Source organism: Geodermatophilus sp. URMC 65 (assembly GCF_053502545.1).
The window spans coordinates 5,616,347-5,731,133 of the sequence record NZ_CP199954.1; the positions used below are offsets into that span (position 1 = coordinate 5,616,347).

The following is a 114,787-nucleotide window of genomic DNA, read 5'->3' on the forward strand; positions in this document are numbered from 1 at the left end:
ACGTCCGGCAGCGGTGCCGCCTCGACCCGGTGGCGGAGTCGCTCGGTGTCGTCGGTGACCACCGCGGCCGCGCGGAGGTGGAGCTCGTGCCGCGCCCGCGGCGAGAGGGTCGCGTGGACGGCCCCACGGATGAACCGCTCCGGGAAGGCGAGCGCGTCCAGGCCGTGACCGGCGGCGGTCGCCAGGAGGCCGGCGGCACAGGCCTCGTCGAGGGCGGCGATCGGGTCGGTGAGCCCGGCCAGGGTCGCCGCGTCGGCGAGCACGGGGTCCCGGCCGAGCACGGCCGCCGCCTCGACCAGCGCCCGTGCCTCCGGGGAGCAGCGGTCGAGGGCCTGGTGCACGCGGCGCTGCACGCTGGCCGGCGCGGGGAGCCGCGTCTGCCAGTTCGACCAGCGGGCCGGTGGGGTGTCGCGGAACAGCTCCAGGAGGTGGCCGGGGATGCCGGCGGTGTGCTCGCAGAGCCGCCGGGCGACGGGCATCGGGAGGTCGGCCGCCGCGACCCGTGCGGCGAGCAGCCGGGTCTCGGCCGGTCCGAGGCGCAGCACGGGGACGGAGGTGGCCGCGAGCCGGTCGAGGACGGCGTCGGCCTCCACGGTGCCGGCGTCCGGCCGGCCGGTGGTCCGGGCGAGCAGCAGCAGCACGGGGGCGCGGTGGGTGCGCGCGACCGCGGAGGCGATCGCCTGCAGGGACACCGGGTCCGCGTGGTGCGCGTCGTCGACGACGACGAGCAGCGGCTCCTCCCGGGCCCGGGTCTCCCACTGCCGGGCGAGTGCGGTGCCGAGGTCGACGGGGTCGTCGCCGGCCGGCCGCGCCGGGTGGTCCCCGGGGTCGTCGTCGAGGAGCCGCCGGGCCAGCGCCCCGGCCCGGCTGCTCTCCCACGGCAGCCCGGCGGCCGCCGTCGTCGGCACCTCGGGGTGCCGACGCAGGAACCGGCGCAGCAGGGTGGTCTTGCCGATCGCGGCCGGGCCCTCGACGACGACCACCACCGGCCCGCCGGCGCAGGCGCGGCGGAGCAGCGCCTCGAGCTGCGCGGTCTCGGTGGCCAGCCCCACGACGTGGGCGTCCTCGTCGGTCGCGCTCACGTCGACACCGTAGGGCCGGGAGGCCGGGGACTGCCCCGTGCGCAGCCTCCCGCCCAGCGGTTCAGCCCAGGTCGCCACCGGCCACGGGCAGGATGGTCCCGGTGATGTAGGAAGCCTCCTCCGACGCCAGGAAGGTGATGGCCGCGGCCTGCTCGTCCAGCGTCCCGTACCGCTTGAGCAGCGAGGACTCGACCGTCTGGTCGACGATCGACCGGTACCAGGACTGCTCCAGCTCCGTCTCCGGCGCCGGGCCGCGCGGGGTGCGGCGTGGTGGGGCGTCGGTCCCGCCCGGGGCGGTGGCGACGACCCGCACGCCGTGCGGGGCCATCTCGAGGGCAAGCGCGGTGGTGATGGCGTTGACCCCGCCCTTGGCCGCGGCGTACGGGAGGCGGTTGACCCCACGGGTGGCCACCGAGGACACGTTGACGATGGTGCCTCGCCCCCGCTCCACCATGTGCGGGACGACGGCGCGGCAGCACCACAGCGTCGGCCACAGGGACCGGTTGATCTCGGCCTGGATCTGCTCGGGTGGGTAGTGCTCGAACGGCTTGGCCCAGATCGTGCCGCCGACGGTGTGGACGGCGACGTCGATGCGGCCGAAGCGCGCCAGCGCGGCGTCCACGACGGACTTCGCGCCCTCCCAGGTCTCCAGGTCGGCGACGACGGGGATCGCCTCGGAGCCGGGCTGCCCCAGCTCCTGGGCCAGGTCGCGCACCAGCTCGGCGCGGTCGGCCAGCACCAGGGTCCCGCCCTCTGCGCTGATCCGCCGGGCCGTGCGCTCGCCGATCCCCTGCCCGGCACCGGTGACCAGGACGACCTGACCGGCGAACCGGCCCGGCGTCACGAACCGGGGACGGCGTCCCGCGGCGAGGTCGTGCATGGCCCGGCGGGTGGTCTCCTTGGACCGTTCCGCGTGCTCGGTGATGAGGACCCGGGCCCGCTCGCGGTCCTGTTCCCGGAACGCCTCGACGATGTCGAGGTGGTCCTGCGCGCACCGGGGGTGGCACCAGGTGGCCGAGCGGAGGGACTCCTCCATGTGCCCCTTGACGCCGAGCGCCTGGTAGGCGCGCAGCAGGTGCTCGTTGCCGGTGAGGGTGAACAGGTAGTCGTGGAAGGCGGCGTTGGTCTCGGTGTAGGCCGCCGCGTCCACGAACCGGTCGCCCTCGACGTAGGGCACGGTGGCCTCGGCCAGCACCCGGTAGCCGATGAGCTGCTGGTGGGTCAGGCGACCGATGGTGAGCTCGGCCGCGCCGAGCTCCAGCGCACGGCGGGCGTCGAAGATGGCGTCGGACTCGTGCACCGACGGGTGCTCCTCGCCGATCTCGTACCCGTCGGCCGTGATGGAGTAGCCCTCGGGGGTCAGGGTCGGCTCGACCGCTGCGTCCTCGGTCCCGGCGTCCGGCTGACCGGCCGGCGCGGGGGGTGCCGGCGGGGTGAGCTGCTCCAGCTCCACCTGGGGCAGCATCTCCTGACCGGCGACGGCGCGGGCACCGACGGCGGGCACGAGGTCCTCGGCGTCGTCCACGGGCAGGACGTCCCCGGTGGGGAACGGTTCCCCCAGCTGCTGCCCCGCCACCCGCCACATGTCCGACGGCGACTCGGTGCGCGGCCCGGCTCCGTCGGCGCCGAGGGGGGTCAGCTCCACCGGCGGGAACAAGCCCTGCCCGGCCGACGTCCGCCCCTCCCGGCCGTCCAGGGCCAGCAGCTCGGCGACGGTGTCCGGGACGACGACCGGCACCGGCGGGGGCTCGGGAGCGACCGCCTCGGACTCCGGCACGACGGCCTCGGGCTCCGGCTGGACGACCTCCTCGGCGGCCTCCGTCGGGACCGCGGCCAACGCGAACTTCTCGTAGTAGAAGCCCGAGGGAGCCACCCCCAGCCCGGCGACGTGCTTGCGGACCGCCTCGACCATGGCCGGTGGGCCGCAGAGGTACACCGCGGCACCGCCATCGTGCAGGTGCTCGGGCCCGTAGAGGCCGGTGACGTAGCCCTGGTTGGGGGCCTTCGTGGCCGGGTCGGCGACGCAGTAGTCCCAGGTGAGCCCCTCGATGCCGCCCGCGAGCCGCTCGATGACCTCCATCTCGACCAGGTCGTCGTCGGTCGTGACCCCGTAGACCAGGTGCATCTGCCGGTCGCTGCGGTTGCCCTCCAGCGTCCGCAGGATGGACAGGATCGGCGCCAGCCCGGTGCCGCCGGCCAGCAGCAGCAGTGGGGCGTCGGACTCGCGCAGGAAGAAGCTGCCGTGCGGACCGGTGAAGGTGATCTCGTTCCCGACCGCGGCGCGCTCCTCCAGGTAGGTCGACATGACGCCGCCGGGCGTGAGCTTGACCAGGAAGGTCAGCTCCTGGTCCTGCGGAGCGCTGCTGAAGGAGTACGACCGGGACTCCTCGGTCCCCGGGACGGCGATGTTGACGTACTGCCCGGGGAGGAACGCCAGGGCGTCCCGGTCGTCGATCTCCACGGTCAGCCCGACCGTCGTCGGGGACAGCCGGTCCAGCGCGGTGATCCGACCGCGGTGGGTGGCGGCGCTGGTCTTGGCCACCGCGGAGGTGGACGCGATCTGCAGCACCAGGTCCGAGCGCGGCTTCATGCTGCAGGTCAGCACGTACCCGCTCTCGGCCTCGTCGTCCGACAGCGCGTCCTCGAGGTAGCCGCCCATGTCGAAGTCGCCCGACTCGCAGAGGGCCTTGCAGGTGCCGCAGACGCCGTCACGGCAGTCCAGCGGGATGTTGATCCGCGACCGGTAGGACGCGTCGGCGACGGTCTGGTCGTCCCGGCAGGTGATGAAACGGGTGACCCCGTCCTCGAACGCGAGTGCCACGCGGTGGTCCATGGAGATCTCCGTACGTCGGAGGAACAGCGGCCTGGAGGGGAACAGCCTGGTGGAGCCGCTGCTCAGAGGTGGTAGACGTCGACGACGTGGTGGATGTAGTCGTTCTTCAGCACCACGGTCTTGCGCCGGATGAGCGGCGCGGGCCCGGAGAAGTCGATCGTGTAGAACGACGTCCCGTAGTAGGGGTCGACGGTCTTGTAGCGGAAGTACATCGTGTGCCAGTTGAACCGGATGTCGACCAGGTCGCCCCGGCGCTCGATCACCTCGACGTTGGTGATGTTGTGGCTCGTGCGCGGCTCGGGCAGCGACGTCGCGCTGGAGCGCTCGGTGCGGATCCGGAAGACGCGGTCCTCGAGGCCACCCTTGTTCGAGTAGTAGATGAGGGACATCTCCCGGTGCGGGTCCTCGGTGAGCCGGTCGTCGTCGGCCCACGACGGCATCCAGAAGACGACGTCGTCGGCGTAGCACTCCAGCCACTTCTCGAACTCGCGGTCGTCGAGGTAGCGGGCCTCGCGGTAGAGGAACTGCTCGATCATGTTCTGGGTGATGAGCTTCCCGCCCGCGGGCGCCGCCTCGGTCGGGGTCTGCACGGGGTTCTGGGTGGTGGTCACGGGGATCAGCCCTCCCGGGTCGCGGTGGACACGCCGGCCTGCTTCTCGACGGCGGCGCGCATGGTCTGCAGCCAGTAGCCGTGCTGGATCGGGTACAGCCCCTCGTCCTCGTTGCGCTGCCCCGCGGAGATGACGCCGTCCATCCCGAGGGCCTTGGCGACCGGGTCCGGCCCGTTGAGCCAGTGCTCGGCACCGCGGCTCATGTCGTTCCAGGGCGCGGCGGTCGCCCGGAAGGTGAGCTGGCAGGAGCGGAACTCCTCCAGGTCGTCCGGGGTGGCCATGCCCGAGGCGTTGAAGAAGTCCTCGTACTGGCGGATCCGGTGCTCACGGGCCTCGGCGCTCTCGCCCTTGGGCGCGATGCAGTAGATGGTGACCTCGGTCTGCTCGGGCGAGATCGGCCGGAAGTGCCGGATCTGGGTGCTGAACTGGTCCATCAGGTAGACGTTCGGGTAGATGCACAGGTTGCGGGAACCCTTGACCATGAACTCGCCCTTGGCCTCGCCGAACTGGGCCTTGAGCTCGTCCATGCGGTCCCACAGCGGGCGGTCCTCCGGGTTGGCCGCCCAGGTCCACAGGCACAGGTGCCCGTTGGGGTAGGACCAGTAGCCGCCACCGGACTTGCCCCAGCCGCCGGCGTCCAGCGCCTTGGTCGTGTTCTTCGACTCCCCCGTGCTGCGCCGCGAGGTCGTGGCCGCGTAGTTCCAGTGGGTCGCGCTGACGTGGTAGCCGTCGGCACCGTTCTCGGCCTGGACCTTCCAGTTGCCGTCGTAGGTGTAGGTCGAGGCGCCGCGCAGCACCTCCAGCCCCTCCGGCGACTGGTCGACGAGCATGTCGATGACCTTGGTCGTGTCACCGAGGTGCTCGGCGAGCGTGCTCACGTCCGGGTTGACGCTGCCGAAGAGGAACCCGCGGTAGCTGTCGAACCGCGCGACCTTGACCAGGTTGTGCGAGCCCTCCTTGTTGAAGCTGGCGGGGTAGCCGGCGCCGTCGGGGTCCTTGACCTTGAGCAGCGTGCCGTCGTTGCGGAACGTCCAGCCGTGGAACGGGCAGGTCAACGTCATCCTGTTGTCCGTCTTGCGGCGGCACAGCATCGCGCCGCGGTGCGCGCAGGCGTTGATGAGGCAGTGCAGCTCGCCGCTCTTGTCGCGCGTGATGACGACCGGCTGGCGGCCGATGTAGGTGGTGAAGTAGTCCCCTGCGTTCGGGACCTGGCTCTCGTGCGCGAGGTAGACCCAGTTGCCCTCGAAGATGTGGGTCATCTCGAGCTCGAAGATCTCCTCGTCGGTGAAGATCCGACGATTGGCCCGGTAGATGCCGGCCTCGGGGTCGTCGATGACGGCGTCGGCGAGGACGTCGTTGAGCTGGGTGGCGTCGACTGTCATGGCGGGCCTCCGGTCCAGTGGGCGGTGGTCGATTGCGCTGCCCCTAACTGTGGGTGGCGCCGGTCACGTTCGCGTCAGCAATGTGCCTAGTCCTGACCAGGCATTAATCAAGACTCCTGGCGTCTCAATCGAGCGGAACTAGGTCTTTGTCGATACATGGCCGGGGCCTCTACGTTGAGTGCGTCACAGCCGCTGTGGCACGGCGCGTCCCCTGGACGCCGAGCCGGCAGCCGACCGATCGACGGAGGAGGGCACGTGGAGATCCGCCAGCTGCACTACTTCGTCACCGTCGCCCGGACCCGCCACTTCGGGCGGGCGGCCGAACGCCTGCACATGGCCCAGTCCCCGCTGTCCCAGGCCATCCGCCAGCTGGAGGCCCAGCTCGGGACCGCGCTGTTCACCCGGACGACGCGGCGGGTCGAACTCACGCCCGCCGGCGAGGCGTTCCTGCAGGACGCCGAGCGCATCCTCGACTCGATCGAGGCCGCGCGGACCCGGGTCCAGCTGGTCGGCGCCGGCAGCACCGGCCTCCTCCGCGTCGGGGCGACCGGGTTGGCGGCGCTCCGCCAGCTGCCCCAGCTGGCCCGGATCGCCGCCCGGGAGGTCCCTGGACTGGTGCTGCGGTTCCAGTCCGACCTGCTCACCCCGGCGCAGGAACTGGCCCTCGAGGAGGATCGGATCGACCTCGCCGTGCTGCGTCCACCGCTGCGCCGAACGGGGCTGTCGTCCCGGCTGGTCACCCGGGAACGGCTGGTCCTCGCTGCGTCCAGCAGCCACCGTCTCGCCGGTGACGAGCCGGTCGGGCTGACCGAACTGCGGGACGAGGACTTCGTGTTCTACGGCGCCGAGGGCTCCGTCGTGGACACCGTCGTGACCCAGGCCTGCCTCGCCGCGGGCTTCCTGCCCCGGCGCACCCACCAGGCCGCGGAGACCTCGATCGTGCTCACGCTCGTCGCCGCCGGCCTGGGCGTGGCCCTGCTGCCCGAGTCCGTGCTGGCGCTGCGCGTCGACGGGGTCAGCTTCGTGCCCGTCGCCGACGACGTGCACATCGACCTGGCGCTGGCCTGGCGGCGCGAGGACCGCTCCCCCGCCCTCGCCCGGCTGCTCGACGCGCTGGAGGCCAACGGCTTCCTCGTGCCCGACACGGGGTTCCCCACCCCGACCGCACCAGACACCGCCCCCCTGGGAGGCACCCGGTGAAGATCGTCCGGATCGAGGCGATCCCGTTCGCGATCCCGTACAAGAAGCCGCTGCGCTTCGCCAGCGGCGAGGTGCACGTCGCCGACCACGTGCTGGTCCGGGTGCACACCGACGACGGCGTCGTCGGCGTGGCGGAGGCCCCGCCGCGGCCCTACACCTACGGCGAGACCCAGGAGTCCATCATCGCGGTGGTCGACAAGCTCTTCGCGCCGCAGCTGGTGGACCTCACCCTGCTGGAGCGCGAGACCGCCTCCGCGCGGATGGAGCGCACCGTCGGCAACCCGGCCGCCAAGGCGGCCGTGGACATGGCGATCTGGGACGCGCTGGGCCGCACGCTCGGGGTGTCGGTCTCGGCTCTGCTGGGCGGCTTCACCGACCGGATGCGGGTGTCGCACATGGTCGGGTTCTCCTCCGACGCCGAGATGGTCGCCGAGGCCGAGCGGGTCCGCGACACCCACGGCATCCGCACCTTCAAGGTGAAGGTGGGCCGGCGCCCGGTGGAGCTCGACGTCGGCGCCTGCCGCGCCCTGCGGGCGGCGCTCGGGCCGGACGTGGAGCTCTACGTCGACGGCAACCGGGGCTGGACGCCGTCGGAGGCGGCCCGTGCCCTCGACGCGATGGCCGACCTGGGCCTGACGCTGTCCGAGGAGCTCTGCCCGGCCGACGACGTCCTGGGCCGGCGCTGGCTCACCTCCCGGACGTCGGTGCCCACCGTGGCCGACGAGAGCGCCACGACGCCCGGCCAGGTGACCCGCGAGCTGCTGGACGGCGCGGCCACCATGATCAGCATCAAGACGGCCCGCACCGGGTTCAGCACCTCCCAGCGCATCCTGCACCAGTGCGAGGGCCTCGGCGTCGAGGTCGTCATGGGCAACCAGATCGACGGCCAGGTCGGCACCGCCTGCACCGTGGCCTTCGGCGCCGCCCACCGGCACTCCGCACGCCGGGCCGGTGAGCTCTCCAACTTCCTGGACATGAGCGACGACCTGCTCACCGAGCCGCTGGAGATCTCCGGCGGCGAGCTCGCCGTCCGTCCCGGACCCGGGATCGGCATCGACATCGACCCCGACAAGCTCGCCCGCTACCGCCAGGACGCCTGAGGGGAAAGGACCCCGTCCGCTTCACCGCTCGCGAGCTCGCGGCGAGCCTCCGGACGGGGCCTGCCCGGGACGGGGCCGCGGCGAGCCCCTGGACGGGGCCGGCAGGCAGGCCGCCGTCCCATCCGCACCACACCCCAACCGCAACGACGCAGGAGGACCACCATGACCGCGACCGACGTCAACCCGACCGCGGCTGGCTCCGGCCGCAACGCCACCGAGCGCTTCGCCCAGAAGGAGCGCAACGCCGCCACCGTCGACCAGGCGCGCGTGTCCGCCATCGCCACCGACGCCATCACGGCCCTGCACGAGGTCATCCGCAAGCACGGGGTGACCTACGCCGAGTACGACGCCCTCAAGGCGTGGCTGATCCGGGTCGGTGAGGACGGCGAGTGGCCGCTGTTCCTCGACGTGTGGATCGAGCACGTGGTCGAGGAGGTCGCCAACGCCGACCGCAAGGGCGCCGTCGGCACCATCGAGGGCCCGTACTACATCCCGGGCTCGCCGGAGTCCCGCAGCGAGGCCACCCTGCCGATGCGCGACGGCGAGAAGGGCACGCCGTTCGTGTTCCAGGGCACCGTCACCGACCTCGACGGCACCCCGATCGAGGACGCGCGGGTCGAGCTGTGGCACGCCGACGACGACGGCTACTACTCGCAGTTCGCGCCGGGCATCCCCGAGTGGAACCTGCGGGGCACCGTCCTCACCGGCGCCGACGGCCGGTTCGCGTTCCACACGATCGAGCCCGCGCCCTACCAGATCCCCACCGACGGCTCGTGCGGCGCGCTGATCGCGGCGGCCGGCTGGCACGCGTGGCGCCCGGCCCACCTGCACCTGAAGGTGTCGGCCCCCGGCAAGCAGCTGGTCACCACGCAGCTGTACTTCGCGGGCGGGCAGCACGTCGAGGACGACGTCGCCCAGGCCGTGAAGCCGGAGCTGGTCCTGCACCCGACCCCGGCCGCCTCCGGACAGGGCGAGGAGGTCACCTACGACTTCGCGCTGGACCCCACGTGAGCGAGCTGTACGCGGTGCGGATGGACGTCGCGCTGCCGCCGGACATGGACCCGGCGGCACGCGACGACCTCCTCGCCCGGGAGAAGGCCTACTCCCAGCGCTGGCAGCGCTCGGGCCACTGGCCGCGCATCTGGCGCTGTGTCGGCCAGTACGCCAACCTCAGCGTCTTCGCCGTCGACAGCAACGAGCAGCTGCACCAGATCCTGTGGGGCCTGCCGCTGTTCCCGTACATGACCATCACGGTCACCCCGCTGGCCGCGCACCCGTCGGACATCGCGCAGGACCCGGCGCAGCAGGACACCGCGCAGGACCCGGCGCAGCAGGACACCGCGCAGGACCCGGCAGCCGACGCGTCCTCCGGCTGACCGCCGCACGGCCCGCACCCCCGTACGACCCGCACCCCCGTATGACCCGCACCGCCGCACGACCCGCACCGCCCGGCGACCTCTCTCCAGCCCGGCGCACCTCCCCTCCCCCACCCGTGGCGACGTCGGTCGCCGGGTGCCCCCTGCCCTGCCACGGCTCCCATGCCGCCTCCGAGCCAGGGCCCGTCCCGAGGAGCACAGCAGTGACACCATCCACGCACGACGGAGCCGTCCGACAGGACGCGCTCCGTCGCAGGTCGGTCACCTGGATCGTCTCGCTGGCCACGGTCGGCCTGGTCTTCGACGGCTACGACCTGGTCGTCTACGGGACCGTCGTCCCGCTCTTCCTGCGCGACCCGAGCCAGATCGGCGAGGTGACGCCGGCCCTGGCGGGCGCGCTGGGCAGCTACGCGCTCATCGGCGTGCTCGTCGGCGCGCTCGTGGCCGGCAGCGTCGCCGACGTCATCGGCCGCCGGAAGGTCATGCTCACCGCCTACGCGTGGTTCTCCGTCGGCATGGCCCTCACCGCCCTGGCGACGAGCACGACGACCTTCGGCCTGCTCCGCTTCGTCACCGGCATCGGGGTCGGCGCCCTGGTCGCCACCACCGGGGCTCTGGTCGCCGAGTTCGCGCCCGCGGGGAAGAAGAACCTGGCCAACGCGATCTCCTACTCGGGGGTGCCGCTGGGCAGCCTGCTCGCCGCTCTGCTGGCCATCCTGCTGCTGGACGTCATCGGCTGGCGGGGCATGTTCTGGATCGGCGCCCTGCCGCTGCTGACGCTGCTCCCCCTCGCCTTCCTCAAGATGCCCGAGTCCCCGGCCTGGCTGGCGTCGCGGGGGCGCCTGGACGAGGCGCGGGCCGTCGCGGCGCGGACCGGGGTGTCGCTCACCCTGCCGGCCGCGGAGGGCCCCCGGGTCCCCGAACCGGCCGTCGAGGGCCGTGCGGGCTTCGCCGGGCTGGCCGGCCGCACGTACCTGCTGCCGACCTTCCTGCTGGGCCTGCTCAGCGCGACCGGTCTCCTGCTGGTCTACGCGCTCAACACGTGGCTGCCCGAGCTGATGGGCCGCGCCGGCTTCTCCACCAACGGGTCACTGGCCTTCCTGCTGGTGCTCAACGGCGGCGCCGTCCTGGGCGCGCTGGCCGCCTCCCGGTTCGCCGACCGGTTCGGGCCCAAGCCGGTGGTGGCCGCGTCCTTCACGCTGGGTGCTGCGGCGATCGCGCTGCTGACCGTGAGCCTGCCGCTGGGCGTGCTGCTGGCCTTCGTGGCGGTCGTGGGGCTGGGGACGAGCGGGACGCAGATCCTCATCTACGGCTTCGTCGCGACCTACTACCGCACCAACGTGCGCAGCGCGGGTGTCGCCTGGTGCGCCGGGTTCGGGCGCCTCGGCGGCATCGGCGGTCCGCTCATCGGCGGCCTGCTCGTCGCCTCCGGCATCGCGCTCAACACCATCTTCTACGTGCTGACCGCCCTGGCCGTGCTCGGCGCCCTGCTCACCCTGGTCGTGCCGACGGCGGACGCCCGGCACGCGAGGGCGGCCCGCCGGTCGGCGCCGGCCGCGCTCGCCGTGGAGCCGGGCGACCTGCTGGCCGACAGGGCCCGGTAGCGGGCCGGCACCCACGGACACACGAGCCGCCAGCCCCGGACGCCGGATCCCGGCGTCCGGGGCTGGCGGCTCGGGGCCCGAGCAAGCAGTGCTCCCGCGCTGTCTGTGGGCCGGACCGCCCCGGATGGCCGCACGCTCCCGACCGATCCGAGCACCGGGGGACGACGGACCCGACAGGTCCCGCGGTGGTCCGCTGCACCAGCAACGGCGCCCCGGTCGACGCGTCCTCGTCAGTGCGTGGTCGCCGCGCGGATCTCCGTGGTCGCACGCTCGATCTCCCGGCGGAGCTCCCGGCGGCGGCCGGCGGCCTCGTGGCGCCGGCGTTCCACGGCGGTCCGGGGGCGCCACGGAGTGACCTCCGCCGGACGCCCGTCCGGCCCGATCGCGACCATCGTGAAGTAGCAGCTGTTGGTGTGCCGGACGACCTGGCTGACCAGGTCCTCGGTCGTCACGCGGACCCCGATCTCCATGGAGGTGCGTCCGGTGCGGTTCACGCTGGCCCGGAAGGTCACCAGCTCGCCGACGTGGACGGGCTCCCGGAAGACGACCTGGTCCACCGAGAGCGTGACGGCGTAGGTCCGCGACCAGCGGGTGGCGCAGGTGTAGGCGACCTGGTCGAGGTACTTCAGGAGCAGACCGCCGTGGACGTTGCCCGCGAAGTTGGACATGTCGGGCGTCATCAGGATCGTCATCGACAGGCTGTGGAGGTCGTCGTCCCTGCTGCTGCGGTCAGCCGGTGGCTCGGTGCTGGACATCCCCGGATCCTCCTCGCGCGACGTCTCGGAGGGGTTCGTCATCGACGTCGGGCGGGCGGCGAGGGAGGGGACGGCCCCGGACGGAGCCGCGTGGTGGTCAGGGAGTGCCGCCGCCATCTCGGCCGACGCGGCTGTCGGACCGCGCCCTATTCCGCCCGGGCGACATCGGTCCCCCACCGGTACAGGTGCTCGGGGCGGCCGGTGCTGCCGTAGCGCAGGGAGACGCTGGCCTGGTGGGTCTCGGTGAGAGCGGCGAGATAGCGCTGGGCCGTGGCGCGCGAGATCCCGAGAGCGTCGGCGACGTCGGCCGCGGTGAGGGCGGCGTCCGAGGTGCGCAGCCGCTCGGCGACCAACCGCGAGGTCACCGAGGCCTGTCCCTTGGGTGGCGAGGCCCGGGAGGCCTGTCTCAGCGCGGCGAGGGCGCGGTCGACCCCCTGCTGGCCGAGCTCGTCGACGGAGGCGCGCAGCAGCCCGCGGTAGCTGGCGTACGCGGACAACTGGCCCGCGAGCCGCTCGGGTGTGAACGGCTTGACCAGGACGTTGACCGCGCCGGCTGCCACGGCGGCACGGACGAGCGCCGCCGAGCTGTCGGCGGTCACCATGAGCACGTCGCAGCCGAGCTTCGGAGCGAGCTCGACCCCCTGCTGGTCGGGCAGGTAGTTGTCCAGCAGGACCAGGTCCGGGGAGTGCTCGGCGACGAGGTGCCGGGCCTGCTCGGCGGTGTGCGCGACGCCGACCACCCGGAAGTCGGGGACGTCCTCGACGAGGCGCGCGTGCAGCCGGGCGACCCGGAAGTCGTCGTCGACGACGAGGACGGCGAAGCTCACGAGTCCTCCTCGCTGGCGCTCGTCGGCCGCGTTCCCGGCGTTGCTGTGTCCATGCGTGAGCTCGCGAGCTCGCTCACGTGGTCACCTCCAGCCGCTCGAGCACACCGGGCAGCCGGCTGACGAACACGGTCATGGCGCCGTTCCCGCCCGGGTGGGTCACCTCGACCCACCCGCCGAGGCTCTCGGCGGTGCCGCGCGCGATGGCCAGACCCAGGCCGCGGCCCTGGCCGCGGGTGCTCACGCCTCCGGTGAAGATGCCCGCCAGACGCTCCGGAGGCAGCCCGTCCCCGGTGTTGGCCACCGACACCACCAGGTCGTCCCCGTCGGCGAGCAGGTCGACCTCGACCGTCGCCGGCCGCACGGAGGAGTCGTGCGCCGCCTCCACGGCGTTGCCGACCAGGTTGCCCAGCACGGTGACCACCTCCACCGGCGCCACCAGGCGCTGGGGCACCCAGCTGCCGTCGGAGACCAGCAACTGCACGCCGAGCTCCGCGGCCCGGGCCGCCTGACCGCCGAGGTAGGCGCGCACGGTGGAGGAGGCGATCGCCTCGCTGTTGTCGGCCATGGCGATCGCGGGCGCGTCCAGCAGGGCGCTGACGTACTCGGCGGCGTCGTCCACCTCCCCTGTGTGCAGCAGGCCGTGCACCGTGTGCAGGCGGTTGACGAACTCGTGCCGCTGCGCCCGCAGGGCCTGCGTCATCAGCCGGACGGCCCCGAGCTCGTCGGTCAGCCGCTCCACCTCGGTGCGGTCCAGGACGGTGACCACCGAGCCGAGCGCCCGGCCGTCGCGTTCGACCTCCCGCCGGGTGACGACGAGGACCCGGTCCCCGACGGCGGTGACCGTGGGGGTGCCGGACCGGTCGGCCACCGCACGGGCGAGCGGCGCGGGCAGGTCCAGGTCGGCCAGCGGCCTGCCGGGCACCACCGGGACGCCCAGGAGCCGGGACGCCTCGGCGTTGGCCGCGCTCACCGCCCCGCGGTCGTCGACGGCCACGACGCCGTCGGAGACCCCGTACAGCACCGCCTCCCGTTGCCGGACCAGCTCGGCCAGGTCGGCCGGCTCCAGACCGAAGGTCCGGCGCCGGAGCAGCCGGATCAGCAGGAGACTCCCGGCCACGCCGAACAGGAGGGCCACGCCGAGGAAGGCGGCAGTGCTCTGCAGCAGTCGCCGGAGGGCGACGGAGATGCCGTTGGCGTCGAAGCCGACGCTGACCTCCCCCACCACACGCCCCGCGTCGTCGCGGAGCGGGACCTTGCCGCGGGCGGACAGGCCCAGGGTCCCGCGTTCCACGCTGGCGACCTCGCGACCACGAAGCACGGCGTCGGGACTCGTGCTCACCCGCTCGCCGATCCTGGCGGGGTCGGGGTGGGCCAGGCGGACGCCCTGGTCGTCGGTGACCACGACGAACAGCGCGCCGGTCGCCCGCTGCACGGCCAGGGCCCGGGCCTGCACGTCAGCGCTGTCCCGTGCCAGGACCTCGTCGGCCAGAGCCGGCTGTGCGGCGACGCTGCGGGCGACGGCGAGGGCGCGTTGCTCGAACTGCTGCTCGAGGCCCGCTTCCACTCGCCAGGCGACGACCGCGAAACCCAGGGCCACCACGGCGACGAGCACGGCGAGCTGCAGCAGGAGCATCTGCCGGGTGAAGGGCAGCGCTCGCCGGAGGCCCGCGCGCGGACCGGCCGCCCCGGACACGGCCGCCCGCCGAGGAGCGGCTGAGCGAAACGAGCGAAACGTCGAGAACACGACCTGTGCGGCTTTCCTGCGCAAGGGAGACCTGGGCCACGTGCCTTCCTAGTGTCACTGGTCACAGGGCCCTGACCAAGGAATCGACCCGAGCTCTCCGTCGTCGAGCGGGCCCGCCGCCTGTTCGAGCCGTCCGGGCCCGACCAGGACCCCGCCCCCATCGACAGCCACCCACCGTCAGGAGCCACCCGTGCTGGTCACCCTCGGCTTCCTCATGATCGCGGTCTTCATGTACCTGATCATGAGCAGGCGGACCACCCCCGTGGTCGCCCTCATCCTCGTCCCGGTCGCCTTCGGCATCGCCGCCGGCGCGGGCACCGACATCGGCGACATGGTCATGACGTCGGTCGAGGAGCTCGCGCCCACCGCGGCGCTGCTCTTCTTCGCCATCACCTACTTCGGCATCATGATCGACGTCGGTCTGTTCGATCCGCTGATCCGCAGGATCCTGCAACTGGTCGGGCACGACCCGGTCAAGCTCGTCCTCGGCACCGCCGCCCTGACCGCCATCGTCAGCCTCGACGGCGACGGATCGACCACGTTCATCATCGTGACGTCGGCCCTGCTGCCGATCTACCTGCGCCTCGGGATGAGCCCGGTCGTGCTCACCTGCGTCGCGGCGGTCACCAACGGCGTCCTCAACGTCGTCCCCTGGGGCGGCCCGACGGCCCGCGCCGCGGCCGCGCTGAACGTGAGCCCGACCGACATCTTCGTGCCGATGATCCCCTCGATGATCGCCGGCGTCCTCGCCGTCCTCGTCCTCGCCTGGCTGCTCGGGCGCTCCGAGCGCAAGCGCGTCGGGCTCGTCCACCTGCCGGCGGACAGGGAGGCCGGGACCGACGGCACCGGGGGTCTGGCGCCGGCCGGGACCCGAGGGTTCCGCACGGCTGCGTCGAGCATCGACGGCGCTCCGGGGCGCTCGGGAGGCGTGCTGGTGAGCGATCGCATCCGGCAGGACACCGTCGACGTGGCGGACGGCGCGACCGAGCCGGTCTCGGTCCTCGCGCACGACCCTGCGGCGAGCCTGCCCGACCGGGGTGAGCGGGCCCGGCCGGGCCTGGTCTGGGTCAACCTGGCGCTGACCCTGGCGGTCATGGTGATGCTCGTCGTCGACCTGGTCCCGATCCCCTTCGTGTTCATGGTCGCCGTCGGCCTCGCGCTGGTGATCAACTTCCGGCACGTCTCGCAGCAGGCCGACCAGTTCAAGGCCCACGCCGGCAGCGTCGTGTCGGTGGTCGGCATGGTGCTCGCGGCCGCCGTCCTCACCGGCGTCCTGTCCGGGACCGGCATGGTCGACGCGATGGCCGACTGGCTCATCGGCGTGATCCCGCACAGCCTGGGCTCTCACCTGGCCGTGATCACCGGCCTGCTCTCGATGCCCCTCACCTTCCTGATGAGCAACGACGCCTTCTACTTCGGTGTCCTGCCCGTCCTGACCGAGACCGCCGCCAACTACGGCATCGAGCCGGTCGAGATGGCCCGGGCCGCGGTCATCGGCCAGCCGCTGCACATGCAGAGCCCGCTGGTCCCGGCGTTCCTGCTGCTGATCGCCCTGGCCAAGGTCGACATGGGCGACCACCACCGCAAGGCCATCTGGCGGGCGGTCGCCGTCTCCCTGGTCATGCTGGCGACCGGCCTCGCCCTGAACGTCATCCCCCTGTGACCCCCGACCGGCGCCGGCCCGCGGGCCGGCGCCGGTCCGTCGACGAGGAGATCCCGATGCGCAGCACCATCGTGCTGGTGAACGACCGCCCCGAGGGCGACGCCGCCCTGCGCTGGGGAGCCGACCACGCGCGCCGGTGCGGCAACGACCTGCAGGTGGTGCTCGTCCGCGCCGACTCGCCAGCGGCTCCGGAGTACAGCTCTCCGGCGCTCTCCGAGTGGGTGACGGAGCGGCTCACCGACGCCGGCCTGCCGCACCTGCTCCACCACCCGGAGGAGGACGTGGTGGCGCAGGTCGACCGGCTGGCCACCGTGGTCGGCGCCGACCTCGTCGTCGTCCCGGTCCGGCGCCGCTCCCCCACCATGAAGCTCCTCGTGGGCAGCATCGCCCAGCGGCTCGTCCTCGACGCCCCGTGTCCGGTCGTCGCCGTGAAGAGCCTCGGGTGAGCAGGAGCGGGGGCCACCCGCCCGGGGCCGGCTGACGGATCCGGTCCTCCATGCAGCGGCCGCCCGGTCGTCAGCCCGGGCGGCCGCTGTGCGTGCACGTGGTCGTGCCGGCCGGGGAGTCGGGTGCCCCCTCGAGGATCCGCCGGGCCATGCGCGACGGCGGTGAAGCGGTCGGGCCACCGGGGTAGGGATGCGGGACACCGCTGCGCCAGGAGGCTGCCATGAGCCGCAGGCACCGTCTGCTCCGCTCCGCCATCGCGGCTGTCGCGGCCGCCGCGGCCGGCATCCTGACCGGGTCGATGGTGAGAGCCGTCCGGCGTCCCTGAGACGGGGCCGGGTCGGGCGTTCGCTGCGGTCCCCGAGCTCCTGGGCCCAACACGTCGACGAGGACGCCGCAGCAGCGGCTCCACCCGGGATCGGTCAGGCCGCGTCGAGGTCGGCTGCGATCGCTGCTGCAGCTGCCGACAGTGCCACCGACCACGCCCGCAGCCGGTCCCCCGAGTAGCGGACGGTGGGCATGGACACCGAGATCGCGCTCGACACGGCGCCCCCACCGTCCGGGATCGCGACCCCGACCGCGGTGAGCCCGGCCTCGGTGTCCTGGTCGTTGACGGCGAACCCCTGACGCCGGATGGTGGGCAGTTCCCGGCGCAGCCGGGCCGCCGTCTCGTCGTCGTGCTGCCCGAGTGCGACGTCGAGGTCGTCGGGGGCCAGGGTGGCGAGGACCGCCTTACCCCCGGAGGTCAGGTGTGCCGGCAGCGACCGGCCGGTGCGGTCCCCCACCCGGAGGACGTGCTCGCACTCGACGGTGGCGACGAAGCGCACGTCCGGGCCGGTCAGGACCATCAGGTTGGTCGTCTCCCCGAGCTCGTCGACCAACCGCTGCAGGTGTGGCAGGGCCAGCTCCCGCAGCCGCGCAACCGGCGCCTGCGCGAGCGGGGTGCGCTCCAGGATCCGCCCCGGGCCGTAGCGCCGGTCGGGCAACTGCTCGGCGAAGTCCCGGTAGACGAGCATCCCGAGCAGGCGGTGCGCCGTCGAAGCGGAGACCCCGAGGCGCTCTGCCGCGTCCGTCACACGCATCGGGCCCTCGTGCTGCAGCAGGGTCGCGAGGAGCAGGGCCGAGTCGACCGAGGCGATCGCATACGGCGGCCGGTTCTTCACAGCAGAAAAGACTATTCCAGGCTGCATCACCGAGGGGACCGTCTGGGTGCGGATCCCACCGGCTCAGCGTGTGGGGCCGCACGGCGAGCGACGGAGAGGGCCGAGACGATGCAGTTCTACCTGGACGGCTACCAGCCCGGCGACCCGCTGGTCGAGGAGCCGCACCCGTCGGTCGCCGAACGGCCGGACGGCCTCCCGGAGGAGGTCGACGTCCTGATCATCGGGTGCGGCCCGGCAGGGCTCGTCCTGGCCGCCCAGATGGCCGCGTTCCCGGAGATCAGGACCGCCGTCATCGACCGTAGGGAGGGCCCGCTCGAGGTCGGCCAGGCCGACGGGGTCGCCTGCCGCACGGTCGAGGTGTTCGAGGCGTTCGGGCTGGCGGGTCGCCTGGTCGACGAGGGCTACTGGGTCAACGAGGTCGCCTTCTGGCAGCCGGACCCCGACGACCGGAGCCGGATCCGGCGCACCGGCCGGGTCCAGGACGTCGAGGAGGGCCTGTCGGAGATGCCGCACGTCATCGTCAACCAGGCCCGCATGCTCACCTACCTCCTGGAGCACATGGAGCGGTCGGCCAGCCGATCGACCCCGCACTACGGACTGCAGGCCAGCGACGTCCGCATCGACACCGACGGGTCCTCGGAGCACCCGGTGACGGTGACCGTGCGGCACGTGTCGGGCGGCGAGGAGACCGGGGAGACCTCGACGATCCGGGCTCGGTACGTCGTCGGCTGCGAGGGCGCGCGCAGCCGCACCCGGTCGGCGATCGGCCGCGAGCTGGTCGGCGACCCGATGAACCAGTCCTGGGGCGTCATGGACGCCTTCGCGGTCACCGACTTCCCCGACATCCGGCTCAAGTGCACGGTCCACTCCGCCGACCAGGGGAACATCCTGATCATCCCGCGCGAGGGCGGGTACATGGTCCGCTTGTACATCGAGCTGGACCAGGTCGGCGACGAGGAGGTGCTCGACCGCCGGAGCGTCACCCCCGAGAAGCTGGCCGCGGTCGCGAACCGGATCCTGCACCCCTACACGCTCGACGTGCGGGACGTCGGGTGGTGGTCGGTGTACGAGATCGGCCAGCGGCTGTGCGACAAGTTCGACGACGTGCCGGCGGAGGAGGTGCCGGGCCGGCTCCCCCGGGTGTTCATCGCCGGGGACGCCTGCCACACCCACAGCGCCAAGGCGGGTCAGGGCATGAACGTGTCCATGGCCGACACCTGGAACCTCGGCTGGAAGCTCGGCGCCGTCCTGAGGGGGACGGCCCGGCCGGAGCTGCTGCACACCTACTCCGCGGAACGCCAGGCGATCGCCCAGGAGCTGATCGACTTCGACCGCGAGTTCGCCCGGATGTTCAGCGCCCGCCCGAAGGAGTCCGGGGACGTCGAGGGCGAGGGCGTCGACCCGGAGGAGTTCCACCGGTACTTCGTCGCCCAGGGCCGGTTCACCGCCGGGGTCGCCACCCGGTACGCCCCGTCGATGATCACCGCGGAGGACTCCTCCCAGGACCTCGCGGCGGGCTTCCCGGTCGGGATGCGCTTCCACTCCGCCCCGGTGATCCGGCTGGCCGACGCCAGGCCGGTGCACCTCGGCCACGTCGCCCGGGCCGACGGCGCCTGGCGGCTCTACGTCTTCGCCGACCGGGCCGGACCGACGAGCCCGGACTCCCGCGTACGGGCGCTGTGCGAGTTCCTGGCGTCGGACGCGTCCCCGATCGCTCGGTTCACCCCGAAGGGCGCCGATCCGGACTCGGTGATCGACGTCCGCGCCGTCTTCCAGCAGGGGCACCGGGACGTGGGCGTCGACGCGCTGCCGCCGGTCCTGCTGCCCCGGAAGGGCCGCCTCGGCCTCGTCGACTACGAGAAGGCGTTCTGCCCCGACCCCGGGCGCGGCGACGTCTTCGACCTGAGGGGCGTGGACCGGGACCGGGGGTGCATCGTGGTCGTCCGGCCGGACCAGTACGTCGCCCACGTCCTCCCGCTGGATGCGCACGAGGCGCTGGTCGACTTCTTCGCCGGCATCCTGATCGACGCCGAGTGACCGCGACGCTCGCGAGGTCCGTCGGGCTCCGCGTGAGTGCGGTTCTCCGGTCTGCGATGGCGACCCGACCGACGTGGCGGCCTGCGCGGGGCCGGGCCTTCTGCTCCACACCTGCCTGGGCGCGCATGACCAGCAGGACGGCGCGGGTCACGTTGAGCGGGCCGAACAGGTCGGACTCGACCCGGGCGCGGAAGTCCTCGAGCCTGATCTCCCCGAAGGGACCGGCCCGGTCCCCGCGGTCTGGGAGCATGCCTCGATCGCCCGCCGGACCCGGCCACCCGGACCAGCTCCGGCACCGGTGTGCCGGCCGGACCGGTGCGGCGGTAGAACGCCAGCTCGGGGCCCTTCCCGGGTGGCGGGGTGCTCCGGCGGCGGACCAGCAACCAGTGACCCCAGCCCTCCGGCAGCCCTGTCGGGTCGAGGACGAGCACGGTCCAGTCGTGGAGCCGCTCACCGTACGCGCCGGCACCGGCGCTGCGTCGCTCCCGACCGTCCGGCCCGGCGAGCGCGGCCAGGGCCCGACCTGAGCGAGAAACCCGGTCACCTGCCGCGCTGATCTTGCTGATAGCGCGACCTCGGCTCGTGGCGCAACCAGGTCCCGGCACGCTGCCGCAGACCTAGCGTGGGCGCATGCACCCACCGATCACGGGCACGGCCGCGGGCGTGCCGTTCACCGCGTTGCCGCCGGGCGACGACGGCCCCGCACCGCTGATCGTCACCTGGCACATGCTGGACCCGCCGAGGTCGGACGCCGCATTCGCTGCCGCGTTGCCGATGGACGACGTGCCCGCGTGGCGGGTGCACCTCGGCATGCCGATGTGCGGTGCGCGCATGGTCGACGGCAGCACGGACGCCATCGTGGAGCTGTTCCGCGAGGACGCCCTGATGTCCTCCCTGTACCCGTTCGTCCGACAGGCGACCGAGGAGTTCCCGGCCGCGCTGGCGTCGATCCGTGCGCAGCTGCCGGTCGATGACGGCCCGATCGGCGTGCTCGGCGGCTCGCTGGGCGGTGCCGTCGCGCTGCGGATCCTCGCCGACACCGAGATCCCGGTCTTCGCCGGCGCCGTCGTGAACGGCGCCATCCGGATGCGGTCCGTCGTCGACCTGTTCCCAGGCGACTACCCGTATGACGCCGAGTCCGAGCAGGCTGTCGACAGCCTGGACTTCGTCGCCAAGGCGGACGTCATCGCCGGTCGCGCGCCGCTGCTGGTCGTGAGCGGCGAGCTGGACCACCCGGCGCTGCGTGCCGACGCGTTGCGCCTCGTCGACGCATTGGGGGACGGTTCCGAACTGCTGTCGATCCCTGGGTTGGCGCATCCGCTCGCCGACGAGCCCGGCATCGAACCCGCGCCGCAGCTGCCGCTGGCTCGCGAGGTGGACGCCGGCCTGACCACGTGGTTCCGACGCCACCTCGCGGGTGCGCGCTAGTACTGCACACGGCCGTCCATGGTCGGGTGTCCCGGCCGAGCGATGACATCCGTCGTGGGAGCTCATCCGCCGTCCCGTCGCCACCGGGACGTCCGAAGGCGGACGAGCCCGCCGACGGTCAGCCATCCGGTCAGCACGAGAACCGTGATGTCGTGCTCCTCGCTCCCGGAGGGCTCCGCCGCCGCGGCGTCAGCTGGCAGGAGGACAGACCGCGTGCCCTGGGTGATCCCGCGGCCCCTGGCGCTCCCGTAGCGGTGTACGGCAGTCGAGGTGGCTACCGCGCGGAGCACGAGAGCCTCCCCTCGAGCTCGGCTGCGGCGCCACGCTGGGACGCGAGGTCACCATGAGGTCAACAGTCCGGAGTCCCGGTCCGCGCGGCCGCGAACGGTTCCTGGGAATGGTCGGGGGCTGGACGCCAGGACATCGACCTGAGCGTCCTGACCATGTCGTTCCTCCGCATGGGGACGGTTCGCTGAGTCCGTGGCACGCACACTCCCTGCGAGCGCGGACCGAGCGGTGCGGTTCCGCGACGTGTCGACGGAACGGCGACTGCGGTTCGCCGCCCACCGCTGTGGGGCCTGCTCCTCGGCGTCGCCGCGCTCCAGCACCGCCGTCTCCACCACCGCGACCGACCAGCACCATCCACCGCCACCGATCGGAGGAGCCGCACGACATGACCGGACACGCAGCAGTTGACCACTCCCCTCGCGACGACTCCGCCGCTGAGTCCACTCCGGTGTCCGTCGTGGGGCTGGGGCCCATGGGGACCGCGCTCGCCCGGGCGCTGCTCGCGGCAGGGGTCGCGACCACCGTGTGGAACCGGTCGACGTCCCGGGCCCGGCCGTTGGCCGATGACGGCGCGGCCGTCGCGGAGACGCTGCCCTCGGCCGTCGCCGCCGGTCGACTCGTCGTCGTCTGTCTCCGGGACCACGACGCCTTCCGGCAGGCGTTCGGGGGGATGGGCCCCGAGGTGTTCGCGGGGAGGACCCTGGTGCACCTGTCCTCGGCCACCCCGGACCAGGCGCGGGAGACCGCGCGGTGGGCGGCGCAGCGCGGGATCGCCTACCTCAACGGCGCCATCATGGTGCCCACCCCGCTGATCGGCACACCGGAGTCGTTGATCCTCTACAGCGGCCCCCCATCCGTGTTCGAGGCCGTCCGGACGCACCTGGCCCCGCTGGGGAGGGGTGACCACCTCGGCGAGGACCCCGGCCTGGCGTCGCTGTTCGACGTCGCCATGCTGGAGGTCTTCTTCGCCGGCATGACCTCGTTCCTGCACGCCGCCGCGATGATGGCTGCCAACGGGACGTCGGCGCGGACCTTCCTGCCCTACGCCGAGCGGGTCGTCGCGATCCTGCCCGCCACCCTCGCCGGTCTGGCCCGCGACGTCGACGCGGGCAGCCACCCCGGCGACGAGGACAACTTGGCGATGGAGGCGGCGGCGCTGGACCACATCGTCTCGGCGGCCGCCGACAGCGGAACCGACAGCCGCCTCGCCCTGGTCATGCGGGACCTGGCCCGGCGGGCCGTCGCCGCCGGCCACGGTGCGGACGGCTTCTCGCGGGTGGTCGACCACCTCCGCACCACGTAGCCGGACGGCGCCGGCGGACGCCCGGTCGCCGGCGGTCACGGGACGGCGGTCGCTGCCCGGTGCTCGCTGGGCCGGGTGCCGTACACGCGCTTGAAGGCGACGCTGAGCCCGAAGCCGCTCTCGTACCCCACCCGCCGGGCCACCGCCTCCACCGTGGCGTCGCTGCTGGCGAGCAGGTCCGCGGCCAGGCACAGCCGCCAGCCGGTGAGGTAGGCCATGGGTGGCTCCCCCACGAGGTCGGTGAACCTGCGGGCGAGTGTCGCGCGGGAGACGCCGGCCTCCCCGGCGAGCTCGGCCACCGTCCACGGCCGGGCCGGCTCCGCGTGCAGCAGGCGCAGCGCCCGGCCCACGACGGGATCGCTCAGCGCCCGGTACCAGGCAGGCGGCTCCACGTCGGGGCGCGCGAACCACTCCCGCAAGGTGGCGAGCAGCAACAGGTCCAGCAGCCGGTCGAGGACGGCCTGCTGGCCCGGCTCGTCGCGCTCGACCTCGGCCCCGGTCAGGTCCAGGGTGGGGCACAGCTGTCCGGTCCGCGGGACCACCAGCACCCTGGGCAACGCCCGCACCAGGCGCGCCGACGCGTGACCGCGCACCTGGTAGGTGCCGGTGAGCACCACGGCCGGGCCGTCGAGGCTCGCGCCGCACGTGCGCACACCCAGCTCGAGCTCCTCGCCGACCTCCGATCCGTCGGCGGCGGTGCAGCGGTCACCGGGGTGCAGCACGTACAGCGGTGGCGTCGAGGCGTCGGGGCCGTCGGCCACCGTGAACGGCGCCCGCCCCACGACCACCGCCACCTCCGACTCCCCGATCGGCACCGGGTCGGCGTCGTCCGGGACGATCCAACCCGATCCGCGCAGCATCGCCACCAGGGTCAGCGCACCCTCCTGTGCGTAGCGCACCGACCACGGCGGCGCGGCGATGTCCCGGCCGAACAGCGCACCGCTCGACCGCACCTCGCTCAGCAGACTCGTGAGTACGTCCACGGAGTCGAACGCTAGACCTCCCTTGGACTCTCGAACATCGAATCGAGCGTCCAGGCCATGTCGCAGCTCACGAGACGCTCGTTCACTCGTGGGGTGTCGATCGCTCCTCGACAGGACTTCATGGGAGGACACCTCCCGGTTCACGGCGATCGGTGGCCCTCCGACAGCTCGGACCGCCCGGCGCTGGCGCGCCCCAGGTCCGTGACCGGAGTCCGTGCGGTGAGGACCGACCTGGGACCACCACGCACCGTCGATGGCCGTACGCCTCGCCGCCGGCCGCCTCCCGCCGAAGGCCGCGGAACCGCCAGGACCACCTCAGCCCGGACGGCCGCTCCGGTGACCGGGCTGCACGGAGAAGAGGAGAGCTACATGCCTGACTCGGCTCAGGACGTGCGCACCAGTCCCCGCGCCCGAGGCGTCCTGCTCGTCATCTGCGGCGCCATCTTCCTGGAGGGCGTCGACGTCGCGATGCTGAACGTCGCGCTCCCGGCCATCCGCGCCGACCTGGGGCTCTCCACGCCCGAGCTGGGCGCCGTCGTGAGCGCCTACGTGCTGGGCTACGGCGGCTTCCTGCTCCTGGGCGGGCGCACCGCGGACCTGCTGGGCCGCCGTCGCATGTTCCTGCTGTCGCTCACCGTCTTCCTGGCCTTCTCCGGACTGGGTGGGCTGGCGACCGAGGGCTGGGTGCTGCTCCTGGCCCGGTTCGTCACCGGCGTGGCCGCCGCCTTCATGACGCCCGCCGGGCTCGCCCTGGTCACCGAGCACTTCCCCGAAGCACCGCTGCGCACCAAGGCACTCGGCTTCTACGCGGGGACGGCGGCCGCCGGCTTCACCCTGGGACTCGTCATGGGCGGCCTGCTCACCACGGTCGGCTGGCGCTGGGTCTTCTTCGCTCCCGTCCTCCTCTCGGCGACGATCCTGCTGGCCGCGATCGGGCTCCTGCGGGAGGACGGCGACACGTCCGGACGCCGGCCGCCCCCCTCCGGGACCGGCTCCGACGGGTTCGATCTGCCAGGGGCACTCCTGGTGACCGCGGCGATGCTGCTGCTCGCCCACGGGGTCGTCGGCCTGGAGGACCTGTCCGATGGATGGGCGCGGACCGGCGCCCCGTTCGCGGTCGGCCTGGGCCTGCTGGCGGCGTTCCTCCTCGTCGAACGGCGCGCCCACGCACCGCTGGTCCGGCTGGGGATCCTGCGCTCGGCACCCCTTGTGCGCGCCGACGTCAGCGCACTGCTGTTCCTCGGCGCGTTCGCCGGCTTCCAGTTCGTCGTCACGCTCTACCTGCAGGAGCTGCGCGGCTGGAGCCCCCTGCTGACCGGGCTGGCGATGCTCGTCATCGGCCTCGACGCCGTCCTGTCCCCCACCCTGACTCCCCGGCTGGTGGACCGGTACGGCCACACCCCGGTGCTCCTCGGCGGCTTCCTGCTCGCTGCCGGCGCGTACGCCCTCTTCCTCCCCCTCGGCGCGGACTGGACCTACCTGACCATGCTGCCGGCGTTCCTCCTGCTCGGCCTCGCCTTCTCGCTTGCTTACGGGCCGCTCACCATGGCCGGCACCGAGGACGTCGACCCCGCCGAGCACGGGCTGGCCAGCGGCCTGCTCTACACCGCGATGCAGTTCGGCACCGCGCTGGGGCTGTCCGCGGTGAGCGCCGTGCACGCCATGGCGCTCACCGGGGCCGCCGAACTCGACGCGCTGCGGTCCGCGCTCGTGGTCCCCCTGGCCGCCGCCGTGCTCAGCGCGGCCGTCGTGGCGGGCGGGCTCCGTCGACGCCAGACGCCCTCTGCACGCTCGGCGGGGACCGATGACGCCTCCGGCGTCCAGCTCGGACACCGGGCGTCCGGAGACGGTCAGCCCTCCGTCCAGCGGTGGAGCAGCCCTTGACCTCCACCCCGGATCAAGCTCTAGCGTCCGCGCCACGACGACCTCGCACCGACGCCGACAGGGCGAGGTCGATCACCGACTGGATGGCACGTGCAGCGGAGGTGACACATGAGCATCAGTTGGGCCTACATCTACGAGCACCCGGACACCGATCCGGGCGCTGACCGCGTCGTCATCGACCGTGGCGGTCAGCGAACGCTGCTGGTGCCCGTCCCGGAGGCGTCGATGGCTCCCGACGTCGCGCGAGCGCTCATCGCCGAGGGAGTCGAGCTGATCGAGCTCTGTGGCGGCTTCAGCGTCACCGCAGCTGCGGCCGTGGCGACCGCCGTAGCGGGACGGGTTCCGGTCGGCCATGTCACCTTCGCCGTCGACTCGGTGAAGGGCGCCGCGGCCTACAGCGAGCGGTTCACCAGCCACGAGGCCGCACCGCCGGATCGCGACAGCACTGCCGACGTCGCACGGGCGCCTGTGCACTGAGCAGTTCGGCCATGCCCGGGTACAGCGGTCGCCGGCGGCCGAGCGACGAGTCGTTGCGGAGTACGCCAGCGGGTTCCCGCGCCTCACCGCGGCCGCTGGCCTGCGTCACCTGTCGGCGGAGTGACCCGAGCCGGACCCTCGCAACGCCTTCTGACGAGGAGCTGTTCGAAGAGGTCCAGGCACAGCACACGGCGTGATGCGCTCCGGCTCAACCGTTCCGCCGGATCCGCCGCTTGATCAGGGGGATCACGACGGCCACGGTGATCATCGTCAGGCTCACCACCGACGCGTACTCGTCGACCAGCAGGACGAGGTCCACCGCCGGCTGACCGACCGCGTAGCCGACCCCCGCGACCAGGCCCGTCATCAGCAGGGCGCCCGCGAGGTCGAGGAGCAGGAAGGTGGCCAGACGCATCCTGGCCCAGCCGGCCATGGCGTAGACCACCGCGGAGGGAACGCCGGGCAGCACGGCGAGGACGACCGCAGCCCTGAGGATCCAGGGGTTCAGCTCCGTGGCCCGGGCGGCGAAGCGCTGGGCGCGCTCACTCGGGGTGAACATCGTGATGATGCCCCCGCCCCACTGCCGCCCGGTCCACCAGGTGAGCCAGTCGAGCTTCACCATGCCGGCCGCTCCCGCGACGACGACCAGCCAGAGCGGGGCCTCGCCGATCCGGGCGAACGCTGCGGCGGCGCCGATCGCGGTCAGGTCGCCGGTGAGGAACGTCAGGGCCACCGGGTGCGAGGCGAGCAGGAACGGCTCGAGCGGCCGCAACACGAGCCCGAGCGCGACCACTGCCAGGATCGCGCCCATCAGCGCTACGTCGACTCGGGTGGCGGGTCCCTGCCAGGGGATGAACCGACGCCACCGTGCGGTCGCCCACGGCTGATCGCGGATCGGGTCGGGGTCGAGAGTCCTGGTCGGTGCGTTGCCGATGGCTCGGTGGGCAGGGACTGACCGGCCGGCGCAGTGCCAGCCGCACCCGTGCACCCAGGCCGCGAGCTCGGCCACGGACGTCTGCGCCGGGTCGTAGGTGACCACCGCGGTCTGCGCGATCGGGTCGGCCACCACGGCCAGCACACCTGGCCGCCGCCCGAGCACCCTCTCGGTGACCGCCTTCCCCGTGGCCCAGTGCACACCGGCGACCTCGAGCACCGCCGTCGTCTGCCGAGTCGGCATGACCCGGACCTCCTCCGCTCCGGTCCTGCGCTCACCCACAACCGCGTACCCCTCGGGGGTATTTCCCTCGGGCATGGCCGTGGAGTCGGTGCAGGCGGTCTCGGTCCGGTGCGCTCAGATCGGTTGCGCCTGTCAGGTGGCACGGCGGACGGCGGCGAGGACGAACAACCGGCGCAGGCGCGTGTCGTCGCGCCGGTCTCGTCGCCGATGGAGCCGGCACAGCGTCGGCGCGCGAGTGCGACGCTCGGGGCACGCGCTCAGCCGCCGCGGGCGAACGCGACCATCTCGGGGTCGAGGATCGACTTCGCGGTGACGTACGAGCCGTGCGGGGCGCCCTCGACGAGCCGGAAGCGGCCATGCGGCAGCAGCTCCGCCGTCGGCCGTCCGATGATGTCGACCGGCGCCGACGCGTCGGCGTCACCGTGCACGAAGAGCACCGGCAGGTCGATCGCCTGCAGGTCCTCGGTCAGGTCGGCCGTGGCGAACGCCCGCAGGCACGCGACCTGCACCTCGAGCGGGGTGGCGAGGATCTGGCGGACGCCGTCGTCCGCCAGCGCCTGCGACACCCACGAGCCCGTCCCGGACGTGGCGACGTAGGCCGGCGCGGAGTCCTGGAACCAGCGGGGCCGATCGGCGACCAGGTCGGCGATCACCCCCTCGACGAACGCCTCGCCGACCGCGCCCACCAGGTACGGGGTCATCGCCCTCAGGAACACCGCCCGGTCGACCCGTCCGGTGCCGTGCCGGGCGAGGTACCGGGTCGCCTCGCAGGTGCCCATGCTGTGCGCGACGACGGTCAGCTCCCGCAGATCGAGATCTTCCCGGTGCACAGGACGACGCAGGGCCGCCTGCCCGCGGTCCCTGACCCGTACCAGTGGCCGACGCACTCCACTGTCCCGGAGCGGAAGACGACCCGATCGGTCACGAGGTCCCTCCTCATCCCCTGTACGTCACCAGCCGCTGCAGAGGTGTCACAGCCGGGGCTGCCGCCTTGTCTCATCGGGTGTCGGTGGTCCTCGACCAAGGAGCTGATCATGAGGGTGTTCGTCGCAGGGGCGACGGGAGCGATCGGAAGGCAGCTGGTGCCACGTCTCGTCGAGGCGGGTCATGAGGTCCATGGCATGACGCGCCGCGGGTCCAAGCGGGCGATGCTCCGCGAGTTGGGTGCCGTGCCGGTGGTTGCGGACGCGCTCGATCCCGAGCAGGTCGCGGAGGCCGTGGGCAGGGCGCGGCCGGACGTGATCGTTCATCAGCTGACCGCGATCGGAGCGTTGGACATGCGTCACTTCGATCGCGACTTCGCGCTGACCAACCGTCTGCGGACCGAGGGCACGGACCACCTGCTCTCCGCCGGGCAGGCCGTGGGGGTGCGGCGGTTCGTGGCGCAGGGGATAGCGGGCTATGGCGCGTACGCGCGCACCGGTGCGCCGGTCAAGACCGAGGAGGACCCGCTCGACACCGCGCCTGCGCGGGAGATGCGCGAGACCCTGGCCGCGATCCGTCATCTCGAGCAGGTGGTCCTCGGCGCACGCTGGACGGAGGGGATCGTGTTGCGCTACGGCGCCTTCTACGGGCCGGGCACATCGATGGCGCCCGGCGGGCAGCAGCCCGAGCTGATCCGTAAGCGCAGGTTCCCGCTGGTCGGCGACGGCAGCGGCGTGTGGTCGTTCATCCACGTCGCCGACGCCGCGGAGGCGACGGTGGCGGCGGTCGAGCACGGCAGCCGCGGTGTCTACAACATCGTCGACGATGACCCCGCTCCGGTCGCCGAGTGGCTGCCAGCCCTGGCGCAGGAACTCGGTGCCAGGAAGCCGATGCGCGTGCCGCGGGTCATCGGGCGGCTGTTCGCCGGTGAGGCCGGCGTGGTGATGATGACCGAGCTCCGCGGCGCCTCCAACGCCAAGGCCAAGCGCGAGCTGGGGTGGCAGCCGGCGCACCCGAGCTGGCGTCATGGGCTTGCGGCGGCATGACCGACCGCGAGCGGCTGCTCGGCGAGCTGCGGCCGGGCGCGTTCGCGCTCGCCTACCGGATGCTCGGCAGCGTGTCCGAGGCCGAGGACGTGGTGCAGGAAGCGCTGCTGCGGGTGCATCAGGCGCTCGATGCGGGTGGTCAGATCGCATCGCCGCGCGCGTTCGCGGCCACCGTGACCACCCGGCTGGCGATCAACGAGCTACGCTCCGCGCGCGCCCGCCGCGAGCGCTACGTCGGTGAGTGGTTGCCGGAGCCGATCATCACCGACGGCCGCGATGACCCGGCCAGGCACGCCGAGACTGCCGACTCGCTGTCGCTGGCGATGCTGGTGCTGCTGGAGAGCCTCTCCCCCGAGCAGCGTGCCGTGCTGCTGCTCCACGATGTGTTCGACTACGGGTATCCCGAGATCGCCGGGATCATCGGCAAGAGCGAGGACAACGTGCGTCAGCTCGCCAGCCGCGCCAGACGCCACGTCCAGCAGCGCCGGCCGCGCTTCCGGACGACGCGCGAGCAGCGTGACGAGCTGGCAGCCCGGTTCTTCGCGGCCGCCGAGCAAGGCGACCTCGCCGGGCTCGAGGCGCTGCTCGCGCACGACGTGGCACTGACCGGCGACGGCGGCGGCAAGGTCCCGGCGCTCGCGCGGGCGCTGCGCGGGCGCAACCGTGTCGCGCGCACGGTCGCCAACTGGATCCGGCGGGTCGGGCGCCTTCCGGGTGTGTCGTTGCTCCCTGTGGAGCTCAACGGCGGCCCGGGAGCGCTCTTCCTCGACGCGCAGCAGCGGCTGATCGGCGTGTGCGCGATCGACATCGCCGACGGCCGGATCGCGAACATCAGCGGGATCGTCAACCCCGACAAGCTGAGGCACCTCGGGCCGGTCGGCGACCTGGCATCGCTGCTGAGGTCGGCGCGATCGTCGGGTCGATCGCCCGCCGCGACCCCCTCGCCCCGATGACGGACGCGCTGGGCCCGACTGCCTCAACACCGCGGGCACGGTCGGAATGGTGGTCAGATGCTCCCGGACAGCAGTCAGGGGCCGTGCCGGATCTCTCCGGACACGGCCCCTGACCTGCGGTCCCCCGCTGTCGGGCTGAGGGGATGTGAACCTGCGGCTCCTCGATCCCCAGGCGTCGGCCGCGGGTCCGCGGAGGTTCGCCGATGTCCGTCTCTCGCAGCTCAACGGGCGCCGCTGCGTATCCAACCGGACCTCGTCGCCGCCGTGTCCGTCACCCGTCCTCGTCACAGCACCACCGACGACGACCTCGAACGACTCGGCCCCGTGGTCCGCAGGGCCGCTGACGCCATCGCCGAAGCGGCACGCCAGCAGGCTCCCGTGGCACGACCCGCTCGCCCGTCCGGTCTCGAGAGCTGGCGGCACTGCTCCCGGTGTGATCGCCACATGCACGAGCCAGGCCAGGTCGAACCACGGACGGCGCCCGGCCCCTACGAACTCCCGTCAGACGATGACGTGCATCCGAGCCGCCGTGGGAGCCGAGATGCGCACAGCATCACGTCTCCCCTGGAGCCGCTGGGTCAGCCGGCTGCGAGACGACGGCGATCCTCCGTGGAGAGCAACGCGTCCAGGGTCACGAAGGCGTAGCCGGCCGCGCGCATCCGCTCGATCATGTCGGGCAGCGCGTCGGCATCCAGAGTCGTGCCGTCCTCCGGGTTGGACCCCAGGTGCATCAGCACGATCTCTCCGGGTCGAAGGGCGTTCACCGCTCGGTCCGTCACCTCCTGCGCGCTCATCCCGCCGCTCGTGCCCTTCCATCCCAGCGTGTCCACCGTCCACCGCACCGCGACGTACCCGAGGTCGTTGACCGCCGCGATGGTCCGCTCGTCCCGGTCCCCGAACGGGAAGCGGAACAGTGGCCGAGGATCAGCCCCCGCAGCGAGGATCCGCTGCTCCGCGCCCTGCACCTCGTCTCGGATCGCCTGGTCCGGCAGCGCGGGGAGGTGGGGATGGGTCATCGAGTGGTTGCCCAGGCGGTGACCGTCCGCGTGGATCACCGCGACGCCGTGCGGGTTGTCGTCGACCCACTGCCCGGTCAGGAAGAAGCTCGCCGGCACCTGCTGGACGGCGAGGGTGCCGAGGATGCTCGGCAGCCCCGCTGAGTTGGCACCCGCATCGAACGTGAGCGCGACGACGCGGTCGCCGGTCGGGATCTCGGTGACGTCCTTGCCACGGAGGTGAGCCGGGACGCCCGGCGGGTCGGTGGTCGACGGCTCCGGGGTCGGCGTCGTGCCGGTGGACGGCGGCGCCGACGCGGCTGGCGGAGCGCTTCCCGATCCACGCCCGGTGCTGTCCCCGGGACCATCGCCGCAGGCCGCCAGCAGCGCTGGGTGCGTGTCTGTCGGGGCTGCCAAAGACCGGCCGGATGTCCGGGGATCCTCGTCCACGCGCGTCGTCATCGTCCGCTCCCTGGTGCCCGGGCGTTCAGCACATCGTGGGAACCGGGCCGCAGGCAAGCGGCTGCGACCTCCCGGACCCGATCCAGGACGAACGGCACGACAGACGGAGATCAGCGGCCGGCTCCCGGGCGAGGGCGCCTCCCAGGTGCGGCGTCCCGCTGGATCCCGACCGCGGAGTCCCGCTGGATCCCGACCGCGGACCCCAGCAGCGTGCCGCAGGTGCTGGCCGGACGGGGCGGGCGAGCGGCGGCGCGCGGTCACTCCGCACGGGTTCGAGCCTGGAGGAGTGGGTACACCGACAGGCCGCAGTCGTCGGCCCACCTCATGGCAGAGGAAGAGGCGGGACAGGGATGCATGCAACGGTGGCGCCGTCGCAGGCTCTGAGTCGACGCACCTTCCTCGCCGGCTTGTCTGCGACAGCTCTGGCGATCCCGCTCATCGCACTGATGCCTGAGATGGCTCGGGCCCGAACCCCCTTCCGGGGGGTCGACGTGCGTCCGCGAGCCGACTGGGCTGGGCGCCTGACTCCCACAGGTCCGTTGCGACAGGAGCGACCGGGCGACACCCGCTTCCTGCTCGTCCACCACACTGCCTCCGCGAACGTGTATGACCCCGGCGATGTGCCAGGTCTGCTCCGCGGCTTCTACTGGTTCCACACCGGCCCGGACAGGAGGTGGCCGGACGTCGCCTACAACTTCTTCGTCGATCGGTATGGCACGGTGTGGGAGGGTCGCACCGGCAGCTTGACGGGTCCGGTGATGGCCGATGCGACCGGTGGCAGCCAGGGGTTCGCCCAGTTGTGCTGCTTCATCGGCAACCACCAGGTCGAGGCTCCGACTCCGGCAGCTCAGCTCTCCATGACGGCCCTGCTGGCAGCACTTGCGGACACCTACGCCATCGACACCGCGCCGGGTGCCACGACGACCTTCGTGTCCCGCGGGTCCAACCGGTGGCCGGCCGGTACCACGGTGACGACCACGACGATCGCCGGACATCGCGACATGTCCCTCACCGCTTGCCCTGGTGATGCCGCCTACCGACTGGTGCGAGATGTGTTCCCGGCCGCAGTCACCGCGCTGAGGCCGACCCCACCCTGACCTTCCCCCACGACCGTGGGTGATGTCCCGCAGCGGACCACTGCGTCGGAGCGGTCCTGGTCGAGGCCACGACGACCGGCAGGTCTCCGACGGCCGCTACTCCTCCGAGGGCTCCATGGCCCTCCTCGCCGAGCACACCGAGTCAGCCGGAGAGGCGGCACAGCCGACCCTGATCGCGTCACGGTCCCGACCGCAGGAGCTCCCCGCGGACACGAGCTGCACCACGATCGGGGACGTCACCGGCTCCTGGACCGAAGGGAACAGGGATGCCATCACAGCTGAACCGCAGGGCAGCGTTGGGACTCGGCGCGACGGCTGCGGCCGGCGTCTGTTGCGCTCGACCGCCGTCGCCTCCGCTGACGGGTCCGAGCGGGGACAGGCGCCCCCAGAGCCCACTCCCACGACGCCCGACCGAACCGGGGGTGGGTCACCCGACTCCGTCAGGACAAAGCCCACCGGAGGTGGGACGAGGATCGAAGGGACACACCTCACGCCCCGTGGCTGCGAGTAGCGCTCGTCCCCCCAGACGTGCGCAGTGGATTCGAGGCCGTGCCCCAGGTCAGGTCCGGGGATCTTCGGGTTCTTCGTACTGCTCGCCGCGACCCTGGGCTTCGGCGTCTTCGTCGGTGACATTCCGGCCCCGCCGTCCACGAGGAGTACGAACCCGTTCGGCCGTGTTGGTCGACCTGATCGCCACAGTGCTCGAGTCCGGTGACCGAACTCATCGGCGCAGTGCACGTCTGCGCGACACGTCACCGACAGACGAGGCCTGATCAGTGACCGATGCCCCGAGTCCGCTGTCTCCTCGAGCACGACAGCGACCTCGCGCGGGATGAGCCATCCCGGCCGGTTCAGCCGCCCTTGCGGCGGGTGAGCACCAGACCGGCCACCTCGGCTGCGCCGGCTTCGAGCAGTACTCGTGCCATCTCCCGGAGGGAGAAACCCTCCGAATACACGTCGTCGAACACCAGTACCCGCCGACCCACGACCCGCTCGGGCTCGGGGACCGACAGCGCGGCCCGCAACTCGCCTTCGGCGATCCTCCGGCGCTCCGCCGGGCCGATGCCGAGGAACCGTCCTGTGGGTCCGGACTTGGCGATGAGGCCCGGCGCGAAGGGCCATCCAGGCCCCTCGCGCCGGGCTGCCTCGACGATCACGTGCAGGTAGTCCCACAGCCGGTGCGCCCGCGGACCGACGTAGATGGCGCCGGTCGTGATCAGGTCGTAGCCGGCCAGCTGGTCGCGGTTGTCCTCGAGAAAGCCGACGAGGATGCGCCCCAGGACCTCGGCCAGGTCGCGCTCCTCCCCGTACTTGTACCGGTAGACCGCGTTCCACATCTCGTCCGTCCTGCCCGACACCGTGTACAGGCGGGAGAAGTAGCGGTCGTCGAAGCCGCACACGGTGTTGGCGCACGAGCCCCGGTCATCGGAGACCTGACCGCAGACGACGCAGGTCGGCCCGTCAGATGCCGCGCTGCCGACGATGGTGCACGCAAAGCAGATCGCCGGAGTCCCCGTAGTCCGGTAGGGGCACGAGGCGCAGGCGTCGAAGCCCGCCGGTGCCGGCTCGAGCGCCTCGAGACTGATGGGCATCGTCACCTCACCGGACGCCGGACAGGACTCGACAGGGCTTGCGGACTCTAGGGCACCGAGCACCAGCGGACTCGTGGCCAGCACCTGCGGGTTTCCGCGGCGAGGCCGGGTTCACCACCTGGGCGACCCGGATCCACGTCCGGTCCGACGGGCGGTTCCTGGGGTGGAGCGTGGAGACCCGACGCGCCATCGCCGAGCCCTCGCTCCCGGGCGCGGCGGACGGCCGCTCCTCAGGCTTCGGCGGCAGAGTCCTCGCCGGGAAGGGGCACGGCGTCGTGCGGCGGGGCGGCAAGCAGGGCGCTGCCCATCAGGTGGCTGGCGTCGTTGAACGAGACCAGCGTCCACTCCGGCTCCCCGGCGGAAGAGGGTCGGTGCCGCCAGTGGGTGAGGCTGGTGTTCAGCGGCGCGCAGTCCACCCGGTTCCCGCTCGCGCCCAAGCCGAACGCCAGCGCGAACGACGCCTCCACGATCCCGGCATGGCACACAGCGACCACCGTCTGGTCCCGATGCCGGGCGACGAGACGGGACAGCGCGCCGCCCGCGCGGGCCAGGAACGTCGCCCAGCTCTCGCCGCCCGGAGAGAACACCCGGTACGGGTCGCGCGGCCCCGCCGGCTCCTCACCGCCGCGGTACCGGGCCCGCCACTCCTCCACGGTCAGCCCGTCGGCCTCCCCGGGACGCAGCTCGTGCAGCCCGTCGTCATGCAGCACCGACAGCCCCAGCGCCCGCGCGACGTACTCGGCGGTCTGCAGCGCCCGCGGGAGGGTGCTGGAGACCAGCCGATCGACGTGCATCCGCTGCTCCAGCAGCCGCTCCTGCAGCAAGCGGGCCTGGTCCCGTCCCCGCTCAGTCAGGCCCGCGTCGCCACGCATACCACCGATGACCGGCTCGACATTCGCCACGGCCTCGCCGTGCCGCACCAAGTACAACTCCGTCGCCATCAGGTCCTCCCTCAGAGGCCCCGGCGGCCCCGCCGGGGACAGCGTCTCCCGCGGCGTGGTGCACTGCTCCGGTCGAGCGCTGCGCTCGAGCCACCGTTGGGTCGTTCCCGTCCACGCAGCCCGGCGACGGGGCTGCGCGTCCTCAGTCCACTGCACGCTCGCTCCTCACCGGGCCTACTCCAACGACCTCACGGCAACCGGAACCGAACGCCGATCCGTCCGCGCGTCGACGGCGCGCGGACGGCAACAGCGCCCGACTTCGTGCGGCCGAACTCCGCGGGCGGACGGGACGCTCAGCAACTCGTGGCCGCGATGAAGGGGGTATCGACCACCGCTCCCTCATCACTGGGATGGCCGTTGCCAGGAGCATCCCGCGGCCGCCGGTTGATGCGCTGCTCGTCCCACAGTTGCGTGCCCGCGGCTCGCCGATACGCGAGGTCGTACGACTTGCGCAGGTTGGACGGCTGGGGCGATCGCCGTCGTGCCGCCCGGTACATCGTCGTTCGGACCGCGTTGCTGTACCGGTTGCTGTACTCGTATCTCGCGCTCGGGCGCGTCCTCAAGCTGACGCAACTCACGTTGGGGACGGATCGCGACGCCGGATCAGCCAGTGGCTGATCTCGATGCCGGCGACACGAGCGGGAGCGCTGCTCGACCGGCTGCGGATGTCGGCCGCCACCGCCCGGGTCACCGCGCGGCGTGAGCAGCTCGCCGTCACCGAGAGCCTTGCCGACATCCTCGCCGACCGCCTGCACCGCGGGGCTGTCATGAGATGGGTGCTCGAGCAGCCAGACCGGGTGGGACAAGCACCAGCTTTCCGATGTGCTCCTTCGTCAGGAACGCCTCCTGCGCGGCAGTGATCTCCGCCAGGGGGTACGTGCGCGAGACGACCGGTCGCACTTCGCCGCGCTCGACGTACTCGATCCGGTTCTCGAAGACCTCGTCCTCCTGAAACGTGCAGCCGAAGACCGAGAGGTCCTTGAGGTACAGCGTCCGCAGGTCGATCTCCGCGATGGGCCCTCCGATGGCGCCCGAGATGGCGTACCGACCGCCTGGCCGCAGGAGGTCCAACAGCTGGGCGCAGCGGGGGCCGCCGACGACGTCGATCACCACATCGACGGTCGCCCTGCCGAGGGCGTCGACCAGGTCCGCGTCCCGTTCGACGGTCCGATCCGCGCCCTGAGCCAGCACATCGGTGGCCTTCGACGCCGAGCAGACCGCGATGACCGTCGCGCCCCGGCGCTTGGCGAGCTGGACCGCGGCGAGCCCCACTCCCCCGGAGGCGCCGGTCACCAGCACCCGCTCCGACCCCACCGCGGCCCGGTGGAGCATGTTCTCCGCGGTGGAGTAGGCGCACGGCAGCGCAGCGAGTTCTTCGTCGCCCCAGTCACTGCGAACGGCGTACGTCTCCCGCGAGGGAGCCACCGTGAACTGCGCGAACCCACCGTCACACTCGCTGCCGAAGGTCCAGCACTCGAACGGCCGGTAGCCGACCGGCGTGCGGAGCATGGTGCGGACGAGGACCCGTTCGCCGATGCGGTCCCGGGAGACCCCCTCCCCCACGTCCACGATGCGACCGCAGACATCCGCACCCTGGATGCGCGGGAACTCGAGGGCTGTGCCCGACCACGTGGCGTCGACGGTCTCGACGGCGCCGAGACCCGCTGCTCCGCCTTCTCCGGTCCCGGAGGTGATGGCCCTCGAGTACCACCCGATCCGCGTGTTCACGTCCGTGTTGTTGATCCCGGCTGCGGCGACCTGGATCCAGCACCTCGCCCTCTCCGGGGTGAGGGACGGGTACGTCCGTCCGGTACTCGAGCTTCCCCAGCCCGCCGTGTCCGGTGAGGAGGACGGCGGCCATCGTCCTGGGCAACGACATGTGAGCTGCTCCGTCCCGCGTCTCGACCTGGGCGATCGGTTGTGTGCCGCTCGCAGCTACGAGTCCTCTCGACCCGTGACGCGTGCACGCCTCACCCCCCGCCCGCTCCCGTGCCCGCGGTCACCGACGGGCCCCGACCTGCATCGACGGGTGGGGCGACAGGAAGGGTCAGATCGCGCTGCACAGGCGGAAGGAGTCGAGCACGGCCGCGTGGATGTTGCGGCTGCTCACCGCATCGCCCACCCGGTAGATGCGGAACCGACCGCCCTCGTTGTGTGTCGGCGACTGGGGCGACAGCGCCAGGAGTTCCCGGGTGTCGAGCTCGCCGCCGTTGACCGACAGGTCCACCAGTGCGTCGTAGAGGTCGGTCACGGGCAGCGTGCCGTGCTCGATCACGATCGTGTCGGCGTACCGCTCGATCGCCCGGCGAGCACCGTCCACGGCGAACGTCGCCTTGAGCCGTCCGTCGGACCGTTCGACGCGGACCAGGCGGTGGGCAGGCGTCATCGTCACGTCGTGCTCGGCGAGCATCTGTAGGTAGCCGGCCATCGTGAGCGCACCGACGTCGGGCGAGATGGTCCGCTCCGGGGTGACCAGTTCGACCGAGGCCGCGGCGGGCGCGATGACCTCGATGGCGTCGAGCGCCTGGTGCCCCCCGTGGTCGTCGTAGACGAGCACGTCGCCGGTGGGCTTGACCGCTCCCGACATGACGTCCCAGGAGTCGATCGCGAGGTGACCGCCCTCGGCGACCTCGACGTCGGGCAGACCACCGGTCGCGACCACGATGACGTCGAAGCCCCCGTCGGCGAGCTCGTCCGGCTCCACGAGGTGGTTGAGCTCCAGGTGGACACCGAGCCGCTTGCACTCCTCGATCCGCCAGTCGACGATCCCGATCAGGTCACGTCGCCGGGGGGACTTCGCCGCGAGGGCGATCTGGCCGCCCAGGCTGGGGTTCGCCTCGAAGAGGACGACCTCGTGACCCCGTTCGGCGAGCGTCCTCGCGGCTTCCAGTCCGGCGGGCCCACCGCCGACGACGGCGACCCGCTTCCGCTCGGCCGCCCTGCGGACGGTGTGCGGGAGGCGCAGCTCCCGGCCGGTCGAGGGGTTGTGGGCGCAGTAGGCCGCACCTGAGCTGTAGATGCCGTCGATGCACATGTTGGCGCCCACACAGGGGCGGATCCGGTCCACCTGTCGGGCGGCGACCTTGTTCGGCAGATGGGGGTCTGCGATCAGCGCCCGGGTCATCCCGACCAGGTCCACGAGGCCCTCGGTGACGGCGTACCGCGCAGTCGCCACGTCGCCGATCTTGGCGGCGTGCATCACCGGGACGGCGACGTGCTGCTTCACCCAGCCGGTGAACGCGAGGTGCGGCGCCGCCGGCGTGCCCATCGGCGGGATCACCTGTGCCAGCTCGGCGTCGGTGTCGATGAACCCCTTGATCACGCTGAAGAAGTCGATGCCCGCGTCGGTCAGTGCGTGCGCGATCCGCAGGGCCTCGTCGGTCTGGAGGCCGTCGCGGCGTCCCTCGTCGAAGGTCATGCATAGCTGTCACAGCCGTCACCGCTCGCTCTGGTGCCGGGCTCGACGGTAGCGCTGTTCGTCGAAGGGTTGCTGGGTCTTCAGCAGGGTGTAGGCCAGGCGGCAGGCGTGGCGGTCAGGGCGATGTGCGCCGGGATGGGACGCAGGCCCCGGGCGCGTAGCTTGCGGTGGCGGTCGATGAACGGGCCGCAGTGCTGAGAGGCCCCAGGCCAGGTTCACCAGCGCGTCGCGGTGTTCGGGCAGACCCTGGCGGGAGATCGGGCTGCGCCGGTGCAGGGTGGCGGACCGGTAGCTGCCCGGGGCCAGGCCGGTGGCCGAGTAGAGGTGCTCGGCGCTGGGGAACCTGTCGATGGGCAGGCTGAAGGCGGCAAAGGCCGCGGCGCGGCTGGCGCCCACGCCAGGCAGCGTGGTCAACACCTGCCCGTCGCTGCCGGCCATCAGGACGGCGATCTCGCCGTCCACGGCGGCGATGTCGGCACTCAGCGCGCGCCAGCGGGCCAGACTGCGAGCCAGCCGGGCGGCTCAGGCCGCGGCGTCGGTCGGCGGGGGCCGGCAGGCCCGCCACCGGTCGATCCAGAACTGGGCCTCACGGTCGAGGATCCGGCCACGGGCTCGAGCGCGCAGCAAGCGCGCCCCGGGGTGGCCGGCCGGAGAAGGCGCGGCGCAGTCGAGCACCTCCTGGCCGATGACGCTATCGACCGGCAGCGCCCGGCCGTGCCCGTCCGGAGCGGCCAGGCCGGGGCAGAGCACCTGCAGCTGGTGGTGCAGGCGCTGCTGGGCGACCTTGTGCTCGGCGATCAGGCCGCGGCGGTGCCGCACCGCCGCGGCCAGCGCGTCCTGGACCTCGTCGGGGACGACGCGCCCCTGGCCCTGGCGGGCCAGATAGGTCAAGGCGGCACAGTCACGGTCGTCGGTCTTGAACCGCCGCGAGCCCGGCTGGGCGCGGGCGGCAGCGGTCTCCGAGGGCGCGAACAACCGCACCGAGCGAGGAAACCGCTGATTAACGATCGTTAAGAGCGGGTGTTACGGAATCGGTCCGAACTACAGCCCCGTACTGGCGAGGAAGCTGGCCAGCAGGCCGGGGCGATACTGGATCCGTCTCAGGCGGGTCTTCAACCAGCGCGGTCAGCTCGGCGATGGTGTGTCTGGTCAGGTTGGCCAGGGACCGCTTCAGGTGCGACCAGATCACCTCGACCGGGTTGAGCTCGTGGCCGTACGGCGGCAGCCGGTAGACGGTCAGCCACGGCCGGGCGGCGATCAGCTCGGCCATGGCCTTGCTGGTGTGGGTGCTCAGGTTGTTCCAGACCAGCACGATCGGCCCGCCCAGCTGCTGATGCGCGGCATCCAGCAGGGCGGCGTAGTGGGCCGCCGCTGATCGTGGTTCGGGATCATAAGAGCGCGGTGACGATCGACTGTCATGCCAGGACCCGTTCGGGCTGGAGGATGGATTCACTGCAGCTCCTTGAGCCTGCAATGACGACGACGTCACGCGGAGGGCTCTAGCTTCGAAGCGACGACACTACCAGCGCAACGAATACAAACTTCCAAGTCTTCTGCATCGTGTGGAAAAGAATCTCTGCCTCGCGGGCATCGAGGCGTGTGCCCCCGACGCTAGACGACATCAGGCCACGGTATCTTACGAATACTGGAAGAGTGACGAAGGCCAGAAAGATTGAACTGAACGTCAGGCATGTCAATGACACAAAGCAGATTGACGCCGCTATCAGCGACGCGGCGCCAAGGAGTGTCATGCCTAACTTGATTGCAGCGTTCGCGCCAAAGCAAGTCGCCACGGTCCGCAGGCCGCCTGCTTCATCGCCCTGCAAATCTCGGGCGGTCTTGTTTACCTCGAAGCTCAGCATTGCGATCGCAATAACGATCGTCTCAAGGATAAGATCGGACCTGACTCCACCGGCCATCAACGCTCCGACAACGAGAGGGCTCGTGGCCATCACCGCGATAAATGCATTGCCGAGTAGCACTGTGCCCTTGAGGCAAATCGAGTACAACGGAGAAAGGGCTATACACGCAGCTGACCATATATCGAGTGGTGAGCCGGCGGCAAACCCGAGGCCAACCGAGGCCAGGCAGCAGACTACGTACCCGGTAACCGCTTCTCGTTGGGACAGTGTGCCGCTCGGTAGGGGACGCCATGATTGGTCCACGGCGTCGATCTTCTGGTCGATGATGTCGTTCAGGATGTTCGCGTGTGCGATCGCTGTCCAGGTTGCCGCCGCTCCTATCAGGAGGTTCCCCGGTGGAAGGTTGCTCTGCGGTGACCATGCGCCGAGGATGAGGGCAAGGGACCCGCTCACGCAGGACCGAACTCGGAGAAGTGTCATCCATGCCGACAGCTTCCGCCCGAACGTCTTATCGCCAAAAGCCTCGGTGCCGTCAGATCCGGATGAGCGCATCTATTTGTCCGCTGTCGTGGAAGTCGTGGCCAAGTGTACTCGGGGATTAATGGCGTGAAGGTGACCAGAAGTCGCGCGACGAGACCTGGCCGACGGTAAACGCCACTGAGATGCGACCACGCCATCTGTGCTTACGAAGGCGAACCTAAGAAGAGCGGAGCGCTGGGTCCCTGCGGCGTGCTCGAACACCGCTAGGTCAACTTTGGCGTGGGCCGGAATCGTCCCCGCGCGACTGTTGCTTTGACGATACCAGGCGACCTAGAATCGTTGATCTGCGCTGAGGCGGTAAAGCGGGTTGCGGTATTTTCTGCGTCCCCCAAGCCCTCGTCAATCAGGCCCTGGCGGCATCGCCCAAGACCCTGACCAAGACGTCGCCATAGAGTGACTGGATTTTGTGGCGTTCGACGACCACTGCTAAAGGCAATCCACGAGGAGCGTTTGCGCCGCACTGGGACAGCAACACCAAAAATGAATTCAGTCGCGCTTCCCGGAGTTGACTCTGCGCTTCCCCTTGCCTCCGTCTCGGTGGGTGGCGCGGGATGCGGGCGAGCACTCAGGACGCTTGCGGGAAGCATTTCAACAGCGATATTTGGAGACGGGCGATGAGCTGAGGATGGTGCGAGTATCCGACTAAGCCGTTCAAGTCTGAGTAACTGACAGTCCGGGAATTCCATCGTCTGCTGGATTGATCCGGCGCCGAGATGTGTGGCCGCCGAAACTGTGGTCCTTCGAATATCGGGACCACCGGAAAGGACAAAACATCGATGGTCGCGGACGATCCAGTGGTTATTGCTCGACAGCAACCACGGCCGCGGTCTACGCGCGTGCAAAGGCACATCGTGAGCTCCGCCAGTAGGAGCTTTGCGCTGCGATTCATCGTTTGTCAGTTCCTTGCTCACGCATTCTCCCGATGACGTCGTGCGGATACGCCGATACCGATAGGCGCCAGCCTCTCATTGCGGCGTCACAAACGCTACGGTAGACCTCGCGTTGGCACCAGTGATGGTTTCTCGCCTGGAATTGGTACCCAGTTGAAGGGTGTGGTCGAGGCCCCTCGGCCCGGGGTCAGCTAGGCGGCACTCACTCCTCGGCTGGTACATGGCCCTGACCTGCAGCGATGCCTCGCCTATCCGTAACGATCGGCGAATCCGGGTGAGAGAACCTCAGTGGGCCGCGACCAGCGAGCCGACGTCAGTCAACTGACTCGGCGTGCGTTGGTGGAGGTGGAGCGGACGGCACGGCTCTATGATCCGCCCTGATCAGGCTAGATGTATGGAGTGAGCCGCTGCAGCGACGAGGGAGCTATCAGTATGCGCGATTCAGTGACACTTACGGTAGAATCAGTTGCACTCAAGGAGGCGAGCCAGTTCCGATACGGCAGGCTGGTGAGGCGTTGAGTAGGTGGCGGGACGGCAAGCAGGGCGGGGACGCAGTCGTCGCCCTGCTTGCCGACGTGACGCCAGTCAAAGTTGATCTTCCTCTCGCGGCTCACGGAGGCTGCAGGAGTCTCAACTGCACTATGGCGCAATCTCAAGCCGCGGGGACGAGCTGCCAGAGTCACGCGCGACACTGGCGGCGGGCCCACCACAGAAGTGCCCGGTGAGCCCGATGCCGCGGCGTGTGTTCTTGTCCCACACGTCGGAGTTGCGGCAGTTCCCGACGGGGCGGTCGTTTGTCGCGGCGGCGCAGGACGCGGTGATCAGGGCCGGGGACGCGGTGACGGATATGGCGTACTTCTCGGCGCGGGATGGGAAGCCGGCGCAGGTGTGCCGGGAAGCGGTGGCGGCGGCGGATGTGTTTGTGTTGATCGCCGGGTTCCGGTACGGGTCGCCGGTGCCCGATCGGCCGCAGCTGTCCTATACCGAGTTGGAGCACGCGACCGCTGAGCAGCGGGGGATTCCGCGGCTGGTGTTTCTGCTCGGGGAGGACACCGAGGGTCCAGTGGCGATGTTCGGGGATCTGGAGTACGGAGCTCGCCAGTACGCGTTCCGGGATCGGTTGGCCGGTAGCGGGGTGACCACCGCGACGGTGAGCAGCCCGGGGGAGCTGGAGACCGCGTTATTGCAGGCGTTAACCGCGCTTCCCCGACCGGAGCCGCGGTTGGCCCACGGGGAGGCAGCACCGACCACGGTGAAGCGGCGGGTGTGGACGATCCCGGCGCGGGTGCGCGGGTTCACCGGGCGGGCCGGGCTGTTGGCGGAGGTGGAGGCGGCGTTGCGGTCGGGGGGGCCGACGGTGGTGCAGGCGATGACCGGGATGGGCGGGATCGGTAAGACCGCGGCGGCGATCGAGTACGCCCACCGCCACTACGAGGAGTTCGACATCGCGTGGTGGGTGCCGGCCGAGGATCCGGCGTTGATTCCGGAGCGGCTGGCCGAACTGGCGCTGGCCCTAGAGCTGACCGGGGTCACTGACCCGACCGGCGTAGGGGTGGCGCGGCTGTTGGGTGAGCTGGCGGGGCGGGGTCGCTGGTTGATGGTGTTCGACAACGCCGAGGATCCCCGTGCCCTGTCCCGATTTCTGCCGGGGGGGCCCGGACAGGTGCTGATCACCTCGCGCAATCCGGCGTGGCGCGGGATCGCCGCCAGGGTGGGGGTGCCAGAGTTTACCCGGGGAGAGTCAATCGCGCTGCTGCGCCGGTTGGCCCCCGAACTCACCGAAGCCGATGCGGATCAGGTGGCCGCCGCGGTGGGGGACCTGCCGCTGGCAATCGAGCAGGCCGGGTCGCTACTGGCCGACACCGGCATGGCCGCCGATAAGTATCTGCGACTGCTGGCCGAGCGCGCCCAGGACGTGTTGGACCACGACCCCGGGGGGACCTACCCGCAGTCGGTGGCGGCGTCCTGGGCGGTGGCGTTCGACCGCCTGGCCGCTGATGCTCCGACCGCGCTGGACCTGCTGACGGTGGTGGCGTGGTGCGGCCCGGAGCCGGTCCCGTTGGGCCTGTTCACCGACCATCCCGACCCGCTCCCCGAGCGGTTGCGGCCGATCGCGACCGACCCCCTGGTGCTGGCGCGCTGCACGGCGATCCTCCGCCGGAGGGGCATGGCCACGGTGTCCCCGCACGGCATCCAGCTGCACCGGGTCCCGGCCGCGCTGCTGCGCGCCCGCAGCGATGCATCAGAGGTCACAGCGGCGGCCGGGTGGGCGGCGACGGTTGTCAGGCTGCTTGACCAGATCGTGCCCGCCGATGTGCGAACCGATCCGGGCGGGTGGCCGCTGTGGAGGCGATTGCTGCCGCATGTGCTAGCCGCGGCCGGCCACGAGGACGCCCTCGACGCGGTTCCGGCCGAGGCGACCCGACTGCTCGATCACGCGGCCTCATACCTGCTGGTCCGGGGCGAGCCGCAGGCGGCTGTGGCGGTATACGAACGCGCCCACGCTGTCCGGCGCGACAAATTTGGTGACGATCACCCCGACACCCTCACATCAGCCAGCAACCTCGCACTTAACCTGTGGGGGCTGGGTGAGTACCGGCAGGCCGGTGCGCTCGACGAAGACACGCTGACCCGGCGGCGCCAAGTCTTGGGCGAGGACCACCCCGACACTCTCACCTCCGCCAGCCAGCTCGCCTCCGACCTGTTCCCGTTGGGTGACTTCGAGCAGGCCCGAAGCCTCCAGGAAGATGTACTGAGCCGACGGCGCCGGATCTTGGGCGAGGACCACCCCGACACCCTCACGTCGGCCACCCAACTCGGCCTGGTCCTGTGGTACCTAGGTGACTATCAGCAGGCCCGACAGCTCCATAACGAAACCTACACCCGCAGCCGCCGAATCCTAGGAGAGGACCACCCCGACACCCTCGGCTCGGCGAGCCTCCTCAGCACCGTCCTTTGGTCGCTGGGTGACTACCAACAGGTCCGGCAGCTTATGAAGGACACCCTGACCCGCAGCCGAAATGTCCTCGGCGAGCATCACCCCATCACACTGCGCTCAAACACCCTTCTTGGCATGGTCTCTTGGTCGCTGGGTGACTACCAACAGGCCCGGCAGCTCGTGACCTACGCCTTGACCCACGAACGCCGAGTCATCGGCGAGGACCATGCTGAGACCCTTATCGCGGGCTTATCCCTTGGCACAGTCATGTGGTCGCTGGGTGACTATCAGTATGCGCAGCAGCTCCAGAGCGACACGATTACCCGCAGCCGTCGAGTCCTCGGCGAGGGCCATCCCATCACACTTCGCTCAGCCAGCCTCCTTGGCCTTGCCATGTGCTCTCTGGGCGAGCACCAACAGGCCCGCCAGCTTTTGGAAAACACATTTACCCGCAGCCGTCAAGTCCTAGGTGAGGACCATCCCATCACGCTGGAGTCGGCTAGCCTCCTTGGCCTTGCCTTATGCTCTCTGGGCGAGCACCAACAGGCTCGCCAGCTCCAGGATAACACCCTAGCCCGCCTCCGCCGCGTGCTGGGCGTGGACCACCCCGACACCCTAACCTCGGCCAGCAGGCTCGCGGCCCACCTGCGTGAGATAGGCGAGTATCAGCAGGCCCGCGCACTCGACCAAGACACCCTGGCCCGGCGCCGCCGTGTCATCGGTGACGACCATCCCGACACCCTCGCCTCGGCCAACAACCTTGCAACCGACCTGCGCGCGCTAGGAGTACTTAGTTAGAGTGGGGACCGCCCCCAGTTCGGTTTGACTCCTTGGGATGCCCCGGTTCGGTGGAGTCGAGTTACTGGAATCGTTAGACTGCGACGATCTTGTTCTGGATTTCGAACTCTACGGGTGACAGCTGATAGCCGTCCGTCCCTGCGGGAGCGTCCCGATGACGTTTCCGCAGAGGACGGGAGGTAGTCGTGGGCTTGCTGCATGAGGCGCTGCCGGCATCCACGCTGGTGGTGGCGATCGATCCGGGCAAGGTCAGCAACCGGGTGTGGCTGAGCACCGGCGAGGCCGGCCCGGTGGTGCCGCCGTTGTCACTGCCGGTCCTTCGGCCAGGCCTGGATCAGCTGCAGCGGCTGGTTATCGACCACGCCGGGCGGCGCTCTCCGGTCTTCGCCATCGAGGCCATCGGCGGGCTGCACCAGGCCTGGGTTCGCGAGCTTAACGATCATTGATGGCGGGTGTTCCGTAGTCTGCTGACAGTCGCCGCGCCGCGCGCTATGCCATAGCCATGAGGTACGCCCAGGGTGGTGGGCTGCCCGCCGAGGAGTGCGCCCGGCGGGAACAGGTGCGGCTGGCGGCCGCGGAGTCGATCGAGGAAGGGGCCACCGACCGGGAGGTGGCCGAACGCTTCCGGGTGAGCCGGATGTCGGCCAACCGCTGACGCCGGGCGCTGGCCGCCGGCGGTCGCCCGGCGCTGCCTCGAAGGGCCCCGGTGGGGCCCGCTGCCGGCTCAGCCCCGCCCAGCTTGAGGAGCTGCAGGTGCTGCTGGAGGCCGGCCCGGCGGCGTGGGGCTGGACGGATCAGTGCTGGACGCTGGCGCGCATCGCCGCGGTGGTGCGCGAGCGGTTCGGCGTGGACTACACCCTGCCCGGGCGGGATCTGCTGCTGCACCGGCTGGGATGGAGCGTGCAGGTGCCCGCCCGGCGGGCGGCCGAGCGCGACGAGGAGCAGATCGCCGCCTGACGGCAGGAGACCTGTCCGGCAATAAAAGGACGGCGGCGGACCTGGGCGCCTGGCTGCTCTTCGAGGACGAGTCCGGTCAGGGGCTGAGGCCGCCGAAGGGACGGACCTGGGGCCGGCGGGGTGCACGCCGGTGGTGCGGGTGACCGCGGTGATCAGCCCGCGGGTGTCGGTGGCCGCACTGGTCGCGGTCGAGCCCGGGCGCCGGCCGCGGCTGATCTATCGCACCCACCGCAGTCGCCGCGGCGGCGGGCGCAAGGGGTTCACCCGCAAGGGGTTCACCGAGGGCGACTACGCCGCCCTGCTGGATGCCGCGCATCAGCAGCTGGGCGGGCCGATCGTGCTGGTCTGGAACAACCTGAGCACCCACACCAGCAAGGCCATGGCCGAGCTGATCGCCGCCCGGCCGTGGCTGACCGTCTACCGGCTGCCGCCGTACGGCCACGAGCTCAACCCGGTCGAGGTGATCTGGTCGCACCTGAAGCGGTCCCTGGCCAACCTGACCAGACACACCATCGCCGAGCTGACCGCGCTGGTGAAGACCCGCCTGAGACGGATCCAGTATCGCCCCGGCCTGCTGGCCAGCTTCCTCGCCAGTACGGGGCTCGAGTTCGGACCGTTCCTGAACTCCCGACCCTACAAATCGTTAGTGTGCAATTCATCCGACATCACGCGGACACCGAGAGCCGCAGGTCAGCGCTTCACGGGCAACGCGTCGTGTTTTACCTGCACGAAGGTCTACCGTCGGCCCCTGCGACTCCTGGCGGCGGCCAAAGACCCACCCGCCCCTGCGCCAAGCCCCATCCTACGGTTGATCGAACGCGACGTCGCCGACTACAGCGCCGAGGCCCGCATGGCCACATGAAGACTCGGCTCAAGATTCAAACCGCGAGCGGCCAAGGCCGAGCCCGCGACGGCCAGGTTTATCGTGCGGGCGTGGCGACTATTGCGGCGCAACCGTCACCGGCTGACCTGCAGACCGATCTCAGTGGTGCGAGCTGACCGCGAGCAGGGACGCCAGGAGACATATTGCCTGGTGCTCCCAACGCCGGGCGCGGTCAAAACGTGTAACTTGAGAAAGGTGAACGCTGCCCCCGCATAACGCTGCGGTTCGTTGTCGTCCTTACAGTACGCAAGACAGAGTTGGGCGTCTGTGCGATCCGCGGACACATCTCGAAACCAATAGCAACGTAAGCCGACGATCTGAGGCGTGTCACTCGATACCCCGGACCAAAGCCGCGGCGTTAGCCGTCCGCCGCAGGCCAGATAGCACCGACCAGGACCTCAAGGAAGAAACTTTAACATTCGGGTCGATGAACCTGGAGATGTGTCCCTTCAACTCCCCTGGACCGTGTTAGGTTCGAGTCGCAGGGGCGGCCTCGAGCCAGTTCGCGAGCTTTTCCGCGGCCTCTACCCCACTCCTTACCGCTCCCTCAATAAACGGACCACCGATATAATCCCCAGCTAAGGCGAACCCGTTCGTTCCATTAACGCCCGCAAGGGCATGCAACCGTCTCAAGTGTCCAACTTCGAAGATCGGCAGCGCATACCGCCATCGGTCGACTCGATATGAAAGTCGGTTTATAGACGTGGAGAACGCTGAGTCCGCTCTGATGGCGGCCGTGCTGAGGATTCGATCGACTTCCTCGTCGCTAGCGTCGCAAAGTTGCGGCCCCGAGGTGCCGGACGCAAAGAGCGACAATACGTCCTGTCCAGTCGGAATGTCGCTGCGACCACTCTTGGACAGAGTTGTGGCAAATGCCAGTTCGCTCGTAAGTATTTGCGCGAACGCAGTCCCGTGAGCGACCGCGGGGATGGCCCTATTCAAATGGTATGTTGCAACGACGGTCGACGAGTATTTGACGTTTTCGACACAGTCTCGGCCAGCATCAGTCAAGCATGAGGCGAAGTTTTGAGCCTTCCATGCGGGTGTTGCACAAACAACACCATCGGCCAGGATTTCAACCTCATCATTGCCGCGCCTTGCCCGAACAGTAAATCCGCTGGACGAGGCCGATCTTCGGACGGAGACCACCTCATGGCCAGTCCGAAATGATAATCTATTACCCGTCTCGGTTGCCAATCTCTGAAGGCCTCCCTGTAAGGTGTAGAATTCTCTCATTCCGAGGGCCAGACGCCACAGCATCAGGAGCATGGCGTTTGAGGTTTGCTCCGGAGTCCAGTAGAAGAAGCCATTCAGAACTGGTAAGATGAGCCTGTCGAGTAGGCGCCTGCCTCGCGAGTCGTCGTATTCCTCTTTGACCGACCTCGTGTCCAAGGAGGCAGCCGCATGAATCTCCCGTAAGCTGAGCAGACGCCAGTTTCGGATAACGTCAAGGCCAATGGGAAGGAGTCGAGTCTTCATCGACAGGGGCAACAACGACCCGACGCGCAAGAGTCCGGCAGACTTCGAAACCGACAAAGTCTTGCCCCCTTCGAGGCCACCCACTGCGTAGTCGTGCTTCAATCGAGTGAGTGACTCTAACATGCCTGTTTCACGAATCAAGTTCAGTGTGCACTCGTAGCGATCGGTTATGAACCCCGCCCCGACGTCGACTGCAATATCTCGTCCGATAGTTACCGTTCGAACTCTGCCGCCGAGCTGGTCATCCTTCTCTAGGAGCAAAGGATCTATTCCGCGATCCTTGAGCGCCCTTGCTGCAGCGATTCCTGCCATTCCGCCGCCGATGACAACTACACGTTTAGCGGTCATAGAAGCCACCTATCAAATGCGACCCAGGCTGACGACTCGTTACGGTGGTCCGCATCATTCTCCCTATTTGACCTTGATCGTTCACCAGTTGCGCGTGTTGCGCGTCGGGGAGTCTATGGTGAGCTTCATCGCCGTTTCCAACCTTACCGTTCTAGCTGTGGTCGCGACAGGGACTCGACTATCGCGTCCGGCGCTGGTTCGATGGTTCCCGGGGGTTGCTCGTCCGGGTTGGCGGCTCTTTAACTTCATGCGGGCACTGTCAGTCTCCTCGCTGGCGACTGAGACGAGGCTGAGCTTCTGGTCGAGTCGGGAGCGCGGACGTGTCTGGCGCCTGACTTTTGCCAAGTCTTGTGATTTGGATCGTGCCGAGGTGCTGACTTGCGGGTTCGGTGTCTGCGGGTGGTCGCGTTGGTGCACTGAAGATGATCAACGGCGGGAGTTTCGGGCGCTGCTGACAGTCCACGCCGCGTCTGCTATGTCCGGGGCGTGAGGTATCCGAGGGCGGCGGGCTGGACACCCGGGGCGGCGGGGAAGACGCCGACAAGGACATGCGCCGCACCCTGCGGCGGACCGTCAGGACAGGACAGAGCCGGAAGACCCACATTCGCACCGTCTTCTCATCGGCTGATCATTGACGAGCTCGGGAGCTGGTCGAGCCACTGAGCCATTCCCAGTAACGGCTGGCCAGGTCGGTGATCATGTCATCCGGCCCGTGCTCGTGATGGAGGAGGACAAGGACGGCGGCAATGATGGCGCCGATGCGCCAGGGGCAGAGGCTGATCCGACGCAGCACCTTGAATGTCGCTTTGGGCAGGAAGTCGCCGCGTTCGGCGTGGCCCGGGTGGTCGCGTGCAGCAGGTTGACGGTGCGGTGATTGTCGGTCAGCGGCGCGTCGGTGGTCTTCTTGATCGGCGTGTCAGCGCTGCCCGCTCGCCTTCGTAGCCCACGTCGGGCCAGGGCGGCGTGGGCCTCGTCGGTCCACTCGGCCAGCCAGCGGCAGGACCTCGGTGTGGGTGCGCAGCGCGGTGGTGTCGCGCTGGTCGTCGAAGACGCGTCCGGTCAGGGACTGACAGCGCTTCTCAGGAAGCTTAGGGAGTGGAGTATCCGGCGTGGGTGAACCAGCCGGCAGGTCAGCGGCGGTGACCGCGGCCAAGGCGGCGGCGATGGCGGCGTCCAGAGCCGCCCGGGTTCGCGCTGCGGCCGCCTTGCCCAGGGTCTTGATCTTGCTGAAGGCCTCCTCGATCGGGGAGGAGTCCGGCGAGTAGACGGGCAGGAAGCCCAGCCGACAGCCGGCGGCCTCGACCAGGGCACGCATCCGGTCGGGCTTGTGCGCGCCGAGGTTGTCGAGCACCACCACCTGCCCGGGCTGCAGGGAGGGCAGGAGCATCTGAACCGCCCCGGGATTGATGGAGGCTTCCAACCCCCGAAGGATGGAAGTCATGGCGGCACCGAGGAAGTACCCCGATGAGCTGCGGGAGCGGGCGATCCGCTTCGCGCTTGACCCGGTCGACGGGGCGGAGAAGCTGAGTGTCAACGCCGCCTGCAAGCGGGTCGGTGAGCAGTTGGGGATCGTGCCGGACTCGCTGCGGAACTGGGTGCAGCAGGCGCGCATCGACGCCGGGAACGCGCCGGGTCTGACCACCGACGAGCGGGCTCGGCTGGTCGAGCTGGAACGGGAGAACCGCGAGCTGCGGCGGGCGAACGAGATCCTCAAGAGCGCGTCGGCTTTCTTCGCGGCGGAGCTCGACCGCCCACATCGGCGCTGATCGCCTACATCGACCAGCACAAGGAACGGTTCGGGGTCGAGCCGATCTGCCGCGCCCTCACCGCCGCCGGCGCGAAGATCGCCCCGAACACCTACTACGCCTCCCACGCCCGGCCGCCCTCGACGCGGGCCGTCGGCGACGAGCAGCTCACGGGCGAGATCGTCCGGGTGCACGAGGCCAACCTCGGCGTCTACGGCGTCCGCAAGGTCTGGCGACAGCTGAACCGGGAAGGCATCCCGGTCGCCCGCTGCCGCGTGCAGCGGCTGATGCGCCAGCTGGGACTGGCCGGCGCGGTCCGCGGCAGGGTCAAGCGCACCACCGTGCCCGCCGAGGTCGCCGCCCGCCCCGGTGACCTGGTCGACCGCGACTTCACCACACCGGCGCCGAACCGGCTGTGGGTGGCCGACCTGACCTACGTGGCGACCCTGGTCGGGGTTCGTCTACGTCGCCTTCGTCATGGACGTGTTCTCCCGCCGGATCGTCGGCTGGCGGGCGTCGACCAGCCTGCGCGCGGACCTGGCCCTCGATGCCCTCGAGCAGGGCTTGTGGACCCGAGCCCGCGACGCTCGCGACGTGACCGGCCTGGTGCACTACTCCGACCGCGGCGTGCAGTACCTCGCCATCCGCTACACCGAGCGCCTCGACGCCGCCGGCGCCCTCCGCTCGGTGGGCAGCAAGGGCGACTCCTACGACAACGCCGCCGCCGAGTCCCTGATTGGCCTGTACAAGACCGAGCTCATCCGCCGCCGCGGCCCCTGGCGCGGCCTCGACGACGTCGAAGTGGCGACGCTGGAGTACCTCGACTGGGTCAACCACCGCCGGCTGCACAGCGCCTGCGGCGACATCCCGCCCGTCGAGTACGAGGACGACTACTACCGTCAGATCGCCGGCCTCACCGAGGGCCAACCGGCAGAACCAAGCCTCCACTAAACCCGGGGCGGTTCAGGCCGGCAAGGCCGGCATGGCCGACCGCTCCAGCCGGCCGCACCGCTGCCCGCGGCGCACGCCGGCCCCGGTCGTGCGCAAGATCGTGCATCTGCGGTGGAAGCAGCGGCTGGGACCGGTGGCCATCGCCGACCGGCTCGGCCTGGCCTCCTCCACGGTGCACGCGGTGCTGGTGCGCTGCCGGCTCAACCGGCTCTCCCACGTCGACCGGCGCACCGGCGAGCCCGCCCGCCGTTACGAGCACGACACCCCCGGCGCGCTGCTGCACGTCGACGTCAAGAAACTGGGCAACATTCCTGACGGCGGGGGCTGGCGCTATGACGGCCGCGCCCAGGGCGACAGGAACCGCGCCGCCACGCCGGGCAAGCCGCGCAACGCCCACTACAACCCAAAGGTGGGCACCGCGTTCCTGCACACCGTGCTCGATGACCACAGTCGGGTGGCCTACGCCGAGATCCACGACGACGAGACCGCCGCCACCGCCATCGGCGTGCTGCGCCGGGCGGTGGCCTGCTTCGCCGCGCGCGGCGTCACCGTGCAGCGGGTGCTGTCCGACAACGGCTCGGCCTACCGCTCCCGCGCCTGGCGGGCCACCTGCGTCGAGCTGGGCATCAAGCCCAAGCGCACCCGGCCGTACCGGCCGCAGACCAACTGGGAGGGTGGCGACGTGCTTCTCCGGGCGGCCTGACCCTAGACCAACCGGCCCAGCGGGTGCCTTGTTGCCGAACTGTCGACCGTCCGGAGAAGCACGCTTGTCGCCAGCGCCGGGCGAGGGCGGGGTGACCTGATAGGAGCCTGGCCAGAGGTCCCATCGCAGTTCTGTCCGCTGCCCTCACCCGGCGCTGCATCACCGCCGCCTGAAGGAGCAGCAGATGACAGAATCCACGGTTGCACCGCTCGACCCGATCGTCACCGTCGGCGTCGACACCCATAGCGACATTCACGTGGCCGTGGCGCTGGATCAGCTCGGCCGGCGCCTGGGCACCACCACGATCCCGACCAGTCCGGCCGGATACCGGCAGCTGGAGGCCTGGGCACGGAGGTTCGGCCGCATCGAGGCCTTCGGTATCGAGGGCACCGACAGCTGGGGCGCCGGCCTGGTGCGCCAGCTGCGGGAGCACGGCCACCGCCTGGTCGAGGTCAACCGTCCCGACCGCGGCGCCCGGCATCGGCAGGGCAAGAACGACCCGCTGGACGCCGAAGCCGCCGCTCGCGCGGTCCTCGCCGGCACCGTGACCACCCAGCCGAAGGCCGGCGAGGGTGTGGTGGAGATGATCCGCTCGCTGCAGGTGGACCGGCGCAGCGCGCAGAAGGCCCGCTCGCAGGCGGCCAACCAGTTGCGCGCCGTGCTGGTGACCGCGCCGGCGGAGCTGCGCGAGCAGCTGCGCACGAGCACCCTTGCCGAGCTCGTCTGCATCGCCAGCCGCTGGCGCACCGGCGCCACCCCAGACTCGCATCTGCTGGTGGTCAAGCACGCGCTGCGCAGCCTCGCCCGGCGGCATCAGCAGCTGACCGAGGAGATCCGCGACCTCGACGCGCAGCTGAGCCGCCTCGTGCAGCAGGCCGCGCCCCAGCTGCTGGCGGTCAAGGGACTGGGTCCGCTGACCTGTGCGGCGCTGCTGGTGGCCGTTGGTGACCAGCCCGAGCGGATGCGGAGCGAGTCGGCCTTCGCTCACCTCTGTGGCGTGGCCCCGTTGCCGGCCTCTTCCGGCAAGCCCAGCCGCCACCGGCTCAACCGCGGCGGCGACCGCCAGGCCAACTACGCCCTCTACATCCTCGCCGTCACCCGAATGGCCTGGGATCCGCGCACGCGTGCCTACGTGGCCAAACGACAGGCGGACGGCAAGACGACGAAGGAGATCATCCGCGGCCTCAAGCGACACATCGCCCGAGAGATCTACCAGCTGCTCACCACACCAGCCGCCCTACCGCGGACGACTTGACGGCCATAGGAGCTTCGGCAAGATCGAACGCTTCCACCGCACCATGGCCGACGGTTGGGCCTTCGCCCGCATGTTCCTCAGTGAGTCAGCCCGCCGAAAGGCCCTGCCGGCCTGGCTGCACGAGTACAACCATCACCGGCCCCACACCGCGATCGGCAACCGCCCGCCCATCACCCGATTGACCAACCTGTCCGAGCAGTACAGCTAGGCCAGAGCCCCCGATGCAACTACTACTTCCTGTCAAAGTAGGTACCAGACTTCAACGCGTGAGCTCCTGGGTGGCCCGCAACCCTCCCAAGCGCTGTGTTTTGAGCAAGCCATGATGCGAATCGGAGCGCGCCACCAACTGGCGCCGCCGGGCGTGTCAGCTTCTTGGCGTACACCTCATCTCCAATTACGCGTCCGAGCAGCTTTGAAGGAAATGACGAGTACTGTGATGTCCGGAGGAACAGACCCAAGCCGAGGTGCAATGCATCAGAGCCAGCAGAATAGCGAAGCATGCGAGCCTCAAGCCTTGACTTGACCTCGTAATCATACAGCTGCGCTAGGTCCTCGATGTCGCGGCTCAACGCGGCGATCGCGGCGGAGGCGGCAATCCGGCCGCTCAGGATCGCGGGCCAAATGCCTTCGCCGGTCAATGGGCTCACTAATCCGGCGGCGTCGCCAGCTAAAATGCAGCGCCCGCGCGACAGTCGCGATCCACGAACATATATTGGCAAGTGATGACCACGGATCTGAAATGGCGGCGGAACGCTGGCGCCATAATGACGGACGGTGGCCGCGAGATGCGCGCGAAGCGTTGCTGCGAGGTACCGCCAAGATCCCACTCCAATGTTGAAGTGGTCAGCCTTTGGGAAGAGCCATCCATATCCGCCGGGCACATCGCCAAGGATGACACCGGCAGTGTCACACCAGTCCGACCTGTTCACCCCATTGTCTCGAACACTTCCCTCCAGCGCTAGAGCACGCTCCATTCGAACTTCCACCGCAGCAGACCGCGCCGTTACACCATTAGCACCATCTGCGCCTACCACTATCTCACAATGAATGTTTCCACCCCTCGTGCGGACGCGGACTCCGCGCGAATCCATTTCAATACCCAGGACCTGGACTCCGTCACGAAACTCCACGCCGTTGGCAATTGCTGCGTCTATCAACAACTGGTCGAACCTGATGCGCTGCGTCATCAAAATAATTGGCTCTCCGAAACGAAAGTTGAGTCGATTGCCTGACGGCAGATCTAGAGACAGATTAGAGACAGTTCGTTCGACAATATCGCTGAGCGAGAATGGCAGCAAGTCTGCCGCGGCCATAGTGACACCGCCACCGCACGGCTTGTCGCGCGGAAACACTGAGCGGTCTAGCAAGAGAACTCGAGCTCCGCCCGCAGCAGCTTCACGCGCCGCGGTGCTTCCGGCCGGCCCCGCTCCAACTACCACGATTTCATACCGCATTCAATCAGAGTACCGCCGCGCTCAGCATCGTGATCCGCCGCGCCCGAAACAGGCCCACCGCCCATGGCCTGACTTGACTGGTAACTGCCGCGGCTGTGCGGCAGCCGCTGTGCGGCGCGAGACGGAGGCAAAGTGGGAGGAATGGGCGGCTGACCTTAGGATAGCCAGGGTGCCCCTCTACGACCGCGCGGTGAGCGGCGGCGTGCCGACGGGCAAAAGACGAGGAGGTCGCGCACATCATCGAGGACGAGGACAGGAAGCGCCGTGACGCCATCGGGGTCGTGCTCGGCGTGGCGCTCCTGGCAGGGCGGCAGCCCTCGTCGTCTCGGCGTGGCACAGCGACAGGGACGTCTCCCCGTTCCTGTGGGCGGCAGCGGCGGTGGTCGCGTTCCTGGGCACGGTCGGCCTGGTGCAGGACGCGACCCCGCGGGCACGGGATGACGCGGGTCGGCCCATCAAGTAGGGCCGACCTCGCGCCACCCGTCCCGAGGAGGTGGTGACTAGCTCTTCCGCGCCTGCGCGGTCGCCTTGTCGTTGGCCTTCTGGATGGCGTCGACCAGCTCGTCCTTGCTCATCTTCGACCGGCCGCTGATGTCGAGCCGCTAGGCGACGTCCATCAGGTGTTCCTTGGTGGCGTTGGCGTCGACGCCGCCCTTGGTCTCGCGGTTGGTGTCCCGTCCGCCCTCGGCCTGCGCGTCGCTGGACCCTTATGGTCCTTCGGCTCCCAGTGGTCGCCGACCTTCTCGTGGGTGTGCTTGACCGCGGCCCAGGCGACCTGGTTGGCCCGCCGCTCGTCGTCGTAGGAGTCCATCCTGGTTCCTCTGCTCGGCTGCGATCGAGCGCATTTGAACATAGACAGACGAAGACATGGCCGGTCATGTGGCCGCTGACCGCACGCTCCTGAGCCGATGTCGCCAGGTGAATCGGCGGCCTCCCGGCCGGGTTGCTGCTCGGATCCCCCGACGTTTCCCCCGCCACCAGCCCTCTCGCCGCGAGTCCCTCGTGGCGTCCGGTTCCTGGGTGGCACCGAGCGTGCTGCCGTGTCGCAAGCGTGTGCGGGTGTAGCGAGTCGCCCTCGGACACAGCCTCACCCCGGTGTTCCTACGGGTCAGGAGCCCGGGGTGTCTTGCTGTAGGGCCTCTGAAGCCCTCGTGATACCCGCGTGATACTCCGCGCCGAATCAGCCCTCGAGCAGCGCCGCGAAGCGGTCGGCCGCCTGGTGGCCTATGCCGGGGTGGACGTGCCGGGAGACGGTGCGCGTGCTGCTGGCGGTTGCACGCCCGAGGCGTGCAGGGACCGGCCCCGAGGCGTGCAGGGACCGGCCCCGGGGCGTTTCCTTCCGGTTGCGCACGTCCGCGGTCCGGCACGGCTCGGTGCCCCCGCGCGGCCGATTCACTCGTCACCGCGGTGACCGCCTGATCGGGGTGGGCGGCCCTGGAACCGGTGGGCTGCGTCCCCGAGGATGAGGCACGCCGGCGGTGGACCGGGCCCGGCCACGGAGGGACGGGTGAGGGCGATGGACGAACTGGTGCGCAGTGCGGTCCGCTGGGCCGCCACCCACGGAGCGATGCGGATGGCAATCCGGGCACGCGCCCGCGCGGGCAACCCGGACGCCCAGGTCATGACCGACCCGACCCTCCGCGCGGACCCGTACGCGCACTACGAACGACTGCGGACGGCGGCCCCCTTCGCCGACGGGGCCCTGGCACGGGTCAGCGTCCACCACGACGTGTGCACCGACGTCCTGCGCAGCGAGGACTTCGGGCGGATCGGAGCGTTCCGGACCGACCGGCTGCCGCCGGCGTGGCGGCTGGCCGGCGCCCGGCCGGGTGTGAGCCCCATCGACCCGCCGTCGATGGTCGCCGTCGACCCGCCCGAGCACACCCGCTACCGCCGGCTGGTCAGCCGGGCGTTCAGCGCCCGGGCCGTCGCCGGGCTGCGCGAGCGCACCCGTCAGATCGCCGACGAGCTCCTCGACGGTCTCGAGCGCGAGGCCACAGCACACGACGGGCAGGTGGACCTGGTCGCCCGCTACGCCAGCCTGCTGCCGGTCACGGTCATCTCCGAGATGCTCGGCGTCCCGGTGGCGATGCGCGAGCAGTTCCTCGCCTGGGGCGACCGCGCCGCGCCCGTCCTGGACCTCGGCCTGGACTGGGCCACCCACCGCGACGTCGAGCGCACCCTCGCCGAAGTCGACGCCTGGTGGCGCGAGCACCTGCAGCAGCTGCGCCGGGACCCGGGCGCGGACCTGCTCTCCAGCCTGGTCACCGCGGTCGACGACGACGGTGGCGGCCTCACCGAGACCGAGCTGCGGGCCACGGCCGCACTGGTCGTCGGCGCCGGGTTCGAGACCACCGTCAACCTCGTCGGCAACGGCGCCGCCCTCCTGTTCGCCCATCCCGACCAGCGCCGGCTGCTCGCCGAGGACCCGTCACTGTGGCCGAACGCGATCGACGAGGTGCTCCGCGTCGACCCTCCCGTGCAGCGAACCGGACGCCGGGCCAGGCGGCCCACCACCGTCCACGGCGTCCCCGTCGCCGCGGGTAAGTGGTTGATCCTCCTGCTCGCCGCGGCCAACCGGGACCCGCGGGTCTTCCCCGATCCGCACGTCTTCGATGTCGCGCGCCCCAATGCGCGCGACCACGTCTCCTTCGCGAGCGGCATCCACTTCTGCCTCGGCGCCGCGCTGGCGCGGATGGAGGGCGAGGTCGCGCTCCAGGCGCTGTTCGAGCGTTTCCCCGACCTCGCCCCCGCGGGCTCCGGGCGCCGCCGCGGCACGGTGATCCTGCGTGGCTACGAGTCCCTGCCGGTCGTCCTCGGGTCCACGACCCCGAGAGCCCGGTCCGCGTCCAGCGCGAGCCCGCCCGACCAGGAACCGGCCGGGACGAGCTCCGCCTGACCTCGCGGCGGTGCGGCCACGGTCTCGTCCTCCTGGCGGAGCCGGGCAGGCCCGCGAGGCCCTATCGACACCGGGTGGCACTCCCGCTTCCCCTGTCCCCGGACCGTCGGTCCGGGGACAGGGAGGGGCCCGCCCGCAGCAGCCGCTGGACGCCGAACGGCATCGGCCCAGACCTGACGACCTCGACGGATTCATGGCCGCCAGGGCTACAACGCGCTGGTGACGTTGCGGTGACGCGTTGCCCCATAGCCTCCGTGATTCCGGCCGGCGCGCTGCGCACCGTCCACAGGCCCGTTGCAGCACGGTCAGTAGACGAATGCCATCCCCCCGCGCGGCACTACGGGACCTTGACGGGACCGAGGAAGGACAGGTCGTCATGCCAGGGACATCCGACATTCTCATTGTCGGCGGCACCCTCAGCGGCTGCACGGCGGCGGTCCTCCTCGCCCAGCAGGGTCTCCGAGTCACGGTGCTCGAGCAGCACCGCGACCCAGGCCACTACGAGCGCGCGTGCACCCACTAGATCCAGCCCAGCGCCACGGCGCTCTCGAAAGGCTCGGACTCGTGCCACAGCTGGAGGCAGCCGGGGCGGTTCCGAACAGCATCGACCTCTGAACTCGGTACGGGTGGATTCGACCGCCCGACGAAGGGCTGCACGGGTACAACATCCGGCGCAGCGTCCTGGACCCCATGCTGCGGCAGGCCGCCGCGGCGCCGCCGGGGGTCAAGCTGCGGCTCGGGGTCAAGGCGACGCAGGTCATCCGGGAGAAGGGTCGCGTGCAGGGGGTGCGGAGCATTGATCACACCGGCGAGGAGCAGGAGTTCCATTCCTCACTCGTGGTGGGCGCAGATGGGCGGCACTCCCCCGTGGCCTCGTGGGCTGCGGTACCCGTGAAGGAGAAGAAGCACGGGCGATTCGTGGACCTCGCCTGGTTCAAGGACGTCCACCTCGCCCGAGGGTCACGATCCCTAATGTGGCTCACGGACCCCGACGTCGCATACGTATTCCCCAACGACGGCGGGATCATCGTCCTCGCCGTCATGCCCACAGCAGACAAGCTGGCCGACTTCCGCCAGGACATCGACGGTAACTTCCACCGCTTCTTCGCGGACCTCCCGGATGCACCCAACCTCGGCCAGGCCCGGCAAGTATCCGACTACGTCGGTGTTCCTCACTACCCGGACGTGAGCAGGACGGTGGGAACACCGGGCCTGGCCCTGATCGGCGATGCCGCCCTGACGACCGACTACCTGTGGGGGTGGACTGCGGATGGGCGCTCGAGTCCTCCGCGTGGCTCGCCGACGAGATCGGTCCGGTTCTGACTCGGCCGGCTCTCACTACCGCCGAGGTCGACCGCGCTCTCCAGCTATACGCCCGCCGGCATCGCCATGCCTCGGCCGCACACCACTTCTTCATCGCCGACTTCGCGAACGGACGGATGCTAAATGCCCTTGAGCGCCTACTGTTCGCTGCGGCCGCGCACGACGAACAGTTGGCGCCAGCAGGATCTCCGCGGCACCCGACTATGCGGCGCAACCCACGCCCGACCTAGCGGCCTAGAGACTCCGAAGATCAAGAGGGACACAGACCCGTGAATAGGTGAGCTGCAGGCGCGCGTCAGCGCGGGGCGGGCGAAGCCCGTCCTCCAGTTCTTCTGCAGTTGGGTCAGCCGACCGGGTCGAGGACCACGGTGTGGCCGAGGCGTTCGAGCTGGGCCACCAGCCGGCGGGCATGGGCCTCGTCGTTGCGCTTGGCCAGCCAGTCCGGCCCCAGGTCGGAGTAGGGCTCGTCGCGGGTGAGCATGAAGTACGCCGAGACGAGCATGGAATGGGCGACCGCAACCGCCGCCCGGCTCATGCCACGGCGGGTGGTCAACCGGGCGAACTGGGCCGACAGGTAGTTGGCGCCCTTCATCCGCCCACCGAGCCGGCGGCCTCGACCAGCATCGAGGTGAGCCACTTGTTGCCGTGCGGCGCGCCGGTCGGAGTGCGTTTGCCGGCCGATTCGTGCACTCCCGGCGCGAGACCTGCCCAGGAGGCCAGGTGCTCGGCGGAGGGAGGCGGGACATGTCCCCGCCGGTCTCGGCCAGGATCACCTGGGCCACCTTGGGCCCGACTCCGGGGATGGTCTGCAGCAGCTCCAGCTGGTGCGCCCAGGGCCGGCAGGCCTCGGCGATCACCGCGTCCAGCTCGGCCAGCGCGTCCTCGACCAGCTCCAGGCGGTGCAGCATGGTCTGCGCCAGCTGGGCATGCTGCTCATTGAAGTGCCCGGTCAGCGCCTCGACCAGCTGCGGGATTTTGATCCGCATCTTGCCGCGGGCCAGCTGGGCCAGCACGGCCGGATCGCGCTCACCGGCGATCAGTGCGGCCAGCATCGCCCACGCGGAGACGCTGGTCAGACTGGCGGCGACCGAAGGCAGCTTGATCGAGGCGTCCTCGAGCATGCCCTCTAGCCGGGCCACCTCCCGGGTGCGGTCCCCCATCAGCTGCACCCGGTAGCGGGTCAGCATGCGCAACCGGCGAATGTCCGGCGGCGGCACGAACGACGGCCGGACCAGCCCGCACTCCAGCAGTTGGGCGATCCACTCCGCGTCGCGGACGTCGGTCTTCCGCCCCGGCACGGCCTTGATGTGCGCGGCGTTGAGCAGTCAGACCTCCAGTACCTCCTCCAGGCAGTAGAACGGCGCCTTCCAGTAGGTCGACGTCGACTCCATCGCCGCGATCGTCACTCCACGCTCGGCCAACCAGTCCCGCATGCCGCCAGCGCGCGGGTGGTCGTCGGATACGTCCGCGTCTCACTGCGCCGGCCCCGCGGACCTGGTGTGCGCACGCAGACCGTCAGGCCCGCCTTGCCGATGTCCAACCCGGCGACCCGCTCGAACAACACCTCCATGGAGATCCCTCCCTGCGGTCGACGACCGATGGGCGTCGTCTGGAGGGCCCTCTGCCAGGAACCAGACCCACGCGCTCGCGGCAGCAATCAAGAGGCACCCGAGGACCCCGCGTCATACACATCTACGGGCTCGCCCGCACCACTGTGTCTTGGCGTCGCCGGACGACCGAAGCATTCTCATCCGCAAGGACAGCGATCAAGATCGCAACCGATCACACGTCTTGTATCTGCGGTTCCAAAATCGTGGTGACGAGTTACCGGAGGCCCGTCTGCAGAGTCGCCGACATGGGAAACAGCGGATGTCCCGTCTACCGGGCTCGGCGCCGGGAGCGGGAGCAGCAACGGCGCCAGCAAGCTCAGCGCATGCGGGCAAAGGAGGCCCGCTCGCCGAAGCCCGGCTCCGGCGTCGAAGGGCGAGACCGCCGGACCGCGGCCGCGGCCTCCGGGTGGTGCGGTGGGCCGATCACTCCGGGGAGCCGGGGCCGATCCCGAAATGGTGCTTGGGTGCCTGCCGGCACCGCGCCTGGGAGCAGGCCAGGGCCGCGGCCTCGGGCTTGTCCGCCGTGCAGTTCGTCGAGCGGCGCGTCGAGGTCCAGGTTCCTCTCGTGCCCACTCGCCGCGACTGGCCCAGGCTGCTCGGTGAGCTCGCCGGTCAGCTGAATGACGGGCGGGTCTACGACCGCGACCTGCCCGGCGTGGCGCGGGCGCTACAGCCGGTACTGGAGGCCTACCGGAGACGCGCCCACCTCACGGGCGCCCCCGATGTGCGCTGAACATGAGGTTCCAGGACTTCTTCAGTCGGCAGGAAGGCCGCCGCTCGAGTCTCCAGTCCCCGCGGTTACGGCCGCAGTCGTCGGCTGGAGAGGGACCGGAGATTGGCGGCAGGCCGCTCCCCCACCGTCGCATAGCAGCCAGCAGCCAGGCCACGTGCAGTCGATCCGGGGAGATGTCGCATGGGTAATCCGCAACGACTCCGAGACGTCCTAGCGGCCGACGCGCTCCTACTCACGCCCGAAGAAGCTTCAACGGTCCTCCGCATCGGCCGCACCACCGTGTACGCGCTCATGAAGGCCGGCGAGCTGCGGCCGGTGCACATTGGCCGCAGCTGCCGTCTCCCGCGCGCAGAGCTCGAGCGCTACGTCAAACGCCTCCAGGCTCCCCCACCACCATCGCCAGCTCCGCGCCAGCGCCGAGGCAGCCAAACGACCCCGCACCAGAGCGCGCTGTTCGACGTTGTCCACACCCCGACGCAGGCCGAGTGACCTGTGGACTCCCCACGGTTGGCAGCCCTCCTTCCCACGACACTCGTCCGTCGGTAAATGCCGAGGGAGGAGCCGGCGATGAGCCCTCGGACGCCACGAGCACGGTCAACGGGCAGGAGGCGAGGTAACAGCGAGGGGTCGGCCCCACGCCGCCGCGCCGACGGCCGGTGGCAGATCAACCTCCGCGTCACCGACGAGACTGGCAGAGCCAGCCGGCACACCGTCTACGGCGACACCGCCCAGGAGGCGCGCGACAAGGCCGCCGCGATTCGCAGGAGGGTCGAGGGGGGTCAGCTGGCCCGGGACCGGCGGGAGACGGTCGCGGCCTTCACCCTGCACTGGATCGACACGTCGCTGCAGGCGTCCGAGCGCAAGCGGAACACCAAGGTCATGTATGCGGGCGTGGCCCGGACCCACATCCTCGGCAGCTCCCTCGCCGGCATGACCCTCGACCGGGTCCGGCCGTCCCACGTCGAGGGCTGGGTTGTCGAGCTCCGCCGCAAGGGCCTCGCCGAGTCGACCATCCGCTCGGCCTACACGATCCTGCGCGCCGTGCTCGACACCGCCGTCCGTGACGGTGCGCTGGCGGCCAACCCGGCAGCGGCCATCCGGCGACCCCGGGTCACGGCCAAGGAGGCACCCCACCTGATACCCGCCCAGGTCGCCGAGCTGCTCCGCGCGGCCGAGGGCAGCCGCTACGCGCCGCTGTTCGCGCTCCTCGTGCACACCGGCCTCCGCCGCGGCGAGGCGCTCGCGCTGCAGTGGTCGGACGTCGACCTGGGCAAGGGCATCCTACGGGTGCGCGGCACCCTGTCGCGGATCGACGGCGAGCTCACCGTCACCGAGCCCAAGACCGCCAGGTCCAGGCGCTTCGTACCGATCTCCGCGCCCGCCGAACGGTTGCTGCGACGCCTCCACGCTGCCCAGGCGGCCGAACGACGGCTGGCCGGCTCGGCATGGCGGGAGACCGGATTCGTCTTCACCACCGAGTTCGGCGAGCCCTGCGATCCCCGCAACGCCTTCCGGGCCCTGCGCGCCGCCGCGACGAAGGCCGGCCTCCCCCACGCCGGGCTGCACACGCTCCGCCACTCGGCGGCCAGCGTGATGCTCACGCGGGGTGTCCCGCTCAAGGTGGTCTCCGACATCCTCGGTCACTCGTCGATCGCGATCACCGGGGACATCTACGGCCACGTCTCACCCGACGTCGCCCGCCAGGCCATGGACACGCTCGGCGACGCCTTTGACCGGTAGCCAGCGCAGGCGGCGACCGTGGCTCCTTGTGACCGCCGAACCCGTCGCGGAGGCGGCCTCGAGCCGTCGCCGACGGCCGTCGCAGCAACTCGGGCGCCAGGTGAGGGTGGCCTAATGGTGGTCACAATGGTGGTCAAACCGCCCGGGAACGCCGTCAGGGGCCGTTCCGAATGTCTCCAGAACGGCCTCTGACCTGCGGTTTCCCGCTGTCGGGCTGACAGGATTTGAACCTGCGACCCCTTGACCCCCAGACAACTTCTTCCCGTCCATGGACGTTCGCCTGCGTGCCATCTACCCAGGTGGCAAGGGGTGCGGCGTCCGGTGACATACGCGACCGTCCGTAAGAGTCCAAGTCGCGTTGCGGTTCCGGTTGCGGTCCGCGGCTTCGGCTAGCGAGCCTCCGCGACCCAGCGCACGGTGCGGGCGCCCCCACCGAGCGCAGGAGCACCCCGAGTGGCCGTAAGAGGAGGAAGCTCAAAGCTGAACGGCCTAGTGATGCGGCTAGCAAATGAGCTCTCACAGGTGCTCCGCCGCACGACTCCCTGTGCACGCCCTGTCAGGCAGCGCCAACCACAGCGTCGTCTGACGCCTGCGGAAGTAGCAAGCTTGGTGCAGGAGTACGAGGCCGGCGCAGACATGAAGGCCCTCGCCGCCAAGTGGGGGATGCACCGTGCAACCGTGGCGGCGCAGCTCCGTCGGGCGGGCGTCAAGCTCCGGCGTCAAGGAGTCCCAACGGAGCGCACCCATGAGGCCATCCAGCTGTATGCCCACGGTTGGACCTTGCAGCGGTTGGCCCAGCGCTACGCGTGCGACGATGAGACGGTGCGCCAGACGCTCAAGCAGGCTGGCGTGCAGCTGAGGAAGCCTTGGGAGCGGCCGTAGGCAGCGCCACCCGGAGCAAGTACTGCGCGAGCCAGCTGATGCGCCTATGTGGTCAGCCAGTGTCCCATCAACGTCGTCCGGCCAGCGGATCGTCGAGCTCCTCAGACCGGACTATTGCACGAGCGGGACGTCCATTGCGGATGGTCACCGCCGTCCACGGCGATGCGGGCCGACCTCTCGAGTTCCAGACGGCAACTGTGAAGGGCCACAACAAGGCCTTCGCGAGCATCAACAGGAAGAAGCCGAGATTGGGCAAGAGGAACTCGCGCCAGTCAATGCCCTCCTCGCGCTTGACCCGACCAAGTCCGGACCGAAAGTAGAGCACTGGCAGGCCGATGAGGGGCCCAGCCCAGAACAGCACCACAACGATCCACAATAGGAGTTCCATCTGCTGCTTCCTTTACGGCGAGGAGTACTGAAACCGTGGTCGGGTCGAGGTGACTCAGGTTGGTGGCGTGCTTGCCTGCGGCAGCCAGCCAATGCGCGGCCAGGGAAGCGGAAAGAACGGCCGCAGTTCCCGGTCGGCCCAGTAGGTCTCGACCTGCAACGCAAGCCCTACGCCGACGTACAACAAATACTGCGACTGCGCCACCTGTAGTCTTCCATCAATCTGACGCGGATCCTCGTCCCTCCAAGCCGGCTTGAGGACTGCCGCATAGGAGTCGGACGATTCACGCCAGATGTGCACCTCCTGCGAATTCGGCCGCGCTTCCAGAACGGCAATGCGCCGTACCTCGCCAGGGTGGAGCGGGGTTAGGGGCGCCGCACCCGGCGTGGGCGTGGGCCGCCCCTCTAGCCAGACCTGCCCGCCAGCGAGGTGCTCTCGCCAGAAGCTTCCTTCATACCCGGTGAGCCGGGAAAGGGGCACGCCGGACTCACGCAGGAACGTCAGCGAGGCGGTTAGCAGCGCTCGATGGCTGGGATCGTTGGGGTTGGCGCCGCTGAAGAATTCCCAGTCGAGATGGGAGGCCCCGTACACGGACCAACCGCCGACCGGCAAGGCCGCGTCCGCTAACTGCTGCAGGAAGGCCGTCGGCTCCGCCTGAGCAAGCGGATAGAGCGGGGCTACGAAGTCGGCCCATACGGACGTCCCATCGACCCCACTGGCCGCCTGGTCGTACTCGTAGCGGCCGAAGTCCTCCGCCAGCTGAGCGATGTTGGCCGGCAACAACGAACCGCCGCCACTTGGCGATCGCGCACCTCGCCCGAAGATTCGCATTACCTAGACCGCATGCTGGCAGGACAGTCGGGCCTGCTTGCACAAACGTCCCCCTGCATGAGCCCCCCGCGCCCCCGTCGACGAGTTTCTCGTCGCGGTCAGTCACCGTTCGTGGGTGACGACCGTAGCGGCCGACCGGGCGGCTGGCTAGCCCATGGCGCGGCTCCGCCGCCCGAAGCGACGCCTTGGCCGAAGCCGGCAGCGCTGCTACGGTTCCGGCTCCAACTTGGAGCGAGGGGGAGCTGAAACGTGTCCTACGGTGGAGACAAGTACCAGTATTGCAGCAAAGAGCGCAAAAGGACTAAATGGGTGCGCTGCCCTAGTTGCGGGGGCAAGGGGGGCGGCTGGACAACACAGTGTGGCAACAACTGCGAAAGCGGCTACAAGTGCGAGAATGGCTCCCGGGACAAGTGGCACAGTTAGACAGTTAAGCGGTTCATCAACGAGCAGAGCTGAAACAACTGTGCCACTCTTTGGAAGACGCGCCGCCGTGCTCCCGCCGACTGTGTATGGATACGCTCCTCCGCTTGAGGCCACAGCGCACGGTTGGGCTTGCACCGGAGACGACTGCGGTAGAAGCGGACACGAGACCGTACGGCGGTGGCCGAAGCCCTGCCCAGCATGTGGTGCGGCGACCACCCCGCTGTTGGACGAACCTTGGGCGCACGATGCTGAACCGCTGCGCCTGCAGTGGGAGATGGCACGCGCTCGCCCCGGCGCGCGGGAGTTTCACCAGTCTCAACTGCTAATTTGGCACTACAAGGACGCTCTTCGACGGGGCGACTCACAAGCGGCCGCACGGGCCCAACAGGCCGTACGCGCCTTCGTCGAGCAGCAGTCGGCGGCCAGCCGATACTTCATCCCAGGGAATGTGCACCTTCTGGTCGTTTGGCAAGCGCTTGACCACGACCGCTTGGACGATGCGGCGGGCGAGTTGACCTACTGGCTAACCCATATCCGCACAGACGATGTCGAGGACGACAACGCCCAGCGGACCAACGCTCGGCAACTCTTGAGTTGTCAACTGCGATTCCTCAAGCACCCCGCAAGTGGTCAGCATCCCAGCACGCCGGCCATAAAGTCCGCGGCGCGCAGGCTGGCTGACAAGATAGAGCAGGTCCTGACGGCCGATCACTACGCAAACTTGCACCTGCTGCAATAGTCGCAGGCGGCGTTGGGGAGAAGGGACAGCCGTGCCCTACACAGGCGACAAGTACCAACACTGCAAGAGGTGCGGCAAGAGGACCAAGTGGGTCAGGTGCCCGCAGCCGCCGGGCTCCAAGGGAAAGGGCAACACGCGCACAACGACTTGTGGAAACAATTGCGACAGCGGCTACAAATGTGACAACGGAGCCCGTGACAAGTGGCACGGTTAGGCTGCTGGACGCTGACTGTAGCCCGCTTCAGCTTCCGCTATTGCCTGCATCTCCCGCCACAGGACTGCCGGCGGGTGCGCTAAATGGTCAGCATAATGCGCCTCGACTTGAGCTAGCGTCGCACTCCATAAGTCGACAAGTTGCATCAACTCCCGAGAGTCCCGTGCCGCCTCAGCTACGTAGAAGCCTACGCTTGAACCGTAGGACCCGGCCTGATCAATATCGACGGTGACGGTCGGCTGCTCATACCCGCGCCGCATGACGACGCCTCCGCCCAGCGGTCGGACGAGATGGCCACGCCCGGATAGCCCAGCAGCATGCAAACCGTAGATGATGCGGGGCGCGCCAGTCTCTGAGCCACTGCTTGGGCAGCGCCCCCTTGTCCATGAGCAGGGCGAGGCGCCGCTCGATGACATAGCACCATTCCGTGATGCCTGCGACCGTGAGTGAAAGCGGCTTGGCCCAGGCGTCAGCGATGGCCGGATAGCGTTCCGGAATATTACGCAGCGCCGCCTCGCTGAAGAGCGAATAGGTGGGTCCAGTCTTGTTCAAGTTTATAACGAAATCCTTCGGCGACCAGATAGAGCCCGTGCTGGGACAAAACCGCCGCTAGGCTGTCGAACCGCTCCTGCGGGAAGAGTGGCGAAAACTCCATGTATGGCCCGATGGCGCGGAGGCCGGCCAGGACCAGCATGTTGCTGTGATGCAGGAAGTATGCCAGGGCGCCAGCATCAGAGACCGCGATGTCAGCGAGCACCCGCAGCGCGAGGGCCGCCGCCCTGTCCGGACCGCGGTCATCTAGTTGATATTGCAGTTCGCCATAGTGCACATGTTCGCCTCTTACTCTTGCATTGTCCGCTTGTCACTATAATATTGTCAATCGCCCTCACATTGCGTGACGCTGAAGTCGTCTTGCCGCGGTCGTCTACCGACACGCTTCGGCGCTCTTGCAATGGAGCTGAGGGGACTCGAACCCTGACCCCTACACTGCCAGGGCGGCTGGTGGAGGTCCGTGGACGCCGCCGGTGTCCATTGCTGCAGTTCAACGCCAGGTATGGTCGTCAGGGAATGCCTGCGGACGACCGTGAACGACATGGCTTGGCCACTACCGTGGCACCGCGCAGTGGCCGCCTGACCAGATCCCCTCGGGCGCCGGGCGCGGCCGGCCGGCGTCCATCGACCCTGTGACGCCGAGGATCGACGCGAGCTCCGCTGCCGCCCGTGGGGGCTCGAGACACCTTCCAGGCTGGCCATGCGGGTTCGATTTCCGCCACCCGCTGCATGCATTTCCGCAGCTCAGCTCGCCTGTCAGGCCTTTGGCGAGGGTCTGGAGGACCCTCTGGACGGCCCGTTCCCGGCCCCTGGAGACCCCTGTGTTCCGCTCCATTGGTCATGGATTGGTCACGCGAGCCGGCTCCCTACGGCCAGGTCGAGGCCTGTGCCCCCCCGTGACCCGAACTGGTCACGGGGTGAGCTTGAGGCGGTGCCGGGCGGCGACCTGCCGGGCGACCTCGTCCACCGGCACCGTTAGGCGCTCAGCCGCGGCCCGGCTGTAGATGACGACGGCGGAGACGGCGTACTGCCACAGCGGGGTCTGCCACCAGCCGGCGTCGCTCAGCAGGTCGGGCTGCAGGCCGCCGCGCATGCAGGCGGCGGCGTAGACGGCGTACTGGCTGTTGCGACGCTCCACACGGTCGCGGGATGTCACCTCGGGGAGAAAGCGCTCGCGCAGCCCCTCTTACTCCAACGGCTCGGCGCCAACCGGGCACGCGATATCGAGCGCCGTGACAGCGAGTTCCAGCAGAGCGACGTCCGGGGCGAACCAGCCAAGCACATGGCTGGGAGCCGCGGCCGCCACGATGTCGTAGGCGTCGTCGCCCCGAGCCAGGCCGGACAGCACCGCAACCTGAGCCCGGCGGTGCAGGACGTTCCGGTCGATGCGCTCCCGCTTGGTCACCGCGACATCATCACCCGAAGGCCTGGTCCTGGACCGCCACCCCGAGGGACACCGCACAGCCCACTCAATCGAGCGTCCGGTCGGGGCGGCGCAACCTAGTACGACAGGCGGCGCCTTCGACAGGTCAAAGTGACGGCTAGGACACGTCTAGACCTGGCTGCCCGCCACCGCCCAAGGAACATTTTCCCACGCGGATCTCGCTCTACTCCCCAGATCGGCGCCGCACCTGAACCGGGAACCATGGCCGAGCGCGCCGGCGTCCTCGTGCAGCGCCTGGCCGCCTGGCGCCTGCGTCACACCGGAAAGGACGACGACCGACCTGACACCGCAGCCGCCGCCGCGCGCGGTGGCCAGGCATCACCGGGCACATGCCCCGCGTGATCACGCGCCGGAGGCGCGGCGAAAGGCCCCGACGGGCGGCCGCACGGGTACCCGACAGCGGCTGCTCATTTCAGACTTGTCTTGCTGTCAGCGGTGCTCGTCCCGAGCGACGCCCACGCAGAGGGGGCTGAGATGCCTCTCGACGACTCCTCCATCACTCGCTTCCTCCAGACATTCCCGGGAGAGGTGCTGCGGCCGGCCGATGCCGGGTTTGCCGAAGCACGGGCCGCAGCCATCTGGAACGGCGCGATCACCCACCAGCCGGCACTCATCGTCCGCCCCACCTCGACCGAGGAAGTGGCCGCGACGCTCGCCCTCGCCCGAGAGACCGGGACGGACGTGACCGTGCGAGGTGGCGGGCACAGCGCGGCGGGCAGCTGCGTCCAACCGGGCGCAGTGATGATCGACCTGTCGCGGATGACCGGCGTGCGTGTGGACCCGGAGATGCGACGCGCGTACGTCGGCGGTGGGGCATCCTGGGCCGCCGTCGACGCCGCGACCGCTCCGCACGGCCTCGCGGTCGTCGGCGGCACGGTCAGTCACACCGGGGTCGCTGGGCTCACGCTCAGCGGCGGCTGGGGCTGGCTGACGTCCCAGCAGGGTCTGGCCTGCGACAACCTGGCCGCGGCCACGCTGGTCACCGCCCAGGGGCGCACGGTGACCGTGTCCGACAAGACCGAACCCGATCTCATGTGGGCCCTGCGCGGGGCCGGCACCAACTTCGGAGTCGTGACTGGCCTGGTGTTCGACCTGCACGAGGTCGACCCGATGGCCAACCTCGGGCTGTTCTTCTGGCCCGTCGCTGACGCCGCCGCGCAGGTGGCCTTCGCCCGCGAGTACCTGTTCGAGCTCCCGGAGAGCATGGGCGCGGTGGTGGCCGCGTCGTCCGCTCCGCCCGAGCCCTTCGTCCCCGAGCAGCACCGCGGCACGCCCGGCATCACCGTGCTGGTCGTGAACTGGGGCAGCGCCGAGGAGCACGCCGCCGCGGTGGCACCGCTGCGGGCACGGGCGCCGCTGTTCGAGCTGGTCACCCCCCTGCCGTACGTGGCGTTGCAGCAGATGCTCGACAACGCCGAACCGTGGGGGATCCACGGCTACGCCAAGAGCCTGAACTTCGACGACCTGCCGGACGAGGCGATCACGATCCTGCTCGACCGGCTGCCGCACCGGCGCTCGCCGATGTCCGAGGTGCCGATGTTCACGCTGCGCGGCCGCTACTCCGAGATCCCCGACGATGCCACGGCCTGGGGCAGCCCCCGCAGCGCACGGTGGGCGGCGGCCCTGCTGGGCCTCGCCTGGGACGAGGAGAGCTACGCCGCCGACCGCGCCTGGGTCCGCGACCTGTGGCAGGCGCTGCGCCCATACGCCTCCGACGAGGGGGCCTACCTCAACTTTGAGACTGACACCGACGAGGGGCGGGTGCGGGCCTCCTACGGGGAGGAGAAGTACCGCCGACTGGCCGCCCTCAAGGCCCAATGGGACCCGGGGAACGTATTCCGGCACAACCCGAACGTCGCACCGGCCGCGGCCCGGGTACCGGGCCCCCGCGAAACGGCACCGACCAGAGCCGAGGAGACCGCACGCTGACCCCGCCGCGTCGCCGCGGGTGTGTGGTCAGTCTCGTTCGACCAGCTGAGGGCGGACCGCTGGGCCCGGGCTGGACACACGTAGGGCCCGGTCATCCGACCGGGCCCTACGTGATTGAGTTGCGGGTACTCCCCAACCTGGGTTCCAGGGAGAAGTTCCCAGATTTCTCGCTGACCTCCAGACGCCAGCAAATGACGGCTAGCTCACGTTCCGTGCCGATCATGGGCTTTGGGGTAACGCGGTGTTATGGCAACAACTGATTCGACCAACACGTCCGGTGCCCGCACCGCCGACCACGTCCGCCGGGCGAACCCGGTGGGCGCGCACGTCGCCACGGCCGGAGTCGTGGTCTTTCTGATCGCCACGTACCTGGACTGGGTGTCCACCAACGGTGAGCAGAGCGCCACCGGCTCCGGCTACGAGACCGACACAAGCATCGCGCTCGTCGCCTTCGTGGGCGTCGGCCTGGCCGTGGCCCTGCAGTACGCCCTGAAGCGGGCCGGCGGCCGCCAGCACCGCAGCCTCTCGCTCACCGCCCTGGCCGTCGGCATCGCCGCCGTCCTGCTGTCCCTGGGTTACATCGTGGACGCGCCGGGCGCCTTCGAGCGCGGTGCGGACCTCTCCCCCGAGATCGGCGCGTGGATCGGCCTGCTTGGCGGCATCGTGTGGTCAGTGGGCGCTGCCCTGCTGGCGAAGAAGCCCGAGGGCGACGACGACTGGACCGCCGACCACGGCCGCACTCAGGCGCACTCCGCTCACTGATCCCATCGGCGCGGCCCGACCGCGCCAGGTGCTCCCCGGACGGGCACCCACGGCAGGCACCCGCCTGTGCGTGGGTGCCCGTTCTGGTTGCGGGCGGCGCAGGCGACGCTCAGGTGTCCCTTACAGGACGTTGCGGAAGTCAGGCTTGGCTCCCGCTGCCGACAGGTGGCGCAGGTGAGGCGGCCGTGGCGCGGCGCGTCGACCCCGCTGGCGTACTTCCGCAACGACTTCTTAGCTCGCCTTTTAACCCCGGGCGCCGGGTAGTTGCGCCGGTGTGATTCGGGGTCTGGCATGAGGACGGCCACCGTTGGATGCTTCGGAGTTGCGACGCTTCGAAGCGACGGCGGTGGCCGTGATGGACAGTTTGACGCTGGCCGACGGGGTTGACCAGAGCCTGATCACTACGGGCCTGTTGCGGCTGCAGCGCTTCCGCGACGAGCTGTACCGATGTCTGGGCCGGCGCCGCGATGCGCTGTTCGAGCTGATCGATGGGCTGCTGGCGGCCGAGGCGTTGCCGTCGCTGCCGCATCTGAGCCTGGTCCCGGTGCACCGGCGCGGCTGGGGCAGCGTGTATGCCGCCCTAGCCGCCGGCGAGGTCGACGCCGAACGGTTGGCCGAGTTGCTCGTCGCTCACCGAGGCCACGGCTGTGCGCCGGTCTTCGCCGTGGATGCCAGCACGTGGGCCCGCTGCGACGCCGAGTGCTCACCGGGGCGGGGGTTCTACTACTCACCGACCCAGCACTCGGCCGGGCAGCCGATCGTGGCCGGCTGGTGCTACTCCTGGATCGCCCAGCTGAGCTGGGCGCGGGACTCCTGGACCGCGCCGCTCGACGTCCGCCGCCTGACTCCAGGTGAGGACCTCGGGCAGGCCACCGCCACCCAGATCCGCGCGCTGACCGGCCGTCTTGGCCCCATCGAGGCGGTGCCGCTGTTCGTCTTCGACGCCGGCTACGACCCGATCGCGCTCACCGTCGACCTGGCCGACCTGCCGGTGGCGGTGCTGGTCCGCATCCGCGGCGACCGGGTCTTCTACACCGCTCCGGCGGCCCGGCTGCCGGGGCAGCTGGGCCGGCCGCGCCGGCACGGCGCCCGGTTGCTCTGCGCCGAGTCGGCCACCTGGCCGGCTCCCGAGCAGACCCTCGAGGTCGACGACGAGCAGTACGGCCGGGTGCAGGTGGCGGCCTGGGCGGAGCTGCATCCCAAGCTGGCCGGCCGCGGCCGCTGGATCGACTGCCCGCGCCCGCCGATCGTGACCGGCACGGTGATCCGCGTGCAGGTCGAGCACCTGCCCGGGCCGCGCGGCCGGGCGGTGAAGACGCTGTGGCTGTGGTGAGCCGGTCCCGGCCGCCCCGACCTGGACCGGTGCTGGCGGGCCTACATCCGCCGCTTCGACCTGGAGCACACGTTCCGCTTCTGCAAGCAGGCGCTGGGCTGGACCACCCCACGGATCCGCACCCCGGAGCAGGCCGACCGCTGGACCTGGCTGATCCTGGCCGCCTACACCCAGCTGCGGCTGGCCCGCTCGATCACCGCCGACACCCGGCTGCCCTGGGAGCGTCGGCTGCCGACCGCCCGGCTGACCCCGACCCGCATCCGCCGGGCTTTCGCCCAACTGCTGCTGACCCTCGGCACCCCGGCCAGCCCACCGAAACCCTGCGGACGCTCACCCGGACGCCCCAAAGGCAGCCGACAAGGACCAGCACCCCGCCATCCCGCCGTCCACAAGACCGCCGCCTGAAGTTAAAAGGCGAGCTTAGCGGCCCATTCAGGGCAATGTGTTGACGAGGACTATCCCTCGGGCGGGCGTCCCGTCGGAGCGCGTTGGACCTCTGCTCGGGTGCGGTCAGGACCTCTCTCCAGTGGGGGCTGGCGGGGGGAAGGCGAGGACGCGCTCGATCACCTGGTCCTCAGCATCCATGACCAGGGTGTGACCGGCACCCGGAATCACCTCGACCCGCCAGCCCGGCACCGCGGCGCGCAGCCGGTCGACGCCGACGGCTTGCAGCGGGCTGCGGCTACCGAAGAGCGCCTGCACCGGCACCCGGACGCCGGCCAGCTCCTGATCGGTGAACACCACCGTCTGGTTGTCTGGGCGCCGGTACCTCAGCGAGGCGCGCAACACCCTAAGGAGCTCGTCCTCGGCCAGGGTGGCGTTGGGCAGCCGGCGGGCTGCCCACCGGCGCAGCGGAGCCGGTAGCAGCAGGGCCAGGCCGCTGAGGATCGTCCACAGCCAGAACCGCCACGGCAGTGTTCTCAGCCCGGCCGGCTCGACGAGGGTGATCGCCGCGACCCGGCCGGGGTGGCGCAACTCGTGCTCGACGGCGAGGTAGCCACCCCAGGACGCCCCCACCAGGTGCGCCCGCTGGGCGCCGATGCGAGCGAGCAGTTCCTCTACCCACCCGGCCGCGCCCTCACGGCTGTTCACCGGCCGGGTCTGAACCGAGTGGTCGGGCTCACCGAACGGGTCCACTGCGATGACCGAACGGTCACCGAAGCGCCCCATCCACCGGTGCCAGGCCAGCGCGTTCCCACCGAGCATCGTCAGCAGGACATACGGATCCTCCCCGTTGGGGCCGGCCCGGTAGATACGGACGGTGCCCGCGCTGGTCGCGATGTCCTCGGCCCGTACGGGTACAGGCCAGAGCCGTTGCAGGACCCTGTCGTACACCGCCAGGAACCGGGCGCGGGCGGCATCGCTGGAAAACCCAGGGATGCGCGGGGAGCTGGCCATCCCGTCATTCTTTCGGCGCCGAACCGCACCTGCTCGAATTGAAGTGGCCCACCGCCCTGTGCTGCGGCCCACCCTGGTGGCGCGCACCCGGCTTGCGGTTGCTGCCGACGGCGCTGGCTGTCCCTAGAGCCGCCTTTTTGGGACACCGCAAACGCCAGACGAGGCAGAGCCACCTCCCCCGGCACCCGCCTACGGCGTGACCTGTTCCCAGCCGGAGACCTGGAGAACCACAAGATCACGGGCCATCACACCTCATGCACTCAGGAGTTTCACCAACTCGTGGTGACGAGTTTCCGAAGGATGATCAGCAAGATCGCAGGCATGGGAGACCGCGGCATCCCCGAGAACCGGGCCGGACAGCGCGAACAGCAACGGCGTCAACAAGCCCAGCGGACACGGACGACGAAGGCCCGCTCCGACCCGGCGGAGGCCGGAGGCGGCCCCGAGCGGCGGGCCGCCGCGACGGCCTGCGGCTGGTGTGGCGGGCCGATCACCGCGCGAGCCCGGGGCCCGATCCCCAAATGGTGTTCGGCGACCTGCCGGCACCGCGCCTGGGAGCAAACCCGCGCTGCGGCCTCGGGCCGGGCGGCAGTGCAGATCGTCGAACGGCGCGTGCAAGTCTCCGTGCGGCAGTCAGTCACCCGACGCGACTGGCCTCAGGCCCTCGCCGATTTGGCTGCGCAGCTCGATGACGGCCGGATCTACGACCGTGACCTTGCCGGCCTGTCACTTGCCCTCGACGCCGTCCTGGCCGCCTACCACCGCCGGCACCACGTCGGCCTCCGCGCCGAGGGGCATTGTCCATCGGGGACCCTCGAGACCGACCTCGCTGACACCTCCACCGGTGACAGCGGCCGTCTCCAAGATCACAGGACATCGGATACGGCAGCTTGAACCCGCGGTACCACAGCGTCCTTCAGGTTCCCTCCCGTACTCCTCCGGTAGCAGCTCGCGGGGACCGGGAGAAGCTGCGGAGCCGGTGCCTCCTTCCCGCTGGTCACCGGTCCGTGCTGACCAGCGCGGAACCGGAGAAGAACAGGAGGTCGGTCCCTCATCGTCGAGGAACGCACCGCGCCCATCGTCGCCCGCGCACGGCCGCTGCCGGACGGCGACCGGCGGATCGGAATGCTTGGAGGAGACGAGATGGACGACCCCGAGTCGCTGCAGGACATGCCGACCAAGAGCCCCCTGCTGCTTACGCCCGAGGATGCGGCCAAGGTTCTCCGCATCGGCCGCACCACGGTCTACGCCCTCATGAAGGCCGGCGACCTGCGCCCGGTCCACATCGGTCGCAGCTGTCGGCTGGCCCGCGCCGAACTCGAGCGCTATGTCCGCATGCTGGAGAATCCAGTGGCGCCCGGCCAGCACCGTCGACGCAGCCAGCCGAAGTCGGCGAATCAGAGCGGGCTCCTTGATCCCGATCCCCCGGATGCGGCCTGACCTGTGCAGAGCGGGCACCGTGGTCAGACCGGTGCTGAACACTGTCCGCCGAACCATCAGGAACGGAAAGCGGCCGGACGGCCGCCGGCCCCGGCGATCGGAGCAGCCCCATGGCGAAGCGAGGGAACGGCGAGGGTTCGATCTTCAAGCGGGCCAACGGACGGTGGTACTCGGCCCTGACCTACCGAGACGACTTCGGCGAGGTGAAGCGGCGGGAGGTCAGCGGCAGAACGCAGGCGGAGGTGCGGGCGAAGCTCCGGGAGCTGCGGGAGCGCGTCGAGGCTGGCGCCCCGGTCAAGGATGCGTCGATCACGATGGCCGCCTGGCTGGAGGACTGGACGACGAAGGCGCTGCCGGCGAGCGACCGCAAGCAGGCGACGATCGACCTGTACGCGACCATCGTTCGCAGCCACCTGGTGCCGAAGCTGGGCAGCCTGCCCCTCGACCGGCTTCGCCCCTCCGACGTCGAGACCCTGGTGCTCGCCAAGCGCCGCGCCGGACTCTCCCCGTCGACCGTCCGAACGATCTACACCGTGCTCCGGGCCGCCCTTGACGTCGCGGTGCGGGACGGGCTGATCCAGCGCAACCCGGCCGCCGTGGTCAAGCGACCGGCCGTCGAGCGCAAGGATGCCGCCTATCTGTCAGCCCAGCAGGCGGAGGCGCTGCTCGAGGCGATCCGAGGCGACCGCCTCGAGGCCCTCTACCGGGTCATGCTGTCGACCGGCCTCCGCCGCGGGAGGCGCTGGCCCTGCACTGGCGAGACGTCGACCTGGACGACGAGGTCCTGCGGGTGCGGTGGACGCTATCGCGGACGTCGGCTGGCCTTGAGCTCGGCGAGCCGAAGACGGAGAAGTCGCGGCGCACCCTGCCGCTCCCCATCCCCGCCGTCGAGACGTTGCGGGCGCACCGCAAGCGCCAGGCCGCGGAGCAGCTCGCCGCGGGCAGCCTGTGGCAGGCCAGCGGGCTCGTGTTCACCTCGGAGATCGGCACGCCGCTGGAGCCGCGCAACGTCCTGCGTCGGTTCGAGGCACTGGCCGAGCGAGCCGGCCTGCACGGCGTCCACCTGCACACGCTGCGTCACTCGACGGCGAGCTTCCTGCTCGCCGCGGGCACGCACACGAAGGTGGTGCAGGAGCACCTTGGTCACAGCTCCTACGCCATCACGGCCGACATCTACAGCCACGTGGCCCCGGCGCAGCAGCGCGAGGCGGCCGACAAGCTCGGGCAGGCGATCCACTGGTGACGTTGCGGTGCAAACCGCGTTGCGGTCCCGGTTGCGGTGCGGTTGCTGTACTTACGCGAGAGGCGGGTCGGTCCGAAGGACCGACCCGCCTCTGACCTGCGGTTTCACTGTCGGGCTGACAGGATTTGAACCTGCGACCCCTTGACCCCCAGTCAAGTGCGCTACCAAGCTGCGCTACAGCCCGAGCGCCGGGCGGCTCGCACCGCCCGGACGCTTGCGTAGAGCAGGTTACCGCACCCGGGATCCGGTCCCGACCGGTGGTCAGCTGCCGGTCGCCACCGGATCCCGGTCGCCGGCCAGCACCTCGCGCAACCGCTCGGCCATCGCGTCGACGTCCGGTGGCGGGCCGTAGCCGGCGTCGAGGAAGCTGCCGTGGTCGCCGGGGAACTCGACCGCCGTCGTCCCCAGCCGCTCGGCCAGGGCGAGACCACCCCGGTGCGCCAGCTGCCCGGCCGAGCCGACGCCGACGGCGGCCACGACCCGGGTGGACGCGCGGCGCAGCGCCTCGACGTCGTGCTCGTGCGAGGTGCAGGTCAGCAGGTTCTGCCCGAGCAGCACGTCGTCCCGCGAGCCGTCGTCCTCGGTCGGCAGGCCGAAGGCGGCCGGGTCGGCCGCCGGCTGCTCGGTGAACCCGTCCGTCGGCCCCGAGTGCTGCACGAGGCGGATGAACTCGGCCAGGCCGGCGCCGTGCCCGGCGCGCGCGTAGGTGTCGTGCACGTGCCGGCAGGCGGCCAGCGCGGGCTCGCGGTCGGGCAGCAGCTGCACCGCGGGCGGCTCGTGCGCGACCAGGGTGCGCACCCGCTCGGGGTGGCGGGCGACGAGCACCAGGGCGTTGACCGCTCCCCCGCTGCTGGCGAAGACGTCGACCGGCCCGGCGCCCAGGGCGTCGATGAGCCGGGACAGGTCGTCGGCGTGCTCCTCGGGCGTGGACTCGGTCGCGCCGTCGGTGCGTCGGCTGCGCTCGGCTCCGCGCGGGTCGTAGGTGACGACGGTGCGGTCGGGGAAGCGCACGGCCAGCGAGGCGAAGCCCGAGGCGGCCATCGGCGAGCCGATGAGCAGCAGCGGGGGCTCGGCGGAGGAGCCGGGCCGGACGTCGTAGGCGAGCACGGCGCCCTGCGTCTCCAGGGCGTGCGTCTGCGGTGCGGTCATGCCGGGGAGACCGCGGTCGACGGCCGGACTCATCGGTGCGAGGCGTCGAGGTCGACCACCCGCCACCGGGCGTCCAGGGCGGCCGCGTCGTGCGTCACCAGCAGGACGGCGCGGGGGTCGCGGGCGAGCCGGTCCAGGACGCGGGCCGACAGCGCACCGTCGAGGTGGGCGGTCGGCTCGTCGAGCAGCAGCACGTCGGCCCGGCTGATCAGCGCCCGGGCGAGCGAGACGCGGGCCCGCTCACCGGCCGACAGCCGCTCCCCCGCCTCCCCCACCCACCCGTGCAGCCCGGGGTCAGCGAGGAGTCCGTCGAGCCCGACGTCGTCCAGGACGGCGGCCAGCTCCCCGTCGGGAGCGTCGTGCCGGCCGAGGCGGAGGTTGCCGGCCAGGGTGCCGCCCAGCACCTGGGGCGACTGGGCCGACCAGGCCACGCGGGACCGGACGCCGTCGAGGGCAAGGTCGCGCAGGTCGGTGCCGCCCAGGGTGACCCGCCCGGTGTCGGGGTCCCGCGCGCGCAGCGCGAGCGCGAGGACGCTGCTCTTGCCCGCGCCGCTGCGCCCGGTCAGCGCCACCTTGGCGCCGTCCGGCACGGCGAGGTCCAGGCCCGCCACCGCGGCCTCCGCGGCGCCGGGGTACCGCAGGCCGACGCCCTCGAGGCACAGCGCGGACCCGGCAGGCAGCGGCCGCGGCGCCTCCGGGTCGGTCACCGCGGGACGCAGCTCGCCCAGGGCCCGCACCCGCTCGGCAGCGGCGCGCATCCCGCCCGCGGCGCTCCACGCCGCGCCGAGCCCCCCGACGGCCTCGAAGGCGCCGAGCACCCCGAGGGCGCAGGCCGCGAGGAGCAGCGGGCCGGTCGTCCCCGCGGCGACGTCGGCCCCGACCAGCCAGAGCGCCGCCACGAGACCCAGGCCCGGCACGCCCTCCCGGCACACCGTGGTCACCGCGGTGAGCCGGGCCGCGGCCCGCTCGGCCTCCTCCTGCCGGAGGAGGGAGTCGTCCAGCGCGCGCAGTGCCGTGGTCCCGCCGTCGCCGCTGAGGTGGTCGGCCAGGCCGCGGACCAGGTCGAGCGTGTCGGCCGCGACGGCGGCGTCGGCCAGCGCCGCAGCCACCGCCGCCCGCCGTCCCGCGCGGGCCGCGGCGGCCGGGACGGCTCCCCCCAGCACCAGCAGGAGGACGGCCAGGACGGCGGCGGTGGCCGGCGACACCAGCGCGGTCAGGCCCACCGCCGTCGCGCCGGCGAGCACGGCGACCCCCGCGGGCACCAGCAGGCGGGCGACGACGCCCTGCAGCTCGTCGACGTCCGTGCGCACCCGCGACAGCAGCTCGCCGCCCCGGGCGCCGGTGAGCGCGGCCGGCGCCAGGGGCGTCAGCCGCTCGAGCAGCCGGCCGCGCACCCGTGCGACCACCCGGAGGGTGACGTCGTGGGTGACCAGCCGCTCGGCGTAGCGCAGCGCGGCCCGGGCGACCCCGAACAGGCGCACCCCGGTGATGAGCGGCATGAGGACCAGCAGCGTCGAGGGCCGCTGCGCCGCGCCGGTGATCAGCGCCCCGGACGTGGCCAGCAGCGCCGCGCCGGACAGCACGGTCAGCGCCCCCAAGACGACGGCGAGCGCCGTGCGCGGCCCTCCGGCCAGCGCGAGGACCTCCCTCACCGCGGCACCGCCGCACCGCGGACCGCGCCGTCCTCGATCACCACGACCCGGTCGTGCAGCGCCAGCGGCGCGGTCCGGTGGGTGACGGTGACGACGGTGCGCCCGGCGGCGAGGTCGTCGAGGGCGGCGAGCACCGCGGCCTCGGTGGCCTCGTCGAGCTGGCCGGTGGGCTCGTCGAGCACGAGCAGCGCCGCGTCGCGGACGAACGCGCGGGCCAGCGCCAGCCGCAGCCGCTCCCCGCCCGAGAGCCGGGCGGCGTCCTCGCCCAGCGGTGTCGCCAGGCCCTGGGGCAGCCGGCGGACGACGTCGGCCAGCCCCGCCCGGGCCAGCGCGTCGGCGACGTCGGCGTCGGGAGCGCCCGGCCGCCCGAGCCGCACGTTGTCCGCGACGCTGCCCGGCAGCAGCCACGGGCGCTCGGGCACGTAGGCCACCCGGGCCCGCCAGCTGTCGGGGTCGAACTCGGTCAGGGGGACGCCGTCCACCAGCACGCTGCCCTCGTCGGGGACGGCGAAGCCGAGCAGCAGCCGGGCCAGGCTGCTCTTGCCCGCACCGCTCGGCCCGACGAGCGCGGTCCGGGACAGCGGCGGCAGGTCGAGGTCGACGCCGTCGAGGGCGAGCCGCTCGCCGTACCGGAGGGTGACCCCGCGCAGCTCGACGTGCGGGACCCCCGCCGGCGCCGGGCGGGTGCCGCGGTGCGGTGCGGGCGCGTCCAGCAGCGCGAACACCCGCTCCGCGGCCGGCGTCCCCTCGAGGCTGGCGTGCCGGTCGGCCCCGAGTGCGCGCAGCGGCGCGAAGAACTCCGGCGTCAGGAGCAGCACGAGCAGGGCGCGCTGCAGGGTCAGCTCGCCCTCGAACAGCCGCACGCCGACGGTCACCGCGACCAGGGCCGTGCACAGGACCGCACCGAACTCGAGCACGAAGCCGTTGAGGAACGCCGTCCGCAGCAGCCGCATGGTGCTCCGCCGGTGGGCCTCGCTGACGTCGGTGAGCCAGCGGGCGCTGCCCCGCGCCCGGCCGTAGGCGACCAGCGTGGGCAGCACCCGCAGCGTGTCGACCAGCGCGGCGCCGAGCTGGGCCAGCGTGTCCCACTGGGCGCGGGACGCACGCGCGGCCAGCGTGCCGGTCAGCCACAGGAACAGCAGCACCAGCGGGCCGGTCAGGAGCAGGAGGGCGCCGGCGGCCGGGTCGAGCACCAGCACCGTCACAGCCACCAGCGGCGGGACGACGGCCGCCGTCACGGCGCCGGGCAGCAGCCGCCCGACGACTCCGTCGAGCCTGCCGACGCCCTCGGTGACGGTGGTGACCAGCTCCCCCGCCCGCTCGCCGGCCACGGCGCCGGGCCCGAGGACGAGGAGCGTGCGCAGCAGCGTCGCCCGCAGCGTCCGCCTCACCCGCGCGGAGGCCCGTGCCGCCGCCCGGTCGCGCACGCCGGCCACGGCGGCGCGGGCGCCCCAGGTGGCCAGCACCCCGGCCAGGACCCCGATCAGGGCGCCGGGGACCTCGCCGTCCTCGACGACCGCGGCCACGAAGGCGGCGACCAGCGCCCACTGCACGACGAGCAGCGCCCAGGTCAGCAGCGCGAGCACCCCGCAGACCAGCGCCAGCCGCCGGGGACCGGGCAGGCTCAGCAGGCGTGCTGCGGGACCGCGGGCCATCAGGAGCGGTGGGCCATCAGTAGCCGTGGGTGAGCGCGCCCTCGTCCGGGCGGACGCGCTCCCGGAAGACGTAGTAGTTCCAGATCTGGTACCCGATGATCAGCGGCAGGAAGATCCCGCCGACCCAGGTCATCAGCACCAGCGTGTAATGCTGGCTGGCCGTCTCCTCCAGCGTGAGGCCGAAGGCCGGGTCGAGCGTCGAGGGCAGCACCTCCCCCCGGGTGAACAGCGCGATGAACACCGTGACCGTGGCGAACAGGACGGTCAGGCCGCTCATGGTGAAGGCCAGGGTGTCCCGGCGGCGCGACAGCGCCAGCCAGATGCTGGCCAGCGTCAGGAAGGCCGCGACCGGGAACACCCAGGACGCGAACCCGAAGTCCTCGAACAGGTCCTCGGTCACGTAGCCCATGACGACGAACGCCACGATCGCCACCGTCGCCAGCGCCCCCCACCGCAGCGCCGCCGTCCGCGCCCGGTCGTACAGCACGGTGTCCTTGTGCAGGCGCAGCAGCAGGAAGTTCGCGCCGTGCAGCATGAACAGCAGCAGCGTGGTGAGGCCGCCGACGATCGAGAACGGGGTGAACATCTCGGCGAAGCCGCCCTGCACGCGCCCCTCCGCGCTCACCGGCAGCCCCTCGATGATCTTGGCCATGATCACGCCCCACAGGAACGACGGGACGACGCTGCCGCCGAAGGACATCCAGTCCCAGAACGAGCGCCACCGCTCGCTGTCGACCTGGTTGCGGTACTCGAAGGAGACGCCGCGCAGCAGCAGGGCCAGCAGGATGAGGACGAAGAGCGGGTACATGCCGCTGAACACCGCGCCGTACCAGACCGGGAAGGTCGAGAACATCAGCCCGGCCGCGGCGATCACCCACACCTCGTTGCCGTCCCAGAACGGCCCGATGGTGCCGGTGAGCGCCCGCTCCTCCGCCTCGGTCCGCGCCAGTGTCGGCCGCAGGATGTCGACGCCGAAGTCGAAGCCCTCCAGGAAGAAGTAGAGGGTGAAGGACAGCGCGATGAGCCAGAACCACAGCGTGACCAGGTCCACCGTCAGTCCCGCCTCTCGTACCCCTGGAACCCGGCCCCCTCGTAGTCCGGCGCCGGGGCGGCGACCAGCTGGGCCTCGGGCCTGCGGTGGATGCCGGCCCGCGCGGTCACCGTCAGCAGGTAGACGTCGAGCCCGATCAGCGCGAGGTACACCGCCCACAGGCCGATCAGGCCGGCGAGCACCTCACCCGCTGTGTTGGCGCTGACGCCCTCCTCGACGGTGAGCAGGCCGTAGACCATGAACGGTTGGCGGCCCATCTCGGTCACGATCCAGCCGGTGAAGTTGGCGACCCAGGGCAGGGGCAGCAGCAGGACCAGCAGACGCAGGTACCAGCGCGTGCTGTCGAGAGCGCCCCGCTTGCGCCCCCACAGGAACAGCCCGAGGAAGGCGCTGGCCAGCAGCAGCCCACCGATGGCCACCATGATCCGGAACGACCAGTACACCCAGGCGACCGGCGGGATGTAGTCCCCCTCGCCGTAGAGCTCCCGGTACTCCTCGTTGAGCGGGACCAGCCCCTCGTACCGGCCCTCGAGGCTGTTGTAGGCCAGCACCGAGCCGAGGACGGGGATCTCGATGTTGAAGGAGTTCCGCTGCTCGTCCTCGTCGATGAACGCGACCAGCGACCACGGGGCCGGCGAGTCGGAGGTCTCCCACTGCGCCTCCATCGCGGCGAACTTCATCGGCTGGTCCTCGCGGGCGACCTGGGCCGCGGTGTGGCCGCTGGTCGCGGAGAAGACGGTGCCGACGGCGGCGAAGACCAGGCCGATCCGCAGGGCCCGGGAGTAGACGTCGACGTCCTGGCGGCGCAGCAGGTGGTAGGCGCAGATGGCGAGGACGAAGAAGGCGGCGACGGTCCAGGCGCTGCCCTGCACGTGGGCGAAGTACAGCCAGGCCTTGTAGTTGAAGACCACCGCGGCGAAGTCGGTCAGGCGGGCCTGGTCGTCGACCACCTCGTAGCCGACGGGGTGGTGCATCCAGGCGTTGGCCAGCACGATCCAGAAGGCGCTGATCTGCGTGCCGATCGCGACCAGCCAGATGCTGCCCAGCCGCATCCAGGGCTTGAGCCGGTCCTTGCCGAACCACCACAGCCCGATGAAGGTGCTCTCGAGGAAGAACGCCATCAGCACCTCGAGCGCCAGCGGGACGCCGAAGATGTTGCCGACGAAATTCGAGTACTCGCTCCAGTTCATCCCGAACTGGAACTCCTGGACGATGCCGGTCACCACGCCCACGGCGAAGTTGATGAGGAAGAGGTGACCGAAGAAGTTGGTCATCTTCTCGTAGACGTGGCGCCGGTCCTCGCGGACGAAGGCGATCGTCTCCATCACCGCGATCAGGAACGCCAGCCCCACGGTGAGCGAGACGAAGAAGAAGTGGAAGATGCTGGTCGAGGCGAACTGGAACCGCGAGAGCTCCACGACGTCCACGCGCACCACCTCGGTCCGGAGGCCGGGAAGGGGGAGGCGCGGGGCTGACGCCTCGGCACCGGCGTCCGGGGGCCACAGACTCGCACGGGATCGGCCGGGTGGCACCCCCCAGCGGTCGCCCACCTGCGGACGGGCCGGCCCGTCCGATCGCTGGTCAGCCGCGCGGCCGCTCCCGACCCTCGCGGACCTTCACCGAGATCTCGATCGGCGTCCCGTGGAAGCCGAAGCGCTCGCGCAGCTTGCGCTCCAGGAACCGCCGGTAGCCGGCCTCGAGGAAGCCGGTGGAGAAGACCACGAACCGCGGCGGGCGGACGTCGGCCTGCGTGACGTACTTGATCTTCGGGGCGCGGCCACCACGCGCCGGCGGCGGCGTCTCCTGCACCAGCGCGCGGACGTAGGTGTTCAGCTCCGCCGTCGGCACCCGGGTCTCCCACGACGCCAGCGCCTCGCGCAGGTGCTGCGCGAGCTTGTCCACGCCACGGCCGGTCTTGGCCGAGACGTTCACCCGCGAGGCCCACTTGACCCGGGCCAGGTCGCGCTCGATCTCGCGCTCGAGCTGCAGCCGGCGGTCCTCGTCGAGGGCGTCCCACTTGTTGAAGGCGATGACCAGCGCGCGGCCGGCCTCGACGACCTGGGTGATGACCCGCTGGTCCTGCTCGCTGACCACCTCGTCGGCGGCCAGCAGGACGACGGCGACCTCCGCGGCCTGGATGGCGGCCTCGGTGCGCAGGCTGGCGTAGTACTCCATGCCGCTGGCGGTGTTGACCTTGCGGCGCAGCCCGGCGGTGTCGACGAAACGCCACTCCTCGCCGCCCAGCGTGACGATCGAGTCGACCGGGTCGACGGTGGTGCCGGCGACCGCGTCGACGACCGAGCGCTCGTCGCGCGCCAGCCGGTTGAGCAGGCTCGACTTGCCCACGTTGGGCCGGCCGACCAGCGCCACCCGGCGCGGGCCACCCTCGTCCTCCTGCTCCCGCGGGGCCTCCGGCATCGCCTCCAGCACCAGGTCCAGCAGGTCGCCGCTGGCCCGGCCGTGCAGCGCGCTGACCGGCTGCGGCTCCCCCAGCCCCAGCGACCACAGCTCGGCGGCGTTGGCCTCGCTGCGCTCGTCGTCGACCTTGTTGGCCACCAGGATCACCGGGCGGTCGCTGCGGCGCAGGATCCGCGCGGCGGCCAGGTCGGTGTCGGTGGCGCCCACCTGGCTGTCGACGACGAACACGATGACGTCGGCGGTCTTCATCGCGTACTCGGCCTGGCGGGTGATCGACGCGCCCAGGCCGCTGGCCTTGGGGTCCCAGCCGCCGGTGTCGACGACGGTGAAGCGCCTGCCGTTCCACAGCGCCTCGTAGGCGATGCGGTCGCGGGTGACGCCCGGGGTGTCCTGGACGACGGCGGCGCGGCGGCCCAGGATCCGGTTGACCAGCGTGGACTTGCCGACGTTGGGCCGGCCCACGATCGCGACGACCGGCAGCGGGCCGCTCTGCTCCGTCACGACGCAGCCACCACCGTCGAGAGCGCCAGCTCCACCACCCGGTCGACGACGCCCTCGCGGTCGAGGTGGGTGCTGTCGACGATGACGGCGTCCTCCGCCGGGCGCAGCGGGCTGTCGGCCCGGCTGCTGTCGTACTCGTCGCGGCGGCGCAGGTCGGCGGCGAGCTCGGCGACCTCGTCGGGCGTGGTGAGGCCGAGCTGGGCGGCCCGCCGCTGGGCGCGGGCCTCGGGCGCGGCGGTCAGGTAGACCTTCAGCGTCGCGTCGGGCAGGACGACGGTGCCGATGTCGCGGCCCTCGACGACGACCGCGTCGGCCGCCGCCACCAGCGCGCGCTGCTGGTCGACCAGCCGGCGGCGCACCGCGGGCACCGCCGAGACCGCCGAGACCGCACGGGTGACCTCCGGGCCGCGGATGCGCACGGCGACGTCCACGCCGTCGACCTGCACCAGCTCGGTGTCGGCCGCCGTCCCGACCTCGATCGCGGCCGCGGCGACGGCGGCGGCCACGGCGTCGGCGTCCTCCGGGTCCACCCCGGCGTCGAGGACGGCGACGGTGGCGGCGCGGTACATCGCACCGGTGTCCAGGTAGGCCGCGCCCAGCCGCGCGGCGACCGCACGGGCGACGCTGGACTTGCCGGTGCCCGACGGCCCGTCGAGCGCGACCTGGCCGGTGAAGTCACTCACTGTGCGATGTCCCGTCGCAGCGCCACGGCCCCGCGCAGGTACACGTGCTGCACCTCGGTGCGCGGCCGGTCGGTCTCCACGTGGGCCATCAGCCGCAGCACCCGCGGCAGCGCGTGCGGCACGCCGATCTCGGTGGCGCACATCAGCGGCACGTCCCCGAAGCCGAGCTCGCGGGCGGCCAGCGCCGGGAACTCCGAGACGAGGTCGGGGGTGGCGGTGAACAGGATGCTGATGACGTCGTCGTGCTGCAGCTGGTTGCGCTCCATGACCGCGGTGACCAGCTCACGGGTCGCGTCGAGGACCAGCTCCCGCTCGTCGGCGTCCACCTGCGTCGCGCCCCGGATGGCTCGGACGGCCACTACCACTCTCCTCGATCGGTGCGGGGCGACGGGTCGCCGTGCCCCTCGGTCGAGTCTAGGTACCCCGCGCAGCCGCCCTCCGGCGTCCCGGGTCGGTCGGGGCGACGCCGGTCAGCGCAGCCGCGGCGCGGTGAGCTCGCGGACCTCGGCGTAGCGCTCGCGGACGGCGGGCACCGCGTCGGCCTCGTGGACCTCGGTGGCGGCGCTCGGCCAGACCGGCGGGGTGTCGCCGCCGGCGAGCACCCAGGCGGCCTGCCGGGCCGCGCCGTCGGCCACGTACTCGCCCGGCGGCGGGACGAGCACCGGCACGCCGAGGACGGCGGGGGCGATCCGGCGGACCGCCTCGGAGCGGGCACCGCCGCCGACGAGGAACACCCGCCGCACCCGCGTCCCCCCGGCGGCCACGGCCGCGAGCCCGTCGGCGAGCCCGCACAGCAGGCCCTCGACCGCCGCCCGCGCCAGGTGCGCCGGCTCGGCGGTGGACAGGGTGAGGCCGTGCAGCGCCCCCGTGGCGTACGGCTTGTTGGGTGTCCGCTCACCCTCCAGGTAGGGCACGAGCACCAGGCCGCCGGCCCCGGGCGGCGCGGACAGCGCCAGCCGGGACAGCTCCGCGTGGTCGACCCCGAGCAACCGGGCCGTCGCGTCGAGCACGCGGGCGGCGTTGAGGGTGGTGACCAGCGGGAGGAAGTGCCCGGTGGCGTCGGCGAACCCGGCGACCGTGCCGGTCGGGTCGGTCATCGGCGTGGTCGAGACGGTGGAGACCACCCCCGAGGTGCCGATGGAGACCACCACGTCGCCGGGCTCGGCGCTGAGGCCGAGGGCCGCGGCGGCGTTGTCCCCCGTGCCCGGCCCGAGCACCGCTCCCCCGTCGGCGGCCAGGGCGCCGGCGGCGACCGTCCCGGCCGGCTCGGCCGGGCCGAGCACACGCGGGACGACGGGGGTGCGGCCGAACGCCCGCTCGAGCAGGTCGAGGCGGTACTCGCCGGTGAGGGGCGACCAGTAACCGGTGCCGCTGGCGTCCCCGCGGTCCGTGACGAGCGTGTCCAGTGCGGGCGAGCCCGCCAGCTCCCAGGTCAGCCAGTCGTGCGGCAGGCACACCGCTGCGGTCCGCGCGGCGTTCCCCGGCTCGTGCTGCGCCAGCCAGCGCAGCTTCGTGACCGTGAACGACGCGACCGGCACCAGGCCGACGGCGTCGGCCCACGCCCGCCCGCCGGCCTCCGGCCCGCCGAGCTCGGCCACCAGGTCGGCTGCGGCACCGGCGGACCGGGTGTCGTTCCACAGCAGCGCCGGGCGGACCACCGCGCCGTCCTCGTCGAGGCAGACCATCCCGTGCTGCTGCCCGCCGACCGCGACGGCGGCGACGTCGCCGAGACCGCCGGCCTCGTCGATCGCCGCCCGCAGCGCGGCCCGCCAGGCAGCCGGGTCGACCTCCGTGCCGTCGGGGTGCGGCGCCCGGCCCTCCCGCACGAGGACGCCCGTCTCGGCGTCCCGGACCACGACCTTGCACGACTGGGTCGACGAGTCGACCCCGGCCACCAGTGTCATGACGGAGTGCCTACCGGACTCAGCGGGCGCCGAGCAGGTGCTCCAGCGCGAGCTGGGACAGGCGCACCTGGCCGCCGGGTCGGGCACCGGCCGTCTCGGCGTCGAAGTCCTCGTACGCCGAGCGGTCAGCCAGCAGCTGCTCGTACGTCTCGCCCTCGCCGAGGGTGGGCTGCGCCAGCTCCGGCACGCGCGCGGCAGCCAGCGCCTCCTGCACCTCCGGGTCGGCGCGGAAGGCGGCGGCCCGCTCCTTGAGCAGCAGGTAGGTGCGCATGTTCGCCGCGGCCGACTCCCACACGCCGCCCACGTCCTCGGTGCGCAGCGGCTTGTAGTCGAAGTGCCGCGGGCCCTCGTACCGCGGGCCGCCGGAGGGGAACCCGTTCTCCAGCAGGTCGACGGTCGCGAAGGCCGACAGCAGGTCGCCGTGGCCGAAGACGAGGTCCTGGTCGAAGCGCGGGCCCTTCTGGCCGTTGAGGTCGATGTGGAACAGCTTGCCCTGCCACAGCGCCTGGGCGATGCCGTGCGTGTAGTTGAGGTTGGCCATCTGCTCGTGGCCGACCTCGGGGTTGAGGCCCACCAGGTCGGCGTGCTCGAGGGTGGAGATGAAGCCCAGGGCGTGGCCGATCGTGGGCAGGAAGATGTCGCCGCGCGGCTCGTTGGGCTTGGGCTCGAGGGCGAAGCGCAGCCCGTAGCCGCGGTCGACCGAGTACTGGGCGAGGGTGTCGATGCCCTCGCGGTAGCGGTCCAGCGCGGCCTTGAGGTCCTTGGCGGAGTCGACCTCGGCCCCCTCGCGGCCGCCCCACAGCACGTAGGTCTGCGCACCCAGCTCGGCGGCCAGGTCCATGTTGCGCATGACCTTGCGCAGGGCGTACCGGCGGATGTCGCGGTCGTTGTTGGTGAGGCCGCCCTCCTTGAACACCGGGTGGGTGAACAGGTTGGTCGTCGCCATCGGCACGACCAGGCCGGTCTCCTCCAGCGCCGCGCGGAACCTCTTGACGTGGTTCTCCCGCGCGGTGTCGTCGCTGCCGAAGGGGATGAGGTCGTCGTCGTGGAAGGTGACGCCGTAGGCGCCGAGCTCGGCCAGCCGGTGCACGCTCTCGACCGGGTCCAGCGCCGGGCGGGTGGCGTCGCCGAACGGGTCGCGGGCCGGCCAGCCGACCGTCCAGAGGCCGAAGGTGAACCGGTCGTCCTTGGTGGGCTGCGGCGTGCTCATGCGATCTCCCTCGATCGGGTTTTGTTCTTCCGTAGAACATAAGGCAGGTGCGCCGCTAACCTCAAGGGGTGCGGACGGTGGGACAGACGGGGGCGCGGCAGTCGACGCTGCGCAGCTCCAACCTCGCCCTCGTGCTGCGCACCGTGTGTGCCGCCGACGGGCCGCTGTCCCGTGCCGACGTCGCCGCCCGCACCGGGACGACGCGGGCGACCGCCGCCCGGCTGGTCGACGAGCTGGTCGCCGGCGGACTGCTCGACGAGGGCGAGCGGCTGGCGCTGCCCCGGCGCGGCCGCCCCGCGACCCCGCTGCTGCCGGGCGCCCGGATCGGCGCCCTGGGCCTGCAGGTGGACGCCGGGCTGCTCGCAGCGCGGGTGCTGGACCTGCGCGGCCGGACCGTCGCCGAGCACGTCGAGGACGCCGACCTGGTCGGCAGCGACCCGGCGCGCACGCTGGCCCGGCTGGGCGTGCTCACCACGGCGCTGCTGGACGGCCCGACCGGGGAGCTGCGGCTGGCCGGGACCGGGCTGGCTCTGCCCGGACTGGTGGACGACGGGGTACTGCTGCGCGCGCCGAACCTCGGCTGGTCCGACGTCCCCGCCGTCGACCTGCTGGCCGCGCACCTGCCCGGCGGGCTGCGTCCGGTGCTAGGCAACGAGGCAGACCTGGCCGCGCGCACCGTGGCCGAGGCCGCGCCGGGACACCCCGGCCCGCTGCGCGACTTCCTCTACGTCTCCGGGGAGATCGGCATCGGCGGCGCCGCCGTCCTCGGCGGGCGGGTGCTGACCGGCAGCGCCGGCTGGGCCGGCGAGGTGGGGCACGTCTGCGTGGACCCCGACGGGCCGACGTGCCGCTGCGGCTCGACCGGCTGCCTGGAGCAGTACGCCGGGCGGCACGCGCTGCTCGTCGCCGCCGGGCTGCCGCGGGACACGCCGCCGGCGGAGGTCGTCGCCCGCGCCGGGGACGCCGACGTGCAGCGCGCCCTCGACGCCGCGGCCCGCGCGCTCGGCGTGGCGCTGGCCGGCGTGCTCAACGTGCTCGACCTGCCGGCGGTCGTCCTCGGGGGGCACCTGGCCGCGCTGGCCGAGCCGCTGCGCCCCCGGCTGGAGGAGCTGCTGGGCCGGCGGGTGCTGTCGGCGCGGTGGCGCCGTCCGGTGGTCGAGGCCGTCACCGGGCCGCCGGCCGCGGGCGCGACCGGCGCGGCGCTGCGGGCGCTGGACGGCGTGCTCGCCGACCCGGCGCGCTGGGTCCCCTAGAGACCCACGGCCTCCTCGAGGGCGCCGACCTCGGAGCGGGTGAGCCGGCGGATCGACCCGCTGCGCATGCGCTCGAGCTTGACCGGGCCGACGGCGGTGCGGGTCAACCGCGACACCGGCAGCCCAACGTGCGCCAGCAGCCGCCGCACGATGTGCTTGCGCCCCTCGTGCAGCACCACCTCGACGACCGACTGGCCGGCGTGGGTGTCGACGACGCGGAAGGAGTCGACCTTCACCGGGCCGTCCTCGAGCTCCACGCCGGCGCGCAGCCGGCGGGCCAGGTCGCGCGGGATGGAGCCCGACACCTGCGCCAGGTAGGTCTTGCGCACCTCGTAGGAGGGGTGCGCCAGCCGGTGGGCCAGCTCGCCGTCGTTGGTGACCAGCAGCAGGCCCTCGGTGTCCTGGTCCAGCCGGCCGACGTGCACCAGGCCGGGCGCGAGGTCGCCGACCATGTCGCCGATGGTCGGGCGGTTGCGGTCGTCGCTCATCGCCGTGATGACGCCGGCGGGCTTGTTGAGCGCGTAGGTGACCCGGTCGTCGCGCAGCTCGATGCGGACGCCGTCGACGGCGATCTTGTCCCGCTCCGGGTCGACCCGCATGCCCTGCACCGTGACCGTCCTGCCGTTCACGCTGATCCGGCCCTGGTCGACCATGTTCTCCACGACCCGGCGGGAGCCGACCCCGGCGCGGGCGAGGACCTTCTGCAGCCGCTCCCCCTCCGCCGCGGCGTCGCTGCGGGCGGGGCCGCGGTCACCGGGGTGGACCGGGGCGAGCTCCATGTCCTCCGCCCAGCCCTCGCCGGGGCCGGGGGTGGTGTCGTCGTGCGGGGCGGTGTCCATCCGGTCCAGTCTCCCACCCGGCGTCCCGCCGTCCCCCGGACGGGCGGACGTCGCCCCGCGGAGCCGCTGCCGGCGGTGCGGGAGGCCTGAGCCCGACTCTCGCGCGGTTCCTGCCGCTCGTGCGCGGTTGCAACAGCGCGAGCACGCGAGGACGCGCGCGAGCGTGCGGTGATGGCCAGGGTTCCTCGCGGATCGCCGGCGCTGTCCGGCTCCTCTGCAGGCTCCCGCCGCGAGCCTGCGAGTGGCGGGGCAGAGGGGTCCTCTCTCAGGCGTCGGGGTGCTCGCCGAGCACGGTCGACGTCTCGGGCAGCAACGGCCCCAGCTCGGGCAGCTCGTCGAGGCTCCCCAGCCCCAGCCGCTCGAGGAACAGCGGGGTGGTCGCGTACAGCCCGCCGCCGCTGTCGGGGTCGGTGCCCACCTCGGAGACCAGGCCGCGGGAGATGAGCGTGCGCATGACGCCGTCCACACCGACGCCGCGGATCGCCGACACCCGCGCGCGGGTCACCGGCTGGCAGTAGGCGATGACGGCGAGGGTCTCCAGCGCCGCCTGGGTGAGCCGGCTGCGCTGCCCGTCGACGAGGTAGCGCTCGACGACGGCGGCGTGGTCCTCGCGGGTGTAGAGCCGCCAGCCCTCCCCCACCCGGCGCAGCGTGATGCCGGCGCCGCGGCGGTCGTAGTCCTCGGCGAGCTCGACCAGGAGGGTCCGCACCCGCGGCACGGGGCAGCGCAGCGCGCCGGCCAGCGTGACCTCGTCGACCGGGGTGTCGACGACGAACAGCAGCGCCTCCAGCCCACCGCGCAGCGCGGCCGGGGCGAGGTCGGGCTCCGGCTGGTCCTCGGGCTCCGGTTCGGGTCCGGGTTCCGGCTCGCGCGGCGGGACGGCGGCGACGGGCGGGGCCAGGGGCGCGGGCTCCTCGACCGCGGCGGGCTCGGCCACGGGCGCGGGCCGCTCGGCGACCCGGACGGCCAGCTCCGCGGCCACGGCGTCCCAGGTGGCGGGGTCGGCGCCGTCGCGTTGCTCGGCCTCCTCGCGGGTGGCGGCGAGCTCGGCGGCCAGCGCGTCCCAGGAGATGGGCGGCCGCTCGTCGCTCATGCGTACTCCCCGTCGTCGGAGAGCGCGGGCCCGGCGTCCGCGCCGCCGACCCAGCGCACGTGCAGCTCACCGAGCGGGGTGAGCTGCTCGAACACCACCCGCTGCTGGCGGTAGAGCTCCAGCAGGGCGAGGAACCGGGCCACCACCTCGAGGGTGTGCTCGCAGTCGGCGGTCAGCGCCCGGAAGCTCGCCGTCCCGGCCTCGAGCAGCTGGTTGCGCACCAGCAGGAGCTGCTCGGAGACGCTCACCGGAGGCGCGTGCAGGTGCGAGATCCCGACCGTCGGCGGAACCTTCGGGGTCAGCGCCTTCGTCGCCAGGGCGGCGAACTGCTCGGGGGTGACGCCGAGCAGCACCTCGGGCAGCAGGTCGGCGAAGCGGGGTTCCAGCGCGACGTCGCGGGGGAACCGTCGGACGGCGTCGGCCTCGCGTTCGCGCAGGAAGGCGGCGGCCTGCTTGTAGGCGCGGTACTGCAGCAGCCGGGCGAAGAGCAGGTCGCGGGCCTCGAGCAGCTCGAGGTCCTCGTCGTCCTCGACCTCCGCGGCCGGCAGCAGCCGGGCGGCCTTGAGGTCGAGCAGGGTGGCGGCGACGACGAGGAACTCGCTGGCCTGGTCGAGGTCGAGCTCGTCGCCGAGCGCGTTGAGGTGGGCGATGAACTCGTCGGTCACCTGCGACAGCGCGATCTCGGTGATGTCGAGTTCGTGCTTGCCGATCAGCTGCAGCAGCAGGTCGAACGGGCCCTCGAAGTTCGTCAGCCGGACGGTGAACCGCCCGCTGCCGACCTCCGGCGCACTCGTCGCTGTCACACCCTCAGCTTAGGAGCGGTCACCGACAGTGCCGGTTCCCGCGGTGCGGAGTGATCGCGCTACTTCTTCAGGCGCTGGACCAGGACCGAGTCCTCGCCGCGCTCGGTGAGGTCGGCCAGCAGCACGCTGATCGCCTCGCGGACGATCCGACCCCGGTCCGCGGCCACCCCGTGCTGGCCGCGCAACGTCAGCCGGGCGCTCTCCAGCGCCAGCAGCTCCTCGGCGGAGATGTAGACGGTGATCTTCTCGTCGTGCTTGACGCGCTCGCTGCGCTGCGGCCGGCCGCGGGTGGGCCGGACCGGCGTCACGGCCGGGGCCGGCGCGGGTCGGCGGAAGGACGCCAGCGGGTCGGCGTCGTCGGCACCGCCGGGGACCAGCGTCAGCGGCGCGGCCGGTGCGGCCGGGTCCTCGCCCCGGCGGGCGGCCCCGCCGCGCAGCGCCGGCGAGCTCACCGTGGCGCTGATGCTGGGCAGCTCGGTGACCTCCGGCGCCGGGGCGGCGTCGGTGCGGCGGAACAGCTCCGCCGCGCCCGGCAGGGTCGGACGGCGGGTCACGCCGCCACCTCGCTGGTGCTCGGCGTCTGCGTGCCCCGGGGTGCTGTGCCTCTGTGTGATCTCGCGAGCTCGATCACAGCGCCAGGACCTCCTTGGCCAGGTCGCGGTAGGCCGACGCGCCCGAGGACGTGGGCGCCCAGGTGGTGATCGGCTGGCCGGCGACCGTGGTCTCCGGGAAGCGCACGGTCCGCTGGATGACCGTCTGGAACACGGTGTCGCCGAAGGCCTCGACCACGCGGCTGAACACCTCGCGGCAGTGCACGGTGCGCGCGTCGTACATCGTGGCGAGGATCCCGGAGATCTCCAGCTCGGGGTTGAGCCGCTCCTTGACCTTCTCGATGGTGTCGACGAGCAGGGCCACGCCGCGCAGCGAGAAGAACTCGCACTCCAGCGGGATGACCACGCCCTGCGCGGCGGTCAGCGCGTTGACCGTCAGCAGGCCCAGCGAGGGCTGGCAGTCGATGAGGATGTAGTCGTACTCGTCGCGGACGTCGGCCAGCACCCGCAGCAGCGTCTGCTCCCGCGCCACCTCGCTGACCAGCTGCACCTCGGCGGCCGACAGGTCGATGTTGCTGGGCACCAGGTCCAGGCCGGGGATGTCGGTGGACACCCGCACGTCCTTGAGCGAGGTGCGCCGCTCCATGAGGGCGTTGTAGATCGTCCGGTCGAGGTTCTGCGCCGGGACGCCGAGGCCCACCGACAGCGCCCCCTGCGGGTCGAGGTCGATGAGCAGCACCTTGCGGCCGTACTCGACCAGCGCGGCACCCAGGTTGATGGTCGACGTCGTCTTGCCGACGCCGCCCTTCTGGTTGCACATCGCGATGATCCGCGCGGGGCCGTGCTGCGTCAGGGGCTTGGGGTCCGGCAGCCGGCGCATGCGCGCGCGGGCCGGGTCCAGCCGCGGGGCGGCGGCCCCCATCTCGGGCTCGGGGTCGGTCGGGAGCGCGAAGGCCTGGCCGGCCGCGTCCCCTCGGATCGCCATCGCTGTCGTGTCCTCCACCTCGTGCCCGTTCCGGCTCCCGCCGGGTGCGGTCAGCCGTTCTGCCGCGCGGGATGCACCGACGGTAAGGAGGTCGACACGAACCACCGAGGAGGCACGCCGCATGTCGTGTCGACTTGGCGACCCGTGCCAACACATCCGCCACACCCGGCCGGCACTGCTGGCAGAAGACGCCGAGAAGCTCCCTGGGCGTCTGTCAGGTGAGCGCCCGCGGGTGGCTGCTGGCGTACACCTCGCGCAGCCGGTCGACGGTGACGAGCGTGTAGACCTGCGTGGTGGTCACCGAGGCGTGGCCGAGCAGCTCCTGGACGACGCGGACGTCGGCGCCGCCGTCGAGCAGGTGCGTGGCGAAGGAGTGCCGCAGCGTGTGCGGCGACACCTCCGCCTTCAGCCCGGCCCGCTCCGCCGCCGTCCGCAGGATGGCCCAGGCGCTCTGCCGCGACAGCGAGCCGCCGCGCGCGTTGAGGAACAGCGCGCCAGCGCGCACGCCGGTGCGGCCGGCCGCGGCCAGCGCCGGACGGGCGCGCACCAGGTAGTCCTCGACCGCCTCCAGCGCGTAGGACCCCACCGGCACGATCCGCTGCTTGCCGCCCTTGCCGGCCAGCCGCACCACCGACTGGCCGCGGTCGAGGTCGTCGACGGCCAGCCCGACCGCCTCGGAGATCCGGGCCCCGGTGCCGTACAGCACCTCGAGCAGCGCCCGGTCGCGCAGCCCGCGCGGCCCCTCCAGCGCGGCGGCGGCCTCGATCAGCGCGACCACCGACTCGACCGGGATCGCCTTGGGCAGCCGCCGCGCCGGCGCCGGCGGGCGCACCTCGTGGGCGACGTCGTCGGACACCAGGCCGTCGAGCAGCGCGAACCGGTGCAGCCCCCGGACGGCGACCACCGCGCGCGCCGCCGACGTGGCCGACAGCGGCGGGTGGTCGTCGTCCCCCTGCCGGAGCGCGGCGAGGAACCCCGCGACGTCGGACTCGGCCACCTCACCGAGCCCGCGCACGCCGGCGGCGTCGAGGAACTCCGTGTAGCGGCGGAGGTCGCGGCGGTAGGCCGAGACGGTGTTGGCCGACAACCCGCGCTCGACGGTGAGGTGGTCGAGGTAGCCGGTGACCACCCGCTCGATCGGGGACCTCGTGGCGGTGGCGGTCAGCGGAGCACCTCCTCGAGGGGGACGGCGGTCATCCCGTGGGCCGCGGCGACCTCGGGCAGCACCACCTGCCCGGAGACGACGTTGACGCCGTGCGCCAGCGCCGGGTCCGAGCCGACGGCGGCCGCGGTGCCCTCGTTGGCCAGCGCCATGACGTAGGGCAGCGTCACGTTGGTCAGCGCGTGCGTCGAGGTGTTGGGCACCGCCCCGGGCATGTTGGCCACGCAGTAGAAGACCGAGCCGTGCACGCGGAACGTCGGGTCGTCGTGCGTGGTGGGGCGGGTGTCCTCGAAGCAGCCGCCCTGGTCGACGGCGATGTCCACCAGCACCGACCCGGGCTTCATCCGCGACACCAGCTCGTTGCCGACCAGCGTGGGCGCCTTCGCGCCGGGCACCAGCACCGCCCCGATGACCAGGTCGGCGTCGAGGACGGCCCGCTCGACCTCGTAGGCGTTGGAGGCCACCGTCTGCAGGTGCCCCTGGTAGATGCGGTCGGCGGCGCGCAGCTTGTCGATGTCCCGGTCCAGGACGACGACCTCGGCCTGCATGCCCAGGGCGATCGCGGCGGCGTTCATGCCCGACACCCCGGCGCCGATGACGACCACCTTGGCCGCGTAGACGCCGGAGACGCCGCCGAGCAGCACGCCGCGGCCGCCGTGCGCGCGCTCCAGGCTGTGCGCGCCGACCTGCGGCGCCATCCGCCCGGCGACCTCCGACATCGGGGCGAGCAGCGGCAGCGCGCCGTCGGCTGTCTGCACCGTCTCGTAGGCGATCGCGGTGGTGCCGGAGGTGACCAGCGCGTCGGTGCACTCCTTGGACGCCGCCAGGTGCAGGTAGGTGAACAGCGTCTGCCCGGCTCGCAGCCGGGCGTACTCCTCGGCGACCGGCTCCTTGACCTTCAGCAGCAGGTCGGCGTCGGCCCAGACGTCGTCGGCGTCGCCCACGATCGTCGCCCCCGCGGCGGTGTAGTCGCCGTCCGGGATGGACGAGCCCTCCCCCGCGCCCCGCTCGACGAGCACCGTGTGCCCGGACCGCGCCAGCTCGGTCACCCCCGCAGGGGTGAGCGCCACCCGGTACTCCCGGTTCTTGACCTCTCGGGGAACCCCGACCCGCATCGTCCGCTCTCCTGGTCCCGGCGGGACGTCCCGAGGGTGACGGGACGCCGCACCGCGTCGTGGGCCTCCCCGGTGGGGGCGCGCCTCGCGCGGAGTGTAGGAGAAGGACCCCCTCGCCCCCCGCCACGAGCACGCTCGTGGCGGGCCCCTGCGAGGGGGCCGCGACGGGACCGCCCGTTCAGCCGGCGGCGGTCGTGAACCCGCAGGCGGTGACCGCGGCGCTGCAGACGTCCTCGTCCTGCTGGCCGGTGCCCCCGCTGGCGCCGAGCGCCCCGACCAGCTGCCCGTCGGCGTAGACCGGGACGGCGCCCGGCTGCGGCGTGAAGCGGCCCCCGGTCATCGTGGTCAGCGCGGTGGAGAAGTTCGGCAGGCTGTCCATCTTGGCCTTCTGCCCGGCGCTGGGCATGCCGTAGGCCGCCGCGGTCCAGGCCTTCCCCTGGGCGACGTCGGTGGAGATCCACGGTGCGCCGTCGGTGCGCAGCAGGCCCACGAGGTGGCCCGCGGCGTCCATGACGGCGAAGGACATCGGCACGCCGACCCGGGCGCACTCCTCCCGGGCGGCGGAGAGGAGGGCCAGGGCCTGGTCGGAGGTCAGCACGAGGTCAGCCTGCCAGCGACCCCGGGGTCTCCGCCTGCGGGGAGGGCGCCCGGGACGGAAGGTGGTCGGGTCCCCCCCGTCCGGCAGGAGGAGTACCCGTGCCCCTGTACGCCCCGTCCCCCGCACTACGCCGTCGCCAGCTGGCCGCCGACGTCGGGCTGCTGGCCTGGTTGGTGGTCTGGGTGCTGGTGGCCCGGACGGTGCACGGTGCGGTGCTGGCCCTGGCCGAGCCCGGCCGCGCCGTCGAGGACCTCGGCGCGGCGGTGGCCGGCAGCATGTCCTCGGCCGCACGGGCCGCCGAGGACGTCCCCGTGGTCGGCGACGAGCTGGCCGCACCGTTCGAGGTCCTGGGCTCGGCCGGCGGGTCGGTCGGCGGCGCGGGACAGGCCGCGCAGGACGCCGTGGGCACGCTCGCCACGGTGCTCGCCGTCGTCCTCGTCGTCCTCCCGGTGGGCTGGCTGCTGCTGCGCTGGCTGGCCTGGCGGCTGGGCTGGGCGCGGGCGGCCGGCGCCGCCCGGCGGCTGGCCACCGCCGACCCCGCGGTGCTCGCAGCGCGGGCGCTGGCCACCGCGCCGCTGGGCCGGCTCGCCGACCTGCCGCCCGGCACCGCCGACGCGTGGCGGGCCGGCGACCCGGCCGCGACCCGCGCGCTGGCCGCCGTCGAGCTCGCCCGCCTGGGGCTGCCCGCGGACACCCTCGGGCGGGAGGAGCGCCGGTTGGGGTTGAGGTGACGCCTGGGACTGCCGATGACCAGGAGGACACCAGGAGGTACTGCGTGGCACGGCGGGCACGACGACGGGGACGCGGGACCGGCACGGTCGCCGCGGTGGCGGCGGTCGGGCTGATCGCGCTGAGCGGGCCGGTCACCGAGGTCGCCGCGACGGTGACCGCCTCCCGGACGGCGCTGCCCGCGGTCCCGGCGGACGCGGCGGCGCTCCCCCGCGCGGTCACGGTCGTCGCCCCGCCCCCGACCGCGCCGGCCGCCGTCCCGCCGGTGAGCGTGGTCGACGTCCCGCGTCCGCGGCAGGTCGAGGTCCGGGTGCGTCCCGGCGTCCCCCACGGCGTCCTGCCCGACACCGACCCACCGCCCTCGTCGTGCGGCGGCCACGCCAACCCGCGGCAGATCCTCCCCGGCGTGGTGCCCGGCGTCGCCTCGGCCACGGTCAGCTGGCAGGCCGACGGGCACACCGAGGTGCAGCGGTACCGGGTGCAGGCGGTCAGCCAGCGGCTGGTGCCCGGCCTGCAGCCCGAACCGCCGGTGCTGATCGCGCCCCAGCCGGCCGACTGCGTGCCGGTCACGGTGGCGTTCACCGGGCTGACGTCCGGCGTCCCCTACGTGTTCTGGCTCGAGGAGGAGGTGCCCGACACCTTCGGCGTGCTGCGCTGGGTCCAGGTGGGCACCTCGGCCCCCGCCGTCATCGGCTGACGGCCTCCTTGCAGGGTCCCGCCACGAGCCTGCGAGTGGCGGGGGGCAAGGTGGTCCTTTCTCTACTCGGCGTCCGCGGTCCGCAGCTGCGGCGCGGTCGCCCGGGCCTGCGCCGCGGCGAGCACGCCGATGACCGCCGAGGAGTTGCGGATCGCGCCCGAGAACACCCGCTGCACCGCCTCGTCGAGCGGCACCCGCTCCACCGTCATGTCGAGCTCCTCGTGCTCGACGACGAAGCCCTCCGGCCGGTCGGCGGCCGAGAGCCCCTCCGCGAGGTAGATCAGGATCTGCTCGTCGCAGAAGCCCGGGGTCGAGAAGTTGTTCGCCAGCAGCGACCAGCGCTCCGCGGCGAGGGACGCCTCCTCGGCGAGCTCGCGCTGCGCGGTGGCCAGCGGGGCCTCGCCGTCGGCGTCGCGCAGGCCGGCGGGCAGCTCCCAGAGGTAGCCGCGGACCGGGTGGCGGTACTGGCGGACCATCACGATCCGCCCCTCGTCGTCCACCGCGGCGACGCACACGGCGCCGATGTGCCGGACGATCTCCCGCACGCTGTCCCCGCCGCCGGGCATCGCGACGGTCTCCTTGACGAGGGTGATGATGCGGCCCTCGTGCACCGTCTCGGTGGCGAGGGTCTCGTACTCCCCCGGCCGGGCAGGCTCGACCATCAGTCCTCCTCGCCGGCGCTCGTCGTCCTGATGGCCGTCGACGCTCTGCACTCTGGTGACCTCGCGAGCTCGGTCACTAGATCCCGACCTTCTCTTCCTCGTCCAGCGGCACGGGCAGCCGCGCGGACTCGGAGAAGTCGATCGCCGCCTGCACGAACGCCGCGAACAGCGGGTGCGGCCGGGTCGGGCGGCTCTTGAGCTCCGGGTGGGCCTGCGTGCCGACGAAGAACGGGTGGACCTCGCGCGGCAGCTCGGCGAACTCGACCAGCAGGCCGTCGGGCGAGGTGCCCGAGAAGACCAGCCCGGCCTCGCCGATCCGGTCGCGGTAGGCGTTGGCCACCTCGTAGCGGTGCCGGTGCCGCTCGGTGATGTCGCACGAGCCGTAGGCCTGGGCGACGACCGAGCCCTTCTGCAGGCTGGCCGGGTAGCTGCCCAGCCGCATGGTGCCGCCCATGTCGCCGCGCCCGGCGACGACGTCGACCTGGCTGGCCATCGTCGCGATGACCGCGTCGGGGGTGTCCGGGTCGAACTCCGCTGAGTTGGCCTCGGGCAGCCCGGCGAGGTTGCGCGCGGCCTCGATGACCATGCACTGCAGCCCCAGGCACAGGCCCAGCAGCGGGACGCCGTTGACTCGCGCGTGCCGGATCGCGCCGAGCTTGCCGTCGATGCCGCGCACCCCGAACCCACCCGGGATGCAGACGCCGTCGACGCCGGCCAGCGCCCGCTCGGCGCCCTCCGGGGTCTGGCAGTCGTCGGAGGGCACCCAGCGGATCTCCACCCGGCTGCGGTGGGCGAACCCGCCGGCCCGCAGCGCCTCGGTGACCGACAGGTAGGCGTCGGGCAGGTCGATGTACTTGCCGACCAGCGCGATCGTCACCGTCTGCTTCGGCGCGTGGACCCGGTCCAGCAGGTCGCCCCACACGGTCCAGTCGACGTCCCGGAACGGCAGGCCCAGCCGGCGGACGACGTAGGCGTCCAGGCCCTCCCGGTGCAGCACCTTGGGGATGTCGTAGATCGACGGCGCGTCGGGGCAGGAGATCACGCCCTCGGCGTCGACGTCGCACATCAGGCTGATCTTGCGCTTGAGGCCGGTGCCGATCTCCCGGTCCGAGCGGCACACCACCGCGTCGGGCTGGATGCCGATGTTGCGCAGCGCGGCGACCGAGTGCTGCGTCGGCTTGGTCTTCAGCTCACCGGACGGCGCGATGTAGGGCACCAGCGAGATGTGCAGAAAGAAGCAGTTGTCCCGGCCGATCTCGTGGCGCACCTGGCGGGCGGCCTCGAGGAAGGGCAGCGACTCGATGTCACCGACGGTGCCGCCCACCTCGGTGATGACGACGTCCACCCGGTCGGAGGTCCCCTCCGCCGCTGACATGATCCGGGCCTTGATCTCGTTGGTGATGTGCGGGATGACCTGCACGGTGTCACCGAGGTACTCGCCGCGCCGCTCCTTGGCGATCACGTCCGAGTAGACCTGGCCGGTGGTCACGTTCGACCGGCCGGTGAGGTCGGTGTCGAGGAACCGCTCGTAGTGCCCGATGTCCAGGTCGGTCTCGGCGCCGTCCTCGGTGACGAACACCTCGCCGTGCTGGAACGGGTTCATCGTCCCGGGGTCGACGTTGAGGTAGGGGTCCAGCTTCTGCATGGTGACCCGGAGGCCACGGCTGGACAGCAACGCCCCGAGGGAGCTGGCCGTCAGGCCCTTGCCGAGAGAGGAGACGACCCCACCGGTGACGAAGACGAACTTCGTCGGCTGGGAGTTGTGGAGGAGAGTCCTCATCCCGTGGTCATGAGCCCCGTAGTCATGGTCACGCGTTCCATGCGGTCGATCCACGGGAGACCACCGTAACACGATCAGTCCCCTCCCCCGCCGGGCCCGCGGCCGTGCCGTCGCCCACCGTCGCGCCTCCCCCGCCCGGATCCCGCGGGCCCGCCGCGAGCCACACCAGCAGCGGCACCAGCAGGGACGCCGCCGTCGCCGGCAGGGCCACCCCGGAGTCGTTGGCCGCCGCCCCCAGGGCCAGGCTCAGCGCGGTGGCGAGCAGCCCGGCCCGCAGCACCGCGAGGTCACCCGGGGCCAGCAGGTCGCGCCGGCCGCGCAGCAGCCCCGGCCCGCGCAGCGGCCCCGGCAGCCGGCGCTGCACCTCCCCACCCCACCGTCCCCCCACCGGGCGCACCAGCCAGACGGCGGCGACCAGCGCGACCGGCAGCAGCCAGGCCAGCGGGCTGCCGAACAGGATGCCGAGGTTGGCCTCCGCCTTGCGGGTGACCACCGTCCACGCCTCGCCGGTGAGCAGCTGCTCGACGAAGCGGCCCAGGTGGCTGCGCTCGGCAGGCGGCCGCAGCCAGTCGACGTACGCCAGCGCGCCGACCGCCACCACGGCCAGCGCCAGCACCGCCGCCATCCGGGTCACCGTCACGCGGGTGCCGGTCAGCAGCATCGCCAGCAGCAGGAATCCCGGCAGCGCAGCCAGCACCCCGCCGAAGTCGCGGCCCAGCGCCGGCGCCCCGACGACCAGCACGGTGAGCGCCCCGGCGCCGAGCACGACGGCCGCGGTCACCACCCGCGCCCGGCCCGCGGGGGCCCGGCGGGCGGCGGCGGTGGCGAGCAGGGCGGTGAGCAGCAGCGCGCTGACGGCGAGCAGGCCGAAGCCGAGGTTGCCGTAGCCGGTGAACCGCCCGGCCACGATCGGGTCGTAGCCGAGCAGCCCGTCGAGCTCGAGGGTGGACCCGGTCAGGACGTCGCCGACGAGGGTGCCCAGCGTGATCGCCAGGACGACGACCGGCGGGCCCAGCGGGTGGCGCCGCCAGGGCCCCAGCGCGGCGATCGCGAGCACCGCCAGCGCGGCGAGCAGCACGCTCCCCGCGAGCGCCAGGCGCGGGAGGCCGGCGCGCTCCCAGGGCAGCAGCCCGGCGAGGTAGCTGGCGACCGGCACCGCGGCGGCGCCGAGGGCGACCGGGCGCACCGTCCTGCGCAGTCGCTCCCCGGCCGGTCGCGGTGCCCGGTCGCGGCGCCGTCCCCCGGCCGCGAGCAGGCCCAGGCCGACGACGGCGGCGCTGAGCAGCACGAGTGCCCAGAAGAAGGTGCCGGTGCTGCGGTAGTGCACCGAGGCGGCGGTGTTGGCCTGCTCGAGCGCCTCGATCGCCTCGGCCAGCGGGGGCCGCTCACCGTCGGTCTGCAGCGCCTGCCCGTTCATCGACGCCGGCCGGTCCAGGCCCAGGGCGGCGAGGACGGTGGGTGCGACGTCGATCAGCTGCACGAACGGCGCCCGGCCGGTGCTCGCCGAGGTCAGCCAGCGCGGCTCGCCGAACCCGGGACCGGAGGCGAGGCCGACGTGCAGCTGCGCCCGGCCGTCGTTGACCTCGGAGATGCCCTGGACCAGCAGCAGCGTCTCCCCCGGCGCCGCCGCCACGGCCTCGACCAGCCGGCCGAGCGCGGCGTCGATGCCGGCGAGTGCGGCGGCGCGGGGCCGCGGCTCGGTGCCGGTGTCGCTGCCCTCGAGCCCCGGCTCCCCGGCGTCCACCAGGTCGTCGAGGCCGACCAGCACCAGTGGGCAGCCGGTCAGCAGCTCCCCCGGGTCGGCGGGCAGCTGGTCACGCTGCCCGATCGTGACGCCGGGCGCGGCGACGGCCAGCGCCGGCGCCCGGCCGACGACGGTGGCGCAGCCGACCGCGGTGCCCAGCGCCGCGGGCTCGGTACCGAAGCGGGCCGTCGCGGGATCGTCGGCGACCGCGGCGACGGCGGCCTGCGGATCGGCCAGGCCGGCCGCGGCCAGCCGCTCCTGCAGGCCGCAGTGCGACAGCGCGGGGCTGGCCGGCGGCACCGGCGGGACCTCCTCCGGCGGTGGCTGGGCGCCCGGGTCGGCCGGCGCCTCGGTGGGCAGCGGCACGGTCGGCAGCGGCACCGGCGGCATCGACTCGTCGGGGGCCGGGAACCGGGCGCGGTTGCCCGCGCCGAGCGTCGCCCAGCCGTCGAGCACGCAGCTGGTGGCGCGCGCGGCCCGCACCGACACCGCGCCGATCGGGGAGCCCTCCGCCAGCGCCCACAGCGCCGGCGTCGCCTGCGGGTCGACGTCGTCCCACACCAGACCGGGGACGCCGACGACGACCACGCGGTCGGCGCTCGCCCCCTCGGCCGGGGCGGCGACCGCGGGAGGGGTGGGGACCGACACGGCGGTCAGCAGGACCGCGAGGACGGTGAGCAGCAGCGTCCCGAGCCGGCTCATCGCGGTGCGCCGAGCAGCTCGCGGTAGAGGGCGACCAGCTGGCGGGTGGTGGCGGCCTCGTCGGGCCAGGTCGCCGCCTGCCGGCTGCCGGCCTCGGCCAGCGCCCGGGCGCGCGCCGGGTCGCCGAGCAGGCCGGTGACCGCGTCGGCCAGCGCCGCGGCGTCGCCGACCGGAACCAGGGCCGCGCCGTCGCCGAGCAGCTCGGGCAGGCCGCCGGTGCGGGTGGCCACCAGCGGGGTGCCGGCGCGCAGCGCCTCCTGCGCGGTGAGCGAGCGGGCCTCCCACCGCGAGGGCAGGACGGCGAGGTCGGCGGCGGCCAGCAGGTCGGCGACGTCGCCGCGCCGGCCGAGCAGCACCACCGGCAGCCGCTCGGCGGCGATGCGGGCGGCCAGCTCGTCGTGCAGCGGTCCGTCCCCGGCCACGGCGACCAGCGGGGGGCGCGGAACGGCGGCCCACCGGGCGGCGGCGTCGAGCAGGACGTCGTAGCCCTTCTGCGGGTGCAGCCGCCCCACGGCGACCACCAGGGGGCGGCCGTCGGCGACCCCGAGCTCGGCGCGCACCTCGGCGGCCGGCCGGGCCGGGGCCGGCAGCGGCGGGGCGGAGACGGGCGCGACCCGGACGTCGCGCGCACCCTGCCGCCAGGCGTTCTCGGCGAGGTCACCGGAGGCGGCGAGGACGACGTCGGCGCCGCGGATCGTGGCGCGCTCGGCCAGCCGAAGCACCCGGCGCAGCGCGCCCCCGCGTTCGGGCAGGGCGTTGTGCAGGGTGAGCACCAGCGGCCGGTCGCTGCGCCCGCGGGCGGCTGCGGCGACCAGGCCGGCGCGCAGCCCGTGGGCGTGCACCAGGTCGGCGTCGGCGGTGGCCCGGCGCAGCGCCGCGACGGCGCGGGCGTCGGCTCCCGGGGAGAGGCCCGCGGAGATCTCGACGGGCGTGAAGCCGGCGCCTGCGGCGGTGAAGCCGAACAGCCGCTCGGTCGCGTCCGGTCCGCACACCCGCACGTCGGCGCCGGCCGCGGCGAGGGCGGGCAGCACCGCGCGCACGTGCGTGCCCACCCCACCGGTGCTGGTGGCCAGGACCTCGGTCACGTGGCGGCACTGCAGCGGGAGCCGCTCAGCCACCGTGCACCTCCTGGTGATCGCCTCGTCCCAGACCACGCACCGCCGCCAGCAGCGGGCGCCGCGCGGTTCCCATCATGACCGCCGCGGCGACGACCAGTGCGGCTGCCGCGGCGAGCACCCCGGCGCCGACGGTCGCGACGAGGCGGCCCTGCGGGACCGGATCGGCGTCGAGCGCGCCGGCGACGGCCAGCCCCGCGGCGGCGGCGAGCGCGGCGGCGAGCAGCGCGGGCAGCCCGGTCCGGACGACGCCGGCGAGCCCGGCCGGACCCACGACCCGCGCGACGACGGCGAGCAGCGCCAGCCCGGCCACGGTGACCCCGGCGCTGTGCCCCGCGGCCAGGGCGACGCCGCGGTCGGCCGCCGGCAGCACCGCGGCGAGGACGACGTCCGCCGCCACCGCGAGCAGCCAGCCGCCCAGCACGCACGCCGTCGGCGCCCGCCACAGGCCGCGGGCGTAGAGCGCGCGGGAGAGCACCGCCACCAGCCCGTAACCGGGCAGCCCCGGGGCGAAGGCCACGATGGTGTCGCGCAGCGCGCCGACCACGCCCGCCTGCTCCCCGGCGAGGAACACCCCCGCCATCGGCCCCGCGATCGCGACCAGCACCGCCGCCGCGACGGTCGAGACGACGACGACGAGGGCGGTCACCGGGGCCAGCGCCCGGCGGAACCCGGCCTCGTCGCCGGTCCCGGCCCGCTCGGCCAGCCCCGGGTAGGCCGAGGTGGCCAGCGGCACCGCCAGCGCGGCCCACGGCACGAGGAACACCGTCAGCCCGGCGGCGTAGACCACTTGGGTGCCGTCGGGCGCGCCGGCGTTGGCCAGCCGGATCGCCACCGCGGCCAGCAGCTGCTGCCCGGCGAGGGTGAGCACACCGGCCAGGGCCAGCCGGCGCACCCGCGGCGCAGCGCCCACGGGGAAGCGCAGCGCCGGCCGCAACCCGAGGCGCAACCGCCGCACCGGCAGCAGCAGGGACAGCGACAGCGCGGCCACGCCGAGCGTCGTCCCGACCGACAGCACCAGCTCGGCGGGGGTGCTCAGCCCCTCGGCCGTCCGGCTGCCGCCGATCGCGGCGAAGGTCAGGTAGGCGCCGACGACGACCACGCTCGACAGCAGCGGCGCGAGCGCGGGCGCGGCGAAGCGGCGGTGCGCCTGCAGCACGCCGGTGAGCACGATCCCGATGCCGTACAGCACGACCTGGGGGGCGAAGACGACGAGGAAGCGGGCGGCGAGGTCGACCTGCACCGGGTCCGACGAGCCCAGCAGCAGCCGGGCGACCGGCTCGGCGCCCACCGCGAGCAGCACGGCCAGCGGGGTGAGCACCAGCAGGCTCCAGCCGAGCAGCGCCGAGGCGGTGCGCCGCACCTGCTCGCGGTCGCCGGTGGCGATGCCGCCGGCCAGCATCGGGACGACGAGGCTCGCCAGCGCACCGCCGGCGACCACCTCGAAGACGATGTTGGGGACGTTGTTCGCCGCCAGGTAGGTGTCACCGGTGCTGCCGGCGCCGACGGCGTTGGTGAACACCAGGGTGCGGCCGAACCCGGCGAGCCGGGCCAGCACGGTGAGGACGGCGATCAGCGCGGCGGCGCCGGCGACCCCCCGGACGACCTGCCGGGTCATGCCCCGCGGCGGCGGCCGAGCCGGTCCAGTCCCCGCAGGACGGGGGTGGCCTCGATGACCCGCGTGAAGCTCACCCGCTCGCTGGCCAGGGTGAGCCCGACGACCACCGCCAGCGCCCCGGCCCGCGCCGGGCGTGCCGGCACGGCGGCCAGCCGCAGCCCGAGCAGCGCGCCGACGGCGTTGGCGCCGCAGTCACCGAGCATGACCCGCTCCCCCAGGTCGGCCGGCAGCACGGCGAGGCTCGCGCCGAGCGGCCCGGCGACGAGCGAGCCCGACGGGCCGCCCAGCCCCGCGGCGGCGGCGAGCGCGGCGGCCTTGGCCGCGCGGCCGGGACGCAGGTCGAGGAGGTTGACCAGGTTGGCGGTGCCGGCGACCAGCCCGGTGGTGAGGACGGCGTCGGCGACCGTGGTGCGGCGATGGAACAGCCCCGCTGCAGGCGAAAGGACCCCGTCCTCCCCACCCCTCGCAGGCGCGGGGCGGTGCCCTGGACGGGGCCGGTGGGGGGCAGCGGGGTCCTTCACCAGGAGGGCCGCGGCCGCGGCGGCGGCGCCGATGCCGGCGACCTTCACCGCGCCGGCCGACACCCGCCCGGCGCGCAGCGCGCGCAGGTGCCCGGCCAGCCCCTTGTCCCGCGCCTGCTCGGGGCGGGCGCCGGCGAGGTCGTCGTAGCCGCCGACCAGCCCGGACACGCCGCCGACCAGCGCGGCGGCCGCACGGGTGCCCGGAGCGGCGCCGGCCACCGCGGCCGCCGTCGCGGCCAGCGCCAGGGCGGGGCCGCCGAGCAGGGTCACCGGACGGCCGGCGTAGTTGGTGCGCCGCCAGGGCGCCCCGGCGGGGCGCCCGTCGAGCGCGGCGGCACCGGCCAGGCCGAGTCGGGCCGCGGCGGCACCGGCGAGGGCGAGCAGCGCCCGGCGCCGCGCGCCGCCGCCGGAGCTGCGGCGGGTCACGGGGTCGCGGTGGGGACCGGTGGCACCGGCTGGGTGTCCTCACCCGCGCCGTACGCGCCCGACGTGCCCTGACCCTCCCGCCCGAGGGCGAGCACCGTGCTGATCCGGCCCGACGGCGACTCGACGTTGTCGACGGTCGAGACGGCCGCGGAGTTCTCCGGGTCCGAGCGGATGACGCCGACCAGGCCGGTGTCGCGGGCCGAGGCGGCGTCCCCGGCGACGACGGCGCCGGAGCCCGCGGCGTCGAGGGCCAGGGCCAGGTCGACGAGGGTGTCTGTGCGCTGCTCGGCGTCCTCCTCCGCCGGGGCGCCGGCGGTCAGCACCACCGCGAAGTCGGCCGGGGCGACCGACGGGGAGTCCTGCTCGAGCACGCCGAGGGCGCGCAGGCCCGCGAGCACGGAGGACAGGGCGGCGGTGTCCGGGGCGGCGGCGCCGGGCGCTGTCGGGCGCATGAGCACCTGGGCGAGCAACGAGCCCACCAGCTGACCGGTGTCATCGGTCTCGGGCAGCGTGACGCCGGTCGGCAGGCCCGGGCCGGTCACGTAGCTCTGCACCTCGGCGGCGGTGGCCGGGTCGCTGTACTCCGGCTGCAGCCGGATGGTGCCGGTCACCGTGCCGCCGGCCTGGCCCACCAGCGTGGCGACCTCCTCGACGGTCTCGGTCGGGACGTCGTCGCCGGTGGCGACGAGGACGATGCTGCGGCCGGTGAGGCTGCCGGCGACCAGGGTGGGGGCGACGGCGGCCTCGAAGGCGTCGCCGCTGTCGAGCTGGGCCCGCAGCTCCTGCGTCTGGGTCTCCAGCTCCCGCTTGTCCTCGGTGAGCGCGGCCACCTCGCCCTCGAGGTCGTCGAGGATCGGCGCGTTCAGCGCCGTGGTGCCGATGACGATGCCCAGCGCGACGGCCAGGAAGACCGCGATCAGCGAGACGAGGTGGTAGCGGAAGTCGATCACGAGAAGAGGTTCTCCAACCAGAACAGGAAGCTGTTCCACTGGTCGACCAGCAGGTCGAGGTAGACGCGGCCGGCCGCCGAGACGGCGAGGGCCGACCCGATGGCCACGAACGCGGCGAGCACCAGGACGACCAGCGTCAGGGTCGAGATGCGGCTGCGGTAGAGCCGGCTCACGCCCTTGGCGTCGACGAGCTTGCCGCCCAGCCGCAGCCGGGTGAGGAAGGTGGAGGCCATGCCGCCGCGGCCCTTGTCGAGGAACTCGACCAGCGTGGCGTGGGTGCCGACGGCGACGATGAGCTTGGCGCCCTTCTCGTCAGCGAGCAGCATCGCGATGTCCTCGCTGGTGGCGGCGGCCGGGAAGGTGATCGCCTCGACGCCGAGGTCCTGGACGCGGGCCAGGCCGGGCGCGCGGCCGTCGGCGTAGGCGTGGACGACGACCTCGGCGCCGCTCTTGAGGACCTCGTCGCTCACCGAGTCCATGTCGCCGATGATCATGTCCGGGCGGTAGCCGGCCTCGACGAGCGCGTCCGCCCCGCCGTCGACGCCGATCAGCACCGGGCGGTAGTCCCGGATGTAGGACCGCAGCGCCTGCAGGTCCTCCTTGTAGTCGTAGCCGCGGACGACGACCAGCACGTGCCGGCCCTCGATCGGCGTGGCCACGTCGGGCACGCCGACGCCGTCGAGCAGCAGCGCGCGCTCGCGCTTCATGTACTCCATCGTGTTGGTGGCGAACGCCTCCAACTGGACCGACAGCCCGGCCCGGGCCTCGGCCATCGCCTCGGCGACGGTCTCCGGGGTCTGCTCGGTGCCCTCGGCGACGACGGTGCCGTCCTCCAGCAGCAGCTGGTTGCCGTCGACGCGGACCCCCGTCCCCTCCTTGACCGCCGAGAGCACCTCCTTGCCGACGCCGTCGACGAGCGGGATGCCGGCGTTGACGAGGATCTCGGGGCCGAGGTTGGGGTAGCGGCCGGAGGTGCTGGGCGCGGCGTTGACCACCGCGGCGACCTTGCACGCGACCAGGGAGTCCGCGCTGACCCGGTCGATGTCGACGTGGTCGATGACCGCGACGTCCCCCGGGCGCAGCCGCTTGGTGAGGTTCTTGGTGCGGCGGTCCAGCCGCACGGTGCCGGTCACTCCGGGGGCCGCTTCCGGCGCCCGGCCACGGCGGAGGGAGCCGATGCGCATGGCCTGCACTCTCCCACGGAGGCTTCACACCGCCGGCCTCCGACGCGCATCGGCGACCCCATAGTGACGCAGAGTGGCCGACACCACGGGAGAGGGACACGCCGGGCACGCGCGGCTCACGAGCCCCTCCGGAGCACTCAGGCGTGCTGTCTAGCGTTGTCCGGGTGACTCCAGGGGCGCGGGCGGTCGGTCGTACGGACTCCGACGACGAGGTCCGGCCGGAGGCGCCCGAGGCGGTCGGCGCCGAGCTGCCCGAGCCGGGGACGCCCGACGACGGGGCGCCCCCACTGCCCGGCGCCACCACACCCGCCGCTCCCCCGGCTGCTGCCGAGGCGGAGCAGGCCGGGCGCGGCCGTCGCCGGCGTGCCCTGCGCGGCCCCGGCCTGCGGGAGCGGCGGCGCCAGCAGACCCGCGCCACGATCATCGAGGCCGCCGCCGAGCTGTTCGCCGAGCGCGGGTTCGACGCGGTCAGCGTCGTGGAGATCGCCCAGCGCGCCGGCGTGGTCGAGAAGACGGTGTTCAACCACTTCCCGGTCAAGGAGGGGCTGGTCTTCGAGGCCGACCCGCCGATGCGGGCGGCGCTGCTCGAGGCGGTCCGCACCCGGCCCGCCGGCGAGTCGGTGACCGCGGCGGCCGGCACCTTCGTCGTCCGGGCGATGAGCGGGCTGGGCGCGCCCGAGGCCGCCGCGGGCGTGGCCGAGATGGCGCAGGTGATCCGCGGCAGCCGCACCCTGCAGGTGCGCGAGCGGGAGATCCTCGGCGAGCTGACCACCGCGCTGGCCGAGCTGATCGCCGAGGAGACGCAGGCCGAGCCCGGTGAGCTGGCGCCGTGGCTGGCCGCGCACGCGGTGCTCAGCCTCTACGCCGCGCTGCTGGAGCTGGCCCGCGACCGGGTGCTCGCCGGCGTCTCCGGCCCGGAGCTGTCCGCCGAGCTGCGCGCCCGCGGGGAGCGCGGCCTGGCCCTGCTGCAGTTCGGGCTCGCCGGCTACGCCAAGCGGCGGTGAGGGAGCCCGCCCAGGTGGGTCGCCCCGCGGGGCGTTCGGGGAGCGGGGGTCGGAGGCCTCCGCGACGAGGGCCGGGACGGGCTCAGCGCACCCGGGAGACGGCACCTGTTCGCGGTGTCATCCGGAGGATGACGGTGTGACCTGCAGCGCCCGCAGCAACTGGCCGGCGCGGTCGCCGGGGATGTCCGGGTCCTGGGTGAACAGCGCGACGGCGACCATGTACTCGCCCTCCCCCGCCCAGCCGCGGCCCTCGGCGACCAGCCGGCGGATGTGGTCGCGCACCTTGGGCTCGCTGCTGTACTCGCCGTAGTCCAGGCCCATCGCGAGGAAGTTCGCGACCCGGTAGCCGAGGTCCTCCGCCGTCCGGACCGTCGTCTCCGGGTCGGCGTAGCTCGGCACCGCGGTGACGACGTTGCGGTAGCCGGCCTTGAGCAGCTGCAGCACCAGGTCGTTGCCGTACACCCCGCCCCACAGCTCGGGCATGAGGATGTCGCGGTCCGGCGCCGGGATGTAGGGCGGGTTGGCGATCACCGTGGACGCCACTGCCCCGGCTGCGGAGTCGGCGCCGTCGAAGAAGTCGCCGAGCTCCACGGTGTACCGGTCGGCGACCCCGCGGGCGGCGATGTTGTCCCGGGCCCGCTCGACCGACGAGGCGCTGATGTCGAAACTGCGCACCCGCAGCTCCGGCAGGCCCGCCACCACGTCGGCGATGGCGGTGGCGTCACCGGTGCCGAGCTCGACGACGCCCTCGCGCGCCCAGCCCAGCTGCTCGCGGTACTGCGTGAGCAGCATGCAGACGCTGAAGCCGTAGTGCGCCGACTCGTCGGCGGAGGAGAAGCAGCTCACCGGGCGGCACCGGTCAGGGGGCGGTGGGCGAGGGGCCGCGCGGCTGCGGCGGTGCGACGTCGGTGGGGCACGATCCGGCCCTACCCCACTCGTTCCGCCGTCACTCCTGGCTGCCGGATCGCCTCCGCTACGCCGCCGCGCGTGCGGTGGCCGCCACGGCCAGCAGCTCCCGGGCGTGCGCCTGACCGGTGTCGCTGTCGGTGAGCCCGGACAGCATCCGCGCCAGCTCGCGGACCCGGTCCTCGCCGTCGACCGCCCGGATGTCCGTGGCGGTCACGCCTGCACCGGTGTCCGGGGACTTGTCCACGACCAGGTGGGTGTCGGCGAACGCCGCGACCTGCGCCAGGTGGGTGACGACGACGACCTGGTGCTGCCGCGCCAGCCGCGCCAGCCGCCGGCCGATCTCCCCGGCGGCCTGCCCGCCGACCCCGGCGTCGACCTCGTCGAACACCATCACCGGCACCGGGTCGGCCCCGGCGAAGACCACCTCGATGGCGAGCATCACCCGCGACAGCTCACCGCCGGAGGCGCCCTTGTGCACCGGCCGCGGCGGGGCGCCGGGGTGCGCGGCCATCAGCAGCGCCACCTCGTCGATGCCGTCGGGGCCGGGGGCGTCGGGGTCGCTGTCGATGGAGAACGAGACGCGGGCGCTCTTCATCGCCAGCCCGGCCAGCTCCCGGCCCACCTCGGCGGCGAAACCGTCGGCCGCCGCCCGGCGCCCGGCCGACACCTGCGCGCCGAGGTCGTCGACCTCGGCCCGGGCGGCGTCGCGCGCGGCCCCCAGCGCCTCGAGCGCCTCGTCGGAGACGTCGAGCTCGTCCAGCCGGCGGCGGGCGTCCTCGGCCCAGGCCAGGACGCCGGCCACCCCCTCGCCGACGTCGGCGTACTTGCGCACCAGCGCGGTGATCGCCGCACGGCGGTCCATCACCTCGGCCAGCCGCGCGGGGTCGGCGTCGAGGTCGGCGACGTAGGAGGCCAGCTGACCGGCGACGTCGGAGACGACCGCGACCGCGTCGTTCAGGTCCTGGGCCAGCATCACCAGCGTGGGGTCGTCGGAGGCGGCCAGCGCCCGCTCGGCGAGGGCCAGCGCGGCGCTGGCGTCCTGCGGCAGGTCGTCCCCGAGGTCGCCGGTGACGTCGCCGACCAACGCGGTGCGGGCCTCGTCGGCGGCGGCACGCAGCGCGTCGGCGTCGCTGAGCCGCCGCGCCTGGGCGTCCAGCTCGTCGTCCTCCCCCGGCTGCGGGCCCACGGCCTCGATCTCCTCCAGCCCGTGCCGGAGGACGTCAGCGGCCTGCGCCAGCTCCCGGGCCTGCCTGCGGCGGCGCTCGAGGTCGCCGGCCAGCTGCCGCCACCGGCCGTACGCCTCGCGGTAGCGGTCCAGCAGCTCCAGGTGGGCGGTGCCGGCGTAGCGGTCCAGGGCCCGGCGCTGCTCGGCCGGGCGGGACAGCCGCAGCTGGTCGCTCTGCCCGTGCACCGCGAGCAGCCCCTCAGCCAGCTCGGCGACGACCCCGACCGGGACGCTGCGCCCGCCGAGGTGGGCGCGCGACCGCCCCTCGGCGCTGACCGTGCGGGCCAGGATCAGCGTGCCGTCGTCGTCGGGATCGGCGCCGGCGTCGGCCGCCCGCTCCCACACCGGGGAGTCGGCGGGCAGCGCCAGCCGCCCCTCGACGCCGGCCCGCCCGTTGGCGCGCACGCGACCGGGGTCGGCCCGGCCGCCGAAGAGCAGCGTCAACCCGGTGACGACCATCGTCTTGCCCGCGCCGGTCTCCCCGGTGACCACGGTCAGACCGTCGCCGAGCTCGAGGGTGACGTCGTCGATGGCGCCGAGGCCGCGGATGCGCAGCTCGGTCAGCCGGCCCCGCGTCGTCCCGCCGTCGGCCGGCTCGGGAGGCGCGACCGGCTCGGCCGGCTGCGCCGCGCGGGCCGGCCGCCGGGTCTCACGCGTCGTCGTCCGTGCCGCCACCGCGGCCCCCCTCCTCTCCGTCCCCGCGGACCCAGCCGCGGGTCAGCACGTTGCGGTCCGGCGCCATCTCGTGGCCCGGGTCGTGCCGGCGGGCGTCGCGGAAGCCGCGCACCGGCAGGCCGAACTTGGCAACCAGCCGGTCGCCGAACGTGGTCTTGTGCACCCGTGCGATGCGCACCGGCCGGGCGGCCCGGCGGACGTCGACCCGTCCGCCCTCGGGCACCTCCAGCGCACGCCGCCCGTCGGCGGACACGCGGGCGCGGTTGCCGTCGGCCGGGATTGCCACGGTGAGCACCGAGTCCGGCGAGGTGACCAGCGGCCGGGAGAACAGGGCGTGCGCGTTCGACGGGACGACCAGCATCGCCTCGACGTCGGGCCACACGACCGGCCCGCCGGCGGAGAACGCGTAGGCCGTGGACCCGGTGGGCGTGGCGAAGAGGACGCCGTCGCAGCCGAAGCTGGTGAGCGGTCGGCCGTCGATGGCCACGACGAGGTCCAGCACCCTCGAGCGCTCGGACTTCTCCACCGACGCCTCGTTCAGCGCCCAGGTGCCCCCGACGACGGCGCCACTGGCGTCGAGGACGTCGACCTCGATGGCCAGGCGCTTCTCGACCGAGTACTCGCACCGCTCGATCGCGGTGAGGGTCTCCTCGACCGCCTCGGGCTCGGTCTCGGCGAGGAAGCCGACCCGGCCGAGGTTGACCCCCATGAGCGCGGCGTTGCTGTAGCGGGCGAGCTCGGCGGCGCGC

At 72.1% G+C, this 114,787-nt stretch carries 101 protein-coding genes, 1 tRNA gene, 5 pseudogenes and 1 other annotated feature (2 of these 108 cut by a window edge); of the genes and pseudogenes, 43 read left to right on the forward strand and 64 right to left on the reverse strand.

Annotated features, from left to right (window positions below):
* The 4 genes from ACWIX7_RS27030 to benA all read right to left on the reverse strand — a co-directional run.
* Positions 1–1,082: the 5' end (the start) of an AAA family ATPase gene (locus tag ACWIX7_RS27030; protein ID WP_448619481.1), read on the reverse strand. The gene continues 1,696 nt to the left of window position 1, outside the view; 1,082 of the gene's 2,778 nt are visible here — the first part of the coding sequence; its start codon is at positions 1,080–1,082; its stop codon lies beyond the left edge, outside the window.
* 61 nt (positions 1,083–1,143) lie between these two features.
* On the reverse strand, positions 1,144–3,903 hold the full coding sequence (gene benC, locus ACWIX7_RS27035; protein WP_448619482.1) for a benzoate 1,2-dioxygenase electron transfer component BenC: 2,760 nt from the start codon (positions 3,901–3,903) through the stop codon (positions 1,144–1,146).
* Between the two features lie 74 nt (positions 3,904–3,977).
* Positions 3,978–4,526: a benzoate 1,2-dioxygenase small subunit gene (benB, locus tag ACWIX7_RS27040; RefSeq protein WP_175479399.1), complete on the reverse strand. Its 549-nt coding sequence runs from the start codon at positions 4,524–4,526 to the stop codon at positions 3,978–3,980.
* A gap of 5 nt (positions 4,527–4,531) precedes the next feature.
* Entirely contained in the window at positions 4,532–5,908 is a 1,377-nt protein-coding gene (gene benA / locus ACWIX7_RS27045) for a benzoate 1,2-dioxygenase large subunit (RefSeq protein WP_448619483.1), read from the reverse strand.
* Positions 5,909–6,163: 255 nt separating this feature from the next.
* Here benA and ACWIX7_RS27050 point away from each other — a divergent pair, with 255 nt between their 5' ends.
* The 5 genes from ACWIX7_RS27050 to ACWIX7_RS27070 all read left to right on the forward strand — a co-directional run bounded on the left by ACWIX7_RS27050 (position 6,164) and on the right by ACWIX7_RS27070 (position 11,188).
* Positions 6,164–7,108, forward strand: coding sequence for a LysR substrate-binding domain-containing protein (locus tag ACWIX7_RS27050; protein WP_448619484.1), 945 nt, complete (start codon positions 6,164–6,166; stop codon positions 7,106–7,108).
* Complete coding sequence (locus tag ACWIX7_RS27055) at positions 7,105–8,208, forward strand: mandelate racemase/muconate lactonizing enzyme family protein (protein ID WP_448619485.1); 1,104 nt, start codon at positions 7,105–7,107, stop codon at positions 8,206–8,208. The genes ACWIX7_RS27050 and ACWIX7_RS27055 overlap by 4 nt, the downstream gene beginning before the upstream one ends.
* A gap of 162 nt (positions 8,209–8,370) precedes the next feature.
* The gene (gene catA, locus ACWIX7_RS27060) at positions 8,371–9,219 is read left to right on the forward strand and encodes a catechol 1,2-dioxygenase (protein WP_448619486.1); all 849 of its coding nucleotides are present in this window, start codon (positions 8,371–8,373) and stop codon (positions 9,217–9,219) included.
* Positions 9,216–9,584, forward strand: coding sequence for a muconolactone Delta-isomerase (catC, locus tag ACWIX7_RS27065; protein ID WP_448619487.1), 369 nt, complete (start codon positions 9,216–9,218; stop codon positions 9,582–9,584). The genes catA and catC overlap by 4 nt, the downstream gene beginning before the upstream one ends.
* 203 nt (positions 9,585–9,787) lie before the next feature.
* A complete protein-coding gene (locus ACWIX7_RS27070; protein ID WP_448619488.1) occupies positions 9,788–11,188 on the forward strand; it encodes an MFS transporter in 1,401 nt (466 codons plus the stop codon).
* Between the two features lie 230 nt (positions 11,189–11,418).
* On the opposite strand, the gene ACWIX7_RS27075 is transcribed toward ACWIX7_RS27070, so the two are convergent.
* From ACWIX7_RS27075 to ACWIX7_RS27085, 3 genes are all read right to left on the reverse strand, one after another.
* Positions 11,419–11,943, reverse strand: coding sequence for an acyl-CoA thioesterase (locus ACWIX7_RS27075; RefSeq protein WP_448619489.1), 525 nt, complete (start codon positions 11,941–11,943; stop codon positions 11,419–11,421).
* Positions 11,944–12,089: 146 nt separating this feature from the next.
* Positions 12,090–12,770, reverse strand: coding sequence for a response regulator (locus ACWIX7_RS27080; protein WP_448619490.1), 681 nt, complete (start codon positions 12,768–12,770; stop codon positions 12,090–12,092).
* Positions 12,771–12,843: 73 nt separating this feature from the next.
* On the reverse strand, positions 12,844–14,403 hold the full coding sequence (locus tag ACWIX7_RS27085) for an ATP-binding protein (RefSeq protein ID WP_448619491.1): 1,560 nt from the start codon (positions 14,401–14,403) through the stop codon (positions 12,844–12,846).
* Positions 14,404–14,704: 301 nt separating this feature from the next.
* Here ACWIX7_RS27085 and ACWIX7_RS27090 point away from each other — a divergent pair, with 301 nt between their 5' ends.
* Together ACWIX7_RS27090 and ACWIX7_RS27095 are read left to right on the forward strand one after the other, a co-directional pair.
* Positions 14,705–16,177: a CitMHS family transporter gene (locus ACWIX7_RS27090; RefSeq protein ID WP_448619492.1), complete on the forward strand. Its 1,473-nt coding sequence runs from the start codon at positions 14,705–14,707 to the stop codon at positions 16,175–16,177.
* A 56-nt stretch (positions 16,178–16,233) separates the two neighbouring features.
* The gene (locus ACWIX7_RS27095; RefSeq protein ID WP_448619493.1) at positions 16,234–16,623 is read left to right on the forward strand and encodes a universal stress protein; all 390 of its coding nucleotides are present in this window, start codon (positions 16,234–16,236) and stop codon (positions 16,621–16,623) included.
* Between the two features lie 420 nt (positions 16,624–17,043).
* On the opposite strand, the gene ACWIX7_RS27100 is transcribed toward ACWIX7_RS27095, so the two are convergent.
* Positions 17,044–17,784 carry an IclR family transcriptional regulator gene (locus ACWIX7_RS27100; RefSeq protein ID WP_448619494.1) on the reverse strand — a complete coding sequence of 247 codons (741 nt, stop codon included), beginning with the start codon at positions 17,782–17,784 and terminating at the stop codon, positions 17,044–17,046.
* Positions 17,785–17,892: 108 nt separating this feature from the next.
* Between ACWIX7_RS27100 and ACWIX7_RS27105 the strand changes: the two genes are divergently transcribed.
* The 3 genes from ACWIX7_RS27105 to ACWIX7_RS27115 all read left to right on the forward strand — a co-directional run bounded on the left by ACWIX7_RS27105 (position 17,893) and on the right by ACWIX7_RS27115 (position 22,840).
* Positions 17,893–19,821: an FAD-binding monooxygenase gene (locus tag ACWIX7_RS27105; RefSeq protein WP_448619495.1), complete on the forward strand. Its 1,929-nt coding sequence runs from the start codon at positions 17,893–17,895 to the stop codon at positions 19,819–19,821.
* A 630-nt stretch (positions 19,822–20,451) separates the two neighbouring features.
* Positions 20,452–21,249 (forward strand): alpha/beta hydrolase family protein, encoded by a 798-nt coding sequence (locus ACWIX7_RS27110; protein WP_448619496.1) that lies wholly within the window; start codon positions 20,452–20,454, stop codon positions 21,247–21,249.
* 745 nt (positions 21,250–21,994) lie between these two features.
* Entirely contained in the window at positions 21,995–22,840 is an 846-nt protein-coding gene (locus tag ACWIX7_RS27115; RefSeq protein WP_448619497.1) for an NAD(P)-dependent oxidoreductase, read from the forward strand.
* A gap of 35 nt (positions 22,841–22,875) precedes the next feature.
* On the opposite strand, the gene ACWIX7_RS27120 is transcribed toward ACWIX7_RS27115, so the two are convergent.
* The gene (locus ACWIX7_RS27120; RefSeq protein ID WP_448619498.1) at positions 22,876–23,823 is read right to left on the reverse strand and encodes a cupin domain-containing protein; all 948 of its coding nucleotides are present in this window, start codon (positions 23,821–23,823) and stop codon (positions 22,876–22,878) included.
* A 369-nt stretch (positions 23,824–24,192) separates the two neighbouring features.
* On the opposite strand from ACWIX7_RS27120, the gene ACWIX7_RS27125 reads away from it, so the two are divergent.
* Both ACWIX7_RS27125 and ACWIX7_RS27130 read left to right on the forward strand, forming a co-directional pair.
* Complete coding sequence (locus tag ACWIX7_RS27125) at positions 24,193–25,707, forward strand: MFS transporter (protein ID WP_448619499.1); 1,515 nt, start codon at positions 24,193–24,195, stop codon at positions 25,705–25,707.
* Positions 25,708–25,815: 108 nt separating this feature from the next.
* Positions 25,816–26,184 carry a DUF6506 family protein gene (locus tag ACWIX7_RS27130; protein WP_448619500.1) on the forward strand — a complete coding sequence of 123 codons (369 nt, stop codon included), beginning with the start codon at positions 25,816–25,818 and terminating at the stop codon, positions 26,182–26,184.
* A gap of 208 nt (positions 26,185–26,392) precedes the next feature.
* Here ACWIX7_RS27130 and ACWIX7_RS27135 read toward each other — a convergent pair whose 3' ends face one another.
* Together ACWIX7_RS27135 and ACWIX7_RS27140 are read right to left on the reverse strand one after the other, a co-directional pair.
* On the reverse strand, positions 26,393–27,361 hold the full coding sequence (locus ACWIX7_RS27135; protein WP_448619501.1) for a VTT domain-containing protein: 969 nt from the start codon (positions 27,359–27,361) through the stop codon (positions 26,393–26,395).
* Positions 27,362–27,618: 257 nt separating this feature from the next.
* Positions 27,619–28,191 carry an alpha/beta fold hydrolase gene (locus ACWIX7_RS27140; protein WP_448619502.1) on the reverse strand — a complete coding sequence of 191 codons (573 nt, stop codon included), beginning with the start codon at positions 28,189–28,191 and terminating at the stop codon, positions 27,619–27,621.
* A gap of 204 nt (positions 28,192–28,395) precedes the next feature.
* On the opposite strand from ACWIX7_RS27140, the gene ACWIX7_RS27145 reads away from it, so the two are divergent.
* Together ACWIX7_RS27145 and ACWIX7_RS27150 are read left to right on the forward strand one after the other, a co-directional pair.
* Positions 28,396–29,331 (forward strand): NAD-dependent epimerase/dehydratase family protein, encoded by a 936-nt coding sequence (locus ACWIX7_RS27145; RefSeq protein WP_448619503.1) that lies wholly within the window; start codon positions 28,396–28,398, stop codon positions 29,329–29,331.
* Complete coding sequence (locus ACWIX7_RS27150; protein ID WP_448619504.1) at positions 29,328–30,284, forward strand: RNA polymerase sigma-70 factor; 957 nt, start codon at positions 29,328–29,330, stop codon at positions 30,282–30,284. The genes ACWIX7_RS27145 and ACWIX7_RS27150 overlap by 4 nt, the downstream gene beginning before the upstream one ends.
* A gap of 578 nt (positions 30,285–30,862) precedes the next feature.
* On the opposite strand, the gene ACWIX7_RS27155 is transcribed toward ACWIX7_RS27150, so the two are convergent.
* Positions 30,863–31,741 carry a polysaccharide deacetylase family protein gene (locus ACWIX7_RS27155; RefSeq protein ID WP_448619505.1) on the reverse strand — a complete coding sequence of 293 codons (879 nt, stop codon included), beginning with the start codon at positions 31,739–31,741 and terminating at the stop codon, positions 30,863–30,865.
* Between the two features lie 455 nt (positions 31,742–32,196).
* On the opposite strand from ACWIX7_RS27155, the gene ACWIX7_RS27160 reads away from it, so the two are divergent.
* A complete protein-coding gene (locus tag ACWIX7_RS27160) occupies positions 32,197–32,838 on the forward strand; it encodes an N-acetylmuramoyl-L-alanine amidase (RefSeq protein WP_448622196.1) in 642 nt (213 codons plus the stop codon).
* 851 nt (positions 32,839–33,689) lie between these two features.
* Here the strand turns inward: ACWIX7_RS27160 and ACWIX7_RS27165 are convergent.
* The 8 genes from ACWIX7_RS27165 to ACWIX7_RS27200 all read right to left on the reverse strand — a co-directional run bounded on the left by ACWIX7_RS27165 (position 33,690) and on the right by ACWIX7_RS27200 (position 41,203).
* The gene (locus ACWIX7_RS27165) at positions 33,690–34,430 is read right to left on the reverse strand and encodes a ComF family protein (protein ID WP_448619506.1); all 741 of its coding nucleotides are present in this window, start codon (positions 34,428–34,430) and stop codon (positions 33,690–33,692) included.
* Positions 34,431–34,660: 230 nt separating this feature from the next.
* Complete coding sequence (locus ACWIX7_RS27170; RefSeq protein ID WP_448619507.1) at positions 34,661–35,371, reverse strand: histidine phosphatase family protein; 711 nt, start codon at positions 35,369–35,371, stop codon at positions 34,661–34,663.
* Between the two features lie 765 nt (positions 35,372–36,136).
* Positions 36,137–37,306: a zinc-binding dehydrogenase gene (locus ACWIX7_RS27175; RefSeq protein WP_448622197.1), complete on the reverse strand. Its 1,170-nt coding sequence runs from the start codon at positions 37,304–37,306 to the stop codon at positions 36,137–36,139.
* 112 nt (positions 37,307–37,418) lie between these two features.
* The gene (locus tag ACWIX7_RS27180) at positions 37,419–38,789 is read right to left on the reverse strand and encodes an FAD-dependent oxidoreductase (protein ID WP_448619508.1); all 1,371 of its coding nucleotides are present in this window, start codon (positions 38,787–38,789) and stop codon (positions 37,419–37,421) included.
* 18 nt (positions 38,790–38,807) lie between these two features.
* Entirely contained in the window at positions 38,808–39,251 is a 444-nt protein-coding gene (locus ACWIX7_RS27185) for a transposase (RefSeq protein ID WP_448619509.1), read from the reverse strand.
* A 60-nt stretch (positions 39,252–39,311) separates the two neighbouring features.
* Positions 39,312–39,770 carry a hypothetical protein gene (locus ACWIX7_RS27190; RefSeq protein ID WP_448619510.1) on the reverse strand — a complete coding sequence of 153 codons (459 nt, stop codon included), beginning with the start codon at positions 39,768–39,770 and terminating at the stop codon, positions 39,312–39,314.
* 19 nt (positions 39,771–39,789) lie between these two features.
* Complete coding sequence (locus ACWIX7_RS27195; RefSeq protein WP_448619511.1) at positions 39,790–40,242, reverse strand: transposase; 453 nt, start codon at positions 40,240–40,242, stop codon at positions 39,790–39,792.
* A gap of 46 nt (positions 40,243–40,288) precedes the next feature.
* Positions 40,289–41,203, reverse strand: a complete 915-nt coding sequence (locus ACWIX7_RS27200; RefSeq protein WP_448619512.1) for a UbiA family prenyltransferase — start codon at positions 41,201–41,203, stop codon at positions 40,289–40,291.
* A 1,608-nt stretch (positions 41,204–42,811) separates the two neighbouring features.
* Between ACWIX7_RS27200 and fxsT the strand changes: the two genes are divergently transcribed.
* From fxsT to ACWIX7_RS27225, 5 genes are all read left to right on the forward strand, one after another.
* Complete coding sequence (gene fxsT, locus ACWIX7_RS27205) at positions 42,812–45,817, forward strand: FxSxx-COOH system tetratricopeptide repeat protein (protein ID WP_448622198.1); 3,006 nt, start codon at positions 42,812–42,814, stop codon at positions 45,815–45,817.
* A 185-nt stretch (positions 45,818–46,002) separates the two neighbouring features.
* The gene (locus ACWIX7_RS27210) at positions 46,003–46,263 is read left to right on the forward strand and encodes a hypothetical protein (RefSeq protein ID WP_448619513.1); all 261 of its coding nucleotides are present in this window, start codon (positions 46,003–46,005) and stop codon (positions 46,261–46,263) included.
* Between the two features lie 56 nt (positions 46,264–46,319).
* A complete protein-coding gene (locus tag ACWIX7_RS27215; RefSeq protein WP_448619514.1) occupies positions 46,320–46,472 on the forward strand; it encodes a hypothetical protein in 153 nt (50 codons plus the stop codon).
* Positions 46,473–46,570: 98 nt separating this feature from the next.
* Positions 46,571–46,774 carry a helix-turn-helix domain-containing protein gene (locus ACWIX7_RS27220; RefSeq protein WP_448619515.1) on the forward strand — a complete coding sequence of 68 codons (204 nt, stop codon included), beginning with the start codon at positions 46,571–46,573 and terminating at the stop codon, positions 46,772–46,774.
* Positions 46,775–46,913: 139 nt separating this feature from the next.
* Positions 46,914–47,636: a transposase gene (locus tag ACWIX7_RS27225; protein WP_448619516.1), complete on the forward strand. Its 723-nt coding sequence runs from the start codon at positions 46,914–46,916 to the stop codon at positions 47,634–47,636.
* Positions 47,637–48,125: 489 nt separating this feature from the next.
* On the opposite strand, the gene ACWIX7_RS27230 is transcribed toward ACWIX7_RS27225, so the two are convergent.
* The 3 genes and pseudogenes from ACWIX7_RS27230 to ACWIX7_RS27240 form a co-directional block, all read right to left on the reverse strand.
* Entirely contained in the window at positions 48,126–49,484 is a 1,359-nt protein-coding gene (locus ACWIX7_RS27230) for an FAD-dependent oxidoreductase (protein ID WP_448619517.1), read from the reverse strand.
* Between the two features lie 721 nt (positions 49,485–50,205).
* Positions 50,206–50,316: pseudogene (locus ACWIX7_RS27235) on the reverse strand (IS5/IS1182 family transposase); the annotation flags it as partial.
* Positions 50,317–50,400: 84 nt separating this feature from the next.
* On the reverse strand, positions 50,401–50,871 hold the full coding sequence (locus ACWIX7_RS27240) for a transposase (protein WP_448619518.1): 471 nt from the start codon (positions 50,869–50,871) through the stop codon (positions 50,401–50,403).
* A 52-nt stretch (positions 50,872–50,923) separates the two neighbouring features.
* Between ACWIX7_RS27240 and ACWIX7_RS27245 the strand changes: the two are divergent.
* The 4 genes and pseudogenes from ACWIX7_RS27245 to ACWIX7_RS27260 form a co-directional block, all read left to right on the forward strand.
* Positions 50,924–52,180, forward strand: a pseudogene (locus ACWIX7_RS27245) (IS3 family transposase).
* Positions 51,208–51,336, forward strand: a sequence feature (AL1L pseudoknot). Its footprint overlaps the pseudogene before it by 129 nt.
* A gap of 31 nt (positions 52,181–52,211) precedes the next feature.
* Positions 52,212–52,847: pseudogene (locus tag ACWIX7_RS27250) on the forward strand (DDE-type integrase/transposase/recombinase); the annotation flags it as partial.
* A gap of 220 nt (positions 52,848–53,067) precedes the next feature.
* Positions 53,068–54,138, forward strand: coding sequence for an IS110 family transposase (locus ACWIX7_RS27255; protein ID WP_448619519.1), 1,071 nt, complete (start codon positions 53,068–53,070; stop codon positions 54,136–54,138).
* 16 nt (positions 54,139–54,154) lie between these two features.
* Positions 54,155–54,346 (forward strand): annotated as a pseudogene (locus ACWIX7_RS27260) (integrase core domain-containing protein); the annotation flags it as partial.
* Between the two features lie 22 nt (positions 54,347–54,368).
* Here ACWIX7_RS27260 and ACWIX7_RS27265 read toward each other — a convergent pair.
* Together ACWIX7_RS27265 and ACWIX7_RS27270 are read right to left on the reverse strand one after the other, a co-directional pair.
* Positions 54,369–55,592 (reverse strand): geranylgeranyl reductase family protein, encoded by a 1,224-nt coding sequence (locus tag ACWIX7_RS27265; protein ID WP_448619520.1) that lies wholly within the window; start codon positions 55,590–55,592, stop codon positions 54,369–54,371.
* A gap of 616 nt (positions 55,593–56,208) precedes the next feature.
* Entirely contained in the window at positions 56,209–56,445 is a 237-nt protein-coding gene (locus tag ACWIX7_RS27270; protein WP_448619521.1) for a ChaB family protein, read from the reverse strand.
* Positions 56,446–57,108: 663 nt separating this feature from the next.
* Here ACWIX7_RS27270 and ACWIX7_RS27275 point away from each other — a divergent pair.
* From ACWIX7_RS27275 to ACWIX7_RS27285, 3 genes are all read left to right on the forward strand, one after another.
* A complete protein-coding gene (locus ACWIX7_RS27275; RefSeq protein ID WP_448622199.1) occupies positions 57,109–58,491 on the forward strand; it encodes a cytochrome P450 in 1,383 nt (460 codons plus the stop codon).
* 376 nt (positions 58,492–58,867) lie between these two features.
* On the forward strand, positions 58,868–59,014 hold the full coding sequence (locus ACWIX7_RS27280; protein ID WP_448619522.1) for an FAD-dependent oxidoreductase: 147 nt from the start codon (positions 58,868–58,870) through the stop codon (positions 59,012–59,014).
* A 158-nt stretch (positions 59,015–59,172) separates the two neighbouring features.
* A complete protein-coding gene (locus ACWIX7_RS27285) occupies positions 59,173–59,814 on the forward strand; it encodes an FAD-dependent monooxygenase (RefSeq protein WP_448622200.1) in 642 nt (213 codons plus the stop codon).
* Between the two features lie 343 nt (positions 59,815–60,157).
* On the opposite strand, the gene ACWIX7_RS27290 is transcribed toward ACWIX7_RS27285, so the two are convergent.
* Positions 60,158–60,406: a hypothetical protein gene (locus ACWIX7_RS27290; protein ID WP_448622206.1), complete on the reverse strand. Its 249-nt coding sequence runs from the start codon at positions 60,404–60,406 to the stop codon at positions 60,158–60,160.
* Positions 60,403–60,657 (reverse strand): transposase, encoded by a 255-nt coding sequence (locus ACWIX7_RS27295; protein ID WP_448622201.1) that lies wholly within the window; start codon positions 60,655–60,657, stop codon positions 60,403–60,405. Before ACWIX7_RS27295 ends, ACWIX7_RS27290 begins: the two co-directional genes overlap by 4 nt.
* On the opposite strand from ACWIX7_RS27295, the gene ACWIX7_RS27300 reads away from it, so the two are divergent.
* On the forward strand, positions 60,639–60,944 hold the full coding sequence (locus ACWIX7_RS27300) for a hypothetical protein (RefSeq protein ID WP_448622207.1): 306 nt from the start codon (positions 60,639–60,641) through the stop codon (positions 60,942–60,944). The two genes, ACWIX7_RS27295 and ACWIX7_RS27300, sit on opposite strands and share 19 nt — an antisense overlap.
* A gap of 39 nt (positions 60,945–60,983) precedes the next feature.
* Here ACWIX7_RS27300 and ACWIX7_RS27305 read toward each other — a convergent pair.
* Positions 60,984–61,112, reverse strand: a pseudogene (locus tag ACWIX7_RS27305) (IS110 family transposase); the annotation flags it as partial.
* Between the two features lie 835 nt (positions 61,113–61,947).
* Between ACWIX7_RS27305 and ACWIX7_RS27310 the strand changes: the two are divergent.
* From ACWIX7_RS27310 to ACWIX7_RS27325, 4 genes are all read left to right on the forward strand, one after another.
* Positions 61,948–62,157 carry a hypothetical protein gene (locus tag ACWIX7_RS27310; protein WP_448619523.1) on the forward strand — a complete coding sequence of 70 codons (210 nt, stop codon included), beginning with the start codon at positions 61,948–61,950 and terminating at the stop codon, positions 62,155–62,157.
* Positions 62,158–62,337: 180 nt separating this feature from the next.
* Positions 62,338–62,646, forward strand: a complete 309-nt coding sequence (locus ACWIX7_RS27315) for a helix-turn-helix domain-containing protein (protein WP_448619524.1) — start codon at positions 62,338–62,340, stop codon at positions 62,644–62,646.
* A 78-nt stretch (positions 62,647–62,724) separates the two neighbouring features.
* Entirely contained in the window at positions 62,725–63,897 is a 1,173-nt protein-coding gene (locus ACWIX7_RS27320) for a tyrosine-type recombinase/integrase (RefSeq protein WP_448619525.1), read from the forward strand.
* 609 nt (positions 63,898–64,506) lie between these two features.
* Positions 64,507–64,779 (forward strand): hypothetical protein, encoded by a 273-nt coding sequence (locus tag ACWIX7_RS27325; protein ID WP_448619526.1) that lies wholly within the window; start codon positions 64,507–64,509, stop codon positions 64,777–64,779.
* A 67-nt stretch (positions 64,780–64,846) separates the two neighbouring features.
* Here ACWIX7_RS27325 and ACWIX7_RS27330 read toward each other — a convergent pair whose 3' ends face one another.
* Together ACWIX7_RS27330 and ACWIX7_RS27335 are read right to left on the reverse strand one after the other, a co-directional pair.
* Positions 64,847–65,167, reverse strand: a complete 321-nt coding sequence (locus tag ACWIX7_RS27330) for a hypothetical protein (protein WP_448619527.1) — start codon at positions 65,165–65,167, stop codon at positions 64,847–64,849.
* A gap of 54 nt (positions 65,168–65,221) precedes the next feature.
* The gene (locus tag ACWIX7_RS27335) at positions 65,222–65,998 is read right to left on the reverse strand and encodes a hypothetical protein (protein WP_448619528.1); all 777 of its coding nucleotides are present in this window, start codon (positions 65,996–65,998) and stop codon (positions 65,222–65,224) included.
* A 646-nt stretch (positions 65,999–66,644) separates the two neighbouring features.
* On the opposite strand from ACWIX7_RS27335, the gene ACWIX7_RS27340 reads away from it, so the two are divergent.
* The gene (locus ACWIX7_RS27340) at positions 66,645–67,160 is read left to right on the forward strand and encodes a hypothetical protein (RefSeq protein ID WP_448619529.1); all 516 of its coding nucleotides are present in this window, start codon (positions 66,645–66,647) and stop codon (positions 67,158–67,160) included.
* A gap of 713 nt (positions 67,161–67,873) precedes the next feature.
* Here the strand turns inward: ACWIX7_RS27340 and ACWIX7_RS27345 are convergent.
* The 3 genes from ACWIX7_RS27345 to ACWIX7_RS27355 all read right to left on the reverse strand — a co-directional run bounded on the left by ACWIX7_RS27345 (position 67,874) and on the right by ACWIX7_RS27355 (position 69,331).
* Positions 67,874–68,203: a hypothetical protein gene (locus ACWIX7_RS27345; protein ID WP_448619530.1), complete on the reverse strand. Its 330-nt coding sequence runs from the start codon at positions 68,201–68,203 to the stop codon at positions 67,874–67,876.
* Between the two features lie 633 nt (positions 68,204–68,836).
* Positions 68,837–69,064, reverse strand: a complete 228-nt coding sequence (locus tag ACWIX7_RS27350; RefSeq protein WP_448619531.1) for a hypothetical protein — start codon at positions 69,062–69,064, stop codon at positions 68,837–68,839.
* A gap of 48 nt (positions 69,065–69,112) precedes the next feature.
* Positions 69,113–69,331, reverse strand: coding sequence for a hypothetical protein (locus tag ACWIX7_RS27355; protein WP_448619532.1), 219 nt, complete (start codon positions 69,329–69,331; stop codon positions 69,113–69,115).
* Between the two features lie 513 nt (positions 69,332–69,844).
* Here ACWIX7_RS27355 and ACWIX7_RS27360 point away from each other — a divergent pair.
* The 3 genes from ACWIX7_RS27360 (at position 69,845) to ACWIX7_RS27370 (ending at position 73,394) form a co-directional block, all read left to right on the forward strand.
* Entirely contained in the window at positions 69,845–71,299 is a 1,455-nt protein-coding gene (locus tag ACWIX7_RS27360) for an FAD-binding oxidoreductase (RefSeq protein WP_448619533.1), read from the forward strand.
* Between the two features lie 246 nt (positions 71,300–71,545).
* Positions 71,546–72,061 carry a hypothetical protein gene (locus ACWIX7_RS27365; protein WP_448619534.1) on the forward strand — a complete coding sequence of 172 codons (516 nt, stop codon included), beginning with the start codon at positions 71,546–71,548 and terminating at the stop codon, positions 72,059–72,061.
* A 322-nt stretch (positions 72,062–72,383) separates the two neighbouring features.
* The gene (locus tag ACWIX7_RS27370; RefSeq protein ID WP_448619535.1) at positions 72,384–73,394 is read left to right on the forward strand and encodes a transposase; all 1,011 of its coding nucleotides are present in this window, start codon (positions 72,384–72,386) and stop codon (positions 73,392–73,394) included.
* 510 nt (positions 73,395–73,904) lie between these two features.
* Here ACWIX7_RS27370 and ACWIX7_RS27375 read toward each other — a convergent pair.
* On the reverse strand, positions 73,905–74,792 hold the full coding sequence (locus tag ACWIX7_RS27375; RefSeq protein ID WP_448619536.1) for an alpha/beta fold hydrolase: 888 nt from the start codon (positions 74,790–74,792) through the stop codon (positions 73,905–73,907).
* A 300-nt stretch (positions 74,793–75,092) separates the two neighbouring features.
* Here ACWIX7_RS27375 and ACWIX7_RS27380 point away from each other — a divergent pair, with 300 nt between their 5' ends.
* The 3 genes from ACWIX7_RS27380 to ACWIX7_RS27390 all read left to right on the forward strand — a co-directional run bounded on the left by ACWIX7_RS27380 (position 75,093) and on the right by ACWIX7_RS27390 (position 77,475).
* Positions 75,093–75,686, forward strand: coding sequence for a hypothetical protein (locus tag ACWIX7_RS27380; RefSeq protein WP_448619537.1), 594 nt, complete (start codon positions 75,093–75,095; stop codon positions 75,684–75,686).
* A gap of 249 nt (positions 75,687–75,935) precedes the next feature.
* Positions 75,936–76,232, forward strand: a complete 297-nt coding sequence (locus ACWIX7_RS27385; protein WP_448619538.1) for a helix-turn-helix domain-containing protein — start codon at positions 75,936–75,938, stop codon at positions 76,230–76,232.
* 748 nt (positions 76,233–76,980) lie between these two features.
* A complete protein-coding gene (locus tag ACWIX7_RS27390; protein ID WP_448622202.1) occupies positions 76,981–77,475 on the forward strand; it encodes a tyrosine-type recombinase/integrase in 495 nt (164 codons plus the stop codon).
* Positions 77,476–77,585: 110 nt separating this feature from the next.
* On the opposite strand, the gene ACWIX7_RS27395 is transcribed toward ACWIX7_RS27390, so the two are convergent.
* From ACWIX7_RS27395 to xylA, 11 genes are all read right to left on the reverse strand, one after another.
* Positions 77,586–77,659: transfer RNA gene (locus tag ACWIX7_RS27395), tRNA-Pro, on the reverse strand.
* A gap of 77 nt (positions 77,660–77,736) precedes the next feature.
* A complete protein-coding gene (locus ACWIX7_RS27400) occupies positions 77,737–78,624 on the reverse strand; it encodes an alpha/beta fold hydrolase (protein WP_448619539.1) in 888 nt (295 codons plus the stop codon).
* A 29-nt stretch (positions 78,625–78,653) separates the two neighbouring features.
* Complete coding sequence (cydC, locus tag ACWIX7_RS27405) at positions 78,654–80,276, reverse strand: thiol reductant ABC exporter subunit CydC (protein WP_448619540.1); 1,623 nt, start codon at positions 80,274–80,276, stop codon at positions 78,654–78,656.
* Positions 80,273–81,931, reverse strand: coding sequence for a thiol reductant ABC exporter subunit CydD (gene cydD, locus ACWIX7_RS27410; RefSeq protein WP_448619541.1), 1,659 nt, complete (start codon positions 81,929–81,931; stop codon positions 80,273–80,275). Before cydD ends, cydC begins: the two co-directional genes overlap by 4 nt.
* 16 nt (positions 81,932–81,947) lie before the next feature.
* A complete protein-coding gene (cydB, locus tag ACWIX7_RS27415) occupies positions 81,948–82,982 on the reverse strand; it encodes a cytochrome d ubiquinol oxidase subunit II (protein WP_448619542.1) in 1,035 nt (344 codons plus the stop codon).
* 2 nt (positions 82,983–82,984) lie between these two features.
* A complete protein-coding gene (locus ACWIX7_RS27420; RefSeq protein ID WP_448619543.1) occupies positions 82,985–84,409 on the reverse strand; it encodes a cytochrome ubiquinol oxidase subunit I in 1,425 nt (474 codons plus the stop codon).
* A 154-nt stretch (positions 84,410–84,563) separates the two neighbouring features.
* On the reverse strand, positions 84,564–85,901 hold the full coding sequence (der, locus tag ACWIX7_RS27425; RefSeq protein ID WP_448619544.1) for a ribosome biogenesis GTPase Der: 1,338 nt from the start codon (positions 85,899–85,901) through the stop codon (positions 84,564–84,566).
* Positions 85,898–86,584: a (d)CMP kinase gene (cmk, locus tag ACWIX7_RS27430; protein WP_448619545.1), complete on the reverse strand. Its 687-nt coding sequence runs from the start codon at positions 86,582–86,584 to the stop codon at positions 85,898–85,900. Before cmk ends, der begins: the two co-directional genes overlap by 4 nt.
* Complete coding sequence (aroH, locus tag ACWIX7_RS27435; protein WP_448619546.1) at positions 86,581–86,943, reverse strand: chorismate mutase; 363 nt, start codon at positions 86,941–86,943, stop codon at positions 86,581–86,583. The genes cmk and aroH overlap by 4 nt, the downstream gene beginning before the upstream one ends.
* 111 nt (positions 86,944–87,054) lie before the next feature.
* A complete protein-coding gene (gene xylB, locus ACWIX7_RS27440) occupies positions 87,055–88,488 on the reverse strand; it encodes a xylulokinase (protein ID WP_448619547.1) in 1,434 nt (477 codons plus the stop codon).
* Between the two features lie 19 nt (positions 88,489–88,507).
* The gene (xylA, locus tag ACWIX7_RS27445) at positions 88,508–89,698 is read right to left on the reverse strand and encodes a xylose isomerase (protein WP_448619548.1); all 1,191 of its coding nucleotides are present in this window, start codon (positions 89,696–89,698) and stop codon (positions 88,508–88,510) included.
* A 77-nt stretch (positions 89,699–89,775) separates the two neighbouring features.
* On the opposite strand from xylA, the gene ACWIX7_RS27450 reads away from it, so the two are divergent.
* On the forward strand, positions 89,776–90,951 hold the full coding sequence (locus ACWIX7_RS27450) for an ROK family protein (RefSeq protein WP_448619549.1): 1,176 nt from the start codon (positions 89,776–89,778) through the stop codon (positions 90,949–90,951).
* Here ACWIX7_RS27450 and ACWIX7_RS27455 read toward each other — a convergent pair.
* From ACWIX7_RS27455 to ACWIX7_RS27490, 8 genes are all read right to left on the reverse strand, one after another.
* A complete protein-coding gene (locus ACWIX7_RS27455; protein ID WP_448619550.1) occupies positions 90,948–91,790 on the reverse strand; it encodes a pseudouridine synthase in 843 nt (280 codons plus the stop codon). The two genes, ACWIX7_RS27450 and ACWIX7_RS27455, sit on opposite strands and share 4 nt — an antisense overlap.
* A gap of 265 nt (positions 91,791–92,055) precedes the next feature.
* Positions 92,056–92,883, reverse strand: coding sequence for an SMC-Scp complex subunit ScpB (gene scpB / locus ACWIX7_RS27460; RefSeq protein ID WP_448619551.1), 828 nt, complete (start codon positions 92,881–92,883; stop codon positions 92,056–92,058).
* Positions 92,880–93,686, reverse strand: coding sequence for a segregation and condensation protein A (locus tag ACWIX7_RS27465; RefSeq protein WP_448619552.1), 807 nt, complete (start codon positions 93,684–93,686; stop codon positions 92,880–92,882). Before ACWIX7_RS27465 ends, scpB begins: the two co-directional genes overlap by 4 nt.
* 59 nt (positions 93,687–93,745) lie before the next feature.
* Entirely contained in the window at positions 93,746–94,240 is a 495-nt protein-coding gene (locus ACWIX7_RS27470; protein WP_448619553.1) for a hypothetical protein, read from the reverse strand.
* 73 nt (positions 94,241–94,313) lie between these two features.
* Positions 94,314–95,222, reverse strand: a complete 909-nt coding sequence (locus tag ACWIX7_RS27475) for a ParA family protein (RefSeq protein ID WP_448619554.1) — start codon at positions 95,220–95,222, stop codon at positions 94,314–94,316.
* A 214-nt stretch (positions 95,223–95,436) separates the two neighbouring features.
* Entirely contained in the window at positions 95,437–96,351 is a 915-nt protein-coding gene (xerD, locus tag ACWIX7_RS27480) for a site-specific tyrosine recombinase XerD (protein WP_448619555.1), read from the reverse strand.
* A 32-nt stretch (positions 96,352–96,383) separates the two neighbouring features.
* The gene (gene ald / locus ACWIX7_RS27485) at positions 96,384–97,499 is read right to left on the reverse strand and encodes an alanine dehydrogenase (RefSeq protein WP_448619556.1); all 1,116 of its coding nucleotides are present in this window, start codon (positions 97,497–97,499) and stop codon (positions 96,384–96,386) included.
* Between the two features lie 178 nt (positions 97,500–97,677).
* A complete protein-coding gene (locus ACWIX7_RS27490) occupies positions 97,678–98,097 on the reverse strand; it encodes a GlcG/HbpS family heme-binding protein (protein ID WP_448619557.1) in 420 nt (139 codons plus the stop codon).
* Between the two features lie 98 nt (positions 98,098–98,195).
* Here ACWIX7_RS27490 and ACWIX7_RS27495 point away from each other — a divergent pair, with 98 nt between their 5' ends.
* Both ACWIX7_RS27495 and ACWIX7_RS27500 read left to right on the forward strand, forming a co-directional pair.
* Entirely contained in the window at positions 98,196–98,828 is a 633-nt protein-coding gene (locus ACWIX7_RS27495; protein ID WP_448619558.1) for a hypothetical protein, read from the forward strand.
* Between the two features lie 95 nt (positions 98,829–98,923).
* Positions 98,924–99,523 (forward strand): hypothetical protein, encoded by a 600-nt coding sequence (locus ACWIX7_RS27500; RefSeq protein ID WP_448619559.1) that lies wholly within the window; start codon positions 98,924–98,926, stop codon positions 99,521–99,523.
* 62 nt (positions 99,524–99,585) lie between these two features.
* Here the strand turns inward: ACWIX7_RS27500 and ACWIX7_RS27505 are convergent, their stop codons facing one another.
* The 8 genes from ACWIX7_RS27505 to steA form a co-directional block, all read right to left on the reverse strand.
* Positions 99,586–100,185, reverse strand: coding sequence for an NUDIX domain-containing protein (locus ACWIX7_RS27505; RefSeq protein WP_448619560.1), 600 nt, complete (start codon positions 100,183–100,185; stop codon positions 99,586–99,588).
* Positions 100,186–100,261: 76 nt separating this feature from the next.
* Complete coding sequence (locus ACWIX7_RS27510) at positions 100,262–101,965, reverse strand: CTP synthase (protein ID WP_448619561.1); 1,704 nt, start codon at positions 101,963–101,965, stop codon at positions 100,262–100,264.
* Between the two features lie 28 nt (positions 101,966–101,993).
* Positions 101,994–104,411, reverse strand: a complete 2,418-nt coding sequence (locus tag ACWIX7_RS27515) for a hypothetical protein (protein ID WP_448619562.1) — start codon at positions 104,409–104,411, stop codon at positions 101,994–101,996.
* Positions 104,408–105,529 (reverse strand): glycosyltransferase family 4 protein, encoded by a 1,122-nt coding sequence (locus ACWIX7_RS27520; RefSeq protein ID WP_448619563.1) that lies wholly within the window; start codon positions 105,527–105,529, stop codon positions 104,408–104,410. The genes ACWIX7_RS27515 and ACWIX7_RS27520 overlap by 4 nt, the downstream gene beginning before the upstream one ends.
* A complete protein-coding gene (murJ, locus tag ACWIX7_RS27525; protein ID WP_448619564.1) occupies positions 105,522–107,144 on the reverse strand; it encodes a murein biosynthesis integral membrane protein MurJ in 1,623 nt (540 codons plus the stop codon). The genes ACWIX7_RS27520 and murJ overlap by 8 nt, the downstream gene beginning before the upstream one ends.
* The gene (locus tag ACWIX7_RS27530) at positions 107,141–108,091 is read right to left on the reverse strand and encodes a hypothetical protein (protein ID WP_448619565.1); all 951 of its coding nucleotides are present in this window, start codon (positions 108,089–108,091) and stop codon (positions 107,141–107,143) included. Before ACWIX7_RS27530 ends, murJ begins: the two co-directional genes overlap by 4 nt.
* Positions 108,088–109,041: a copper transporter gene (locus ACWIX7_RS27535; protein ID WP_448619566.1), complete on the reverse strand. Its 954-nt coding sequence runs from the start codon at positions 109,039–109,041 to the stop codon at positions 108,088–108,090. The genes ACWIX7_RS27530 and ACWIX7_RS27535 overlap by 4 nt, the downstream gene beginning before the upstream one ends.
* Positions 109,038–110,225 (reverse strand): putative cytokinetic ring protein SteA, encoded by a 1,188-nt coding sequence (gene steA, locus ACWIX7_RS27540; protein WP_448619567.1) that lies wholly within the window; start codon positions 110,223–110,225, stop codon positions 109,038–109,040. The genes ACWIX7_RS27535 and steA overlap by 4 nt, the downstream gene beginning before the upstream one ends.
* A gap of 164 nt (positions 110,226–110,389) precedes the next feature.
* Between steA and ACWIX7_RS27545 the strand changes: the two genes are divergently transcribed.
* Complete coding sequence (locus tag ACWIX7_RS27545) at positions 110,390–111,229, forward strand: TetR/AcrR family transcriptional regulator (RefSeq protein ID WP_448619568.1); 840 nt, start codon at positions 110,390–110,392, stop codon at positions 111,227–111,229.
* Between the two features lie 117 nt (positions 111,230–111,346).
* Here the strand turns inward: ACWIX7_RS27545 and ACWIX7_RS27550 are convergent, their stop codons facing one another.
* The 3 genes from ACWIX7_RS27550 to ACWIX7_RS27560 all read right to left on the reverse strand — a co-directional run.
* Entirely contained in the window at positions 111,347–112,075 is a 729-nt protein-coding gene (locus ACWIX7_RS27550) for a methylase (protein WP_448619569.1), read from the reverse strand.
* A 127-nt stretch (positions 112,076–112,202) separates the two neighbouring features.
* Positions 112,203–114,038 (reverse strand): DNA repair protein RecN, encoded by a 1,836-nt coding sequence (gene recN, locus ACWIX7_RS27555; protein ID WP_448619570.1) that lies wholly within the window; start codon positions 114,036–114,038, stop codon positions 112,203–112,205.
* Positions 114,013–114,787, reverse strand: the 3' portion of a protein-coding gene (locus ACWIX7_RS27560) for an NAD kinase (protein ID WP_448619571.1). It continues 260 nt past the right edge of the window; the window shows 775 of its 1,035 coding nt (coding positions 261–1,035); its start codon lies off the right edge, out of view; its stop codon occupies positions 114,013–114,015. The genes recN and ACWIX7_RS27560 overlap by 26 nt, the downstream gene beginning before the upstream one ends.

What these genes read in the sequence shown, in the direction of transcription:
- ACWIX7_RS27150 (WP_448619504.1), top strand. Translation starts at nt 29,328, where the DNA reads ATGACCGACCGCGAGCGGCTGCTCGGCGAGCTGCGGCCGGGCGCGTTC.
- ACWIX7_RS27230 (WP_448619517.1), bottom strand. Translation starts at nt 49,484, where the DNA reads ATGACCGCTAAACGTGTAGTTGTCATCGGCGGCGGAATGGCAGGAATC.
- ACWIX7_RS27335 (WP_448619528.1), bottom strand. Translation starts at nt 65,998, where the DNA reads ATGCGAATCTTCGGGCGAGGTGCGCGATCGCCAAGTGGCGGCGGTTCG.
- ACWIX7_RS27180 (WP_448619508.1), bottom strand. Translation starts at nt 38,789, where the DNA reads ATGACCTTCGACGAGGGACGCCGCGACGGCCTCCAGACCGACGAGGCC.
- ACWIX7_RS27125 (WP_448619499.1), top strand. Translation starts at nt 24,193, where the DNA reads ATGCCTGACTCGGCTCAGGACGTGCGCACCAGTCCCCGCGCCCGAGGC.
- ACWIX7_RS27160 (WP_448622196.1), top strand. Translation starts at nt 32,197, where the DNA reads ATGGCTCGGGCCCGAACCCCCTTCCGGGGGGTCGACGTGCGTCCGCGA.
- xylA (WP_448619548.1), bottom strand. Translation starts at nt 89,698, where the DNA reads ATGAGCACGCCGCAGCCCACCAAGGACGACCGGTTCACCTTCGGCCTC.
- ACWIX7_RS27170 (WP_448619507.1), bottom strand. Translation starts at nt 35,371, where the DNA reads ATGGCGACGGAGTTGTACTTGGTGCGGCACGGCGAGGCCGTGGCGAAT.
- ACWIX7_RS27215 (WP_448619514.1), top strand. Translation starts at nt 46,320, where the DNA reads ATGAGGTACGCCCAGGGTGGTGGGCTGCCCGCCGAGGAGTGCGCCCGG.
- ACWIX7_RS27290 (WP_448622206.1), bottom strand. Translation starts at nt 60,406, where the DNA reads ATGAAGGGCGCCAACTACCTGTCGGCCCAGTTCGCCCGGTTGACCACC.
- ACWIX7_RS27455 (WP_448619550.1), bottom strand. Translation starts at nt 91,790, where the DNA reads ATGGACACCGCCCCGCACGACGACACCACCCCCGGCCCCGGCGAGGGC.
- ACWIX7_RS27155 (WP_448619505.1), bottom strand. Translation starts at nt 31,741, where the DNA reads ATGACGACGCGCGTGGACGAGGATCCCCGGACATCCGGCCGGTCTTTG.
- ACWIX7_RS27360 (WP_448619533.1), top strand. Translation starts at nt 69,845, where the DNA reads ATGCCTCTCGACGACTCCTCCATCACTCGCTTCCTCCAGACATTCCCG.
- cydD (WP_448619541.1), bottom strand. Translation starts at nt 81,931, where the DNA reads ATGGCCCGCGGTCCCGCAGCACGCCTGCTGAGCCTGCCCGGTCCCCGG.
- ACWIX7_RS27385 (WP_448619538.1), top strand. Translation starts at nt 75,936, where the DNA reads ATGGACGACCCCGAGTCGCTGCAGGACATGCCGACCAAGAGCCCCCTG.
- ACWIX7_RS27365 (WP_448619534.1), top strand. Translation starts at nt 71,546, where the DNA reads ATGGCAACAACTGATTCGACCAACACGTCCGGTGCCCGCACCGCCGAC.
- ACWIX7_RS27085 (WP_448619491.1), bottom strand. Translation starts at nt 14,403, where the DNA reads ATGCTCCTGCTGCAGCTCGCCGTGCTCGTCGCCGTGGTGGCCCTGGGT.
- ACWIX7_RS27110 (WP_448619496.1), top strand. Translation starts at nt 20,452, where the DNA reads ATGCACCCACCGATCACGGGCACGGCCGCGGGCGTGCCGTTCACCGCG.
- xylB (WP_448619547.1), bottom strand. Translation starts at nt 88,488, where the DNA reads ATGACACTGGTGGCCGGGGTCGACTCGTCGACCCAGTCGTGCAAGGTC.
- ACWIX7_RS27255 (WP_448619519.1), top strand. Translation starts at nt 53,068, where the DNA reads ATGACAGAATCCACGGTTGCACCGCTCGACCCGATCGTCACCGTCGGC.
- scpB (WP_448619551.1), bottom strand. Translation starts at nt 92,883, where the DNA reads ATGAGCGACGAGCGGCCGCCCATCTCCTGGGACGCGCTGGCCGCCGAG.
- ACWIX7_RS27270 (WP_448619521.1), bottom strand. Translation starts at nt 56,445, where the DNA reads ATGTTCAAATGCGCTCGATCGCAGCCGAGCAGAGGAACCAGGATGGAC.
- ACWIX7_RS27375 (WP_448619536.1), bottom strand. Translation starts at nt 74,792, where the DNA reads ATGGCCAGCTCCCCGCGCATCCCTGGGTTTTCCAGCGATGCCGCCCGC.
- ACWIX7_RS27145 (WP_448619503.1), top strand. Translation starts at nt 28,396, where the DNA reads ATGAGGGTGTTCGTCGCAGGGGCGACGGGAGCGATCGGAAGGCAGCTG.
- ACWIX7_RS27095 (WP_448619493.1), top strand. Translation starts at nt 16,234, where the DNA reads ATGCGCAGCACCATCGTGCTGGTGAACGACCGCCCCGAGGGCGACGCC.
- ACWIX7_RS27105 (WP_448619495.1), top strand. Translation starts at nt 17,893, where the DNA reads ATGCAGTTCTACCTGGACGGCTACCAGCCCGGCGACCCGCTGGTCGAG.
- ACWIX7_RS27380 (WP_448619537.1), top strand. Translation starts at nt 75,093, where the DNA reads ATGATCAGCAAGATCGCAGGCATGGGAGACCGCGGCATCCCCGAGAAC.
- ACWIX7_RS27510 (WP_448619561.1), bottom strand. Translation starts at nt 101,965, where the DNA reads ATGAGGACTCTCCTCCACAACTCCCAGCCGACGAAGTTCGTCTTCGTC.
- ACWIX7_RS27475 (WP_448619554.1), bottom strand. Translation starts at nt 95,222, where the DNA reads ATGGCGATCCGAGGGGACGCGGCCGGCCAGGCCTTCGCGCTCCCGACC.
- ACWIX7_RS27240 (WP_448619518.1), bottom strand. Translation starts at nt 50,871, where the DNA reads ATGCTCCTGCCCTCCCTGCAGCCCGGGCAGGTGGTGGTGCTCGACAAC.
- ACWIX7_RS27280 (WP_448619522.1), top strand. Translation starts at nt 58,868, where the DNA reads ATGCCAGGGACATCCGACATTCTCATTGTCGGCGGCACCCTCAGCGGC.
- ACWIX7_RS27130 (WP_448619500.1), top strand. Translation starts at nt 25,816, where the DNA reads ATGAGCATCAGTTGGGCCTACATCTACGAGCACCCGGACACCGATCCG.
- ACWIX7_RS27075 (WP_448619489.1), bottom strand. Translation starts at nt 11,943, where the DNA reads ATGTCCAGCACCGAGCCACCGGCTGACCGCAGCAGCAGGGACGACGAC.
- ACWIX7_RS27515 (WP_448619562.1), bottom strand. Translation starts at nt 104,411, where the DNA reads ATGAGCCGGCTCGGGACGCTGCTGCTCACCGTCCTCGCGGTCCTGCTG.
- ACWIX7_RS27135 (WP_448619501.1), bottom strand. Translation starts at nt 27,361, where the DNA reads ATGCCGACTCGGCAGACGACGGCGGTGCTCGAGGTCGCCGGTGTGCAC.
- ACWIX7_RS27265 (WP_448619520.1), bottom strand. Translation starts at nt 55,592, where the DNA reads ATGCGGTATGAAATCGTGGTAGTTGGAGCGGGGCCGGCCGGAAGCACC.
- murJ (WP_448619564.1), bottom strand. Translation starts at nt 107,144, where the DNA reads ATGACCCGGCAGGTCGTCCGGGGGGTCGCCGGCGCCGCCGCGCTGATC.
- steA (WP_448619567.1), bottom strand. Translation starts at nt 110,225, where the DNA reads ATGCGCATCGGCTCCCTCCGCCGTGGCCGGGCGCCGGAAGCGGCCCCC.
- ACWIX7_RS27275 (WP_448622199.1), top strand. Translation starts at nt 57,109, where the DNA reads ATGGACGAACTGGTGCGCAGTGCGGTCCGCTGGGCCGCCACCCACGGA.
- fxsT (WP_448622198.1), top strand. Translation starts at nt 42,812, where the DNA reads ATGCCGCGGCGTGTGTTCTTGTCCCACACGTCGGAGTTGCGGCAGTTC.
- ald (WP_448619556.1), bottom strand. Translation starts at nt 97,499, where the DNA reads ATGCGGGTCGGGGTTCCCCGAGAGGTCAAGAACCGGGAGTACCGGGTG.
- ACWIX7_RS27200 (WP_448619512.1), bottom strand. Translation starts at nt 41,203, where the DNA reads ATGCGCTCATCCGGATCTGACGGCACCGAGGCTTTTGGCGATAAGACG.
- ACWIX7_RS27320 (WP_448619525.1), top strand. Translation starts at nt 62,725, where the DNA reads ATGAGCCCTCGGACGCCACGAGCACGGTCAACGGGCAGGAGGCGAGGT.
- benA (WP_448619483.1), bottom strand. Translation starts at nt 5,908, where the DNA reads ATGACAGTCGACGCCACCCAGCTCAACGACGTCCTCGCCGACGCCGTC.
- ACWIX7_RS27505 (WP_448619560.1), bottom strand. Translation starts at nt 100,185, where the DNA reads ATGGTCGAGCCTGCCCGGCCGGGGGAGTACGAGACCCTCGCCACCGAG.
- catA (WP_448619486.1), top strand. Translation starts at nt 8,371, where the DNA reads ATGACCGCGACCGACGTCAACCCGACCGCGGCTGGCTCCGGCCGCAAC.
- ACWIX7_RS27400 (WP_448619539.1), bottom strand. Translation starts at nt 78,624, where the DNA reads ATGACCGCACCGCAGACGCACGCCCTGGAGACGCAGGGCGCCGTGCTC.
- ACWIX7_RS27315 (WP_448619524.1), top strand. Translation starts at nt 62,338, where the DNA reads ATGGGTAATCCGCAACGACTCCGAGACGTCCTAGCGGCCGACGCGCTC.
- ACWIX7_RS27165 (WP_448619506.1), bottom strand. Translation starts at nt 34,430, where the DNA reads ATGCCCATCAGTCTCGAGGCGCTCGAGCCGGCACCGGCGGGCTTCGAC.
- ACWIX7_RS27330 (WP_448619527.1), bottom strand. Translation starts at nt 65,167, where the DNA reads ATGGAACTCCTATTGTGGATCGTTGTGGTGCTGTTCTGGGCTGGGCCC.